Source organism: Streptomyces sp. NPDC002476 (genome assembly GCF_042889785.1).
In the GTDB taxonomy this organism is placed as follows: domain Bacteria; phylum Actinomycetota; class Actinomycetes; order Streptomycetales; family Streptomycetaceae; genus Streptomyces.
In genome coordinates, this window is record NZ_JBIARH010000002.1 from 330,933 (window position 1) to 444,475 (window position 113,543).

General features: G+C 72.4%; 96 protein-coding genes, 1 tRNA gene and 6 pseudogenes (1 of these 103 only partly in view). 41 read left to right on the plus strand and 62 right to left on the minus strand.

Going from position 1 to position 113,543, the window contains the following annotated elements:
* The first annotated feature begins 161 nt into the window (after positions 1-161).
* Together ACFYXM_RS03345 and ACFYXM_RS03350 are read left to right on the plus strand one after the other, a co-directional pair.
* Positions 162-815 carry a class F sortase gene (locus ACFYXM_RS03345; RefSeq protein ID WP_389286378.1) on the plus strand — a complete coding sequence of 218 codons (654 nt, stop codon included), beginning with the start codon at positions 162-164 and terminating at the stop codon, positions 813-815.
* Positions 816-982: 167 nt separating this feature from the next.
* On the plus strand, positions 983-2,959 hold the full coding sequence (locus tag ACFYXM_RS03350) for a DUF262 domain-containing protein (protein WP_389286380.1): 1,977 nt from the start codon (positions 983-985) through the stop codon (positions 2,957-2,959).
* On the opposite strand, the gene ACFYXM_RS03355 is transcribed toward ACFYXM_RS03350, so the two are convergent.
* Complete coding sequence (locus tag ACFYXM_RS03355; RefSeq protein ID WP_389286573.1) at positions 2,895-3,680, minus strand: hypothetical protein; 786 nt, start codon at positions 3,678-3,680, stop codon at positions 2,895-2,897. The genes ACFYXM_RS03350 and ACFYXM_RS03355 overlap by 65 nt on opposite strands.
* Here ACFYXM_RS03355 and ACFYXM_RS03360 point away from each other — a divergent pair.
* A pseudogene (locus ACFYXM_RS03360) lies at positions 3,619-3,828 on the plus strand (hypothetical protein); the annotation flags it as partial. The gene ACFYXM_RS03355 and the pseudogene ACFYXM_RS03360 sit on opposite strands and share 62 nt — an antisense overlap.
* Here ACFYXM_RS03360 and ACFYXM_RS03365 read toward each other — a convergent pair.
* Positions 3,816-4,655 (minus strand): RimK family alpha-L-glutamate ligase, encoded by an 840-nt coding sequence (locus tag ACFYXM_RS03365; protein WP_389286381.1) that lies wholly within the window; start codon positions 4,653-4,655, stop codon positions 3,816-3,818. The pseudogene ACFYXM_RS03360 and the gene ACFYXM_RS03365 sit on opposite strands and share 13 nt — an antisense overlap.
* A complete protein-coding gene (locus ACFYXM_RS03370; protein WP_389286382.1) occupies positions 4,652-5,599 on the minus strand; it encodes a RimK family alpha-L-glutamate ligase in 948 nt (315 codons plus the stop codon). The genes ACFYXM_RS03365 and ACFYXM_RS03370 overlap by 4 nt, the downstream gene beginning before the upstream one ends.
* 326 nt (positions 5,600-5,925) lie before the next feature.
* Here ACFYXM_RS03370 and ACFYXM_RS03375 point away from each other — a divergent pair.
* A pseudogene (locus ACFYXM_RS03375) lies at positions 5,926-6,095 on the plus strand (1,4-beta-xylanase); the annotation flags it as partial.
* A 32-nt stretch (positions 6,096-6,127) separates the two neighbouring features.
* On the opposite strand, the gene ACFYXM_RS03380 reads toward ACFYXM_RS03375, so the two are convergent.
* The 8 genes from ACFYXM_RS03380 to ACFYXM_RS03415 form a co-directional block, all read right to left on the minus strand.
* The gene (locus ACFYXM_RS03380) at positions 6,128-7,093 is read right to left on the minus strand and encodes a JmjC domain-containing protein (RefSeq protein WP_389286384.1); all 966 of its coding nucleotides are present in this window, start codon (positions 7,091-7,093) and stop codon (positions 6,128-6,130) included.
* 162 nt (positions 7,094-7,255) lie between these two features.
* Positions 7,256-8,668: a TfuA-like protein gene (locus ACFYXM_RS03385; protein WP_389286386.1), complete on the minus strand. Its 1,413-nt coding sequence runs from the start codon at positions 8,666-8,668 to the stop codon at positions 7,256-7,258.
* Between the two features lie 10 nt (positions 8,669-8,678).
* Complete coding sequence (locus ACFYXM_RS03390; RefSeq protein WP_389286387.1) at positions 8,679-9,902, minus strand: YcaO-like family protein; 1,224 nt, start codon at positions 9,900-9,902, stop codon at positions 8,679-8,681.
* Positions 9,899-10,573, minus strand: a complete 675-nt coding sequence (locus ACFYXM_RS03395; RefSeq protein ID WP_389286389.1) for a nitroreductase family protein — start codon at positions 10,571-10,573, stop codon at positions 9,899-9,901. Before ACFYXM_RS03395 ends, ACFYXM_RS03390 begins: the two co-directional genes overlap by 4 nt.
* Positions 10,551-12,272, minus strand: a complete 1,722-nt coding sequence (locus ACFYXM_RS03400; RefSeq protein WP_389286390.1) for a nitroreductase family protein — start codon at positions 12,270-12,272, stop codon at positions 10,551-10,553. The genes ACFYXM_RS03395 and ACFYXM_RS03400 overlap by 23 nt, the downstream gene beginning before the upstream one ends.
* Entirely contained in the window at positions 12,269-12,937 is a 669-nt protein-coding gene (locus tag ACFYXM_RS03405) for a TOMM precursor leader peptide-binding protein (protein ID WP_389286392.1), read from the minus strand. The genes ACFYXM_RS03400 and ACFYXM_RS03405 overlap by 4 nt, the downstream gene beginning before the upstream one ends.
* Complete coding sequence (locus ACFYXM_RS03410; RefSeq protein ID WP_389286393.1) at positions 12,916-14,205, minus strand: YcaO-like family protein; 1,290 nt, start codon at positions 14,203-14,205, stop codon at positions 12,916-12,918. Before ACFYXM_RS03410 ends, ACFYXM_RS03405 begins: the two co-directional genes overlap by 22 nt.
* 112 nt (positions 14,206-14,317) lie before the next feature.
* Positions 14,318-14,476, minus strand: coding sequence for a hypothetical protein (locus ACFYXM_RS03415; RefSeq protein WP_389286395.1), 159 nt, complete (start codon positions 14,474-14,476; stop codon positions 14,318-14,320).
* A 227-nt stretch (positions 14,477-14,703) separates the two neighbouring features.
* On the opposite strand from ACFYXM_RS03415, the gene ACFYXM_RS03420 reads away from it, so the two are divergent.
* Positions 14,704-18,738 (plus strand): BTAD domain-containing putative transcriptional regulator, encoded by a 4,035-nt coding sequence (locus ACFYXM_RS03420; protein ID WP_389286571.1) that lies wholly within the window; start codon positions 14,704-14,706, stop codon positions 18,736-18,738.
* On the opposite strand, the gene ACFYXM_RS03425 is transcribed toward ACFYXM_RS03420, so the two are convergent.
* The 13 genes and pseudogenes from ACFYXM_RS03425 to ACFYXM_RS03485 all read right to left on the minus strand — a co-directional run bounded on the left by ACFYXM_RS03425 (position 18,686) and on the right by ACFYXM_RS03485 (position 31,922).
* The gene (locus ACFYXM_RS03425) at positions 18,686-19,048 is read right to left on the minus strand and encodes a hypothetical protein (RefSeq protein WP_389286396.1); all 363 of its coding nucleotides are present in this window, start codon (positions 19,046-19,048) and stop codon (positions 18,686-18,688) included. The two genes, ACFYXM_RS03420 and ACFYXM_RS03425, sit on opposite strands and share 53 nt — an antisense overlap.
* 24 nt (positions 19,049-19,072) lie before the next feature.
* A complete protein-coding gene (locus tag ACFYXM_RS03430; protein WP_389286398.1) occupies positions 19,073-19,300 on the minus strand; it encodes a hypothetical protein in 228 nt (75 codons plus the stop codon).
* Between the two features lie 76 nt (positions 19,301-19,376).
* Positions 19,377-19,464: transfer RNA gene (locus ACFYXM_RS03435), tRNA-Leu, on the minus strand.
* A gap of 285 nt (positions 19,465-19,749) precedes the next feature.
* A complete protein-coding gene (locus ACFYXM_RS03440) occupies positions 19,750-21,090 on the minus strand; it encodes an alkaline phosphatase family protein (RefSeq protein ID WP_389286400.1) in 1,341 nt (446 codons plus the stop codon).
* Positions 21,091-21,191: 101 nt separating this feature from the next.
* Positions 21,192-22,655, minus strand: a pseudogene (locus ACFYXM_RS03445) (ThuA domain-containing protein); the annotation flags it as partial.
* A gap of 72 nt (positions 22,656-22,727) precedes the next feature.
* Complete coding sequence (locus tag ACFYXM_RS03450; RefSeq protein WP_389286402.1) at positions 22,728-23,732, minus strand: sugar phosphate isomerase/epimerase family protein; 1,005 nt, start codon at positions 23,730-23,732, stop codon at positions 22,728-22,730.
* A gap of 12 nt (positions 23,733-23,744) precedes the next feature.
* A complete protein-coding gene (locus ACFYXM_RS03455; protein WP_389286403.1) occupies positions 23,745-25,043 on the minus strand; it encodes a Gfo/Idh/MocA family protein in 1,299 nt (432 codons plus the stop codon).
* A gap of 101 nt (positions 25,044-25,144) precedes the next feature.
* A complete protein-coding gene (locus tag ACFYXM_RS03460; protein WP_389286405.1) occupies positions 25,145-26,182 on the minus strand; it encodes a substrate-binding domain-containing protein in 1,038 nt (345 codons plus the stop codon).
* Positions 26,183-26,440: 258 nt separating this feature from the next.
* The gene (locus ACFYXM_RS03465; RefSeq protein WP_389286407.1) at positions 26,441-27,478 is read right to left on the minus strand and encodes an ABC transporter permease; all 1,038 of its coding nucleotides are present in this window, start codon (positions 27,476-27,478) and stop codon (positions 26,441-26,443) included.
* Positions 27,475-28,998 carry a sugar ABC transporter ATP-binding protein gene (locus tag ACFYXM_RS03470; RefSeq protein ID WP_389286409.1) on the minus strand — a complete coding sequence of 508 codons (1,524 nt, stop codon included), beginning with the start codon at positions 28,996-28,998 and terminating at the stop codon, positions 27,475-27,477. Before ACFYXM_RS03470 ends, ACFYXM_RS03465 begins: the two co-directional genes overlap by 4 nt.
* Before the next feature lie 250 nt (positions 28,999-29,248).
* Complete coding sequence (locus ACFYXM_RS03475) at positions 29,249-30,430, minus strand: ROK family protein (protein ID WP_389286410.1); 1,182 nt, start codon at positions 30,428-30,430, stop codon at positions 29,249-29,251.
* Between the two features lie 265 nt (positions 30,431-30,695).
* A complete protein-coding gene (locus ACFYXM_RS03480) occupies positions 30,696-31,661 on the minus strand; it encodes a beta-ketoacyl-ACP synthase III (RefSeq protein WP_389286412.1) in 966 nt (321 codons plus the stop codon).
* A 111-nt stretch (positions 31,662-31,772) separates the two neighbouring features.
* Positions 31,773-31,922, minus strand: a complete 150-nt coding sequence (locus ACFYXM_RS03485; protein WP_389286413.1) for a hypothetical protein — start codon at positions 31,920-31,922, stop codon at positions 31,773-31,775.
* A gap of 104 nt (positions 31,923-32,026) precedes the next feature.
* Between ACFYXM_RS03485 and fdhD the strand changes: the two genes are divergently transcribed.
* Positions 32,027-32,875: a formate dehydrogenase accessory sulfurtransferase FdhD gene (fdhD, locus tag ACFYXM_RS03490; RefSeq protein WP_389286414.1), complete on the plus strand. Its 849-nt coding sequence runs from the start codon at positions 32,027-32,029 to the stop codon at positions 32,873-32,875.
* Positions 32,876-33,033: 158 nt separating this feature from the next.
* Here the strand turns inward: fdhD and ACFYXM_RS03495 are convergent, their stop codons facing one another.
* Complete coding sequence (locus ACFYXM_RS03495) at positions 33,034-34,152, minus strand: bile acid:sodium symporter family protein (protein WP_389286416.1); 1,119 nt, start codon at positions 34,150-34,152, stop codon at positions 33,034-33,036.
* Positions 34,153-34,271: 119 nt separating this feature from the next.
* Here ACFYXM_RS03495 and ACFYXM_RS03500 point away from each other — a divergent pair, with 119 nt between their 5' ends.
* Together ACFYXM_RS03500 and ACFYXM_RS03505 are read left to right on the plus strand one after the other, a co-directional pair.
* Positions 34,272-35,234 carry a LysR family transcriptional regulator gene (locus tag ACFYXM_RS03500; RefSeq protein WP_389286418.1) on the plus strand — a complete coding sequence of 321 codons (963 nt, stop codon included), beginning with the start codon at positions 34,272-34,274 and terminating at the stop codon, positions 35,232-35,234.
* A gap of 273 nt (positions 35,235-35,507) precedes the next feature.
* On the plus strand, positions 35,508-37,307 hold the full coding sequence (locus tag ACFYXM_RS03505) for an AMP-dependent synthetase/ligase (RefSeq protein ID WP_389286420.1): 1,800 nt from the start codon (positions 35,508-35,510) through the stop codon (positions 37,305-37,307).
* A 50-nt stretch (positions 37,308-37,357) separates the two neighbouring features.
* Here the strand turns inward: ACFYXM_RS03505 and ACFYXM_RS03510 are convergent, their stop codons facing one another.
* The 3 genes from ACFYXM_RS03510 to ACFYXM_RS03520 all read right to left on the minus strand — a co-directional run bounded on the left by ACFYXM_RS03510 (position 37,358) and on the right by ACFYXM_RS03520 (position 39,512).
* Positions 37,358-37,651 (minus strand): hypothetical protein, encoded by a 294-nt coding sequence (locus ACFYXM_RS03510; protein WP_389286422.1) that lies wholly within the window; start codon positions 37,649-37,651, stop codon positions 37,358-37,360.
* A 223-nt stretch (positions 37,652-37,874) separates the two neighbouring features.
* On the minus strand, positions 37,875-39,143 hold the full coding sequence (locus ACFYXM_RS03515) for a glycosyl hydrolase family 8 (RefSeq protein WP_389286424.1): 1,269 nt from the start codon (positions 39,141-39,143) through the stop codon (positions 37,875-37,877).
* Positions 39,144-39,152: 9 nt separating this feature from the next.
* A complete protein-coding gene (locus ACFYXM_RS03520) occupies positions 39,153-39,512 on the minus strand; it encodes a hypothetical protein (protein ID WP_389286425.1) in 360 nt (119 codons plus the stop codon).
* A 417-nt stretch (positions 39,513-39,929) separates the two neighbouring features.
* Here ACFYXM_RS03520 and ACFYXM_RS03525 point away from each other — a divergent pair, with 417 nt between their 5' ends.
* Positions 39,930-40,766, plus strand: a complete 837-nt coding sequence (locus tag ACFYXM_RS03525; RefSeq protein WP_389286426.1) for an aldo/keto reductase — start codon at positions 39,930-39,932, stop codon at positions 40,764-40,766.
* Positions 40,767-41,342: 576 nt separating this feature from the next.
* On the opposite strand, the gene ACFYXM_RS03530 is transcribed toward ACFYXM_RS03525, so the two are convergent.
* Together ACFYXM_RS03530 and ACFYXM_RS03535 are read right to left on the minus strand one after the other, a co-directional pair.
* Positions 41,343-41,963: a hypothetical protein gene (locus ACFYXM_RS03530; RefSeq protein WP_389286428.1), complete on the minus strand. Its 621-nt coding sequence runs from the start codon at positions 41,961-41,963 to the stop codon at positions 41,343-41,345.
* Between the two features lie 665 nt (positions 41,964-42,628).
* A complete protein-coding gene (locus ACFYXM_RS03535; RefSeq protein ID WP_389286429.1) occupies positions 42,629-43,579 on the minus strand; it encodes a class I SAM-dependent methyltransferase in 951 nt (316 codons plus the stop codon).
* On the opposite strand from ACFYXM_RS03535, the gene ACFYXM_RS03540 reads away from it, so the two are divergent.
* The gene (locus ACFYXM_RS03540; protein ID WP_389286430.1) at positions 43,578-44,351 is read left to right on the plus strand and encodes a LysR family transcriptional regulator; all 774 of its coding nucleotides are present in this window, start codon (positions 43,578-43,580) and stop codon (positions 44,349-44,351) included. The genes ACFYXM_RS03535 and ACFYXM_RS03540 overlap by 2 nt on opposite strands.
* Positions 44,352-44,451: 100 nt before the next feature.
* On the opposite strand, the gene ACFYXM_RS03545 is transcribed toward ACFYXM_RS03540, so the two are convergent.
* The gene (locus tag ACFYXM_RS03545; RefSeq protein ID WP_073781495.1) at positions 44,452-44,757 is read right to left on the minus strand and encodes a 4a-hydroxytetrahydrobiopterin dehydratase; all 306 of its coding nucleotides are present in this window, start codon (positions 44,755-44,757) and stop codon (positions 44,452-44,454) included.
* A gap of 63 nt (positions 44,758-44,820) precedes the next feature.
* On the opposite strand from ACFYXM_RS03545, the gene ACFYXM_RS03550 reads away from it, so the two are divergent.
* Positions 44,821-45,720 (plus strand): helix-turn-helix domain-containing protein, encoded by a 900-nt coding sequence (locus ACFYXM_RS03550; RefSeq protein WP_389286432.1) that lies wholly within the window; start codon positions 44,821-44,823, stop codon positions 45,718-45,720.
* A gap of 117 nt (positions 45,721-45,837) precedes the next feature.
* Here ACFYXM_RS03550 and secD read toward each other — a convergent pair whose 3' ends face one another.
* The 6 genes from secD to ACFYXM_RS03580 form a co-directional block, all read right to left on the minus strand.
* Positions 45,838-48,342 carry a protein translocase subunit SecD gene (gene secD, locus ACFYXM_RS03555; protein WP_389286433.1) on the minus strand — a complete coding sequence of 835 codons (2,505 nt, stop codon included), beginning with the start codon at positions 48,340-48,342 and terminating at the stop codon, positions 45,838-45,840.
* Between the two features lie 56 nt (positions 48,343-48,398).
* Positions 48,399-48,935, minus strand: coding sequence for a hypothetical protein (locus ACFYXM_RS03560; RefSeq protein ID WP_389286435.1), 537 nt, complete (start codon positions 48,933-48,935; stop codon positions 48,399-48,401).
* A gap of 74 nt (positions 48,936-49,009) precedes the next feature.
* Positions 49,010-49,831, minus strand: a complete 822-nt coding sequence (locus ACFYXM_RS03565) for a rod shape-determining protein MreC (RefSeq protein WP_389286436.1) — start codon at positions 49,829-49,831, stop codon at positions 49,010-49,012.
* Between the two features lie 167 nt (positions 49,832-49,998).
* Positions 49,999-52,119: an NAD-dependent DNA ligase LigA gene (ligA, locus tag ACFYXM_RS03570; RefSeq protein ID WP_389286438.1), complete on the minus strand. Its 2,121-nt coding sequence runs from the start codon at positions 52,117-52,119 to the stop codon at positions 49,999-50,001.
* 47 nt (positions 52,120-52,166) lie between these two features.
* Positions 52,167-54,323, minus strand: coding sequence for an alkaline phosphatase family protein (locus ACFYXM_RS03575; RefSeq protein ID WP_389286439.1), 2,157 nt, complete (start codon positions 54,321-54,323; stop codon positions 52,167-52,169).
* 181 nt (positions 54,324-54,504) lie between these two features.
* The gene (locus ACFYXM_RS03580) at positions 54,505-54,918 is read right to left on the minus strand and encodes a hypothetical protein (protein WP_389286440.1); all 414 of its coding nucleotides are present in this window, start codon (positions 54,916-54,918) and stop codon (positions 54,505-54,507) included.
* 606 nt (positions 54,919-55,524) lie between these two features.
* Between ACFYXM_RS03580 and ACFYXM_RS03585 the strand changes: the two genes are divergently transcribed.
* Together ACFYXM_RS03585 and ACFYXM_RS03590 are read left to right on the plus strand one after the other, a co-directional pair.
* Entirely contained in the window at positions 55,525-56,316 is a 792-nt protein-coding gene (locus ACFYXM_RS03585; protein ID WP_389286442.1) for an MBL fold metallo-hydrolase, read from the plus strand.
* Entirely contained in the window at positions 56,313-56,933 is a 621-nt protein-coding gene (locus ACFYXM_RS03590; RefSeq protein ID WP_389286444.1) for a DedA family protein, read from the plus strand. The genes ACFYXM_RS03585 and ACFYXM_RS03590 overlap by 4 nt, the downstream gene beginning before the upstream one ends.
* Before the next feature lie 160 nt (positions 56,934-57,093).
* Here the strand turns inward: ACFYXM_RS03590 and ACFYXM_RS03595 are convergent, their stop codons facing one another.
* Both ACFYXM_RS03595 and ACFYXM_RS03600 read right to left on the minus strand, forming a co-directional pair.
* The gene (locus ACFYXM_RS03595; RefSeq protein ID WP_389286446.1) at positions 57,094-58,542 is read right to left on the minus strand and encodes an aminotransferase class I/II-fold pyridoxal phosphate-dependent enzyme; all 1,449 of its coding nucleotides are present in this window, start codon (positions 58,540-58,542) and stop codon (positions 57,094-57,096) included.
* A 111-nt stretch (positions 58,543-58,653) separates the two neighbouring features.
* A complete protein-coding gene (locus ACFYXM_RS03600) occupies positions 58,654-59,505 on the minus strand; it encodes an SMP-30/gluconolactonase/LRE family protein (protein WP_389286448.1) in 852 nt (283 codons plus the stop codon).
* 320 nt (positions 59,506-59,825) lie between these two features.
* Between ACFYXM_RS03600 and ACFYXM_RS03605 the strand changes: the two genes are divergently transcribed.
* From ACFYXM_RS03605 to ACFYXM_RS03615, 3 genes and pseudogenes are all read left to right on the plus strand, one after another.
* Positions 59,826-61,415, plus strand: coding sequence for a bifunctional phosphatase PAP2/diacylglycerol kinase family protein (locus tag ACFYXM_RS03605; RefSeq protein WP_389286450.1), 1,590 nt, complete (start codon positions 59,826-59,828; stop codon positions 61,413-61,415).
* 201 nt (positions 61,416-61,616) lie between these two features.
* Positions 61,617-62,086: pseudogene (locus ACFYXM_RS03610) on the plus strand (methyltransferase domain-containing protein).
* Positions 62,087-62,110: 24 nt separating this feature from the next.
* Positions 62,111-62,464, plus strand: a complete 354-nt coding sequence (locus tag ACFYXM_RS03615; protein WP_389286452.1) for a VOC family protein — start codon at positions 62,111-62,113, stop codon at positions 62,462-62,464.
* Positions 62,465-62,723: 259 nt separating this feature from the next.
* Here the strand turns inward: ACFYXM_RS03615 and ACFYXM_RS03620 are convergent, their stop codons facing one another.
* Positions 62,724-64,697 carry a DUF5107 domain-containing protein gene (locus ACFYXM_RS03620; protein WP_389286454.1) on the minus strand — a complete coding sequence of 658 codons (1,974 nt, stop codon included), beginning with the start codon at positions 64,695-64,697 and terminating at the stop codon, positions 62,724-62,726.
* Between the two features lie 261 nt (positions 64,698-64,958).
* Between ACFYXM_RS03620 and ACFYXM_RS03625 the strand changes: the two genes are divergently transcribed.
* A complete protein-coding gene (locus tag ACFYXM_RS03625) occupies positions 64,959-65,345 on the plus strand; it encodes a DUF6204 family protein (RefSeq protein WP_389286456.1) in 387 nt (128 codons plus the stop codon).
* Here the strand turns inward: ACFYXM_RS03625 and asnB are convergent.
* From asnB to ACFYXM_RS03655, 6 genes are all read right to left on the minus strand, one after another.
* Positions 65,338-67,188: an asparagine synthase (glutamine-hydrolyzing) gene (gene asnB, locus ACFYXM_RS03630; protein ID WP_389286458.1), complete on the minus strand. Its 1,851-nt coding sequence runs from the start codon at positions 67,186-67,188 to the stop codon at positions 65,338-65,340. The genes ACFYXM_RS03625 and asnB overlap by 8 nt on opposite strands.
* A 362-nt stretch (positions 67,189-67,550) precedes the next feature.
* Positions 67,551-68,132, minus strand: a complete 582-nt coding sequence (locus ACFYXM_RS03635; protein ID WP_389286459.1) for a GNAT family N-acetyltransferase — start codon at positions 68,130-68,132, stop codon at positions 67,551-67,553.
* Between the two features lie 447 nt (positions 68,133-68,579).
* Positions 68,580-69,569, minus strand: coding sequence for an LD-carboxypeptidase (locus ACFYXM_RS03640; RefSeq protein WP_389286460.1), 990 nt, complete (start codon positions 69,567-69,569; stop codon positions 68,580-68,582).
* Entirely contained in the window at positions 69,566-71,545 is a 1,980-nt protein-coding gene (locus ACFYXM_RS03645; RefSeq protein ID WP_389286461.1) for a prolyl oligopeptidase family serine peptidase, read from the minus strand. The genes ACFYXM_RS03640 and ACFYXM_RS03645 overlap by 4 nt, the downstream gene beginning before the upstream one ends.
* 40 nt (positions 71,546-71,585) lie before the next feature.
* Positions 71,586-72,929, minus strand: a complete 1,344-nt coding sequence (locus ACFYXM_RS03650) for a M20/M25/M40 family metallo-hydrolase (RefSeq protein ID WP_389286463.1) — start codon at positions 72,927-72,929, stop codon at positions 71,586-71,588.
* Positions 72,922-73,755 carry a M55 family metallopeptidase gene (locus tag ACFYXM_RS03655; RefSeq protein ID WP_389286465.1) on the minus strand — a complete coding sequence of 278 codons (834 nt, stop codon included), beginning with the start codon at positions 73,753-73,755 and terminating at the stop codon, positions 72,922-72,924. The genes ACFYXM_RS03650 and ACFYXM_RS03655 overlap by 8 nt, the downstream gene beginning before the upstream one ends.
* 242 nt (positions 73,756-73,997) lie before the next feature.
* Here ACFYXM_RS03655 and ACFYXM_RS03660 point away from each other — a divergent pair, with 242 nt between their 5' ends.
* Genes ACFYXM_RS03660 through ACFYXM_RS03670 form a run of 3 tightly spaced genes read left to right on the plus strand, consistent with a single transcriptional unit; the run spans position 73,998 to position 76,390 of the window.
* Positions 73,998-74,942: an ABC transporter ATP-binding protein gene (locus ACFYXM_RS03660; protein WP_389286467.1), complete on the plus strand. Its 945-nt coding sequence runs from the start codon at positions 73,998-74,000 to the stop codon at positions 74,940-74,942.
* Positions 74,939-75,919 (plus strand): ABC transporter permease subunit, encoded by a 981-nt coding sequence (locus tag ACFYXM_RS03665; protein WP_389286469.1) that lies wholly within the window; start codon positions 74,939-74,941, stop codon positions 75,917-75,919. The genes ACFYXM_RS03660 and ACFYXM_RS03665 overlap by 4 nt, the downstream gene beginning before the upstream one ends.
* Positions 75,920-75,964: 45 nt before the next feature.
* On the plus strand, positions 75,965-76,390 hold the full coding sequence (locus tag ACFYXM_RS03670; RefSeq protein WP_389286471.1) for a GntR family transcriptional regulator: 426 nt from the start codon (positions 75,965-75,967) through the stop codon (positions 76,388-76,390).
* Between the two features lie 114 nt (positions 76,391-76,504).
* Here the strand turns inward: ACFYXM_RS03670 and ACFYXM_RS03675 are convergent, their stop codons facing one another.
* The gene (locus tag ACFYXM_RS03675; protein ID WP_389286473.1) at positions 76,505-78,994 is read right to left on the minus strand and encodes an MFS transporter; all 2,490 of its coding nucleotides are present in this window, start codon (positions 78,992-78,994) and stop codon (positions 76,505-76,507) included.
* A 351-nt stretch (positions 78,995-79,345) separates the two neighbouring features.
* Entirely contained in the window at positions 79,346-79,789 is a 444-nt protein-coding gene (locus ACFYXM_RS03680; RefSeq protein WP_073791538.1) for an SRPBCC family protein, read from the minus strand.
* Positions 79,790-80,227: 438 nt separating this feature from the next.
* On the opposite strand from ACFYXM_RS03680, the gene ACFYXM_RS03685 reads away from it, so the two are divergent.
* Complete coding sequence (locus tag ACFYXM_RS03685) at positions 80,228-81,820, plus strand: alpha/beta hydrolase (protein ID WP_389286476.1); 1,593 nt, start codon at positions 80,228-80,230, stop codon at positions 81,818-81,820.
* A gap of 168 nt (positions 81,821-81,988) precedes the next feature.
* Here the strand turns inward: ACFYXM_RS03685 and ACFYXM_RS03690 are convergent, their stop codons facing one another.
* Entirely contained in the window at positions 81,989-82,570 is a 582-nt protein-coding gene (locus tag ACFYXM_RS03690) for an adenylosuccinate lyase (RefSeq protein WP_389286478.1), read from the minus strand.
* Positions 82,571-82,951: 381 nt separating this feature from the next.
* On the opposite strand from ACFYXM_RS03690, the gene ACFYXM_RS03695 reads away from it, so the two are divergent.
* The 10 genes from ACFYXM_RS03695 to pssA all read left to right on the plus strand — a co-directional run bounded on the left by ACFYXM_RS03695 (position 82,952) and on the right by pssA (position 94,900).
* A complete protein-coding gene (locus ACFYXM_RS03695) occupies positions 82,952-84,733 on the plus strand; it encodes a 3-hydroxyacyl-CoA dehydrogenase family protein (RefSeq protein ID WP_389286480.1) in 1,782 nt (593 codons plus the stop codon).
* 130 nt (positions 84,734-84,863) lie between these two features.
* The gene (locus ACFYXM_RS03700; RefSeq protein WP_351520108.1) at positions 84,864-85,679 is read left to right on the plus strand and encodes a TetR family transcriptional regulator; all 816 of its coding nucleotides are present in this window, start codon (positions 84,864-84,866) and stop codon (positions 85,677-85,679) included.
* Between the two features lie 118 nt (positions 85,680-85,797).
* Positions 85,798-86,592 (plus strand): GNAT family N-acetyltransferase, encoded by a 795-nt coding sequence (locus tag ACFYXM_RS03705; protein ID WP_389286483.1) that lies wholly within the window; start codon positions 85,798-85,800, stop codon positions 86,590-86,592.
* Between the two features lie 367 nt (positions 86,593-86,959).
* Positions 86,960-88,429, plus strand: coding sequence for a crotonyl-CoA carboxylase/reductase (gene ccrA / locus ACFYXM_RS03710; protein WP_389286485.1), 1,470 nt, complete (start codon positions 86,960-86,962; stop codon positions 88,427-88,429).
* Between the two features lie 8 nt (positions 88,430-88,437).
* Positions 88,438-90,450, plus strand: coding sequence for a protein meaA (locus ACFYXM_RS03715; RefSeq protein ID WP_389286487.1), 2,013 nt, complete (start codon positions 88,438-88,440; stop codon positions 90,448-90,450).
* Positions 90,447-91,466, plus strand: a complete 1,020-nt coding sequence (locus tag ACFYXM_RS03720; RefSeq protein WP_389286488.1) for an HpcH/HpaI aldolase/citrate lyase family protein — start codon at positions 90,447-90,449, stop codon at positions 91,464-91,466. Before ACFYXM_RS03715 ends, ACFYXM_RS03720 begins: the two co-directional genes overlap by 4 nt.
* Position 91,467: 1 nt before the next feature.
* Complete coding sequence (locus ACFYXM_RS03725; protein ID WP_362025663.1) at positions 91,468-92,019, plus strand: MaoC family dehydratase; 552 nt, start codon at positions 91,468-91,470, stop codon at positions 92,017-92,019.
* A gap of 2 nt (positions 92,020-92,021) precedes the next feature.
* Positions 92,022-93,227, plus strand: coding sequence for an acyl-CoA dehydrogenase family protein (locus ACFYXM_RS03730; protein WP_389286491.1), 1,206 nt, complete (start codon positions 92,022-92,024; stop codon positions 93,225-93,227).
* 181 nt (positions 93,228-93,408) lie between these two features.
* Complete coding sequence (locus ACFYXM_RS03735) at positions 93,409-94,056, plus strand: phosphatidylserine decarboxylase (protein WP_389286493.1); 648 nt, start codon at positions 93,409-93,411, stop codon at positions 94,054-94,056.
* A complete protein-coding gene (gene pssA, locus ACFYXM_RS03740) occupies positions 94,043-94,900 on the plus strand; it encodes a CDP-diacylglycerol--serine O-phosphatidyltransferase (protein WP_386609748.1) in 858 nt (285 codons plus the stop codon). Before ACFYXM_RS03735 ends, pssA begins: the two co-directional genes overlap by 14 nt.
* Positions 94,901-95,196: 296 nt before the next feature.
* On the opposite strand, the gene ACFYXM_RS03745 is transcribed toward pssA, so the two are convergent.
* Positions 95,197-96,228, minus strand: coding sequence for a zinc-binding alcohol dehydrogenase family protein (locus ACFYXM_RS03745; protein WP_389286496.1), 1,032 nt, complete (start codon positions 96,226-96,228; stop codon positions 95,197-95,199).
* 485 nt (positions 96,229-96,713) lie between these two features.
* Here ACFYXM_RS03745 and ACFYXM_RS03750 point away from each other — a divergent pair, with 485 nt between their 5' ends.
* On the plus strand, positions 96,714-97,376 hold the full coding sequence (locus ACFYXM_RS03750; protein WP_389286498.1) for an SRPBCC family protein: 663 nt from the start codon (positions 96,714-96,716) through the stop codon (positions 97,374-97,376).
* A gap of 50 nt (positions 97,377-97,426) precedes the next feature.
* Here ACFYXM_RS03750 and ACFYXM_RS03755 read toward each other — a convergent pair whose 3' ends face one another.
* Complete coding sequence (locus ACFYXM_RS03755) at positions 97,427-98,560, minus strand: glycerate kinase (protein WP_389286500.1); 1,134 nt, start codon at positions 98,558-98,560, stop codon at positions 97,427-97,429.
* Positions 98,561-98,910: 350 nt separating this feature from the next.
* Here ACFYXM_RS03755 and ACFYXM_RS03760 point away from each other — a divergent pair.
* Together ACFYXM_RS03760 and ACFYXM_RS03765 are read left to right on the plus strand one after the other, a co-directional pair.
* A pseudogene (locus ACFYXM_RS03760) lies at positions 98,911-99,389 on the plus strand (NUDIX domain-containing protein).
* A 440-nt stretch (positions 99,390-99,829) separates the two neighbouring features.
* Positions 99,830-100,642: an NAD-dependent deacetylase gene (locus ACFYXM_RS03765; protein WP_389286502.1), complete on the plus strand. Its 813-nt coding sequence runs from the start codon at positions 99,830-99,832 to the stop codon at positions 100,640-100,642.
* 77 nt (positions 100,643-100,719) lie between these two features.
* Here ACFYXM_RS03765 and ACFYXM_RS03770 read toward each other — a convergent pair whose 3' ends face one another.
* Positions 100,720-101,133 carry a (2Fe-2S) ferredoxin domain-containing protein gene (locus ACFYXM_RS03770; protein ID WP_389286504.1) on the minus strand — a complete coding sequence of 138 codons (414 nt, stop codon included), beginning with the start codon at positions 101,131-101,133 and terminating at the stop codon, positions 100,720-100,722.
* Between the two features lie 334 nt (positions 101,134-101,467).
* Between ACFYXM_RS03770 and ACFYXM_RS03775 the strand changes: the two genes are divergently transcribed.
* Positions 101,468-102,052, plus strand: a complete 585-nt coding sequence (locus tag ACFYXM_RS03775; protein ID WP_389286506.1) for a TMEM165/GDT1 family protein — start codon at positions 101,468-101,470, stop codon at positions 102,050-102,052.
* Between the two features lie 258 nt (positions 102,053-102,310).
* Here the strand turns inward: ACFYXM_RS03775 and ACFYXM_RS03780 are convergent, their stop codons facing one another.
* The 5 genes from ACFYXM_RS03780 to rpmB form a co-directional block, all read right to left on the minus strand.
* Positions 102,311-102,865, minus strand: a complete 555-nt coding sequence (locus ACFYXM_RS03780) for a methylated-DNA--[protein]-cysteine S-methyltransferase (protein ID WP_389286508.1) — start codon at positions 102,863-102,865, stop codon at positions 102,311-102,313.
* Between the two features lie 20 nt (positions 102,866-102,885).
* On the minus strand, positions 102,886-104,361 hold the full coding sequence (locus ACFYXM_RS03785) for an AlkA N-terminal domain-containing protein (RefSeq protein WP_389286510.1): 1,476 nt from the start codon (positions 104,359-104,361) through the stop codon (positions 102,886-102,888).
* A 98-nt stretch (positions 104,362-104,459) separates the two neighbouring features.
* Positions 104,460-104,918, minus strand: coding sequence for a hypothetical protein (locus tag ACFYXM_RS03790; RefSeq protein ID WP_389286512.1), 459 nt, complete (start codon positions 104,916-104,918; stop codon positions 104,460-104,462).
* Between the two features lie 305 nt (positions 104,919-105,223).
* The gene (rpsN, locus tag ACFYXM_RS03795) at positions 105,224-105,529 is read right to left on the minus strand and encodes a 30S ribosomal protein S14 (RefSeq protein WP_389286515.1); all 306 of its coding nucleotides are present in this window, start codon (positions 105,527-105,529) and stop codon (positions 105,224-105,226) included.
* Positions 105,529-105,765, minus strand: coding sequence for a 50S ribosomal protein L28 (gene rpmB, locus ACFYXM_RS03800; RefSeq protein ID WP_073791974.1), 237 nt, complete (start codon positions 105,763-105,765; stop codon positions 105,529-105,531). The genes rpsN and rpmB overlap by 1 nt, the downstream gene beginning before the upstream one ends.
* 66 nt (positions 105,766-105,831) lie before the next feature.
* Between rpmB and rpmG the strand changes: the two genes are divergently transcribed.
* From rpmG to rpsR, 4 genes and pseudogenes are all read left to right on the plus strand, one after another.
* Positions 105,832-105,996, plus strand: a complete 165-nt coding sequence (rpmG, locus tag ACFYXM_RS03805; RefSeq protein ID WP_073791973.1) for a 50S ribosomal protein L33 — start codon at positions 105,832-105,834, stop codon at positions 105,994-105,996.
* A gap of 50 nt (positions 105,997-106,046) precedes the next feature.
* Entirely contained in the window at positions 106,047-106,301 is a 255-nt protein-coding gene (locus ACFYXM_RS03810; protein WP_389286518.1) for a type B 50S ribosomal protein L31, read from the plus strand.
* Positions 106,301-107,309: pseudogene (locus tag ACFYXM_RS03815) on the plus strand (GTP-binding protein). The gene ACFYXM_RS03810 and the pseudogene ACFYXM_RS03815 overlap by 1 nt, the downstream one beginning before the upstream one ends.
* 55 nt (positions 107,310-107,364) lie before the next feature.
* Entirely contained in the window at positions 107,365-107,601 is a 237-nt protein-coding gene (gene rpsR, locus ACFYXM_RS03820; RefSeq protein ID WP_389286520.1) for a 30S ribosomal protein S18, read from the plus strand.
* A 91-nt stretch (positions 107,602-107,692) separates the two neighbouring features.
* On the opposite strand, the gene ACFYXM_RS03825 is transcribed toward rpsR, so the two are convergent.
* Complete coding sequence (locus ACFYXM_RS03825; RefSeq protein ID WP_389286522.1) at positions 107,693-108,235, minus strand: O-acetyl-ADP-ribose deacetylase; 543 nt, start codon at positions 108,233-108,235, stop codon at positions 107,693-107,695.
* Between the two features lie 265 nt (positions 108,236-108,500).
* Between ACFYXM_RS03825 and ACFYXM_RS03830 the strand changes: the two genes are divergently transcribed.
* Positions 108,501-109,412, plus strand: coding sequence for a GNAT family N-acetyltransferase (locus ACFYXM_RS03830; RefSeq protein ID WP_389286524.1), 912 nt, complete (start codon positions 108,501-108,503; stop codon positions 109,410-109,412).
* An 82-nt stretch (positions 109,413-109,494) separates the two neighbouring features.
* Here ACFYXM_RS03830 and ACFYXM_RS03835 read toward each other — a convergent pair whose 3' ends face one another.
* Positions 109,495-110,913, minus strand: a complete 1,419-nt coding sequence (locus tag ACFYXM_RS03835) for a phytoene desaturase family protein (RefSeq protein WP_389286526.1) — start codon at positions 110,911-110,913, stop codon at positions 109,495-109,497.
* 198 nt (positions 110,914-111,111) lie between these two features.
* On the opposite strand from ACFYXM_RS03835, the gene ACFYXM_RS03840 reads away from it, so the two are divergent.
* Positions 111,112-111,441 (plus strand): hypothetical protein, encoded by a 330-nt coding sequence (locus ACFYXM_RS03840; RefSeq protein ID WP_389286528.1) that lies wholly within the window; start codon positions 111,112-111,114, stop codon positions 111,439-111,441.
* 57 nt (positions 111,442-111,498) lie between these two features.
* Here the strand turns inward: ACFYXM_RS03840 and ACFYXM_RS03845 are convergent, their stop codons facing one another.
* The 3 genes from ACFYXM_RS03845 to ACFYXM_RS03855 form a co-directional block, all read right to left on the minus strand.
* Entirely contained in the window at positions 111,499-112,386 is an 888-nt protein-coding gene (locus tag ACFYXM_RS03845; protein WP_389286530.1) for an inositol monophosphatase family protein, read from the minus strand.
* A gap of 131 nt (positions 112,387-112,517) precedes the next feature.
* The gene (locus ACFYXM_RS03850) at positions 112,518-112,877 is read right to left on the minus strand and encodes a Zn-ribbon domain-containing OB-fold protein (RefSeq protein WP_389286532.1); all 360 of its coding nucleotides are present in this window, start codon (positions 112,875-112,877) and stop codon (positions 112,518-112,520) included.
* A gap of 155 nt (positions 112,878-113,032) precedes the next feature.
* Positions 113,033-113,543, minus strand: partial view of a TetR family transcriptional regulator gene (locus ACFYXM_RS03855; RefSeq protein ID WP_389286534.1) — the 3' portion only. The gene runs 212 nt beyond the window's last position; only the last 511 of its 723 coding nucleotides appear in the window; its start codon lies off the right edge, out of view; it ends in the stop codon at positions 113,033-113,035.

Genomic DNA, 113,543 nt, shown 5'->3' on the forward strand with positions numbered 1-113,543 from the left:
GCGGGGTCCGCCCCCCCGCCGCCGGGCCCCCCCCCCGCCCCCGGCCCCCCCCCCCCGGCGCGCCCCCCCCCGCCCCCCCCGCGGGGGGGGGGCCCCCCCGCCCGGGGGGGGGCCCCCGCCACTCCCCCTTCCCGCCTCCCGTCACCCGCCCTGGAGCCCCCATGTTCCGTGCCCTCGTGCCGCTCCGGCGCGCCATGCTTCCGGCGCTCGTCTGTCTCGCTCTCGCCGGCTGCTCCTCCGGCGGTGCGGACGCCCCGTCAACCGCCCGCGACGGCGGCGCTGCCGCGTCCTCCGCCACGGTCCCCGGAGCGACCGACTCCGCCGGGAACACGGCCTCCGAGGACACGAACACCCCCGGGAACACGGGCACCGCCGCCCGCCCCCTCCACCTGAGCATCCCTTCGATCGGCGTGGACAGTGACGTGATGCGGCTCGGACTGAACGCGGACGGCACCGTGGAGGTACCGCCCGCCGAGAAGGGCATGACCGTCGGCTGGTACACCGGCAACCCCGCCCCGGGCGAACGCGGCGCCGCCGTTCTCATCGGGCACAACGACACCCGCTTCGGAAAGGCCGTCTTCCACGACCTGAAAAAGATTGCCAAGGGCGCGGACATCGCGATCCGCAACGACCGCGGCGCGGAACTCCACTTCCGGGTCACCGGCACCGAGACCGTCGACAAGAAGGCGTTCCCGACGGAAAAGGTCTACGGCGCCACCGACGAGCGTGCCCTGCGCCTCGTCACCTGCGACGGCGCCTTCGACGCGGAGGGCCACCCCGTCGACAATCTCATCGTGTACGCCACCCGGAGCTGACGACGGCTTCGAGGCACCGTACTGGCGATGACTTCACATCGGCGCAGGGCGTCCCCCGGGACACCCGGAGCAGGCCCGTGCAAGCCCACCGACTGCTAGTTTTACCGAAGATCAGGTGCAGTTCTCGGTGGGGGGAATCCGCCGGGTTCGGAAGGCGGGCTACGGATATGCAGATCTCCCAGATCCTGGACAAGGTCGACGCGGGCGACATCGCTCTGCCGGAGTTCCAGCGCGGCTATGTGTGGACCCGCGACCAAGTACGCGGCTTCTTCCAGTCGTTGTACCGCGGCTACCCGATCGGCGGCTTCCTCACCTGGAGCACCAAGGCCGAGACGGCCGACACGCGCGGCGGAACAACCGGCAAGGACGGCACCATTCAGCTGCTTCTGGACGGCCAGCAGCGGGTGACGACCCTGTACGGCGTGACCCGCGGCCGGCCGCCCCGCTTCTTCGAAGGCAACTCCTCGGCACTGACCGGGCTGCACTTCAATCTGCAGACGGAGTCCTTCGAGTTCTACGCGCCGGGGAAGATGAAGGGCAACCCCGTCTGGGTCGATGTCTCGGCACTGTTCCAGGGCGGCCTGGGCAGCCAGTTGCTCGCCGTTACGCAGCTCGCGGACCAGGACGCGGCATTGCAAGGGACATTCATCGAGCGGCTCAACCGGATCACGCAGATCAAGGACCGCACCGTCCATGTGGACGAGGTCACCGGTGCGGACAAGACCATCGATGTCGTCGTGGACATCTTCAACCGTGTGAACTCGGGTGGGACCAAGCTCTCCAAGGGCGATTTGGCGCTGGCCGCCATCTGCGCCACCTGGCCGGCCGCGCGGCCCACCATGAACGAGGCGTTGGACAACTGGTCGGGCGCCGGTTTCGATTTCAAGCTCGACTGGCTGCTGCGCAATGTCAACGCCGTACTCACGGGCGAGGCACAGTTCTCGAAGCTCGCGGATGTCGATGTCGCGCTGTTCCGCACCGGTCTGAAGGAAACCGTCGACTCCGTCTCGTACCTTCTGAACGCGCTCGGCGGACGTCTCGGGCTCGATCACGGACGGGTCCTGAACGGCCGGGCCGCGTTTCCCGTCATGAGCCGCCTGCTCCACCATCACGGCGGCCGGTTCCCGGATGCCATGACCCGCGACCGTCTCTTCCACTGGTACGTCCACAGCTTCCTGTGGGGCCGTCACACCGGAGCCACCGAGACCGCTCTCAACCAGGACCTGCAGGCACTCGACGACGGTGGCGTCGATCGACTGATCGATGTGCTGCGCCGCAGCCGGGGCGGTCTGCTCACGGTCCGTCCCGACGACTTCGTCGGCTCCAGCATGGGTTCCCGCTTCTATCCCCTTCTCTACCTGCTGACGCGGGTGTACGGGGCCCAGGACTTCGTCAGCGGCGTGCCCCTGCGGGACGGCATGCTGGGCCGCCTCAGCTCTCTCCAGGTGCACCACATCTTCCCCAAGGCCCGCTTGTACGAGCACGGATACAGCCGCGCCGAAGTGAACGCCGTGGCCAACTTCTGCTTCCTGACCCAGGACACGAATCTGCAGATCGGGGCGAAGAGTCCGGCAGAATACCTGGAAGAGATCGAGACCCGCATGCCGGGCGTCCTGGCGACGCAATGGATCCCCATGGACCGGGCACTCTGGCGGATCGAGAACTATCCGGACTTCCAGGCCGCCCGCCGCGCGCTGCTGGCCGATGCCGCCAACGACTTTCTCCAGGCTCTCCACGACGGCCCCTCGTCGGCAGAGCTCCAGGTGCCGACCGCTCTCACCACCACGCGAACGGCCGTGTCGCTGGCCGGCTCGGACGATGACGAGGACATCCCGGGCCTGGCCGCTCTGCTGTCGGAACTCGCAGCGGCGGACCTGGTGGCACCGGAGCTGGACAGCGAGGTGAGCGATCCCCGCACGGGAGCCGCCATCACCGTCGCCGCCGCCTACTGGCCCCAGGGCCTCCATGGAGAGGTCGGCGTCCCCGTGGTCCTCGCCCCTGACACCACGCCCCAGGAGCAGGCTGCGCTGGAAGCCGGCGACTATCGTGTGTTCCACAGCACGGACGCCCTGCGTCGCTTCATCGACAACGCGCGCGGAACGGGCGACGGTCTGAACGGACAACGGGTGTGCACGAACACTTGATTCCGCTCCACCCGCCGACGCGGGACCCCGCTCGGCCGACCCTCTTCCATTCCGCGCTGCGGTTCGTCTTGAAGTACTCGCCCTTGTCGAGCGTCACGCGGCCGGGTGGATCCGGTGTGCGGGGCCGTCGCCGCGATTCGACGGCCCCGGAAGGAGCGGGCGGGCGCGGTCCCGGCGTCCACCGCCCGCGGATCCGACGCCCGGCTTCGGTACCGGGGTAGAGGATGGCGTCGGCGACCCGGCCGCCGGAGTCCTTGACACCGCCGCTGAAGTTGAGGCGTCCGGAGGCACCCGACTTCGCTGCCACCCCGTCCCAGTAGCGGGCCTCGCGCTCCCACCGGATGTCGGAGAGCAGCCGGTGCAGTTCGTCGGCGCCCAGGGCGTTCACCGTGTCGGCCCACGGCGCGGTGTGGTGCACTGCGATGCCGAGCCCGGCGAGCACGGCCGGTGCGGTGAGGGCGCTGCGCGAGACGAAATGCTCGCTGCGGTCGGCGATCAGGTGGGCCAGCAGCGGCACGACGTTCTGCTCGACCTGCTCGGGGCTCGACCCTGCGGGCAGTTCGTCCTCATGGACGGTCTCCGCCGAGCGGGACAGCCCGCCGCGTCCGTAGATCGCCGTGATCACGAGTGCCCGGAGCGCGGACAGGGTGATGACTTCGGCGTCGGTCGGCGTGAACGACGGTGCACTGCCGTACCCGCGTGCGGTGACCCCGGCCGACATCGACCGGCTCCAGCACCAGTCGGACCTGCTGGCGGAACGCTGCCTGCTGTTCGTCGCGTGCACGCGGGCCCGGGACGGGCTGCATGTGTCGTGGTCGGGCACCCCCAGCGAGTTCCTGGTGGAGGCCGGGGTGTGTCAAGCCTCGTAGCCGGGAGGGCCGGGCCGGGGGCGTCGCAGTGCCAGGGCTGCCAGCGCCGCCGGGGCGCCCTTCGGTCCGCGGATGCCCGGGAAGGCATTGATGTCGACGACGACGGGCGCCCCCTCGCGGTCCAGCACATCGACACCGTAGACATCCAGGCCGAAGACCTCTCCCGTGTGGAGGGCGAGTCGGGTCCAGGACTGCGGCAGGTCACGGACCAGTGGCGCGGACTGCGCACCGTCCGGCGGGGCACCCACAGGTGCGGGGCGCACCCCCGCGAACACCTCGCCCGCGATCACCCACAGCTTGTGGTCCCAGCCGCTGTTCGCGACGAACTCCTGCAGGACGACGGGCTCGTCGGACCACTTCACGGCAAGGTCCCGGAACTCGGCCGGACCGTCCACGCGGGCGACCAGGTCCGCGCGCCGGCTGTGGCGGCTCTTGACCATGAGCGGATAGCCGCTCTCCGGCCGCGCCGCTCCGTGGAGGGCTTCGGACAGCGCGTCCAGGGTCCTCGTCCTGGGCATCGGCAGGCCGGCGTCTTCCGCCACGGCGGCGGTCCGGCTCCTGTCCTGGCACAGCTCCGTCGCGGCGGCGGAGTTCACCACCCGGGCGCCGTGTGCCTCGAGGAATCGGGCCAGCACGAGTGCCCGGGGGGTATGGGCCTTGAGGAGGTAGACATCGGCGAGATCGTCCGGGGTCACCAGGTTCGACGGGGATCCGGTTCCGGTGTCCGGGTTCAGGAACGTCACCCGGTGCCCCGCCTCGATCAGTGCGGAAGAGGCTGCGGCGAGCAGCGGATGATCCGGCTTGTCGGTCAGCAGACACACCCTCATATCTGCGCGGCTCCCGGAACGGCTGCCAGCAGGTCCGCCTCGGGGCCGGGGACGGGGTGCGGATGAGGCAGTCCGTGGGGGATCTGCGGCTGCACGGAAATGCGCGGGGCGGGGGCGAGCACGCCCTTCCTGGCAGCGCCGCCCGTCCTGGCCAGGTCGAGGACGGCTCCGGCCAACCGGGATACTGCGTCGGGTACCTGGCGGAAGCTCGGGAAGTCGTTGATGTCGACGATCACGGGGCCGTCGGGGCCGAGCACCACGTCGACGCCGTACAGATCGAGGCCGAAGACCGCTCCCACCTTCGCCGCCGCTGCGGCCACCTCGGCGGGCAGGGGGACGGCACCCTCGTCGGGCGGCCCGTCCGGGTTGAGCGGGGAGCGGCGCAAGGTCGCGTGGAATTCGCCCGCGAGGCAGTAGACCTTCAGGTCGGAGCCGGAGTTGGGCACGTAGGGCTGTGCGATGAGTTGGCCCTCCCCCGCCTGATCCGTCTCCGCCAGCCGCCCGGGGTCCGACACGAGCCGCACCCCGCGCCCCGAGCTCCCGTCGGCGGGCTTGACCACCAGAGGGAAGAGCTCGTCGGGAACATCTGCGAACAGCGCGGCCCTCGGTGCCGAATAGGTCACCGGAACCGGTAGGCCGTGCTGTCGCGCGATGACCGATGTGAGGACCTTGTCGCGCACCGCGCGGATCGACCGCGCATCGTTCACCGTGGTCAGGCCCACAGCAGCTGCGGCCTCCAGCAGGGCGAGCCCGGGGCCGCCGGACACGGTCTTGAGCACCCAGGCGTCATGGGTCCCCGCCCGCACCTCTTCCGAGATCCGCAGCAGTGAGCCGCCGGGGCGCACCACGTCCACGTGGTGTCCCCACGACGTCAGTTGTCGGACCACGTCAAGCGGCATGCTGTCATGCCGGTACAGCTCTTCGACGAGGAAGCAGAGCTTCATCCCAATACCCCTCGGTGCCCCATGAATGAGGGCACGACGATGCCTTGCGGTGCTCTTCCGAGCACCACCAAAGGGGCAACGCTACGTCACGCTCAAGTCAAAGCAACCGCCACCGGGCGTTACGGCGTCGGTGACCGACGACAACGTGGGAGGCGGAGTCGCAGGGCGGCGGGAGCCCGCTCCCTATTGTTCCCCAGGTCGTAAGCGCGGGCCGGGGCCCTGGCGCATGTCGGCAGCTCTCCTGCCAGGGTGACCGATGAGGTCGGGCGGGGCGTTAAGAGACCTGCCCAAGCCCCTCGCCCCAGGCCGCTGGCCTGCTGAGAACGACGATGAACGTGCCTTCCCCGGCCAAGATCACGGCGACCTGGAACATCACCGCCTCCTACCCCAGCAGCCAGACCCTCGTGGCCAAACCCAAAGGCAACGGCAACACCTTCGGGGTGACGATCCAGAACAACGCAACCAGACCTGGCCCACGGTCTCGTGCGCCGGTGGCTGGCCCTCGGCCTTCGGGGAAGCCCTCGTGCGTCAGGGTGACCCCGTGAGCAGGTCCGTGATCCTGAGCCCGGTCGACCCGCCGGGGGCGTCCCGGCCCTGGGCGTCCCCGCCGGGGGCGTCCGCCGGCTCGGGGAGAGAGGCGACGGCGCGCATGCCGGCCCGTGCCCGGTCGAGGAGGGCTTCGCCGCTCAGCGTGGCGAGGTTCGCGCGTGCCTCGGCCAACATGCTGTCCGCGGCTGCCAGCAGATCCTTCTCGCCCAGCGGGCGGGCGGGCCGGTCGGTCCCGACGAGCAGCGCTGCCAGGGCGGCCCGCAAGTGGGCCTCGCCCGCCTCGCGGACGGTGAACGACAGGTGGGCGCTGGCTCCGGGCTCGGCGGCGATCGCGCGGTGTGCGTGGCCGCGCGGTATGTAGAGCACCTCACCCGGTTCCAGTCGGGTGGTGAACGTCGGACGGCCGGGGGAGCCGACGGGGCCGGGGGCCCACCGGCCGTCGCCCGGACCGTCGTACAGATGCCAGACCTTGGTACCGCTGGTCTGGATGACGAACACGTCGGCGTCATCGCGGTGGACCGGCCGCCCCTGGGTCCCCGGCGGGGTGATGAAGTGGAACGCTTCCACCTGCCGGCCGAGTCGGCGCCGCATCGCCTCGCAGAACGCGCGGATGCCGGGGTGCCACTGGTCGATGTGACGCAGCAGCACGGTGGCGGTCCCCTCGGCGAGGAGGCGGCGTACCGAGGACCCGTCCACGTAACCGTGCTCGGCCCGGCCCAGGACAGTGCGCGGGGGACAGAACCGGGGAAGGGGTACCTCGCCGTCCGCGGTGACCAGTTGCAGGTAGGGGACGCGCAGCAGACCGGTGTCGAGCCAATGGTCCAGCTCGTCGGCCGACAGCAGGTCGAGAGGCGGGTCCGCGGGGCGGAACACCCGGGGGGTGCCGTGCCGCAGCGTGTCGACGAAATCGTCGGCGTCGCCCGTGAAGCGGTGCAGGACATCCATGTCGTCTGATCCTCGGGGAAGCGTGGTGCGGTGTGTCCCGCAGCAGCGGGGTCGGAGTGGGGACGAGGGGGCGTCGGGTGACGGCCGCCGGGCGCTCTGGCGCTGTCTTCTTCGCTCCAGTGGTTCTCGGTGAAGGCGCCAGGAGCAGGCGGGTCGGCCCCCTCAGGGGCCGGGGTCGGGACGCGTGCCGACGCGGGCGCAGGAAGCCGGGACCGTGGCTCGGGCGGCGGGGCGCAGCAGCAGGTGGTACGGGCGGACGGCCTCGACGGCCGCCTCCATCGAGGCGAAGCCCCGGTCCAGCGCGTACAGGTCCGCCTCGGCCCGGGTACAGCCCCAGCGTCCGGTCAGACGCTCGGCCAGGTCCTCGTCGAACAGCATGAGCGGATCGGACTCGGACCTGCCCCCCGACAGCTCCTCGGAGTCGCGCAGGCAGGCGGCGGCCGTCTCATGGGCGCGGGCGAACGCGGAGGAGTGCTCGAACTCGTCGAGGAGGACGGTGTCCCCGGGGACACCGGGGTCCAGCTCGAAACTCCGGGACAAGAAGACCGTCAGCTGTTCGCGGCGGCTGCCCTGGGCCGCCTCCGCCTCGGTCAGCCACGGCCGCAGGAAGCCGAAACCGTCGCCTCGACCGGGGTCTGGATACACCCCGAGGTGGACACCGTGGGCGATCGCGGCGTCCGTGGTGTCGCCGGGGACCGGCGCCGTCGCACAGGTGCGGGCGCAGTCCCGGGCGATCCACGCCAGAACCGTCCGCCGCCGCTGCGCGGGGAAGGCGTCGGAGAACAGTTGCAGCACGCGCAGCGCGGCCAGGGCGCCGGGCCGTCGGCCGTCCGGGCCGCTTCCGGGAGCCGGCCGGGCCCCCTCCTCCCAGGAGGCCAGATACGTCGTACGCGGCACCCCAGGGCGGACCCCGGTGGGACGTGCGGTGTCCGGGTCCCAGGCGGCCAGGATGTCGGCCAGCGCGAGCGTGTCGGCCCGTTTGACGTCGTCGCGGTGACGGGCGCAGTGCTCGCCGAGCACCTTCAGCTCGCCGGGGTCGACGCCGACCGCCTCGCTCAGCTCGGGGAACCGCTCGAAGGCTCGCAGCGGATACGGAGTCACCCGCAGGGCGCCGACGATCCGCCCCGCGGTCGCCGCGTCGCACGCCCCGTCGCGCACCGCCCTGGCCAGGGTGGACCGAATGACGACCAGGGGTTCGGACATGGCGCGGTAGTCGCTCTCGGGCGGGCCGTGCAGCAGCGCCACCTCGTCGTCGGCCTCGATCCTCCCGTCCCGGTAGTCCTGGTACACCCGGCCGACGCCGCGCATCCCGAAGGCGTCGAGCTCGGCGGCACGCAGCGCTCCCATGCTTGCGGCGCCGAGCACCTCGGCTCCGCGGTCGAGGACGGCGAGGATCTCCTTGTGCGGCACCGCCCGCACCTGGTGGAAGTAGCCGTCCACGATGCCGACGACGTCCCCGTCTGTGAGCGGCAGGGCCAGCAGATCACCGGCGGCGACGGGCGGCAGAAGGGTGACCCCGGGCGGGGCGAGGAAGCCGGGGGCCGACGGGCCGAGGAAGAGGTATCGATGGGTCATGGTGCGGGCCTCACATGGTGCGGGGCATCGTCATGCCGGGACAGAGGACATGGACGACCGGGACGCCGAGATCGGCACGGGTGTGGTCGACCACCAGTGGACTGCGTCCCGTGACGGCGACGACGCGGTCGACCAGCCGGGCGGTCTCGTCGCGGTGATCGGGCAGTACCACGGAGGGGACGGCGTCGAACGGGACGGACGGGGGCCCGCCCCGGCCCGGCGGCGGCGCCTGCGCGGTGCGCGCCAGGGCGAGTCGTAGCCGCCGGTACGTACGGTCCTCGAGGTCGTCCCGGGCGCCTGCGATGATCGACAGCCGGACCTGGGCCGCCTCGGTCAGGGCCCGGCACAGGGCCACCTGAGCGTCCAGGTGGCAGCCGTAACCATGGATCGGCAGGGGAAAACCGCCGCCGAGGATGGCCACGCCGAAGCAGGGCACCTCCAACGGGGTGGCGAGCAGGCCGATACCGATCCGCACACCGGCCGCCCGGTACTGCTCGATGAGTTCGGCCGCCGGGCCCGGCACACCATCGGCGTCGACCACGCGCGAGGGCCCGTCGGCCCACGCGCGGTGGACGGCGTCGCGCTCGATCACCTCGTACAGGCCGTGCGCGATCGCCTCGTCCCGAGTGTTGCCGCCGGCCAGGCCGTTGCTGGTGGCGGCGAACAGCGGCGGCCGCCAGCGCGGACGGACCCGGCGGTCCAGGATCAGGCAGTCCAGCGGAACCAGCGAGGAGCCGCCGTCGCTCAACCGCACCGCGGAGCGCCAGGCCGGCCGGGTCGCCGCGTTGAGGCAGTGGCGTGCCCGCAGTGCGAGCTCGTCGACACGGTAGCCCAGGCCGGGTTCGACGTCGGCGACGCTGCCCACGTGATCCGGCCGGGTGTCCAGGTGCCCGCCGTGCCACCGCTCGATCGCCTCCATCGCGGCGGACACCTTGGCCGACACCGGGTCCAGCCCCTTGCCCTGATAAACGGACAGATAGCGGCCGGTGGGGGCGACCGCTTGGTAGACGGGGATACCGATGTCGTCCAGCCAGGTCAGGTCCGCGATCCGGGTCACCCCGACGGCGGGGAGCAGCGGCGCGAGCCACTCCCAGGTCCGCGCGGGCGGGCAGGCACGGTGCGTCCCCGTGAAGTACATCTTCTCCCCGCTCGTCATGTCCTTCGGAGCCGCCGGCCGGGCGTCGGCGACGAGAGCCGGAGCCGTCGGCTCCGCCGGGGTCGCGGCCACGCTCACCGGGTCACCGCCGCTTCGTCCCGGCCCGGCGCGGGCCCGGGGCGGCCCAACGTCAGGCTCAGCAAATGGCGTCCACCCGGCCGAAGGGCGTGGAGCACGGATGTCGCCGCTCCCTGGCTCCGTCCGCGCAGGCAGCCGCCGAACCCGGCACCGATCGCCGTCAGCCAGCAGCAGTGCGCGAGCGCGGCGGCCCGGACCAGGAGGTCGGCGTGCCCCGCGTGATCAGCCCGGCGGACGGCACCGGCCAGATCACCGCCGATCATCAGCACCGCGGGGGCGTCGTCGAAGGACTCCGCCGCGTCGGGCAGCTTGGGGGCGCCCTCGACCAGGCGGAAGGCACCATCGGGCCCGACCTCGTACCAGCCGACCGGCAGGGTGCCGACGCGATACGCCGCCAGCAGGACGGTGAGGTCCGTCGGAGGCCGTCCGGGCCACTGGGCGCGATGGGTCGTCAGGGCGTCGGCCAGGGCGGCGGACAGCTCGTCCGCCGCCACCTGGCGCGGGTCGAACGACCGCAGCGACCGACGGGCCTCCAGCACCTCCCACAGCGCCCCGGCGTACGGTGCCGGGCCGGCCGCGGGCTCCGCAGGGCCTGCGGCCGGCGTCGTCCGGCCGGCGGCGAGCCGCTCCGCGAAGACGGTCATCAGGTCACGCTCGTCGACGAGCGGCATCGCCGTTGTCCTTCCCGTAGATTCCGATGATCCCCGTCACCATCCGGTCGGCCGGGTCCAGATCCAGGTGCTCGACAAGCCCACCGGTGTCACCGGCCACCAGATCGGCCCGCAACCCCAGTTCGGCCGCCACCAGGGCGGCCTGCGCCATCGCGCAGCCGGTGTCCAGATGGGCCAAGCGGGGGGAGAACACGCGGTACTTGCCCCGGAGCCGGTGCAGTGCGCCGGTGAACACCAGGGCCGCGTCGACCGGTCGGCCGGCCAAAGCCGTACCCGCGAGCAGTTCGCTCAAGGGCGGCGCGTCACAGCGAGCGGCGATCAGCTCGCCGGCCTCGTCGTCGTACGCGAACACGGTGCCGGGCAGCGGCGACAGGGGCGCCTCGGTGAGCAGGAAGATCCGCACCGAGCCCAGATTGCCGCCGCTGGGCGCCCAGCGGCGCCGTAGGCCGCCGCCGGGTCCGGCTTCCTCGGGTGTGCCCCCGGCCGGGCCGGTTCCCCGGAGGCCGGCGGTGAGCGACAGCAGCAGGCTGACGGCCTGTTCGTCGAGCACCCCCGGCGAAGGCGCCGCCGTCACCGGGGCCGGCAGTGGGTACCTCGGACTGGTCTCCAGTTCCGGGACGGCCGGAGGATCGAAGGGGGTGACGCCCATACCGGCGGCGAACCGCTCCGCGGGCGCGGCCTGCAGCAGCCACTCGACGGTGTCCGGTTCCCGCTCCGCCCCGGCGCCGATGGGTCCGCAGTGGGGACAGCCGGGCTCCGGAACGACCGCCAGGATCCGGGTGGTGAGGTCCGGTACGGTCAGTCGCCGCAGATCCCGGCGCGGCAGCGGCTGCGCGGTGCCGGCGAGCACGGCGGTGACCTGGTCGGTGACCAGACCGGCGACGAGGTCTACGGTCGCCGGCGGCAGCGGGGAGGGCACCCGGTCTGCGGGGAACGCCTGCTCGTGGCCCGCCCGGAAACAGCTGGTGCAGGCGGTGTGACCGGGCAGGAACCTCGGGCCGATCTCGATCGCGGCCGTCGCGTCCGCCGAGGCACGGATCGCGTACCGCAGGACCTCGAAGCCGCCGGCGGCGCCGCCGCGGCCGGCTTCGTCGAGCCGCGCCGAGGCGTCGTCGCAGACCACGAACAGATCCACCGGGCCGACCGGGGCGGCTTCGCCGGGCGGCACGGGCGCGATCCGGCCCACACCGCAGGCTCGCAGGTCCTCGGTGACGCGCCGGGTCACCTCGGGCGGGCCGGACAGGGCGACCGTGGCCGCCGCCAGCCGGGCGAGCGCGATCGACGACCCGCACTCGGCATCGGCCGGCGGTCCCGTGCGCGACAGGAAGTCGGCCACCGGGTCGATCGCCGTGGGCGCGCCGTCCGCCGGGGCCGTGCCGACGGCGGAGCAGTCCGGTTCGAGAAGTGCGCGTTCCTCGAGGGCGGTCAAGACAGGGGCGATCCCGGACGCGTCGAGGCCCAATTCGGCCGCGATCGCGGCCCGGTCGCGGGTGCCGTCGAGCAGGGCGAGCAGACGGGGCAGCGTGTCGGCCGCCGCAGCGCCGGCGAAGAGGTGGCGACGGCCGACGGCCTCGACCACCAGCCCGCGGGCCACCGCGGTGACGGCGATCCCTCGGCGCAGCCGGGGCCGGCAGTCATGCCCGTGGCCGTCGCCGGGCCCGGCGGGTGCGGCTTCGGCGGTGCTCGTGTGCGTGGTCATGCGGGAACTCCCTGATGCGTCGTCCTGGCGTCGCCGAGCAGTTCGGCCAGTACTCCGGTGCGATCCAGGCCGGGAACGGTCTCCGGTGCGCAGCGCAGGCAGCCGTGGCAGCGCAGGACCGGCTGGGTGTCGATCTCGCCGTTTCGCAGGCTGACGGCCGTGACCGAGCCGGGCTTCGCGCTCACCTCGTCCGGACCGTCGAGAAGGCAGTGCAACAGGCCGGCGGCTGTGCGGGCGTGCTGCGGCAGGAACCCGCGCGGCCCGCTTCCCGGGTCGGCCTCGTGCGCCTCCCACAGAGCGTTGGTGATCGACGCCTGGTCGTCGTGCTGTGTCCGCCGGGCCAGGTAGCAGTCGAAGCAGGGACCCTGGTGCGGAACCACCCACGGACCGATCCGCAGCAGCAGGTCCTCGGTGACCACGGGCAGCCACGGCACCCTGTGCTGCCAGGCCAGGGCGTCGGCCTGGCGGCCCAGGGCGGGCAAAGGGTGCTGGGCAGCCAGGACGACCGCCCCGGGACGGGCGCCGAAGGCGTCCGCCAGGTCCTCCCGCCGGACCCGGTCGGCACCGAGGCCGCCGGTGGACAGCAGCTGCGCGACCTGCTCACCGAAGCCTCCGACACCGACGACCAGCAGCCGGCGGCCTGTCAGGCGAATGGTTGCGGCCATGGATTGAGCCCCTCCTCGGAGTGGACGGTGAACCCCATCGCGGCCGGCGCCTCGAACAGCCGGGGATGGGCGCGGAACTGGGCGACCGGAGTCAGTGTCATCGGCATCAGATCCGGGATGACGACGTTGAACGAGCTCAGACCGACGGAGCGCAACTCGCAGTGGCTCCGGTCGACGGCGTACACAGGCATGCCCGACGCCGCGAAGCGGTCGAGCAGGACAGCGAGCGCGGCCCGCGGATCGGCGGGCAGTCCGGGCTGTTCGGCGCGCGGCCGGCCCGTCGCCGCCTCGTGCAGGAAGGCGAACGCGTCCGCGCGCAGAGGCGAGGCCATGTAGCGGGCCCCGTCGGTGATCGAGGTGAACTCGGCGAACGAGGCCGGCTCGGGCACCTCGTCGTACAGCACCCCTCGCACTCCGAGGGCCTCGCCCAGTGCCTTCTCGGCCGCCGCCGAGAGGGTGCGGTCGGCGGCGCAGCCCACCACGTGGCGGACTCGCCGGTCGTGCTCGGAGACCTGGAGGCAGTAGACCGTCGGCACCCCGAGGTCGGTCGTCGCATCGAACAGCAGTGTCCGCAGGAAATGGCGGTGCGAGGCGTCGAGCAACTCCTCCATCGCCGGCGAGACCGGGAGGTCGGGGGGAAGCGGGGGCAGCGGCATTCGCTGCAACCAGGTGAGAGCGATCGCGTCGCGCTCGACCACTTCGAGAACGGCGCGCACAAGCGCCTCGACTGGATCGTGGTGCACCGCGAAGCCGGTCGACAGCCGGTACCAGAAACGCTCGGCCGGCACGGCGGGATGCAACCGGTAGGTCGCCATCACCGCCGGCAGCCACGTCCGTTTGCCCGAGACCAACTCCATGCCCTGGACCCAGCGGATCGGCGCGCCGGGGTCGAACGGCACGATCGGGCAGGCGGGATCCGCCGACTCGATGGCGGAGCAGCGAGGCAGCCGGCCTATGTCGAGGACGGGGCCTTCGAGGTCGAAGACCGTTGCCCACCGGTGCTCGGCCGTGGGCGGCTCATAGGCGGAGTAGCGCTCGGCTGCCTCCGCGATCGCCACCAGCCGGGCACGCGCCGGGTCGCCGAAGGAGCGTCCGCCGCCGTCGCTGGTGTGCAGGTCCGCACCGGAACCGGGACGTCCGCTGCCGCCGTCGGCGTGGCAGCCGTACAACTGGGCCGTCCAGCCCTCCGGCCGGTACTGGCGGGTTCCCCTGACCACACCGTAGGGGGACACGAGTTCGTCGAGCTTGTTCAACTGATCGTCTGCCATGGAGGGCATGGCGTGGGCCTCGCTTGTCTGTCGCAGGAGGCGGGGTCGTGCGGTGGGGACACCGCACGACCCTGCCGGATCTGGCGTCAATGCCGTTCAGCGGGCCGGAGCGTCAGATGCAGCAGCCGCAGTTGCCGTAGCCGCAGTGCGTGCAGCACGTCGTGCAACCTGTGCAGTTGTCCGCGCCGGCGGTGGACTGCTCGGACAGCTCGTTCCAGGTCTTCGGTGTCACATCGGTGACGTCCAGGTCCAGCTGCTGACTAGAAGGCATCAGGTTCCCCTTTCTTCGAGGTCGGGCGGCCCGGACCGGCAGCCCGGGACAAGATTTGCGGTTGGCCGTCAGTAAGTGATCAACGCTCCGTCAACATCTGTCACGGCACAGCCCAGTTGAACCGCCCCCGAAGCGGCGGACGCCACGTGATCACGTCGGCGTGAGATGTCCTTACTTCTACCCAAAAGGGCGGAGCGAGAGTGAGCTAGGGTGCACTTCGGCGCGTGATGTTCGGTGGGGGCGGAGTGGAAGATCTGCGGTTCTCGGTGCTCGGCACCGTACGAGGCCGGCACGGGGAAACGACTCTGCGGCTGGGAAGCCCCCAGCAGCAGGCGACGATCGCCGCTCTGCTCCTGAAACCGGGCAGATCGTCCGGGGTGGCGGAACTGGTGGACGCGCTGTGGGGCGACTGTCCGCCACCCGCGGCCGCCACCACGGTCCGCACCTACGTATGGCAGTTACGGAAGATCCTCAGGACGGTGCCGGACGCACCGGAGGTCTTGGTGTCGCTCCCCGACGGATACCGGCTCCAGCTGCCCGAGACGGCGGTCGACGCCCGGCACGCGGAGGAGTTGGCCGGCCTGGCCGACCGCGCCCGGTCTGGTGGGAACCTCCGGCAGGCCCGCGATCTGCTGAACCAGGCCCTGGCTCTGTGGCAGGGAGTTCCCCTGGCCGGCCTGCCCGGTCCGTTCGCCGAGCGGCAGCGTCGGCGCCTGACCGATCTGCGGCTCACCTTGCTGGAGGAGCGGCTGGCCTTGGACCTCACCCTCGGCGACTCCTCGTGCTGCATCTCGGAGCTGACCACTCTGACGACCGAGCATCCCCTGCGCGAGAAGCCGTACGGGCTGCTGATGAGGGCGCTGTTCCAGGCCGCACGGTGCGCCGATGCTCTGGCCGTCTACCGCTCCGCCCGCCGCCTGCTGATCGAGGAGCTGGGGGTCGAGCCTGGTCCGGAGTTGAACGAACTGCACCAGCGCATCCTCGATGGTGACCCCGAACTACTGCCTGCCCCCTCATTAGCTGGGCGAGGCGCCCCCGTCCGCCCGGAGACCGCCGCGACCGGATGCGATGACGATCCGGCCCCCGACCAGCCGCCTCCGCGCCCCGCCCAGCTTCCCGCGGACACCGTCGACTTCACCGGACGCCACACCGAACTCGGCGCCCTGCTCGGCGTCCTGGGCGAAGACGGGAGATCCGCGCTCGCCGTCGCGGCGGTCGTCGGCATGGGCGGCGTCGGCAAGACGGCCCTGGCCGTCCACGCGGCCCATCGGGCCCGCGGACACTTCCCTGACGGGCAGTTGTACGCCGACCTGCGCGGCAGCGACACGGTCTGCTCCAGTCCGGAGACGATCCTGGCGGGATTCCTTGAGGCGCTCGGCGTTCCCGCCGCGACCGTCCCGGCCGACCTCGACACCAGATCGGCCCTCTTCCGCTCCCTGCTCGCCGACCGCCGCATGCTGATCGTCCTCGACGACGCGCGCGACAGCCGGCAACTGCGCCCCTTGCTCCCGGGGAGCGCGGGGTGCGCGGTGCTCGTGACCAGCAGGACCCGCCTTGCCGGGATCTCCTGCGTCCTCCAGCTTCAGCTGCCGGTCTTCCGTCCGTGGGAGGCGGTCGAGATGCTCGGGCGGGCCATCGGCGGTGACCGCGTCGACGCAGAACCCCGAGCAGCCCACGCCCTGGTGTCCGCCTGCGGGTTCCTCCCGCTGGCCGTACGGATCGCCGCCGCCCGGCTGGCCGCCCGACCCACCTGGACCCTGCACGCCCTGACCGGCCGACTCGCCGACGAGCAACGGCGCATCGACGAACTGCGGGTCGGCGACCTGGCCGTGGAAGCCGTCTTCGAACTCGCCCACAGCCAGCTTCGCGGCCTCCAGGCCGAGGCGTTCCGCCTGGTCGCGACAGTGGACGGAGCGGACATCACATCGGCTTCGGCAGCGGCTCTGCTGAGCATGACCGATCCCGAGGCGGCGGACCTGCTGGAGTCGCTGGTGGACGCGGCGATGCTTCAGTCACCGTCCATGGGCCGCTATCGCTATCACGACCTGCTGCGGTCCTTCGCCCGCCGCAAGGCCGCGGCCGAAGGACCGGCCCGAGCCGCCCAGGCCCGTTCGCGGCTGCTGCGTTTTCTCCTCGCCACCGCCCACGCAGCGTTCCGTCACGCCCTGCCCGGCGACGCGATCGGCGCCACGCTGGGCCTCGCGGGCGCCGCCGGTCTGGACTTCGACGACTACCCGAGCGCCCACCACTGGGCGGTGGGAGAGGCCGGCAACGCGGTGGCGCTCGCGGCTCAGGTGGCCCGGACGACCCTCGCGGCCGGGGGCGGCGAGCCGGACTCGGAGCGGACAGTGGCGCCCGGCGGGGGGCGGCGGGGCGACGTGAGAAACGCCATCGATCTGCTCATCGCACTCGGCCCGTTCGGCCCCGACCCCCGGGACGCCCGGCTGGCCGCCACCTTGAGGAGCCTGCTGGAGGCCGCGCGACACCAGGGCGACCGGCAGGCCGAAGGACGATGCCACTTTCTGCGCGGGAACGCCGCCGTCGCCGCCTCCCGGTTCACCGAGGCCGAACCGCACACCCGACAGGCCATCGGCGTGTGCCGAGAGACCGGTGACACCGCCATCCTGTGCCAAGCACTGAACGACCTGGGATTGCTCGCCCAGCACCTCGGCCGCCACGAAGAGGCGATCACGCACTTCGAGGAGGCCATCGCCGTAGCCCGGCAGCTCGGCCACCGCTCCGCAGAGGCCGCCACGACCATCAACGCCGCCCTGGTCCGGGTCCACGCCGGGCGTGTCGACGAGGCGCTGGCCATCTGCCGGGACCTGTCGGTCCGGCTCCAGGACGAGCGCGACCAGCGGGACGAGCAGGACGGGCAGGACGAGCGGGATGACGCCGGAACGGCGTACGCCCTCTGCGTCCTGGCGGAACTCGGCAGTCCGGAGGTGACACCGGGCTCGGCAGGGCGGGCCGGGGGAATCCGGCAGATGGCCGAAACGGTTCGGCGGAACCAGCAGTCCGACGTGGGAGCCGTCAAAGCCGCGCACGCCCTGGGTGCGGCACTCGCGACCCATAACCGGACCTCGGCCACGTCGGAGGTGATGGAGGAACTCGCGGAACGGTTCGCCGGGATTCCGGAACTGGCACGGGCCGCACAGGCCGCCGCGGCACTGATCGCCTCGCATGACGGGCGCAGCTGGCTGGACACGGTGGACAGACTGCGCAAGCCGACCAGCCGTACGTCCCGGCGCCCGGGGCCGGCGGCCCGCGCGCTGCTCGCCGAATTCGACTCCACCAGCGGACGGTTGACAGCGGCCCAGGCCCTCGCGGTCGCCCGGGAGGTGACAGCGCGACCGCTGGACCCGTACTCCCGCACATATGTGCTGGCCTCCGCCGCCACCCTCGCCCAGTGGGCCGACGACCTGAAGCTCGCCGACCGTCTGGTGGCGGACGGCATGGCCGGGCACCGCGGCCCGTCGGCCGACCCCGGCTACCGGAGCCTGCTGAGCGTCCACGCCGAGAGCCTGGCGATGCGCGGCCGCTACCAGGAACTGCTCGCGTCATGCCACAGCTGGGGCATCCTCACCGAACCGTCCGTGCGCGCCACGGCCCGCGGATCGGACCATGCTCATCTCGTGGCACAGGCCGTCATCGCCCTCGCCGAGACGGGACGCTTGGCCGAGGCCCGTCGACTGGCCGACTCCATGCCCGCCGGCAGTCCCCGAGAGTCCTGGGAATGGAACGAGTTCCTGTACGCGCGGGGGCGGTTGAGTCTCGCCGAGGGCGACCCGGCAGCCGCCCTGGACGACCTGCTGGAATGTGGCCGCCGACAGAGTGAACGGCAGGTTGTCAGCCCCATCGTCACCCCGTGGCGGTCGGCTGCCGCCGATTGCCAGCTGCTCCTCGGACGACCCCGTGCCGCCGTTGCCCTCGCCGCGCGGGAGCTGGAGACGGCCCGCCGCTGGGGCACCCCCCGTTGTACAGGGCGGGCCATGCGCGCCCTTGGTACGGCCAGGGGCGGCCGGGCCGGCCTGGCGGCCGTCGGGCAAGCCGTCGACCTTCTGAACGCCATGGACACCACTCCCGAACTCATCTGTGCCCTCATCGCCCACGGCTGGCTGCTCGACCAGGCCGGGCACCGCAACGCCGCCCGGCAGGCTCTGCGCGAGGCCGGTCGGCACGCCGATCTGATCGACACCGACCTTGACGTCATTCACAGGAGCCAGGGGCACCTGACGAGCGGTTCGGCCCGCAGCCGGTGATCCCGGGCCTCGCCGCCGTCCACCAGGCTGCCGTTCGGACAGTCGGCTCCTTCGCCCAGCCCGCCCCTTCGCCCAGCCCGCCCCTTCGCTCAGCGTTCATCATCGCGACGGAGGTGCGGCCGCCGACGACCAGGTGCTGTGCGGGCAGCAGGCGGCGCCGCCTCAGCCGGGCGTGGATGCCGGGCAGGGCGGTGCTGTCCGCGGTCGGGACGGTGGTGGCCACAGCCGTGATCACGTTGACGCCCCTCTCGTCGCAGGTCTCGGTGACGTGGGCGAGGTAGCCGGTCCAGCGCCGGTGGCCGCGGCGCACCCAGCGTGCCCGCAGGTCGTACGGCTACTCGATGCCCACGCGGGCGGGCGGGAGCCCGTCCTTCTCGGCCCGCGGGCGTGGCCGGCCGTGGGCATCGACGAGGAAGTTCTGCACCGTGATCTGGCGGAGTGCCTCCACAGCGGGGCCGAGCGCCGTCCGGGCGCCGCCGACACGGTCCAGCAGCCGGAAGGCATCGGCGCCGGCCTGCTTGAGGCGTGTGGCCCTCTGCGAACCCGCAGAGGGCCAGATCACGTCCGCCACAACAACAAAGCCGGTCAAAGCGACAAAGTGTCGCTTTGACCGGCTTCATTTGGTCGGTTGACCGTGGTGGTGTCCGAGGGGGGACTTGAACCCCCACGCCCGATAAAGGGCACTAGCACCTCAAGCTAGCGCGTCTGCCATTCCGCCACCCGGACCAGGTGGTCGGCCCCGGTTTCCCGCGGCGACATGGAAAACAATACCAGGGGTTCAGGGTGCCTCTCACCCACGTTTCCGGTGGTCAGTGCCGTGCGGCGGCTTCCTCGGACCCTTGCGTGCACCATCGCGCCGCCGACGCGACGCACCGCATCCACACGCATGCACACGGTGACATGTGCGGGGATGCGCCGGTCCCCGGAACGTCTGCCGAGCCTGCGGGCGAGTGCGGGATCGGCGGGTGTACGGCGGCTCATGCGGGAACTCCTTCGCGGGAGAGGGCGTTGTCAGTGCAGTCCGGCAAGATCGAGGAGCAGGGACTTCACTTCGGTGGCCCGGACGGGTCCGGTGAACGCGTGGGGGGTGGAGCACAGGATGAGCGGTCCTTCTTCGTCGCTCATGGGGAGGCGGCCGTGGCTGCCTCGAACAGGTGACGGTTTCAGGGGTACGACCGCCATGCGGTAGCGCATGCCGAGTTTCTTGCGGGCGACGGCGGTCGCGGCTCTGATCCGGACGTACGGGTCCTGGGGGTCGAGGAAGAGTTCGGCGGGGTCGTAGCCGGGTTTGCGATGGATCTCGACAAGTTGCGCGAAGTCGGGCGCGCGGGCGTCGTCGAGCCAGTAGTAGTAGTAGTACGTGAACCAGGCATCCGGGTCCGCGACGGCGACCAGTTCCCCGGAACGGGGATGGTCCAGGCCGTTGGCCTTCTTGTCCTCGTCTTCGAGGAGCCGCTCGACGCCCGGGAGGTCCTGGAGGGCTTCGCGGGTCGCCGCGAGGTCTTCGGGCCGGCGTACGTAGATGTGTGCGATCTGGTGATCGGCCACGGCGAAGGCGCGCGAGGCCATCGGATCCAGGTATTCCATGCCGTCCTGGGTGTGGACCTCCAGGAGTCCGGCGCGGCGGTGCGGGGAGTCTCGGCCGAGGTCATGGGAGTTCCTTGAGGCCGAGAGGCCGAGGTCGGACAGGAGGTCGCGGGCGAGGGTGAGTTCGGCGGCGCTGCCGTCGGCGAGCTGGACGCGGGATCGGGGGCGCAGGGCGGCCGGGAGCGCCTGCCAGGTGTAGGTCTCGACCTCCAGGTGGGCGGTGAGGGGGCGCGGGCCGCCGACCAGTCGGGTCAGTGCGGAGCGGAGCACGGGAAGGGTGGAGGTGAGAGGGGGCGTGGGCGGTGCGTGGAGGGGGATGTGGAAGTGGGCGCGCCATGGTGTGCGGTCCGGCAGGGCCGGGCCGGTGAGGGCTTCGTCGAGGTCGTCGGTGCCGTGCAGGGCTCCGGTGGCGGTGCGGGTGCGGGTCTGGTGGAGGAAGCGGGGTTCGGCAAAGGCTGCGAGCGCGGAGCGCACCTCGGCCGCGGTGCCCTGTTCGTAGAGCCGGGTGACGACGGGCAGGGCGGCGCGGGCCTCGACGAGCAGCAGGGCGCGTACGGAGTCGGCGTGCTCCGGTCCGCAGTTCCGGCCGGCGGCGGCGTACCGCAGCTCCCACGGGGGTGCGCCGTACGGTCCGACGGGCTGTTCGGCGTCCTCGTGGGCGGCGGCGTGCTCGGCCTCGGCGAGGGCCTCGTCGAGCCAGGCGCGCGCGGCCCCGCCGAGCCGGGACGGAGGGAACGGACGCGGCGGTGACGGCGGGCGGGGCACCCTCGCACCCGTCCGCCGTCCGCCTGCGGCATCGGCCACCGGACGTCGGCGTCGGGCCGGCGCACCTGATTCCGGCGCCTGTTGACCGAACGGCAGCCGTGCTACGCCGCGGGCAGTTCCTTCAACTGGATGTCGCGGAAGGACACATGGTCGTCGGCATCGTGGTTCTGGATGCCGATGTATCCGTTCTTCAGGCTCCGCGCCGGATCGGTGTTGGTGAAGTCGTTGATCTTCACTCCGTTCAGGAAGACCTGGAGGCGTTCGCCCAGGACCTTGATCTCGTAACTGTTCCACTGGCCGGGCGGGCGCAGAACGCGGTCGCGGGCCTTGGTGTTCGGCGCCTTGAGCGTGTAGACGGACCCCGTGGTGCGGTCGGGCGCGTCGGTGGCGTCGATCTGGATCTCGTAGCCGTTGTTCACCGCGGACCAGGGGTCGTCGGATTCCGGGAAACCGACGAAGATCCCGGAGTTGTCGTCGCCGCTCATCTTCCAGTCGAGCTTGAGCGAGTACGCCCCGAGTTCCTTGGCCCGACAGGTGAGCAGTCCCATGCCGCCCACGGAGCGCAGTTCGCCGTCGACGACGTCGAATCCGCCGGGTCCCGCCTGCTTCCAGCCGTCGAGCGTCGTGCCGTTGAAGATCGGCCGGTAGCCGGCGTCGGGCTTGCAGTCGGCCTTCACCTGGCCGGAGGCGTAGCGCAGTCCGCCGAGGAGGAGCCGGCGGAAGGCGGGCTCGGCGTAGGACTCCTTGGTGTGGCCGAGGCCGGTGTAGAACGACCGGCCGCCCTGGTAGGTCTGGCACCAGGTGATGGGGTGGTCGCCCTTCATGGTGCCGCCGGTGTAGGTGGTCTCGTCGAGCGTGGCGAGGATCCTGGCCCGACCGCGCGGGTTGGTGCGGTAGTTGTACCACTCGTCGGTGCGGTTCCACTCGTCGTCGAGATGGGCGGTGGCCGGGTGCTCGTGGTCCTCCACGCGGACGGTGGCGGGCTGGATCGCGGGGTGCGAGGAGACGTACGCGCCGACGAGTCCCCCGTAGAAGGGCCAGTCGTACTCGGTGTCCGCCGCCGCGTGGACGCCCATGTAGCCGCCGGTGGCCACATAGTTCTCGAACGCCTTCTGCTGGTCGGCGCCGAGCACGTCACCGGTGGTCGACAGGAAGACGACGGCGTCGTACCGGGCGAGGTTGGCGGTGGTGAACTGCCGTGCCTCCTCGGTCGCGTCGACGGTGATGCCGCTGTCCTCGCCGAGCTGCCTGAGCGCGGCGACGCCGTCGGGGATCGCGCCATGGCGGTAGCCGGCCGTCTTCGAGAAGACCAGGACCCGTTTGGCGTTCCTGTCCGGGGTGCGGTGGACGAGCTCGAAGTCGTCGACATCGTAGAGGGCTCCGGCGCCTCCCTTGAAGACGAGGAAGAGTTCGGTGGCCTTCCTGGGCACGTTGCGCAGGGGTACGTCGACGTCCTGGAACGTCTCCCAGCCGCCGGTCACCGGGACCGGGGTGGAGCCGAGGATCGTGCCGGTCGCCGAACCCGCCCTCACCTCCAGGAAGCCCCCGCTGCCGCCGGAGGGCACCGGGCGGCCACCGCACCCGCCGTGCGGGAGGACGGCCGTCGGCCCGCCACCCCGCCGTACGCGAGGACGTCCTCAGTCGCCGCCCCCGAACGCCGCGTCGAACGAGGCGGACGGCGGCTCGAAGTCGTACCGCCTGAGCGTGGCGAGCGCTTCCGGCGCCCCCACCAGCCGGTCCATCCCCGCGTCCTCCCACTCCACGGAGACCGGCCCGTCGTAGCCGATGGACCGGAGCATCCGGAACACGTCCTCCCACGGCACCTCGCCGTGCCCCGCGGAGACGAAGTCCCAGCCCCGCCTCGGATCGCCCCACGGGAGGTGCGAGCCGAGGCGCCCGTTGCGGCCGTCCAGCCGCCTGCGCGCCTCCTTGCAGTCCACGTGGTGGATCCGGTCCCGGAAGTCGTACAGGAATCCCACGGGGTCCAGGTCCTGCCAGACGAAGTGGCTCGGGTCGAAGTTCAGCCCGAACGCCGCCCGGTGGCCGACGGCCTCCAGCGCGCGGTGCGTGGTCCAGTAGTCGTACGCGATCTCGCCGGGGTGCACCTCGTGGGCGAACCGCACGCCCTCGGCGTCGAACACGTCCAGGACCGGGTTCCAGCGTTCCGCGAAGTCCTCGTACCCGCGCTCGATCATGTGCGGCGGAACCGGCGGGAACATCGCGACCAGGTGCCAGATGGACGAGCCGGTGAAGCCGACGACGGTGCGCACCCCGAAGGCGGCCGCGGCGCGGGCGGTGTCCTTCATCTCCTCGGCGGCCCGGCGGCGCACCCCCTCGGGTTCGCCGTCGCCCCAGACCCGGGCCGGCAGGATGCCCTGGTGGCGTTCGTCGATCGGGTGGTCGCAGACCGCCTGGCCGACGAGATGGTTGGAGACCGCCCAGCACTTGAGCCCGTAGCGGTCGAGCAGCGTGCGCCGCCCGTCCAGGTAGCCGGGGTCGCTCAGGGCCTTGTCGACCTCGAAGTGATCTCCCCAGCAGGCGAGTTCGAGACCGTCGTAGCCGAAGTCGCGGGCGAGCCGGCAGACCTCCTCCAGCGGCAGGTCGGCCCACTGACCGGTGAACAGGGTGAAGGGACGGGGCATGCGCGGGACCTCCTAGAGAACCACGGGGGTGTGTACGGAGTTCTTCTCGGCGCTCTCCTGAACCGCCGCGAGCACCCGCTGGATCTGGAGTCCGTCGGCGAACGACGGTGCGGGGGCGGTCCCTTCGGCGATCGTGCGCACCAGGTCGCGGGCCTGGTGGACGAAGGTGTGCTCGTATCCGAGGGTGTGGCCCGGCGGCCACCACGCCTCCAGGTAGGGATGCTCGGGCTCGGTCACGAGGATGCGCCGGAAGCCCGCCGTGGCGGCGGGTTCGGTGTGGTCGTGGAAGGACAGTTCGTTGAGGCGTTCCAGGTCGAAGGCGAGCGAGCCGCGCTCCCCGTTGATCTCCAGGCGCAGCGCGTTCTTCCGTCCGGCGGCCATCCGGGTCGCCTCGAAGGAGGCCAGCGCACCGGAGGCGAAACGGCCGGTGAACACGGTCGCGTCGTCGACGGTCACCGCCCCGTCCCTGCCGCCTCCCTCCCCGTGTCCGCCGCCGTCCCCGTGGCGGCCGTCGCCGTCCCGGTGCGCGTCGGTACCGACGGCCGCGGAGAGTCCGGCGGGCGGCCCGGCCGGCAGCGGCCGTCGCGTCACGAACGTCCTGCTGACCGCCGACACTCCGGTCAGCGGCTCACCCGCCAGGTGCTGCGCCAGATCGACGATGTGCGCGCCCAGGTCGCCGAGCGCCCCCGAACCCGCCCGCTCCCGTCGCAGCCGCCAGGTGAGCGGTGCTTCGGGGTCGACGAGCCAGTCCTGGAGGTAGGCGGCGCGGACGTGGCGCAGGGTGCCGATCCGGCCTTCGCCGATCAGCCCCCGGGCATGGCTGATCGCGGGCACCTTGCGGTAGTTGAAGCCCACCATGGCCACCTGGCCGCGGGCCGCCGCCCGTTCGGCCGCCTCGGTCATGGCCTCGGCCTCGGCGACCGTGTTGGCCAGCGGCTTCTCGCACAGTACGTGTTTGCCGGCCTCCAGCGCGGCGATCGCGATCTCGGCATGGCTGTCGCCGGGGGTGCAGATGTCGACGAGCTGTACGTCGTCCCGGGCGACGAGGGCCCGCCAGTCGGTCTCCGCCGCCGCCCAGCCGTGGCGGGCCGCCGCCGCGTCGACCGCCGCCCGGTCGCGTCCGCAGATCGCGGCGAGCACCGGTCTCATCGGCAGCTCGAAGACGTGACCGGCGGTGCGCCACCCCTGTGAGTGGGCGGCGCCCATGAACGCGTACCCGACCATGCCGATCCCGAGCGTGGGCGCGCTCGGCACCGGCCGGTGCGCCGGCGGCGCCTCGGCCTGCCGTGCCGTCTCTTCCCTGCGGGCCATCCGGGCTTCCTCCTCGTCGGTCGTTCGATGGGTGCGGCGGAAGGGGCGACAGGCGCCCTCCTCCGGGGCGGCGGGAGGGCCGGTGCCCTCCCCGGGGCCTCTCAGCTGAAGCCCGTGGGCAGGTACTGGTCGACGTTCTCCTTGGTGACCACCGCCGAGTAAAGGGTGAGACCGGTCGGGATCTCCAGCTCGGCCAGACCGCCGACGCCCTTGCCCTGGGCGAGGGCGCGGGCCAGGTCGATCGCGGAGGCGGCCATCGTCGGCGGGTAGAGGACAGTGGCCTTCAGCACACCGTCGTCGGCCTTGATGGTGTCCATCGCGGACCTGGACCCGGCGCCGCCGACCATCAGGAACTCGTCGCGGCCCGCCTGCTGGATGGCCCGCAGCGCTCCGACGCCCTGGTCGTCGTCGTGGTTCCACAGGGCGTCGATCCTCTTCTGCGCCTGGAGGAGCTGGGCCGTCTTCGCCTGACCCGACTCGACGGTGAACTCGGCCGCCTGACGGGCCACCAGCTCGATGTCGGGATAGTTCTTCAGCGCGTCGGCGAAGCCCTGGCTGCGCTGCTTGGTGAGTTCCAGGTTGTCGATGCCGGCCAGCTCGACGACCTTGGCGTCCGTCTTGTCCTTCAGCCGTTCGCCGATGTACGTACCGGCGTTGAGGCCCATGCCGTAGTTGTCGCCGCCGACCCAGCAGCGGTACGCCTGCGGGGAGGCGAAGATCCGGTCCAGGTTGACGACGGGGATGCCTGCCCGCATGGCCTCCAGGCCGGCCTGCGTGAGCGCCTTGCCGTCGGCGGGGAGGACGACCAGGACATCGACCTTCTTGTTGATGAGGGTCTTGACCTGGCCGATCTGGGCGGCGGTGTCGTTGGAGCCCTCGGTGGTCTCCAGCGTCACGTCGGAGTACTTCGCCGCCCGCGAGGCGGCGTTCTCGTTGATGGCGTTGAGCCAGCCGTGGTCGGCCTGCGGACCCGCGAAGCCGATCGTGACGTGCTTGCCGGGCTCGGTGTCGGCCGCGGCGCCACCGCTGCGCGCGGCGTCCGCGGCCTTGGGTTCGTTGCTGGTGCAGGCGGTGAGGAAGGCGCCCGCGGAGACGGCCGCGGTCCCGAACAGCAGTCCTCTGCGGCTGGTTTCTGGCATGGCTGTCCAACCCTTCATCCGGTGCGTTGCGTGTCGTACGGGGAGCGGGGCGGGGACGCGCATCGAGGGGCGTGCCCGTGCGGGTGGGTCAGGTCCAGTGCTGTGGCCGGAAAGGTCTACCGGGAAGCTCGCGGCGTCCGGTGCGGTGCATCGCAAGGCGGAGGATCGCCCTCGTACTGGACGTACTCGGGTGATGCGACAACGCGGCGAGGTGCCGTGCCGGGCGTCGCGAGCCGGTGAACCTTTCCGGTCGCAGCACTACCCGGGCGCGGAGGTGCGGCGCTGGACCAGGACGGCGGCGACGATGATCGCGCCCTTGGCGATCTGCTGGACGTCGCTCTGGAGGTTGTTGAGCGCGAAGATGTTGGTGATGGTGGTGAAGACGAGGACGCCGAGCACCGAGCCGACGATGGTGCCGCGCCCGCCGCTGAGCAGGGTGCCGCCGATGATGGCGGCGGCGATGGCGTCCAGCTCGTACAGGTTGCCGTTGGTGTTCTGTCCCGAGCCGGACAGGATGACGAGCATGAACGCGGCGATGCCGCAGCACAGCCCGGACAGCAGGTAGAGGAGGAGCCGCTGTCGCCGAACGTCGATGCCGGCCAGCCGGGCCGCCTCCGCGTTGCCGCCGATGGCGACCGTGCGGCGCCCGAAGGTGGTGCGGTTCAGCAGCAGCCGACCGACGACGGTGACCGCGGCGAACATGATGACCAGCGGCGGGACGCCGAGGACGTAGGAGTCGGGCAGCCCGAGGTCCAGCACGGACCCGACGGTGACGAGTTGTGTCTTCCCGTCGGTGATCTGGAGGGCGAGTCCGCGTGCCGAGGCGAGCATCGCGAGCGTCGCGATGAACGGCACCATCCGCCCGTACGCGATGAGCAGCCCGTTCACCAGCCCGGCGGCGAGCCCGACGACCACGGCGGTGAACAGGATCCCCGCGAAGCCGTACTCCTGGGTGGCGACCGTGGTCGCCCAGACGGAGGCGAGCGCGACCATGGCGCCGACCGAGAGGTCGATGCCGCCGCTGGTGATGACGAAGGTCATCCCCACGGTCACGACACCGATGACGGACGACTGGGTCAGGATCAGCTGGAGGTTGCCGATGTCGAGGAAGGCGTCGGGCTCGGTGAATCCGCCGACGGCGATCAGTGCGGCGAGGACGCCCAGGAGCGAGAGGGTGCGCACGTCCACGCGCGGTCCAGAGGCGCGCCGCGTCATGTCCCGCTTCGCGGATCCGGCGTCCGTAGCGTGCGCCCTGTCCGGCCCGCCGTGCCGTGCCGAGGAGACGGGCTGCTTCATGATGTCGGGCTCCCTTCCATCACCAGGTCGAGTACGCGATGCTCGTCCAGCTCCCCGGCGGGCGCCGTGTGCACGACGCGGCCCTCGCGGAGCACCAGCACCCGGTCGGCGAGGCCCAGCACTTCGGGCACCTCGCTGGAGACGAGCAGGACGGCGAGGCCCTCGTCGGCCAGCCGGCGGATCACCGCGTACAGCTCGGCGCGGGCTCCGACGTCGACACCGCGGGTCGGTTCGTCGAGCAGCAGGACGCGGCATCCGCGCAGCAGCCAGCGGGCCAGGACGGCCTTCTGCTGATTGCCTCCGGAGAGCGTGCGGACGGGGGCGTCGGGGTGGTCGGGGCGCAGGGAGAGTTCGCGGGTCGCGGCGCGGGCCGCCCGGCGTTCGGCCCCGCGGTCCAGCCAACCGCCCCGGGCGAAGCGGGACATGGAGGAGACGGAGACGTTGCGGGTGACGGACTCGAGCATCAGCAGGGCCTGCGCCTTGCGTTCCTCGGGGGCGAGTCCGACACCGGCGGCGACCGCCGCGCGGACGCTGCCGGGCCGGAGCCGTCGGCCCGCGACGGTGACCCGTCCGGCGGTCGGCCTGCGGGCCCCGTAGACGGTCTCCAGGATCTCGGAGCGTCCCGAGCCGACGAGTCCGGCCAGGCCGACGATCTCGCCCGGTCTCAACTCCAGGTCCAGCGGCTCGAATTCACCCTTCCTGGCCAGCCCTTCCGCCTTCAGCACGGGTTCGTCCGCCGCGTCGGCGCCGCGCGCGGGACGGGCCGGAAAGACGTGCTCGACGTCCCGGCCGGTCATCATGGCGACGATGTCGCGCGTCGGCGTGGACCGGACGGGCAGCCCTCCGGCGACGGCCCGTCCGCCCTTCAGCACGGTCACCCGGTCGCCGATCCGGCGGATCTCGTCCAGCCGGTGCGAGATATGGACGACGGCGACTCCTTCGGCGGTGAGGGCGGCGACGACGCGGAACAGGTTGTCGACCTCGTCCGGGTCGAGCGCGGCGGTCGGCTCGTCCATCACGATGAGCCGCACGTCGTGGGAGAGCGCCCGCGCCATGGAGACGATCTGCTGCTGGGCCGCCGACAGCCGGCCGACCTCGTGCGCCGGATCGATCTCGGGATGCCCCAGGCGCCCCAGCAGCGCGGCCGTGGCCGCACGCCCCCGGCGGGCGCGGACGAGGAAGCGCGCGGTGGTGGGCTCATGGCCGAGGAAGACGTTCTCGGCCACCGAGAGGCCCCGGACCAGGTCGAGTTCCTGGTAGATGGTGGCGATGCCCAGGCGCATCGCGGCGACGGGCGACTTGAGCTCGACCGGTTCGCCGCACCAGGTGATCGCGCCGTCGTCGGGCCGCTGGGCGCCGGCGAGCACCTTGATGAGGGTGGACTTCCCGGCGCCGTTCTGGCCGAGGAGGCAGTGGACCTCACCGGCCCGGACCTCCAGGTCCACACCGTCGAGGGCGCGGACTCCCGGGAACGACTTGGTGATGCCGGACATGGTGAGCAGGGGTGGTTCTGGTGCCATGACGAATCCCCTCGGCGAATGGGGTCTCCCCTGCTCCGGCGCAGCCGGGAGCCCGGGGAAGGCCGGTGAGCGAGCGGGGCGGTACCGGGGTGCGTGTGCGCGAGTTCGTGTACGTCCAAGGGCTGTACGTGTGCGCTGGTGCGGGGCCTACGGCTGTACGGTTCCGGCTTCGCCGGGGGCCGGGCTCACGGTGTACGGAGGCGGAGGCGGGTTGCGGAGGCGGTGGTGCCGATGTGCCTCCGGCCCGGGGTCAGGCCGGTGAGAACAAGTGGTCGCTGATGAGCCGGGCCGCGCCGATCACTCCGGCGGCGTGTCCCAACTCGCCCAGCACGATGGGGAGATTGCCGGTGGCCAGTGGCAGCGACTGGCGGTAGACCTGGGTCCGGACGCTGGCGAGCAGTGTGTGCCCGAGGCCGGTCACCCCGCCGCCGATCACCACCAGGCCGGGGTTGAAGAAGCTGACGAGTCCCGCGACGACCTGGCCGACCCGGTTGCCGCCCTCGCGGATCAGGCCGAGCGCGGTGGGGTCACCGGCGGCCGCGGCGGCCGCCACGTCGGCGGCGGTGAGTGCTCCGGCCGCCTCCAGTCGGCCGGCGAGTTCCGCCGAATGCCCGGCGCGTGCCGCCTCCTCGGCGTCACGGGCGAGCGCGGCGCCGCTGAAGTGGGCTTCCAGACAGCCCCGGTTGCCGCAGGCGCAGAGCCGTCCGTCGGGTTCGACCCGTATGTGTCCGATGTCCCCGGCGCTGCCGGTCGTGCCCCGGTGGACCTCGCCGCCGGCGACGATGCCGCAGCCGATTCCCGTACCGATCTTGACGCAGAGAAAGTCGCCGACGGAGCGCGCGACCCCCGCGTGCCTCTCCCCCAACGCCATCAGGTTCACGTCGTTGTCGACCATGACGGGGCAGCCCAGTTCCTGGCTGAGCGCCTCGCGGACGGGGAAGCCGTCCCAGCCGGGCATGATCGGCGGGGCGACCGGTACGCCTTCGGGGAAGCGCACCGGACCGGGCACGCCGATGCCCGCGCCGTCGAAGCCCTCGGCGAGCCCGGAGGCCCGGAGCCCGGCCGCCATCGCCAGGACCTGTTCGAAGACGGCGACAGGGCCCTCGCGCACGTCCATGGGATGGTTGAGGTGGCCCAGGACCTCCAACTCTGCGTTGGTGACGGCCACATCGACGGACGTGGCCCCGATGTCGACGCCAAGAAAACGCAGTCGCGGGTCGAGCCGGATGTTGTGGGAGCGGCGTCCGCCGCGGGACGCGGCGAGGCCGTCGGCCACGACGAGTCCGGTCCCGAGCAGCCGGTCGACCTCGACGGCGAGCTTGGAGCGGGAGAGTTCGACCCGGTCCCCCAGTTGCGCCCGCGAGTGGGGACCGCCGTCGCGCAACAGCCTGAGCAGCCGCGCCTGGTGCGCGTTCGCGGGTCGTGCCGTCATGCGTCTCACGCGCCCCTCCCCGCCGCATCGGCCGGTCCGTCCGGGCTTTCGAGGGGAACGTAGCAGCGGTCGCCGGGAGTGGGAAGAAGTCGTGCGGGAATCCGCACCGACTTTCTCCACACCGTGGACAAAGCAGCCGGTGCGAACGACGCCGTGTCCCGGCGCGGCGCCGTTCCGGCTTCGGCACGCCGTCGCGTCCCGGCGCCCGTCGGCGAGGCGGGCCCCGGGGTGCGACGCCACCGCCGCACGGGCGATGCCACGGGCATCAGGGGCAGCGGATCACCTGACCCGCGTACGAGAGGTTCCCGCCGAAGGCGAACAGCAGCACCGGGTCGCCGGTGTGCACCTCTCCGCGCTCCACCAGCTTGGACAGGGCCATCGGGACGGAGGCGGCCGACGTGTTGCCGGATTCCACGACGTCCCGGGCGATGACCGCGTTGACCGCGCCTATCCTCCTGGCGACGGGTTCGATGATCCTGAGATTCGCCTGGTGCAGCACCACCGCGGCCAGGTCCTCCGGCGCGACACCGGCCTTGTCGCACACCTTGCGGGCGATGGGCGGCAGTTGTGTGGTGGCCCAGCGGTACACCGACTGCCCTTCCTGCGCGAAGCGCGGGGGCGTGCCCTCGATCCGTACCGCGTTCCCCATCCGCGGCACCGAGCCCCACAGCACGGGGCCGATCCCGGGCCGGTCCCGACCGTCCGTTCCCGGGCGGTCCCGGTCCGCGACGACGACCGCGGCACCGGCTCCGTCGCCGACGAGCACGCAGGTGCTGCGGTCGGTCCAGTCCGCGACGTCCCCCATCTTGTCGGCACCGATCACCAGGACGCGCTCGGCCGCGCCGGCCCGGATGGTGTGATCGGCGGTGGCGAGGGCGTGGGTGAAGCCGGAACACACCACGTTGATGTCCATCACCGCGGGCGAGTCCATGCCGAGCCGGGCGGCGACCCGCGCCGACATGCTCGGTGAGCGGTCGATCGCGGTGGACGTGGCGACCAGGACCATGTCGATCTCGTCGGGCCGCAGCCCCGCCGAGGCGAGCGCCTTGGCGGCCGCGTGCGCGGCCAGTTCATCGACCGGTTCGTCGGGCCCTCCCACATGCCGGGTCCTGATGCCGACGCGGCTGGTGATCCACTCGTCGCTGGTATCGACCATGGCCGCCAGGTCCTCGTTGGTGAGCACCCTGGCGGGCTGATAGTGGCCGAGCGCCACGACACGTGAGCCGGTCATGTACAGGTTCCCCTCGCTACGTATGGCAGGAGCCATCCAGTCTTGGTCGCTACCGACCGGTACGGGGGCACGTGTTCCCACAGGAATGGCACGCGCTCGTTGGAGGTTCGATCACTGCCGCGTCCGCCGCCCGCGCCCGGACGCCTGAGCCGTGGCCCGCGAGGCCCGCAAGGCCCGCAGCCGGTGGTCCCGCAGGTCGGCGGGGCGGACGGCCACCGCCCTCCGCTCGCACGCCGCGTCGGCCGCGATGGCAGACTCCATGCGTCAGGACGCATGTGCCGGAACGGCGCATGCGCCGGAACGAAGACAGGACGGTGAGACGGCCGGGGCCGCCTCACCGCACGACGGGAAACGGGTTCACGGCTATGGGACGGGTCACCGAGCGCCGCCGCACCATCCGCATCCGGGACGGGGCGGTCTCCGCGCGCCCCGACACGCTCGTCGCCGAGGAGCCCCTGGAGATCCGGCTGAACGGCAGGCCGCTCGCCATCACGATGCGCACCCCGGGCGACGACTTCGCGCTGGCGGCGGGCTTCCTGGTGAGCGAGGGCGTCGTCGGCGACGGATCCGAGGTGCAGTCGATCGTCTACTGCGCCGGGGCGACCGCGGACGGCGTGAACACGTACAACGTGGTGGACGTGAAGCTCGCCCCCGGCGTCCCGGTCCCCGACATCGCGCTCGAACGCCACGTGTACACCACGTCGTCCTGCGGGCTGTGCGGCAAGGCGAGCCTCGACGCGGTCCGCACCACCACCCGGCACCCGATCGCCGACGCTCCCCCGCTCCTGGTCGAGCCGGCACTGCTCGCGGTACTGCCGGACCGGCTGCGCGCGGCCCAGCGGGTCTTCGACCGCACCGGCGGTCTGCACGCGGCGGCACTGTTCTCGGAGGCGGGCGAGCTCCTCGACGTCAGGGAGGACGTCGGCCGGCACAACGCGGTGGACAAGCTGGTCGGCCGGGCCCTGACCGACAGTCGGCTGCCGCTGTCCCGGACGATCCTGCTGGTGTCGGGGCGGGCCTCCTTCGAACTGGCCCAGAAGGCCGTGATGGCCGGGATCCCGATGCTCGCGGCGGTCTCGGCCCCGTCGTCGCTCGCCGTGGACCTGGCGGCCGAGACCGGACTGACCCTGGTGGGCTTCCTGCGGGGCCCGTCGATGAACGTGTACGCGGGCGAGCACCGCATCGCCCTGGAACCGGCGGTCCGCCGGGACTGACCGCCCCACCCGGACGGCGCCCCACGGGCCGGCCGACGCCGCGCCACCGCCGCCCGCGCGCGTCGGAGGGAACCGGCCGGAACCGGTCGCGATCCGCCGGTCGCGGCCCGCCGCCGGGCCGGCGCTCCGGCCGTGTCCCCCGGCCGACGGGCCCCGCGTCAGGTCGAGGCCCCCTCGGCCACCGCACCGTCCCGCCGCCGGCCCGGCTCCTCACCGGTCCCCGGCGCAGCGGACGTCCCCGCAGGCCCCACGGGCGCCTCCGCACGCTCCACGGGCGATCCCGCCGGCCCCGGGGCCGCCTCGGGCACATCGCGCGAGCGGCGTCTGGCGAGCACCGCGCACACCATCAGCTGCATCTGGTGGAAGAGCATCAGCGGCAGCACGGCGTAGGACGCCTGCGCGCCGAAGAGCACGCTCGCCATCGGCAGCCCGGAGGCGAGGCTCTTCTTCGATCCGGCGAACTGGACGGCGATCCGGTCCTCCCGGTCGAACCCCAGCCGCTTCGCCCCGTACCAGGTCAGCGTCAGCATCAGCGCGAGCAGCAGCGCCTCGGCGCCGAGCAGCGCCCCGAGCCGGGCCGGGGTGACCTGGTGCCAGATGCCGGTGACCATGCCCTCGCTGAACGCCGTGTAGACGACGAGCAGGATCGAGCCGCGGTCGACGTAGCCGAGGATCTTCTTGTGGCGGGTGAGGAAGCCGTTGATCCAGCGGCGCAGCAGCTGCCCGGCCACGAACGGCAGCAGCAGCTGGACCCCGATTCCCAACAGCGCGTCCGCCGAGAAGCCGCCGCCGCTGTTGCCGAGCAGCGCCGCGGCGAGCAGCGGGGTGAGGAAGATCCCGGCGATCGAGGAGAAGGAGCCCGCGCAGATCGCCGCGGGCACGTTGCCGCGGGCGATGGAGGTGAAGGCGATCGAGGACTGGACGGTCGAGGGGACGAGGCAGAGGAAGAGGAAGCCGCTGTGGAGCTGCGGCGTCAGGACGTACGGCACCAGTCCCCGCGCCGCCAGCCCGAGCAGTGGGAACGCCACGAAGGTGCAGGCCAGGACGGTGAGGTGGAGCCGCCAGTGCTTGAGGCCGTCGACGGCCTCGGTGGTGGAGAGGCGGGCGCCGTACAGGAAGAAGAGAAGCGCGATCGCTCCGGTCGAGGCGCCGCCCGCGACGTCCGCGGCGGCCCCGGATGCGGGCAGTATCGCCGCGACCGCGACCGTGCCGATCAGCGCCAGGACGTACGGGTCGACCGGCGGCCAGGACGGCAGCCTCGGGGTGCGGCGGCTCATGTGCTCCACGCGTTCTCTCGGGTCCGTTCGTGCCCTCCCATCCTGCTGAGCGCCGGGGCGATCGGGAATCCCGTATACCACTCTCACTGTCATCACGATTCGCGATAGCCTGGGTTTCCATGTACGACCCCGCGCAGCTCCGGACGTTTCTCGCCGTCGCCCAGACCCTGAGCTTCACCCAGGCCGCCCGTCGGCTGGGGGTGCGGCAGTCCACGGTGAGCCAGCACGTACGGCGTCTGGAGGACGCGACGGGGCGGCCGTTGTTCACCCGCGACACCCACCGGGTCGATCTCACCCCGGACGGCGAGGCGATGCTCGGCTTCGCCCGGACGATATGGGAGGCCCACGAGCGGGCCGCGGCCTTCTTCGCAGGGACGCGGCTGCGGGGGCGGCTGCGGTTCGGGGCCTCCGAGGACTTCGTCCTGACGCGGCTGCCGGAGATCCTGGAGTCCTTCCGCCGAGATCATCCGGAGGTGGAGCTGGAGCTGACGGTGGAGCTCTCCGGGATCCTGCACCAGCGTCTGGCGGCGGGCCGGCTCGATCTGGTGCTCGCCAAGCGGCGCACCGGAGACACGCACGGCGAACTGGTCTGGCGGGACGCGCTGACCTGGATCGGCGCGCCGCGCCTGCGGATCGACCCGGACCGTCCGGTTCCGCTGGTGCTGTACCCGCCGCCCGGCATCACCCGGGCCCGCGCCCTGGAGGTCCTGGAGCGGCACGGCAGGTCCTGGCGGATCGCGTGCACGAGTACGAGCCTCAACGGTCTGGTCGCGGCGGCCCGTGCCGGGCTCGGCGTGATGGCCCACAGCCGGGGCCTGGTCCCGCCCGGCCTGGCACCGCTGCCGCCCAGATCCGCCCTGCCCGATCTGGGCGGTGTGGACTTCGTCCTGCTGCACGGCCGCCGCGGGGACGGGGCGCCGGGGGCCGGCGGATCGCAGGAGGCCGCCGACGCCCTGGCAGCGGCGATCCTGACGGGCGCCGACCGGCTGATCCGCACGCCGGACCGGGCCGGCCCGGACCAATACCCCGGTATCCCCCGCATCCGGCCCGAACATGAGCACATCCGCCCCGAAGGTGGGTGATCGTCGCGTACGTGCGTGATCCCCGCGTACGGATTCGGTGGAGATTCCGGCGCCGGCCCCTTACGACCTGGGGGAGCAATAGGGAGTGGATCAGCGGTCTCGCCCGCGTCCGGGCCTTGCCCATCTGGCCGGATATCGGTGGTCGGCCCGTGCGGGGGCGGCGTCGCCCACCGGTCCGGGCCCCTCCCGCCGGGCCGCCCGTTGGGGTACCGTCGCGGCGCTGTGCGGAGCGCCACGAGGAGCAGGTCATTGCGCGATTTCACTGTCCCACCCATGGCGGCCGCTCCTCTCGTGGGCGGACTGGCCGACGTGGTGTTCGAATACGCCGAGGACGAGCCCGACCGGATCGCCCTGGGCCGCAAGGACGCGAACGGAATCTGGCGGGATGTCACCGCGGCGGCGTTCCGCGACGAGGTGCTGGCGCTGGCCAGGGGGCTGATCGCGCACGGCGTCCGGTTCGGCGACCGGGTGGCTCTGATGTCCCGCACCTGCTACGAGTGGACGCTCTTCGACTTCGCGCTGTGGTCGGTCGGGGCCCAGTCCGTGCCCGTGTATCCGACGTCCTCGGCCGAGCAGGTCCGCTGGATGCTGCATGACGCGGACGTGTCCGCCGTCATGGTCGAGCACGAGGACCACGCGATGACGGTGGCGTCGGTGATCGACCGGCTGCCCGGCGTCAAGCGTCTCTGGCAACTCGACGCCGACGCGGTGGCCGAGCTGGTCGACGCGGGCGGCCGGGTCGAGGACGAGGTCGTGCACCGCCACCGGCGCGCGGTGACCCCCGAATCGGTGGCGACCGTCATCTACACCTCCGGGACCACGGGACGGCCGAGAGGCTGCGTGCTCACGCACGCCAACTTCATGTTCGAGACGGACACCATGGCCTCCCGCTGGCAGTCGGTCTTCCGGTCCCGGCCGGGCGACGAGGCGGCCACCCTGCTGTTCCTGCCGCTGGCACACGTCTTCGGCCGCATGGTCGAGGTCGCGGCGGTCCGCGGCCGGGTGAAGCTGGGCCACCAGCCGGACCTGTCGGCGAAGGCCCTGATGCCGGACCTGGTCTCGTTCCGGCCGACGTTCGTCCTCGCCGTGCCGTACGTCTTCGAGAAGGTCTTCGACGCCGCCCGGCGCAGGGCCGAGAGCGAGGGGCGGGCCGGCGCGTTCGACAAGGCGGTGGACGTCGCGGTCACGTACGCGGAGGCGATGGAGGCGCGGGCCTTCGGCACCGGTCCGGGGCCGTCGGCCGGACTGCGTGTGCAGCACCAGTTCTTCGACAAGGTCGTGTACCGGAAGGTGCGCGAGTCGCTGGGCGGCCGCATCCGGCACGCCATGTCCGGCGGGTCCGGGATGGACCGGCGGCTCGGGCTGTTCTTCGAGGGCGCGGGGGTCACCGTGTACGAGGGGTACGGGCTGACCGAGTCGACCGCCGCGACCACCGCCAATCCGCCGGAGCGCACCCGGTACGGCACGGTCGGGCAGCCGGTCCCGGGCACCACGCTGCACATCGCGGAGGACGGCGAGGTGTGGGTGCACGGCGCCCATGTGTTCGCGGGCTACCTGGGCGATCCGGAGGCCACCGCGGCGGTCCTGCGCGACGGTTGGCTGGCCACCGGGGACCTGGGGTACCTCGACGCGGACGGCTATCTGACGATCACCGGGCGGAAGAAGGAGATCCTGGTGACGTCGGGCGGCAAGAGCGTGTCCCCGGCCGGCCTGGAGGAGCGGGTGCGGGCGCATCCGCTGGTCGCGCAGTGCCTGGTGGTCGGCAACGACCGGCCGTACGTCGCGGCGCTGGTCACGATCGACCAGGACGCGGTGGAGCACTGGCTCGCCATGCAGGGCCGGAAGCTCCTCCGGCCGGAGGAGCTGGTGCGCGACCCGGGTCTGGAGACGGAGATCCGGCGCGCGGTGGTGGCCGCCAACACGTCGGTGTCCCGGGCCGAGTCGATCCGTTCGTTCCGGATACTGGCGCGCCCGTTCAGCGAGGAGCACGGCCTGCTCACCCCCTCGCTCAAGCTGAAGCGCAAGGCGATCGAGGCGGCGTACGCGGCGGAGGTCGACGCGTTGTACCGCTGAGGCACGGTGCGCAGTGCCGTGACCCGGCGGTACGGCACCGCGCACGTGGCTCAGGTGGTCGAGACGCGGAACAGCTTGTCCGCGCCGGGCGGCTCCTTCCCGTGGATGTCGCAGTTGGTGGTGGAGAGCCACGGCTCGTCCCGGCCGGGCACCGCGGTGACCGTGCGCAGCCGGCCGTAGGAGCCGACGCAGTACGCGGTGGGTGTGCCGCGGTTCTCGCCGTCGATGGGTACCCGCCACAGCCGTTCGCCCCTCAGCGCGGCCATGCGGACGACGTTGCGGACGGCGGCGATCCCGCTGGGCGACGCCTCGGAGACCTTCCAGGTCTTCTTGGGGTTGGTCATCCCGGCGGTGGAGCAGTTGCCCTCGCAGACCGGCCGGCCGTAGTTCCTCCCGTGCTGTCCGGTGCGGTGACCGTGACGTCGGACTCCGCCTCGTACCGGGTCGCGGTCGCGCCGGCGGACCGCGGTGCCGCGTGCACCGGCCCGGCGCAGAGCAGCATCACCGCGAGGGCCGCCGTTCCCCTCCGTGCCGTGGCGAGTGTTCCGACCCGCATCCGAACCTCCGTCAGGGAACCCAGTAGTTGCCGGACGCGACGATCATCGACTGGAGCTGGACGCTTCCGCCGTAGTAGGAGCCCGGGTCGATCGAGGTGCCCGCGATCTTCTTCCAGAGCGCGTCGAGCCATGCCTGGGAACCCGGGTCGGTCAGCGCGGCCACGGCGAACGGGGCGGTGAAGGCCATGTCGTGACCGCTGTCGAACGTGCTGCCGTTGAGGCGGTAGCCGGTGACGATCTTGTTGGGGTCGCCGCCCGTCCTGGATTTGATCCAGGAGTTCATCTTGCGCGCCGAGGCGAGCGATGCGCCGCCCCCTCCGGTGACGGCGTCGGCGCCGATGCGCCACGGGTCGCGGCAGGCGTTCCAGGAGTAGTCGCCGTCGTTGGGGCCCTCCAGCACCTCGCCCGGTGCGGGCTTGGCCGTGCCGTTGGTGTTGACGACGAAGTCCGCCAGCAGCCCGGTGCTCGACGCGTACGTGGACTGCTGACCAGTGATCAGTTCCTGATGGGCGGTACGCACGGTGTCCCAGGTGCTGTCGCCCGTGGCCTTCTTGAAGGCGCGGAAGTGGTCGAGCATCCAGTCCGAGGAGCGGGTCATCCAGTGGTGGGACTCCCCGGAGTCCGACCAGTCGCCGAGCAGCGTGAGGTGGGTGGTCGGGTTGATCTCGCTCTTCTTGATGGCGTTGATGCGCTTGACCGCGAGGTCCTTGTAGTTGTAAGTGCCGGACGATCCCCACTGTTTGTCGGCGAGGAGCAGCCCGAAGGCGACGTCGAGGTCGCCGTCGGTCGCGGAGTCGGATCCGTTGACGCTCTTGCAGGAGGAGTTCTGCTCGGCGGCGAGGAGGTTGGAGTTGTTGACCGAGGGGTGCGCGAGCACGTACTTGACCATGCCGTCGAAGACGGTCTTCGCGTCCGGGTCGGCACCCGCCATCGTCGCGGTGATGACCATGCCGTACCCCTGGGCCTCGGCGACGTAGGGGTGGTCGGCGTCCGGCGAGATCACCTCGTACCAGCCGTTGCCGCAGTTCTTCCTGACGAACGCCGACTTCCAGGCGTTGTACGTCTTGACCACGGCCTGGTCGAGCGTGGACTGGGAGCCGGACGGCTTCAGGGTTCCCGCCGCGTACGGGAAGGTGTGGCTGCCGAACGGCACCGCGGGACCGGCCGCGGCTCCGGACGCCACCGCGGTCGCGGACGGCTCGCCGAGCAGCGGCAGCAGCAGTCCGGCGGCGGCGAGCGCCGCTCCGCCGACGGCCGGCTTCCTGATGGTGATGCGCATGGGATCTCCTCAGCCCTGGTACTGGACGACGATCTCGGTGGATTCGTGCGAGGCCCGGGACGCCCCGCCGCGGGCGTCCGCCCCGGTGCCCGATCCGCGGGCACGGTCGCGGTCGACGGACCGGAAGGGGAAGAGCGCGGGGTCATGCCGACGGGCGGCGTCGCCGTGCCGGTGGGCACCCCTGACGGCGGCCGTCGCGGACTCGGTGTCCTCGATGTCGCTCACGGCGGCCGGGGCGGGTCCGGCACCCCGGTCACCCGCCGCCGAGGCGGCGATCGCCCTCGGAACGTGACCCAGCAGGGGCAGAAGCAGACAGCTGAGGCCGGCGAGTACGGCAGCGGCACGACGTGGGGGACGGTCACCGCGCACGGATGTTTCCCTTCCAGATTCCAGATCCGTGTTAGGAAAGGTTCCTAACCATCACTGCATGGGATTCTCTCGCGGCCGATCTGTCAATGCCTCTCGCGGACCCAAATATCTTTTTCCGTACATGAGTTCGCCTGATTCCGGACACCTCGGGCATGAAACACGGCAACGGGGCGCGCTCGGGGCCCGGCTGGCAGGGCCGTCAGAGCCGGACCCCGGCGGCCGGCTCGTCGGCAGCCGGTCCGCCGACCGGGCCGCGGGCGGTCGATGAACCGCCGGACCGTCGGACGGGCGGCCGCGGCCCGACGGACCATGGGCCGGACAGGTCACCGACCCGGGCGCCGGGCCACCGGGAATGCCTGGCGCACTGTGATCGTTGACCATGAGAACCCCAACCGACGACGTAAGGATCGACCGCTCGTGATCAAGGTCCCCTCCATCACCCTCAACAACGGCGTCGAGATGCCGCAGCTCGGATTCGGCGTCTGGCAGGTGCCGGACGACGAGGCCGCGAAGGCGGTCGCGACAGCTATCGAGTCCGGGTACCGGAGCATCGACACCGCCGCGATCTACGAGAACGAGAAGGGCACCGGCCGGGCCGTGGCGGCCTCCGGTGTCGCCCGCGAGGAACTGTTCATCACGACGAAGCTGTGGAACGCCGAGCAGGGGTACGACTCCACCCTGCGCGCGTTCGACGCCTCGCTCGACAAGCTGGGTACGGACTATGTCGACCTGTACCTGATCCACTGGCCGCTGCCGGCGAAGGACGCGTACGTCGACACGTACAAGGCGTTCGAGAAGATCTGCTCCGAGGGCCGCGCGAAGGCCATCGGGGTCTCGAACTTCCTCCCGGAGCACCTGGAGCGCCTGCTCGGCGAGACGTCCGTGGTACCGGCCGTCAACCAGATCGAGCTCCACCCGCAGCTCCAGCAGGCGCAGTCGCGCGCCGTCCACGCCGCTCACGGCATCGCGACCGAGGCGTGGTCCCCGCTGGGGCAGGGCAGGGGCCTCCTGGAGGTGCCGACGATCGTCGCGATCGCTCAGAAGCACGGCCGCACGCCCGCCCAGGTGGTGCTCCGCTGGCACATCCAGACGGGCAACGTGGTGATCCCGAAGTCCGTGACGCCGTCGCGGATCGTCGAGAACATCGACGTGTTCGGCTTCGAGCTGGACGCCGACGACCTCGCCGCGATCGCCGCACTGGACGAGGGCAAGCGCCTCGGCCCGGATCCGGCCGATTTCCACGTCGGCGCCTGAGCGTTTTCGCCGCGCCACTGACCGCGCGGGCCGCCGGGAGCACGGTCCGGACGGCCACACGGGCCGTCGCCCGACCGGGCGACGGCCCGCCCCTGGAGACACGCGGCGCCACAGGGGCATCCGCGTACCGGTGCGGCGGGGGTCGACAAAGCGGACCGATGACCGCGCCGCCCGGACTTCACCCCTCCGCGGCGAGAACGCCGGGAGGGGGGTCGGCATCCGCCGGTCCGTGCCGTGCGCGCGACCGGTCGGGGCCTGACGGCCGGGACGTGGGCGGCGTCTGCCGCGCCGGCACCACGTTCGGCCGCCCCGGCCACGACCCCCTCCCGGGGCCGCGGCCGAGTGCCACGAGCCGAAGGCCGCACGCGGCGCGGCCGCTGCGGTCGGCTGGCAGTGCCTCACCGTCCGGCTTTAGTATGGCGAGGCAGGTGGATGTAGTAGTCAGGCGTTTTCAGGTGTGGGCATCCGGGACCGGGACAACGACCCCGGATGCCCTGACTGGAACCCCGGCCCGATTCCGGCGGGCCGGGGTTCTACGTCGGACCCGCGACCATCATCGCGCCGGGTCCGCGACCGTCACCACTCCTCGCCGTACCCGTAGTCGTCGTAGTCGTCGTAGCCGCCGTCGTAGCCGCCGTCGTAGCCGCCGTGACCGCCGTGGTGGCGCTCGATCACACGGAAGCTGCCGACCACGCCGTTCTCGACGCGCACGCCGCCCTCGACGCGGCCCGGGCGGACGCCGTCGCTGGAGCTCCACGGCCCGACGGTGGCGATGGGGGCGCCGTTGTCGCAGGTGACGCCCCGGAAGACCTCGACGGTCCGGCGGCTCTCGTTGCGGATGTTGAGGCTCTTGGACCCGAGCCCGCTGATCACGGTCACGCAGCCACCGCGCTCGTCGGAGTAGGTGCGCTCGTTGATGTGGATGCGCCCCTCGTGGTGGTGGTGCCGGTGGTGGCGCTTCTTCTCGTGGCCGCCGCCGTAGCCCCTGCCCTCGTTACCCCTGCCCTCGTTGCCCTTGCCTTCATTGCCCTTGCCCGAGTCGCCGCCCTCGGGAACCGAAACGGGAGCGGCCTGCTGAACGACCGGGGCTCCCTGGACCTGCCCGAAGGTGGCGGCCGAGGCGTACGTGATACCTGTGGCGGCCATGGCCGCGGCAGCCGCGGCAGCTGCCGTGACCATCGTGGAACGAGTAACCATGTCGCTTCTCCTTCCGCAGAGAGGCCGGCTGAGCAGTCGACCCGGAATGAAAGTACTTACGGTTTGTCACACTTGTCATACCGGACACGTCGAAGGGCGATGCCGGCACTCCGATCGGGGTACACGAGATGGGCCATATGCCATTTCCGCACCGGCCGAATTCGAACCAACCTTCCTGATAGAACGGATAATTGATGTGCAGTTAAGGGCTGTCCCGTAATCCGTGGCGGACCAGAGCGCGGCGTCGGATGTGGTGCATCGCAAGGCGGAGGGGCGTCCGCATACTGGATGTATGCGGACGTTCCGACAACGCGGCGAGGTGCCGCAGCTGTCGTCGCGCGCCCGCCAGGGATGACGGGACAGCCCTTAGCCTGTACAGGGGACTTTCTGATACCTGCTCACCCCTGCGGCAGCGTGTCTTTTGTTGACACGGTGCGGACCGTGCGGCCATTCGAGGAACAGCCCCTCTGTCGCAGGGAGGAATACCCTTCGCGCGGGCTTTTTCGAGCATCGGAAACCGGCGTTCCCGGCCGGCATTCCCCTCCCGGCACCCCCTTTCTCCATTCCGGCCGCAGCCGGCGCGGCCGCTCGCAGCGCGCCGGGCCGGGAGGCGCGGCCTCATCGACCACCCCTCCCGGCCCGTCGTGCCCGGCAGTGCTCAGCCTCTACCGGGCGGGGCCGCCCCGCCGGCCCAGATGCACCGTGCGCGCCATGAGCAGGAAGACGTCGGGGCGACGGCGCAGTCCGGCCGGGTCCTCGGGGTCGAGCAGCCGGTCGAGCACCGCGATGTCCTCGGCCTCGAGGACGTCTTCGAGCATCTCGCGGCGCCGGGTGAACTCCGCGACGACATGGTCGCGCGCCGGTTCGGGCAGCGGCGCCGGGAGGTCGAGCAGGAAGCTGCGGGTGCCGTGCGGGCGCAGTCCCGCCGCGTCGAGCAGAGCGCTCCAGTCCTCGGTCTCGCGCCTGGAGCCGGGCAGGGAGGCCCGCATCGACTCGAACCAGTTCGCCGTGGCCGCTTCGATCCTGGCCTCCAGCCCGGGCCGCCCCATGCCCGTGTCGCGCGGCAGGTGACGGGCCGCCAGCCCGCCCTCGACCAGGGCGACGGTGCCGCCGGGGCGCAGCAGCGCGGCGAACCCGGCGAGGACGGCGCCCTGGTCGCCCATGTGGTGCAGGGAGTTGCCCGCCCAGATCAGGTCCGCCTCCCCCAGTCGGTCGAGGTCGTCGGGAAGGCCGGCCCGGCACGTGCCGACGCGGTCGCCGAGGCCGAGCCGTTCGGCACGGTCCCGGGCGCGGTCCAGAAGGGCCTCGGTGCCGTCGACGGCGACGACCTCCGCCTCGGGGAACACCTCGGCCAGCAGGCAGGTGATAACGCCGGGCCCGCTGCCGATGTCCAGGATCCGGCGCGTTTCCGCGGCCGTGGGCAGTCCGGCGATCCAGCGGGCCGCCGCCTCGTACTGCGGGCGGCACAGTTCGCCCTCCCGCTCCAGGATCGGGGCCATGGCGTCCCAGTCGAAGTCGGCGTCACCGTGATGACGGCCCGGGGCCACGCCGTGCCCGTGGCCGTGCGCGGCGTGGGTGGCGTCGTGGCGATGACCGTGTCCGTTGTGTTGGCTCATGGGGACAGCGTCGCCACACTTCTGCCCGCTCGGCAAGCTTCCTTGCCGCTTCGGCAAAGCGTCGTTCCGGTGCTCCCGGGCCCGTGCCGTACGTTCCATCGCCGGCACCGGAAGCCTTACGAAGGCGGCCGCGGCCCTCGGGCTTGCCCAGCCCGCGCCGAGCACGCAGTTGCGACGGATCGGGAAGGCGCCCGGCGGTCCGCTCTTCGAGCGGAACCACACCGGCGCCCGGCCCGCACCCCTCGGTGAGCTGGTGCTCGAACGGGCCCGGTTGGTGCTGCCCGCGGTCAGTGAACTCCAGCAGGAGGCGGTGCGGTTCGCCAACGCCTGCGGCCCGATGGAGCGCTTCCGGCTCGGCGGCACGCACGGCCCGTTGCTGGGCGGCCTCGTCGATCGTCTGGTCACCGCCCACCCGAACGCCCCGGTGTCGACGTGCACCTCGTGGTCGGAGGCCGAGGTCGCCTCCCAACTGGCCGACGGGCGCCTGCACTTCGCGCTCATCGGGGTCTGCGGCGAGAGCCCGCCGCCCGCGAGCGACCGCTTGACCTGGCAGGTGATCGGGGTCGACCCGGTCTTCGTGACCCGCACGCTCGCGGGCGCCCCGCTGAGCCGGCGCCATCTGCTGGGCCGGCACCCGCGTTCCGCGGCGGCCGTGTCGGCGGCCGGCGCGGTGAGCGGGCACACGGTGTCGGCGTACGCGGACGCGGTGGGACGCAGCGAGAGCTACTCGGGGTGGCCGGCCACGCATCCGGGGTTCGGCGCAGCGGGATGACCACCCCCGCCCTCGTGTCCCGGGCCCCGCGACCGTGTCCGGCCCCGGCTGCCGTGCCCGGCCCCCGGGACACGAGGGTCCCGGGCCCCACCCCGGGCGGCTACCGCACGCCGTGCCCGCCCGCGATCGCCGCCACCCGTGCGGCGAGGTTCAGATCGTGCTCGGTGACCACGCCCCCGGCGTCGTGGGTGTTCACGGACAGGGTGACGGTGTTGTATCCGAGGGTCAGATCTGAGTGGTGGTTCAGCTCGTCCTGGATCTGTGCCACGTGCACGGTCAGCCCGAGGGCCGCGAAGTGCGTACGCAGGCGGTAGGTGCAGGTGATCCGGTCACCCTCCAGCGACCAGCCGGGCAGGTCGCCCAGCCGTTCCTCGATCTCCTGGCGCGACAGTGGTTCGGCGGGCATGCTGCGACTCCCTCACGAGCGGTCGGTTCCGGTCGGCGGTGCCGGTGACGTTACGGTCTGGGTATGACAACTGTCGCGTCTGACACGGGGGTAGGGCCGCTGCTGCGCCGTTGGCGGGAGCAGCGGCGGATCAGCCAGCTGGAGCTGGCGCTCCGTGCCGACTCCTCCTCCCGTCACATCTCCTTCATCGAGACGGGCCGCTCCCGGCCCAGTGAGGAGATGGTCCTGCGTCTGGCGGAACACCTCGACGTCCCGGTCAGGGAACGCAACGCCCTGCTGGTGATGGCCGGCTACGCGCCGCGGTACGCGCAGACCGCGTTCGACGATCCCGCGCTGGCCCCGGTGCGCGAGGGGATGGAGCGGCTGCTCCAGGGGTACGACCCGTATCCGGCGCTGGTCGTCGACGGCGTGTACGACGTGGTGGCGGCCAACCGGGGGGTCGAGATGCTGCTGGAGGGGGTGGCCGGGCATCTGCTGGTGCCCCCGTTGAACGCGATGCGGCTCACGCTCCACCCGGAGGGCCTGGCCCCGCGCATCCGCAACCTCCGCGAGTGGCGGGCCGATCTGCTCGCGCAGATGAGGCGCCAGATCGCCCTGGCCCGGTCGGCGGAGCTGCGCGAACTGTACGAGGAGGTCGCCGGCTACCCGCCACCGGAGCGTGCGGACGGGCCGGAGGGCCCCGGACCGACCGGGAACGCGGACGCGGCGGCCGGGAGCGCGGACGGGCCGACCGGGTCCGTCGGGAGCGCGGATCGAGCGATCGACGCGGCACGGGCCGCGTCTGCCGCCCCTGCGTTCGCGTTGCCGTTGCGTATCGAGCACGGCGGCCGGGTGCTCTCGTTCATCTCGTCCATCGCGACCTTCAACACGCCGATGGACGTGACGGTGGCCGAGCTGGCCATCGAGACGTTCCTGCCCGCCGACCGGGCGACCGCCGATCTTCTGCGGTCTCTCGCCTCCTGACGGCCGGGCGGGCCGGGACGTGGTGCCCCGGCCGACGCGCGCCGCCCCCTTCCCGGGGGGCCGGATCACCGGTTGCGGGAAGGGGGCGGGCAGGGCCGTCCGGCCCGGTCGGAGCCGCTACACGCGTGCTCCGTTGTCGAACGGATCCCGCTGTGCCGTCCGCTTGCCGGAGCGGCGTCCGGGGGACCGCTTCCGGGCGGGCGGCGGGGCCTTGCTGCTGCGTTCCAGCAGGAGCGCGACCGGCACGGCGGTCATCACCGAGGAGTACGTCCCGACGCAGACCCCGATCAGCAGGGCGAGGGCGAAGTCCGCGAGCGAGTCGCCGCCGAGCACGGCGAGTGCGGTCAGGATGAAGAGGGCGCCCATGCCCGTGTTGACGGTTCTGGGCACGGTCTGGAGCACCGCCCGGTTGGCGATCGTGGTGACGGGCGTGCGACGGGCCTTCGCCCACAGTTCCCGCACCCGGTCGAAGACCACCACGGAGTCGTTGACGGAATACCCGATGACGGTGAGGAGAGCGGCGAGGAAGACGCCGTCGACGGTGCGCCCGAGCCAGGCGAAGGCACCGATCACGATGATGACGTCGTGGACCAGCGCCCCGACCGCTCCCAGGGCGAACGTCCAGCGGAACCGGGCCACCAGGTAGGCCAGTTGGACGAGGACGGCGATGGCGAGCGCGATCAGGGCGTTGCGCCGCAGTTCCTCGCCGAGGCTGGGACCGATCAGCTCGTCGCGGACCTTGGTGGTCTCGCCGCCCTCCTTGGCGAGGGCCGCGCGCAGGGTGTGCTCGCCGTCGTTGTCGAGCTTCCCGGTGCGTACGGAGAGGTCGCCGGAGCCCGCAGTGGTGACCTCGGTGTCGGGGAATCCCGCGTCCGCCAGGAGGGTCCGGGCGCGTTCCACGTCCACGGGCTTGCTCGTCGAGTACTCGACGAGCCGGCCGCCGGTGAACTCGACCCCGAGGTTGACGCCGCGTACGACGATGCCGAGGACCGCGACGACCACCAGCGACGTGGAGATCAGCAGCCAGCGACGCGGGGAGCGCATCAGCTGGGGGTCGCGACGGGTCAGCCAGGTGCGCACCCGGCCGGGGCTGGCGATGCCGTTGAGTCCGCGCCGGGAGGTGACGAAGCGGGACCCCGCGGCGATGTCGGTGAGCGCGCGGGCGATGACGAGCGCGGAGAACATCGAGGCGATCACGCCGATGGCGAGGGTGACGCCGAAGCCCTTCACCGGCCCGGAGCCGAGGAAGAAGAGCAGCCCCGCCGCGATCAGCGTGGTGATGTTCGAGTCCGCGACGGCGCTCCACGCGCCGCGGAACCCGGCGGTCAGCGAGGTGCGGAGCGAGCGGTTCGGATGTTGTTCGTGCTCCTCTCTGGCGCGTTCGAAGACGAGCACGTTGGCGTCGACCGCCATGCCGATGGCCAGCACGAACCCCGCGAGGCCGGGAAGGGTGAGCGTGACACCGAGGGCGACCAGGGCGGCGTAGGAGATCAGACCGTACGCGGCGAGCGCGACGGCGGCGAGCGCGCCGAAGAGCCGGTAGACGATGGTGATGAAGAGCGCGGTGGCCGCGGCACCGATGACGGCGGCGCGTGCGCTGGCGTCGATGGCGGCGGCACCGAGCGTCGGGCCGACGGTGCGCTGTTCGACGATCTCGACGGGGAGCGGCAGGGCGCCGCCTTCGATCAGCAGGGCCAGTTCACGGGCCTCCTCGTCGCTGAACGAACCCGTGATCTGGGTGGAACCGGACGGCAGACCGACGCCGCAGGCGACCGACGGGGACACCTGGGGCGAGGAGATGATCTGCTGGTCGAGGACGATGGCGACGCGGCGGCGGTCGTCCTGGACGGGGTTGCACGCGGCTTCGCCGGTCAGCCGGGTCCAGTCCCGTCCCGCCTCCTTGTGGAAGTCGAGCGAGACGGTCCAGCCGGCGCCCTGCTGGGCGTCGAACGAGGCGGTGGCCGCCTTGACGCCCGCGCCGGACAGCCGGGCCGGGCCCAGGTCGAGGAGACGGCCCTGTTCGTCGGGGAGCGTCAGCCCGCCGTCCGCCCTCTTGCCGCCCGGCTTCCCGTCCTCGTCCTTCTTCTCGCCGTCGCCCTTCGTCCGGTCGGCCTTCCGGCCGTCCTCGGCCTTCTTGTCCGCTGTGGCCTTCTCCGCGGTGTCCCCGGCCTCGTTCCCGGTGTCCGCCTTGTCGTCGGACTCGCCCTCGGACTTGCCGTCCCCGGTCCCGCCGGCCTTCGTGCCGGACGTTCCCGCGTCGGCCTCGGTGCCGGGGCCCTGGACGGCGTGGAAGCTGAGCTGAGCGGTCTTGCCGATGACCTCGGCGGCCTTGCGCGGGTCCTGGACGTCCGGCAGTTCGACGATGATCCGGTCCTCGCCGGAACGGGTCAGGGTCGGCTCGGCGACACCCAGCGAGTCGATGCGCTGGCGGAGCACCTCCAGGGTGCGGTCGGTGCTCTCCCGGTCCGCCTTCGCGGTGTCCGAGTCCTTGGCCTGGAGCACCATTCTGGTGCCGCCCTGAAGGTCGAGGCCGAGTCTGGGTGACTTGTTCAGCGTGATGAACACGGAGACGAGCAGCACGGCGGCAGCCAGCACCGCTCGCACCGTGGTGGCGCGAGTCATGGGTTTCCTCCGAGGGGGCGCCGTGCGCCCTCGGCTCGGCGAGAACGGGACGGCGGTTAGTGGGACGGGGCCACGGGTGGCCGGGCGGGGGTCGAAACCCGTACCGGAGCGGGTGGCCGGTGGACGGCCGTCCTCGGAGGCCCGCGTACGCCGGGAAGCGCGACGCGGAAACGGTCGATGGTGCGCGAGAGTGCGGCGGGCACCGGACGCGGCTGGAGGTGCGGGGTACGGATGCCTGGTGCGCCGGGCAGCAGGACGTCGGAGTCGGACGGCGGGAGCTGCTGCGGGGCGCGGTTGTGCTCGGCACCGGCCCGGGGCCCGGGCCCGGGTCCGGGTCCGGTGGTGGGCGCGGGCCGGTGGCCGTCGGTGGCTGTGACCGTGCGGGCGCGGCGGGAGTCGTGGACGGTGACCGTGCGGGCGGTCCGGTCGGTGTGCGGGATCGGTTGACGGGCTTCGGGCGCCCGCGCGGCGGGAGGCGGCGCACCGGCGAACGGTCCCCCCGCGTACAGGGCTCCGGCCGCCGCGGGCGCGCCGCCCACGACGGTGAGCACGGCGAACAGCAGGGACGTGAGGAGTCGACGGCCCGCCCGCACGTGGCCGCGGTGTGCCGGGGTGTCCGGCCGGGCCCCCGGGGGCGCGTTCCCCGGGGGCGGCCCCGGGAGGGGGGTCACCTGTGTCGGCCCGACAGCGCGGGCGCCGTGGCCGCCCGGCGGAGCACCGAGTTGAGGATCAGTCCGGCGCCGCGCACGACGGTGGTGGCCGGGTCGTCGACGAGACGCACCGGAGCGCCGAGCCGGACCGCTATCCGGTTGGTGACGTCGAGGCGTGCGGCACCGCCGCCCGCGAGCAGCGGGCCCTTGCGCAGGGCGCCCAGGACGGCGCCATGCCGGTCCTGCTGCCACATGTCCAGGACCATGTCGAGGACGGTGCGGACGACGGCGGTGGGCGGCTCCCCGGGGCCGAGGTCGCTGAGTCCCGTCTCGGCCTGGCGGGCGTCGCGGATCCGTCCGCCGACCAGGAGCGTCGCCTCCGTCAGTTCGGCGCCGATGTCGACGACGAGCAGCGGGCCGCCATCCTGCGGCGCGGCACACGCAGCGGCGGCCCTCGCGCTGTCCAGGGCGATGACCCGGGTCGGCCCCAGGGAGGCGGCCGCCTCCCTCGCGGCGGCACGGTGCTCGGCACCGGCGAGAACGGGATGGCTGAGCACGATCACGGTGCCGCTGCGGTCCGGCCCCAGGGCCGTGTCGGCGATGCGGCCGAGCATCCGCCCGCAGGACACCGGGTCGACGATGCGTCCCCGGCGCACCGGGCGCCCGTGCCCCGGCCCGTCGGCGGCTCCGGCGCAGGCGGCGTCGGCGACGACGCCGTGCCCGGGCATCCAGGCACGGGTGCCGGAGCTGCCGAGATCGAGGGCGAGGCCGCGGGTGACGCCCCGAAATTCCCGGTGGAAGGACCGGTCGATCCGCGGTCCGTCGTGCAGCGAACGCATCGTCCCTCCCCCGGGTCTGCCGGAGCAGCCGTAGCACCCACCCACGCACCCGCTGACAGCAAGGCGTGGCCGAGCCCTCACTATGCAATAGGGAGGCAAAGAAAGCCACTCTCGGGCAAAATCGAAGGGCTCGGGCGCCGCCGCCCGCTTCCCGGCCGCGCGGCGGGTCAGACCTCCGACGGCAGGAAGTCGGCTATCAGCGCGGCGAACTCGTCCGGCCCGGCGATCCGGACCCCGAGGTCCTCGGCCTTGGCGCGCTTGGATCCCGCCTTCTCGCCGGCGACCAGGAGCGTGGTGCGCTTGGAGACGCTGGACGACGACTTCCCGCCCGCCCGCTCGATCAGTTCGTTCATCTGGTTGCGGGAGAGCTTCTCCAGCACACCGGTCATCGCGCCGGTGACCACCACGGTCATGCCGTGCAACGGCAGTCCGGCGGCCCCGTCCGCGTTCCCCTCCCCGTCCTCGGACGCGGCCTGCGCGAGCTCCTCACCCGGCTCGGGCGGCGGCGTCGCGCCCGGCTCCGTCATGTTGACCCCTGCGGCCACCAGCTTCTCGATCAGCGGAGTCAGCTCCGCCAGCTCGGCGACGACGGCCGCGGCCTTCTCCTTGCCGATGCCGTCGACCCGCTGGAGCTCTTCGGCGTCGGCCGCCCTGATCCGGTCCATGTCCGCGAAGTAGCGGGCGATCCGCCGTGACATGGAGCGTCCGGTGCCGCGCACGCCCAGCGCGCAGAACACCCGGGAGAGCGGCTGCGTCCGCGCCGTGTCGATGGCGGCGAGGAGGTTGTCCGTGCTGGTCTCGCCCATCCGCTCCAGGCCGAGCAGTTGCTCCCGTCCGAGCGTGAAGAGGTCCGCGAAGTCGGTCACCAGACCGGCGTCGACGAGCTGGACGACCCGGGTCGCGCCGAGCCCCTCGATGTCGAGCTGGTCGCGGCCGGCCGCGTAGGAGATGGAGGCGACGAGGCGGCAGTCACGGCCCCTGACGCACCGCCAGCGCTGTTCGCTGGTGTCGATCTCGGATCCGCACTGCGGGCACGCCTCGGGGAAGACCACGGGCTGCTCGTCGCCGGTCCGCAGGTGGGCGACGGGTGCCTCGATCCGGGGGATGATGTCGCCCGCCTTGTAGACCATGACCCGGTCGCCCAGGCGCAGGTCGCGGCGGGTGATGTCGGCAGGGTTGTGCAGGGTGGCGTAACTGACCGTCGACCCGTCGATCTCGACGGGTTCCAGCACGGCGCGGGGCGCGATGATGCCGGTCCTGCCCACGTTCCATTCGACGCCGAGGAGCCGGGTGACCTTCTCGACGGCCGGGAGCTTGTACGCGATGGCCCAGCGCGGCGCCCGGCTCCCGGAACCGGCGTCGCGCTGGTCGGCCGCGAGATCGGCCTTGATCACGATGCCGTCGATTCCGAACGGCAACGCGGCACGCAGTCCCGCGACCTCCTCGACACGGGCCTGCACGTCCTCGACGGTGGTGACGGTGCGCGGAGCCACGTCCGTGGCCGCCGCGGTGTGGACGCCGAGCGTGGCGACGTACGCCAGGACCTCGCTGTGCGGGAGATCGGCGAGCGTCTCGGTCAGTGCTCCGGACTCGGCCAGGGGCAGGGCCCCGTAGGCGAAGAACGTCATCTCCACCGTGTACGCCCGGTCCTTGGCGCGCAGGGTGCCCGCCGCGCCGTTCCTCGGGTTGGCGAAGGGGGTGCCGCCGTGCTCGGTGCGCACGGCGTTGGCCTGCTCGAACTGTTCGTTCGTCATCAGGATCTCGCCGCGCAGCTCGATCGTGACCGGCTCGGCCAGCTGTCCGGGAAGTCCGGCCACGGTGCCGATCGCGTGCGACACGTCCTCGCCGGCGGTCCCGTCGCCCCGGGTGATCAGCTGGTCCAGGCGGCCTTCCCGGTAGCGGGCGGCGACGGCCAGTCCGTCGAGTTTCGGCTCCACGCTCCATGCGGCGACGGGCCTGCCTATCCGGCGCTCCAGCGACGCCGTCCACGCCGCGAACTGTTCGGCCGAGAAGACGTTGTCCAGGGACAGCATCGGCACCGTGTGCGGCACGTCCCCGCTCACGGCCCCGCCGGCCACCTTGCCGGTCGGTGACGCGTCCAGCACCTCCTGCGGGTGCTCCTGCTCGTATGCGGCGATCCCCCGGACCAGCCGGTCGTACGCGTCGTCGTCGAGCGCGCTCTCGCCCGTGGCGTAGTAGGCCGCCGCGGCCTGCGACGCTTCTTCGACCGCGGCGGCGTAGGCGGCGGCATCGGCGAGCACAACAGCTGAGTTCGTCATGGCCCCCATCCTGCCGTCCACCACTGACAATCCCCCCCGGCAGGGAGAACGCCCGGTCAGCCGACCGTCGGAACCGTTCCGTCCGCCTCGCCCGAAAGCTCCGCCCCACCGGAACGCCCCGCCCCGTCGGCGCCGTCCGCCGCGTACCGTACGACCGTCGCCGGCGTACGCGTCGCCGACGTCCGCCGCCCCGCGCACTCCCCCAGCCAGCCCCGCAGCACCCGGTGCACCCGCTCGGCCCCCACCAGCTCGGTGCCGTCGGCCACCGGGGACGACAGGTCCGTCGGCCACAGCAGGAACGGCCGGGACTGCGCGCCGCCGAGGCCCCCGTGCGAGCCGATCTGTTCCTCGAAGGCGTGCACGGTGCCCGTGGCCGGGTCGTGCATCGAGTTCACCATGACGTCGGCGACGTGCGGGAAGGTGTCGGTGCGGCGGATCGCGGCCGCCGCACCGGGGCCGAACGGGGCCAGCGGCCCCTCCCCGTCGCGCAGCTCCCGCACCGGGATCTCGGTGCCTCCGCGGCTCAGCACCACCGATCCGTGGCGCTCGCTGCGGACCAGCAGGAAGCCGATGCCCGGATGGTTGGCGAGGGTGCCGAGCAGCGCCGGACGGCTCCGGTCGAGCTGTTCGCGCGAGGCACGCCCCTCGATGTCGGGGAAGGAGATCAGCCCGAGGTTGCCGGAGGCGAGGACGACCGGGTCGGACGGCTCGGTGCGGTGCTCCGCCCCGGTCTCCTCGACCGGGCGCCGGTGCAGGGCGATCCGCACCGCGTCGCGCGCCTCCGAGCCGCTGCGGGTGCGCTGCGCCCGGCGGGACACGGGCAGGCCGCAGCCCGCCCGCACCAGGTCCTTCAGCGTCAGCCCGTACGCTCCCGCGAAGGTCTCTCCCGGGCTCTGGCCGTGGTCGGAGAGGAGCACGATCCGGTACCGGCGCGGGGTGTGCTCGGCGACCTTCGCGATCAGCGCGAGACAACGGTCCAGCCTCCCGAGCAGCTTCTCCGCGTCGCGGCTGTGCGGTCCGGAGTGGTGCGCCACCTCGTCGTACGCGACGAGGTCGGCGTAGACGGCGGTGCGTCCGGCGAACATGTCCCCGATGACGGCGGCGACCACCACGTCCCGTTCGACGACGGTGGCGAAGGCCCGGATGAACGGGTAGAGCCCGCCGCGCTTGATCCGAGGGGTGTCCCTCCGGATGCGGGCCCGGGTCGACTCGCCGATCTCGCGGCAGACCTCCGCGGCGAACGACAACGCCGTGCGCACGGCGTTGGCCGGGTCGGAGAAATAGGCGAAGTACCCGGCCCGGGAACGGCGGCCCTTGCCGCGCCTGGCCGCCATGGACAGGACGAGCGCCAGTTGGCCGGCGCCGCCGCTGAAGAGGTTGCCGCGGCTGGCGCCGTCGACGGTGAGCAGCCCTCCGTCACGGGTGCGGGCGACGGCCCTGCGCTGGAGTTCGAGGGCGCTCGCGGGCCGGCTGGAGACCATGACGTCGCCGGTCTCCTTCTCGTACCAGCGGAAGGCGGGGACGTCGTGGTTGCTGCCGTGCAGGATGCCGAGCTGGCTGGCTCCGGTCTGGCTGGACCAGTCGGTGCGCCAGGGGGTGAGCCGGTGGCTCCCGCCGTCCGTGAGCCACCGCGCGACGGTCGGCATCAGACCGGTGTCCGCCGCCCTGGCGAGGATGTCGTGGCCGACGCCGTCGAGCTGGATGAACACGATGCCCGGCGGCCCGCAGCGGCCGTGGTCGTGCCCGCTGCGGCGGCGTCGGCGGTCGGCGAGCCGGGACAGGCGCCGCCGGTAGGCGTTGTCGTCGCGGACGGCGAGCGCCGTGGACGTGGCCGAGGCGACGGCGGACATCGCGGCCGCGACGACGACCGCGGTCTGCGGGTCGGCGGCGCCGCGCCCGTCCGGTATGAGCCGCAGGGCGACCAGCAGCAGCGAACCGTTCAGGAAGAAGACGAGCAGTCCGAGGACGAGCGCGGGCACGATCAGCAGTGCCCGCACCAGGAGCGGCCAGACGAGTGCGGAGAGCAGGCCGAACGCTCCGGCGCCCCAGGCCGCGGTGAACGCGGTCTTGGTGATGCTGTCGCCGTCGTCCGACTGAAGCCGGAACTCCGGCAGTACCCCGGCGAGCACCAGCATCGTGAGCGTGGAGACCGCCCACACCACGGCCACTCGCATCAGGGCGTTGCCGGCCGTTCGCCATCGCCCGTCACCCACGCCTCAACCACCTCACGTCCGGGCCCCGCCGCTGCGGACCGTGTCCCCCAGCCTGTCACAGCCCGACGACGAGCCGCGGAAGGGACGGGGCCGGGACGAGGGCAGGGGCTGGGCCGGGACGAGGGCAGGGGCTGGGCCCGAGCGTAGGAAGAAGCGGAGGCGGCAGGGGAGGCGGAGTGCGTCAGCGGCCGTCGTAACCGGCGGTGGGCATGGAGAGTCTGCGGTGCACGCTCGCCTTCGTGCTGGCGTTGTACGGCGGCTCGTCCAGCCCGGCGATCTCCAGGCGCACACCGCGCCGCGCGCACTCCGCGGCGAACTCCGCGACCGATGTGAGGGCGCGTTCCAGCACCCGGTCGTTGGCGGCGACGAACACCTCGACGTCGCCGCTCTCGACATCGCTCCACAGGGCGTGGTGATCGGGGCGCAGCCCGTAGAAGCGGAGCTGGCGGGTGACGACGTACCCCTTGTCCGCGGCCCAGCGCGCGCACATGTCGTGCTGGCTGCGGGTGTCCACGAGGAACGGATCGCTGTCGAGTTCTTCGAGCGGTGTGAGACTGGCGATCGCCGCCACCCGTACGTCCACTGCGACCCCCAAGACCGTTCCCCCGTGCTAAGGGCTGTCCCGTAATCCCCGGCGGGCGCGCGACGACAGCTGCGGCACCTCGCCGCGTTGCCGGAACGTCCGCATACATCCGGTATGCGGACGCCCCTCCGCCTTGCGATGCACCACATCCGACGCCGCGCGCTGGTCCGCCACGGATTACGGGACAGCCCTTAGGCGTACGGGCGACCCTACCCCTCCCTCTCCCCTGCAAAAAGGCGCATGTCGGGACGGGAGGAGCGCGTGACACCGCGCGGAACGGCAGTGCGCCCGCGCGCGCCGGAGCGGACCCGGCGGCGAGGGCGCACACGGGGCGACAGGAAGGGTCGTACGGGTGGCCCGGGTGTACGCCACGGCGCACACGCCCGATGCGGGGCCCACAACCCCGCACCCTGCGCACACACCCGGTGCGGGGCCCTCCCCTGTACCCGGCGCACACGCCCGATGCGGGGCACTCCCCTGTACCCGGCGCACCCTCGCCGTCCGTGGCGCCACCCGGAGGATGCGTCAACGGACGGAGCCCGGGCACCCGATCCGGTCACGGCATTAGGCTCGGTTGCCGGAGCCGAACGAGAAGACCCGGGAACGAGGAGGTGCCGCGTGCCGGTGGAAGTCACCTGGTGGGGCCATGCCACCTGCACGATCGAGGATTCCGGGGTGCGCGTGCTCACCGATCCGCTGTTCGTGAGACGCCTGGCCCATCTGCGTCGGCGTCGCGGCGAGCTGCCCGGCCCGGAGGCCGCGGTCGCCGATGTCGTGCTCGTCTCGCATCTCCACTCCGACCACCTCCATCTGCCGTCGCTGGCCCGGCTCGCGGCGGGCAGCCGACTGGTGGTGCCGGTCGGCGCGCTGCGCACCGTGCCGGGGCTGCGCCGGCTGAGCTCGGCCCGCGCGCTGCGGGTCACCGAGGTGGCCCCCGGCGACGAGCTCCGGTTCGGCGGGACGGACGGGGTGCGCGTCCGCGTGGTTCCTTCGCTGCACGACGGCAGGCGCCTGCCCGTGGGGCCGCACCGCTCCCCCGCGCTCGGCTATGTGGTCGAGGGCGAGGCCCGGACGTACTTCGCGGGCGACACCGGCCTCTTCGACGACATGGCCCGGGTCGTCGGGCCGGTGGACGTGGCACTGCTGCCGGTGGGCGGCTGGGGCCCGTACCTGGGACACGGCCATCTGGACGCGGGGCGGGCGGCGCAGGCGCTGGCCCGGCTGGCGCCCCGGGCCGCCGTACCGGTGCACTACGGCACGTACTGGCCGATCGGGCTGGACGGCGTCCGGCCGCACGAGTTCCACTCGCCGGGCGACGAGTTCGTCCGCAAGGCGGCGGTGCTGGCACCGGAGGTGGCCACGCACCGGCTCTCCCACGGCGAGCGGATGCGGCCGGGGGCCGCCAGGTGATCCAGGAGGTCGTGCGGCAGCTCCCCCCGGAGTCGACGCAGCAGGCGGTGGGCTACCCCTCCCTGTTCCTGCTGGTGACTCTGGGTTCGTTGGTGCCGGTGGTGCCGACGGGCGCGTTGGTCAGCTCGGCGGCGGTGGTGGCACTGCACCAGTCGTCGCCGTTCGCGCTGCTGGTGGTCTTCGCGGTGGCGGCGACGGCGGCCTTCGTCGGCGACAGCTGTCTGTACTGGCTCGGCCGGCGCGGGGTGCGGTCGAGGAACGGTTCGAAGTGGCTCCGGACCATCAGCGGCCAGGCCGCTCCGGAACGGCTGGAGCAGGCACGGCGGAAGCTGGACGAGCACGGGGCGATGGTGCTCGTGCTGTCGCGGCTGATACCGGCGGGGCGGATTCCCGTGATGCTGGCCTGCCTGCTGAGCCGGATGCCGTTGCACCGGTTCGCGCGCGGGGACGTGCCGGCCTGTCTGGCGTGGGCCGCGACGTACCAGCTGATCGGTGTGCTGGGCGGCTCGCTGTTCCCCGAACCGTGGCAGGGAGTGGTCGCGGCGGTGGGTCTGACGCTGCTGGTCAGCGGTGGCCCTGCGGCGTGGCGCCGGATACGGGCCCGGTCCGGCCACTGAACAGGGTCCCGGTCCGGTCGCTGCACGGGCGCTGACCGCAGCCCGGTTCGGGCACCGGACAGAACCGGTCCGGGCTCGGGACACTGCCGGTCCGGGCTCGGGAAGGAGCCGGTCGGACAGTGACGCCGTTGAACGAGTGCGGGGGCGCCGTCCGGTTCCGTCAGCGAAGATCCGCGAGGGCGGCTTCGAGGCGCCCGAGGGCCCTGGCCACATGCGGCAGTTCCAGGGGCCGTTCGGCGGCGAGGGACTCCAGCTGCTGTTCGGGGGTCGTGCCGACCAGCGCCCCGGTGCCCAGTCGTACGCGCAGGGCCGCCAGATCGTCGCCGAACCGGTGGCCGCCGGGCGTCGGTGTCCCGAGACGCTCCGTCAGGTACTCCTCCAGCTCCAGGGAATCCGTCACCCCCCGGTCGGCCAGCCCGGACCTGAGCGGGCCCAGATCGGCGTAGAGGTGGCGTCCCGCCTGCGGGGGCCTGGCGAGCGCGCCCGATGCGAGGACCGCGCGATGGGCCGCCCCCGCGACCCGCGCATGCAGCGCCGCGGACCTGCGTATCCGGTCGGCGACGGCGTCCGGCCCCGGCAGCGCGTGGGCGGCGGCAGCGGCTACGGGGACGGCGACGAGCGCGCCCAGCGCGGTGAGAACGTCGAGCGTACGGGCATGGTGCACCGCCCCCCGCCCGGTGTCCGGGAACCGGGCGATCGCGACCGGCCAGGCCGAAGGGGTCAGCGCCCCGGCGAGATCGCAGAGGACCGTGACGTCGTCCGGGCACATCTCCGCCGGACTGAGCAGGACCGTGTCGTGCGGCCGGTGCAGGGTGTCGCGCCAGGTCTCGTCGCTGACGATGTGCAGCCCTTCGGCGACCGCCGCCTCGCACGCCTCGCGCACGAGTTCCGGCGGGGCCACGGTCGCGGTCGGATCGTCGACGACGGAGATCAGCAGCAACCGTGGCCTGCCGCCCTCCGCGCGCACCCTGCGGATGGTCTCCAGCAGCGCGTACGGATCGGGCACGCCGCCGCACTCGGCCGGAGTCGGCACCTGGTAGGCGGGGCTGTCCAGCAACCGGGCCTGCGGGATCCAGGTGGCGGCGCAGGGACGCGGCAGCAGGACGTCGCCGCCGTGCGCGGCGATCAGCGCGAGCAGCAGCGGCGAGGCGCCCGGCGCGGCGGCGACGTGCTCCGGGCCACCGTGCAGACCGCGTCGGGCCCAGTAGGCGGTGGCGGCGCGGCGCAGGACATCGCCCCCACCGGTCTGTTCGGGCGCGCCGCGGCCGGCCGCTGCGGCGAGCACCTCGGCCAGTTCGGGCAGCACGGGCAGTCCGGGGTCGGGGGCGGGCGGCCCGTAGCGGACGGGACCGTGGTCCTCCCGGACGCAGCGGGTATCCCCGCCGCGCTCCGCCGGTCCGCTCCGGTGGTCCCTCCCCGTACGCTCCACGTCGTCGGTGCGCTCCGCCTCCTCGGTGCACTCCGCTTCGTCGATGTGCTTCTCGTTCTCGGTGCGCTCCGTGTGCCGCATGTCCTCGGTGTGCTCGGTGTGCTCGGTGTGCTCGGTCCGCTCCCGCGCCATCCGGGCCTCCTTCGCCGCCGCCCCGTCGCCGTGCCCGCTGTATGTCACGCCCAGGGCCTTTATACGAGGGTTCGCCGGGGCCCGCCCGCCCAGCGGGGCCCGGCGGCCAAAAGCCGAGGTCCCGGCGCGGTCCGGCCGGGCCCGGGGCCCGGACGGCGGTCAGCCTGCGAAGGGTGTCCCCGGCATGCCCTGCCCAGCGTCCGGCAGCACCAGCAGCGAGCCGGACAGCGGATGCGGGGCGTCCAGTCCGACGCGCGCCGAGGAGATGTAGAGGTCGCGCAGGTCCGTACCGCCGAAGGCACAGGCGGTCGGACGCCTCACGGGCAGCTCGACGATCCGGTCCAGCGAACCGTCGGGCGTGTAGCGGCGCACCGCCGCGCCGTCCCACAGAGCGACCCAGACGGCGCCGTCCGCGTCGACGGTCAGCCCGTCGGGGAAGCCCGCGCCCTCCTCGATCGTGGCGAACGGACGCCGGTTCACGGCGTTCTCGCCGTCGAAGTCGAAGACGTCGATCCGGCGGGTGGGCGTGTCGACGTAGTACATCAGCCGCTCGTCCGGGCTCCAGCCGATGCCGTTGCTGCACGCCACCACGGGCAGTACCGGGGTGACCCCGCCATCGGGCGCGACACGGGCGAGGCTGCCGCCGATCTCGGTCTCGTCGTAGCGCATGGTGCCCGCCCACAGCGCCCCGTCGGGCGCGACCGCCGCGTCGTTGCCCCGACGCCCGGGCTCGGGGTCGTGGACCAGCCAACGGAACGCGCCGTCCGGGTCGTACAGACCGATGCCGTCGCGCAGGTTGACGACGAGCCCCCCGCCCGCGCGCGGTTTGGCCGCGCCGACGTGCTGTTCGGTGGTCCGCACCGTGCGGTGGCCGGTCACCGGGTCGTAGGTGTGCACGCGGGCGGCGAGGATGTCGACCCAGATCAGCCGGCCGGCGGCCGGGTCCCAGGTCGGACCCTCGCCCAGCTCGGCGTTCTCGGATACGGCCACGTCCAGGCGCGCGGAACTCATGTCTGCCCCTTGTGGAGTCTGCCCCTTGCGGGGTCCGACCGCGCCGCAGTCCCGAGGCGTCCGGGACCAGAACTCGTCGGCCCCGCGCCCGGTCCGGCGGATCGCGGCTGCGGTCACGGAGAGTCCGGCCACGGGCCGGAATCAGGAACACAGGGTAAGGGTCGCGGCCCGCGCCCCGCACACGTGGCGCCGTCGGCGGACACCCGAACGGCACACATGCCGGGCCGTGCGGGCGGACGGCGGAACGTGTCGCACACGGCCCGGTGGTTCCGCGCGGTCGGGCGAGGTGTCACACGGCCGATCGGGGTATCCGCAGTTCCATGCACTCACCGCGTACGCCGTTCGGCGTTCCTCCGTCCGTCGCACCGCGTGCCTGGCTCCGCCGCGGCGATCTCGCCGTGTTCAGGAGCCTGGCGCACCGGACCTGGCCGGGTGCCGAACCGGTACTGCCCCGGCTGAGCCGCTGCGCCGACCACGGACTCCTCTGGTTCGGTGTCGCGGCAGGCCTGGCCGCACTGGGCGGCGGTGCCCGGGCGCGGCGGGCCGCGCTGCGCGGGGTCGCCTCGCTGGCCGTGGCGTCCGCCGTGACCAACACGCTCGGCAAGCGGGCCGTGCGCAGGGAGCGTCCGCTGCTGGACGCCGTTCCGGTAGTTCGGCAGCTCAATCGTCAGCCGTTCACCACGTCCTTCCCCTCCGGGCACTCGGCGTCGGCGGCGGCCTTCGCCACGGGCGTGGCCCTGGAATCGCGGGGGTGGGGCGCGGTCGTGGCGCCGCTCGCGCTCTCCGTCGCCGCCTCCCGCGTCTACACCGGGGTCCACTACCCGAGTGATGTGCTGGCCGGTGCGGCGCTCGGGATGGGGGCGGCGCTGGCGCTGCGCGGGGTCGTTCCGACGCGCGCGCGGTTCCCGGCACCGAGCCGCACGCCCGGTCGCGCACCCGCGCTGCCGGCCGGCGGAGGCCTGGTCGTCGTGGTCAACGAGCAGTCAGGAACCGCGGCGACGACGGCATCACTGGTGCGCGCCGCACTGCCCGATGCCGAGGTGGTGGGATGCGCGCCCGACGACCTCCGCGCCGAGCTGGAGAGGGCGGCCGGACGGGGCAGGGCGCTCGGAGTCTGCGGCGGGGACGGCACGGTCAACGCGGCGGCCGCCGTGGCCCGCGCGCACGGGGTGCCGCTGGCGGTGTTCCCCGGGGGGACGCTGAACCACTTCGCCCACGACCTGGGCATCGAGACGGTGGACGATGTCCGCGCCGCCCTGACCACGGGTGACGCGGTACGGGTCGACATCGGCCGCTTCCGCCCGGGGCCGAACGGCCCGGAAGGCCCGAGCGAACCGGCCGCACCGGGCAGGCCCCACGAACCCCATGGGCCGTTCGGGCCGTTCGGGCCGGGCGAACCCGTCGACGCGAACGGATACTTCCTCAACGCCTTCAGCCTCGGCGTCTATCCCGAGCTGGTGCGGACCCGCGAGTACTGGGCTCCCCGGATCGGCGCCTGGCCGGCGGGTCTGCTCGGGGCATGGCGGGCATTGCGCGGTGACCGTCCGCTGGAGGCGGAGGTGGACGGGCGGCGGCGCCCGTTGTGGCTGCTGTTCGTGGGCAACGGTCTGTTCCAGCGGGTCGGCCCGGCGCCGGGCCGTCGTCACGGTCTCGCGGACGGTCTGCTGGACGTACGGATGGTGCACGCGGGACGCGCCCCCGGCCTGCGCCTGCTCGCGGCGGCCGTCGCCGGGCCGCTCACCCGTTCGCCCGTCCACGCGGCACGGCGGCGCCGGAAAGTACGGGTCTCGGGCCTGGCTCCCGGCACACCCTACGCATACGACGGCGAAGTCGGTTATGCACGGGGCGAGTTGATGATCGACAAGCTGCCGGAATCACTGACGGTGTACTGCCCCGTCCCGAAGCGGTGAGGCATCCGCGACCGGGGCCGTCGAACGGAAGGGCAACCCACGACAGCATCACCCTTTGACCACATGGCGAGACATCCATCTCATAATGCGATCCATGCGCGTACGGTGCCATCACGGGGGCCTCGCCGCCGGCCGCTCTGCGCGCGGCCCGCTCCCGGGCACCGCGCTTCGCGCTTCGCGTCCCAAGGAAGGAACCACGCCATGGAGAAGCGGTCCGCCGTCTACACGCACGGCCACGACGAGTCCGTCCTGCGCTCGCACCGTTGGCGTACGGCCGCGAATTCCGCGGCGTACCTCGTCGGCGAACTCCGCCCCGGCATGACCGTGCTGGACATCGGCTGCGGGCCCGGCACCATCACCGCCGACTCGCCGCGCTGGTCGCTCCCGGCCAGGTGACCGCGGTCGACACCAGTCGGGAGGTCCTGGACCGGGCTGCCGAGGTCGCGGCCGAACGCGGCCTGGACCGGATCGAGTTCGCGACCGCCGATGTGCACGCACCGGCCTTCCCCGACGACTCCTTCGACATCGTCCACGCCCACCAGTCGGCCGTGGCGGGCGGTCACTCCGACGCCGGGGAACTGGCCGCCATCGCCTCGGCCCGGCGGACGTGGGGAGAACGGGACGACGCCTGGTTCATGGTCCCGCACGGCGAGATCCTCTGCCGGGTCTGATATCCGCCAACTACCCTGTCCCGCATGGACATTCTGGGAACCACGCTGCGTATCTGCGTCGACGACCTGGAGGCCGCGGTGGCCTTCTACGAGGACCTCACGGACAGTTCCGCGCTGCGCTTCGAGCGCGGCGGGGTGTCGGTCGCCGCGATCAGCTGCTTTCTGCTGATGAGCGGACCCGAGTCGGAACTGGAGATCCTGCGCAAGGTCACAGCGACGATCGCGGTCAAGGATGTCGACGCGGCCCATGCCTCCCTCACCCGGGTCGGTGCGCGGGTCATCGCGGGTCCGGTGCCCACACCGGTGGGCCGCAACCTGATCGCCGTGCATCCGGACGGCTCCGTCTTCGAGTACGTCGACCGGAACGTGGGCGCCTGAGCGGCGCTCGCCCTGCGCCACGACCACCGGCCCCACCCGACGGGGCCAAAAGCCGCCCACGGGCCCGGAGAACACCGGGCCCACAACCGCCGGACCGGACACCGCCGGACCGGACACCGCCGAGCCGGAAGCCACCGGATCCGCGCCCGTCCCGGCGGCTCGTACCAGGCGGTCCCTCACCTCGAGCACCTCGAGCCCCGGGACGCCTGATGTCCTGGCAGGCGGCACGTCCCGAGGCACATCAGGTCCCGAGGAGCCGTCACGTCCTGGGACGCATCCGGTAGTCGTACCGGTCCGGCAGTTCCTCGTCGGTGACCGCGGCCCACACCTCGTCCAGGATCTCCGCCCCCTCCCGCAGATCGGCGACCTCGAAGCCCTCGTCGAAAACGGCCCGGGCGGCGGTACGGTCGCCCTCGGCGATCAGCAGCCGGGCCTCCAGCAGACGGAAACGCCCGCGACTGCGGACCTCCGGGGGCAGCCCGGCCCACACCTCCCGGGCCGCCTCGGGACGCTCCGCCGCCAGCAGCGCCTCGATCGCCTCGCGGCCGAGCGCCGTCACGGCGGCCGTCCGGGCCTCACCACCGACGCCGGGACGCTCCGCGCCCAGGTCGTCGAACGCCTCCGCGTAGAGTCCGGCGGCCCGTTCCCGCTGCCCGCTCTCCCCCGCGGCCACGGCGAGGCAGCGCAGCAGCGGCCAGCGGGACACGGCACGGGCGAGCCCCCGTTCCCAGCTGCGGACCGCCTGGGCACGGTCACCGGCGTGCCACTGGGCGACACCGAGGTGGTATTCGGTGAGCGGACCGGCGGGGGCCGTCTCCAGCATGTCGCGCCAGTGCCGCGAGACCAGGGAGGGGCCGGGCGGGGCCGCGCGGCGGGGCTCGGGGAGGCTGCCCCGGTCCAGCAGCTCCAGCCAGGGCTCCTGCTGCTCACCGAGGGTCGATTCCACGAACGGGGTGCCCGGCAGCCGGTATCCGCCGCGCCGGACCTCCAGGGCGCCCCACCCCGAACCGGTGGCGAGCGACTCGCCGGGCTCGGTGTCGGCGCAGCGGAGCCACGCGGTGTACGCGGCCTCGGCATCGGCGCGCGGCAGTGCCTCGGCGAGCCGCCGCTCGGTCTCGGCACGGGCCCGCGCCCAGTCGTCGCCGTGCACGGCCTCCGGGTCGGCGGACAGCGGCCCGTAGGACTCCAGCCAGCTGAACTCGGCGCCCGGTTCGAGGGGTACGTGCTCCAACTGGGTCCGGGCGAGGCCGGCCTGGATCTCGGCGTAGCCCGTGGTGCCGGGTTCGGTGAGCCATTCCTGCCAGCGCCGCCCGCCGGAACCGCTCCCCCAGAGGAACAGCTTCCGGCCCCTCAGCAGGTCGGTCGACGTCTGGACGAGACCGTGCCCGTGCTCGTCGAGGGAGGCGATCCAGCGGCGTGCGCCGTCGGGCACCTCGTAGAAGTAGTCGGCGGGGAAGTCGCTCCGCAGCGGGTACGTGCGGTCGACGGAACCGGACACCGGAACCGGGACCCGGGTCAGGGCCCGCTCGTAGCCGAAGTGCCACGCCTCGTCGGCCGGGGCCAGGACGCGGGTGTGTTCGCCCTCGGGGACGGCGATGTTGGACCACCAGTAGACGGGTGCGGTGTGCTCGTGTGGGTTGCGTATCCGCACCCCGACATGGAGGAAGTCGGAGTCCTCCGGCAGCCACAGGTCCACCTGGAACGGGAGGTCGCGCAGCCGTTCCCACTCCCAGAGCCGGATCATGTCCCCGCCGTCGGGCGCGGGCACACGGGCGGCGTGCACCGGTGCGCAGGACAGGGTGGTGTGGCCGGTGGCCCCGATGTTCCATTCGATGCCGCCGGAGAACCAGGCACCGTTGAGCGCGAAGTCGGCGGGCTGCAGCACCGGGTTGGTGTACAGGAGTTCGCGGCCGGTCGGCTTGTGGTGAAGGGAGTGGACGCGGCCGCCGAACCCGGGCAGCACGGTGGCCCTCAGCCGGTCGTTCTCGATGACGATCGCGTCCAGCGCGGTGGGGACGCGCTCGCGTCCGTACCCGTCGAGAAGGCGCACCGGAAGCACGGTGGACAGTGGTGCGTAGCCGACCTGGCGCGCCATGTCGCGCGGCAGGCCGGCCCGGACCCGTTCGTCGACGACGTGTGTCTCGTCGAGCGGACGCAACGCGGGCAACGGGTTCTCCGGGCCCAGCGGTGCGGCGGGCAGATTCAGTACGGCACGTCGTACGGTCGTGGCCAAGGCAACCTCGCTCCCTCGCGCGGGCCGCCGCTGGTCCGGGCGCCCCCGTCGACCATGGAACACGCTGGACGGCGGCCCGACCAGGGCTCCGCCGCCCGGCTTCGGAAAAGGCCGGAAGCTCACGGCCCCGCCACGGACCGAGCCGACGCCCCGCCCGGGGGCGGCCCCACGAATTCCGTAGTGCGCCGCGCCCCGTCTCCGTAGCCTTGGCCGTTCATGAGCGGAAGCTCTTCACGAACGGAAGACGGAGCGGGAACCACGATGAGCACCCAGCACACCTACCGAGTGATCGTGCGCGGCACCTGGCAGGGCCTGACGGAGGAGGCACGCGCCCGCCTCCTGTCCGAGGTGGACCGGCACGGGCTGGAGGCGATGCAGTTCACCGAGGCGGGTTCACTGTCGTACGACCGGGTGCTCAAGCACTTCAGCATGCGCTTCGTGGTCGTGTCGGACGCCGCGGACGGCGAGGAGATGGCGTCCGCGATCGCCGAGGACCGCGCCGAGACCCGGTTGAGGGAACTGGGGTACGGCCACGGCGAACTCCGTTCCACCGCGACGGACATGGACACCATGAAGATCAATTACAAGGGGCGGCGGTCGGACGGGGCGGCCGCCGAGCGCCCCGCCGCCGGTGAACGGCTCAGCTGAGGTCCAGCTCCGGCCGGTACATGTCCAGCCACGTCGCCAGGTCCAGGGTGCGTTCCAGGCCGCGCCGGGACGCACCGGTGACCTGGGGGGCGGCGTGTTCGTCGGCCGCCTTGCTCAGCCGGTCGCGGTCGATGAGCTCGAAGACCCGGTGGTCCGGTTGCGCGAGCAGGTCGCGGGCGTGTTCCTGGAGGGCGACGGCGTACTTCGGGTCCTGCGTCGACGGGTAGGGGCTCTTGGTCCGTTCGTACACGGACCGGGGCAGCACGTCCGCGACGGCTTCGCGCAGCAGGCTCTTCTCGCGGCCGTCGAAGGACTTCAGCGCCCAGGGTGTGTTGTAGACGTACTCGACGAGCCGGTGGTCGCAGAACGGCACCCGGACCTCCAGGCCGACGGCCATGCTGGCCCGGTCCTTGCGGTCGAGCAGGACACGGACGAACCGGGTCAGGTGGAGGTGGCAGATCCGGCGCATGCGGTACTCGAAGTCGCTCTCGCCGGTGAGCCGTTCGATGCCGGCGACGGCGGTCTCGTAGGAGTCGCGGATGTACGACCTGAGGCGGAGGGCCTGGTGCACGTCGTCGCGGAGCATGTCCGCGTCCTCGCCGAAGTGCTCGCTGTAGTGGACCAGCCAGGGGAAGGTGTCGGCGCGGCGGGCCTCCTCGTCGAAGAACTGGAGGTAGCCACCGAAGACCTCGTCGGCGGACTCGCCGGACAGTGCGACGGTCGAGTGCTCGCGGATGGCCCGGAAGAGCAGGTAGAGCGAGGAGTCCATGTCCCCCAGGCCCATCGGCAGGTCGCGGGCGCGGATCACCCGGGCGCGTACGTCGGGGTCGGCGAGGGTGTCGGGGTCGAGCACGATGTCGCGGTGAAGGGTGCCCGCCTGCCGGGCCACGTCGTGCACGAACGGGGTGTCGGGGGTGGTGCGCAGCGCGTCGGCGACGAAGTTCTCGGTGCGTCCGACGAAGTCGACCGCGAACGTACGGACCTTCTCGCCGCTCTCGGCGAGCCGCCGGGCGGCGAGGGCGGTGACCGCGGAGGAGTCGAGGCCGCCGGAGAGCAGGACGCAGCGGGGTACGTCGGAGACCAGCTGGCGGCCCACGATGTCGTCGAGCAGCGAGCGCACGGTGGTGATGGTGGTGTCGCGGTCGTCGTGGTGCGCACGGGTCTCCAGCCGCCAGTAGACACGCCGGCGCGGGCCGTCGCGGTCCACGGTGACGACCGTGCCGGGCTCCACCTCGCGCATGCCGTCCCACACGGCGTGTCCGGGGGTCTTGACGAGGCTGAACAGTTCGCGGAGCCCGTCGAGGGTCACCCGGGGCCGGGCCAGCGGATTGGCCAGAATGGCCTTGGGCTCCGAGCCGAACAGCACTCCGTCGGGCGTGGGCCAGTAGTAGAATGGCTTGACTCCCATCCGGTCGCGGATCATGACGAGCTTGTCGTGACGGCCGTCCCAGACGGCGAAGGCGTACATGCCGTTGAGGCGTTCGGCGACGGCCTCGCCCCACTCCAGGTAGCCGTGCAGCACGACCTCGGTGTCCGAGTCGGTGGTGAACCGGTGCCCGCGGCCGGTCAGCTCGCCGCGGAGTTCGGTGAAGTTGTACGCCTCGCCGGAGTAGACGAGGGCGACGTCCCCCTCGGACGTGGAGACGGACATGGGCTGGCGTCCGCCCGGCAGGTCGATGATCGCGAGCCGGCGGTGCCCGAGCCCCGCGTGCCCGTCGGTCCAGGTCCCCCGGTCGTCCGGGCCCCGGCAGGCCATCGTCTCCGTCATCGCGTCGAGCGTCGCGGCCTCCTCGGATGCCCGGAGATCACGGTCGAAGGAGACCCAGCCTGCGATTCCACACATACGCGTCCTCCCGATGCGGCCCCGGCCGGGAAGCGGTCGTACGCACGGGTCGCCCCGTCGGGGGCGGCGTGCCGTGGGCGAGGGCCCGGCAGAACCGGTTGCGAACCAGTTGTATTGAGCAGCTATATGACGAGGCTCTGCCTTCGGCCGCATTCGGTCAACACGGGTGTCGCGCCGACAGGCCCGATCCCTCACGCTTTCGGCCGCCGCTTTCCCGTTCCTATACGGAGTTTCGTGCTCCGCGGCCCGTGGAATACGGCCTCGCGGGCCGCGGTGGCGCTCCGATCCGGCCACGGGCAAAGACTTCCCCAATCCGGTTCGGCCGGTGGAGTGGGGTCGGCGGCGGCCGAGGCGGGGCACGGTCAGCCCGCCGCGCGCCGCGGCATCCCGGCCGTGATCGCCCACCTTTCGTGGTCGCGCCAGGCCCCGTCGATGAGGAGGAAGTCCGGCGAGAACCCTTCGAGGCGGAATCCGGCCCGCCGGACGAGCGCCAGGGACGCCTCGTTGCCGGGCTGGATGTTGGCTTCGAGGCGGTGCAGGCCCAACGGGCCGAAGGTGTGGCGCAGGACCAGTTCCAGCCCCTCGCCCATCAGGCCGCGCCCCGCCGCGTGGGCGAAGGCGCCGTACCCGAGTGCTCCGCAGCGGAACCCGCCGCGCACGATGTTGTTGATGTTGATGAATCCGGCGATCGCGCCGGGGCCGCGTCCGCCCTCGCCTTCGCGTCGGCAGACCAGGAAGCCGGCCTTCGTGGGGTCGTCGATCAGCTGTCCGGCGTACGCGGCGTACGCGGCGGCGTCGAGGGGCGGGAAGAGCCAGGGACGGTGCAGGTCCCGGCTCTCCCGCGCGCGGGAGGTGAATTCTTCGGCGTCCGCCCGGCGGTAGGGGCGGACCGCCGCACGGCGCCCCTCGGCCAGGTAGTCGGCGTCGGCTTCGGTTTCCGGCATCCGGTCAGGCTAACGACCTGGGGAACAATAAGGAGTGGATCAGCGAGCGGCGTCGTGCGGCTTCGAATCCAGGGCGGAGGAGGGAGGCGGATGGGGTCTCCCCTACTCGAAAGCAGCTGAGAGCTCGGGGAAGGAGCGTCGGTCACCGACGACGACGCCGGAGGCGGAGTCGCAGGGCGTCGGGAGCCCGCTCTCCATCGCGGGTGAGGTCGTAAGCGCCTGTCGTCGAACCGTCGCCCACCGTACGAGGGCGTCGCGAGGACGGGGCCCGGCTCACCGCCCTCCGGCCACGTCGTACACCTTGGCGAACAGGACGAGCATGCCGCCCGCGTCCCCGCTGTTCTGCACGCGCTCCGGTGTCGGCGAGACAGCCTCGTCCGGCCCGCAGCGGGGTGCCGCGGGCCGGTCCGGGTGCGGTCCTCCTCGGCGGAGGCGGGGAACGAACGGTCAGATCAGCGCGGGCACCTCGGTGGTGAGCGTGGCCGGGCCGCCGTCGGCGGGCGCTTCCAGCACGGCCGGCACACCGAGCGGAATCGTCAGCCCCGTCGGCCCGTGCCCGAAGCCCAGCTCCTCCACGACGGGCACGCCCAGCGCGCCGAGCCGGTCCGCCAGGACGGCCCGCACCTGCTCGTACGGCCCGCATCCCTCCCAGGAACCGCAGGCCACGCCGGCGATCCCGGCGAGCGCCCCGGACCGCAACAGATGGGTGAGGATGCGGTCGACGCTGTACGGGTCCTCGGTGGTGTCCTCGATGACCAGCAGCCCGCCCCGGGCGGAGGACCGGGCGTGCGGGGTGCCGATGCCGGCGGCGAGCAGGCTGACGCAGCCGCCGAAGGTCACGCCGCGCGCCGTGCCGGGCACCAGCGTCCGCGCGCCGGGCAGCCCGAGCGTCCGCACCGTCTCGGGCTCGAACAGGGTGGCCCGCAGGGACTCCTGGGTGTCCGGGTCCTTCAGGAAGGTCTCGGTGCCCACCATCGGGCCGTGCAGGGTGGCGAGGCCCACGCGCTCGGCGAACGCCTCGTGGAGCACGGTGATGTCGCTGTAGCCGATGAACACCTTGGGCCCGGCGGCCCGCATCGCGTCCCAGTCGACCAGATCGACCATGCGGTGCGCGCCGTAGCCACCGCGGGCGCAGATCACCGCGTCGACCGAGGGATCGCACCAGGCCTCCTGGAGGTCCTGTGCCCGCGCCTCGTCGGCGCCCGCCAGATACTCCAGCTCAGGATGGACGGCGCGCGCATGGGGCGCCTCCACCGGTTCGAGGCCCCAACGGCGCAGGATGTCGAGCCCGGGCTCCAGGCGGTCGGCGGGGACGGGCCCGCTCGGCGACACGACGGCGATCCTGGCACCGGGGCGCAGCCGGGCGGGGCGGATCAGCGGTTCGAGCGTCCGCGGTGCGGTCTTCCGCTCTTCGGGGATGCGTGCTTCGGGGGTCACCGCTTCAGCTCCAGAGCCGGTACGTCGGGGCAGTCGAATCCGAAGGTCTGTGCGTACAGGGAGAGTTCGGCCTCCAGGGCACGGATCATGGTGTCGGCACGGCGGAATCCGTGCCCCTCCCCCTCGAAGGCGAGGTAGGCGTGCGGGACGCCGCGTCCTTCGATCGCGGCCAGGAACCGTTCGCACTGGACGGGCGGGCAGATCGGGTCGGCGAGCCCCTGGAGCAGGAGGAAGGGTGTGTTCAGTCGCTCGGTACGGCTGAGCGGGGACCGTTCGCGGTAGCGTTCCGGGACCTCGGCGATCGGGCCGACCAGGGACTCCAGGTAGCGCGACTCGAAGTCGTGGGTCTCGTCCGTGCCCCAGCCGGTCAGGTCGAGGACGGGATAGATGATCGTGCCGCAGGCGTAGACGTCGGTGCCGGTCAGCGAGGCGGCGGTGGTCCAGCCGCCCGCGCTGCCGCCCCGGATGGCGAGGCGGCGGGGGTCGGCCGTGCCCTCGGCGGCCAGGGCTTCGGCGACGGCCGCGCAGTCCTCGACGTCGACGACGCCCCACTGTTCGCGCAGCCGGTTGCGGTAGTCCCTGCCGTAGCCGGTGGAGCCGCCGTAGTTGACCTCCACGACGCCGATGCCGCGCGAGGTGAAGTAGGCGATCTCCAGGTCGAGTACGAGTGCGGCGTGCCCGGTCGGGCCGCCGTGCGCCCACACGACGTAGGGCGGCAGTTCGCCGTCGGGACCGGTCCGCCCGGGGTTGCGCGGCGGGTGGACGTGGGCGTGGATCTCCCGGCCGTCGGGTCCGGTGAAGGTACGGGACTCGGGCCGCGGGTAGTAGGCGGGGTCGACGGCGTCCTCGTGCGGTGTGCCGATGACGCGGGTCCGGCCGGTCGCGGTGTCCAGCTCCACGACCTCGTAGGCGCTGGACGGGCTCGCGGCGATGCCGACGATGCGGCTGCCGTGCGCGGCGAGCGAGGCGGCCCACGCGGTCCAGGGCCCGGCGACGTCGGTGAGTTCGCCGGTCCGCGGGTCGAGGATGCCGAGGGTCGTGGTGCCCGTGCCGTGGACGGTGGCGACGAGGCCGTTGTCCAGCGGCCGGAACCAGCGGCAGCCGATCGTCCAGAGCGGGCCGGCGAACTCCTCCTCCCGGGTGCACAGCGGCACGGCGCCCCCGTGCGGGTCGGCGCGGTACAGGTTCCACCAGCCGCTGCGGTCACCGGCGAACAGCAGCGATCCGTCGGTGTCCCACTCGATCTGCGGAATCGACTCCTCGGGGCCGCCCGCGAAGCTGCGGACGTCCCGGAACGTGCCGTCCTCGGTGATGTCGGCGAGCATCACCTCCGTGCCGTCCCACGGCATGCGCGGGTGGTCCCAGGCGATCCAGGCGGCCCGGCGCCCGTCGGGCGAGAGCTTCGCCCCGGTGACGAACCGGTGGCCGTCGTCGGTGAGTTCGCGGATCGCCGTGCGGTCTTCGGCGGCCGAGCCGTCCAGGGGGACGGCGGCGATCACCCGGCGCAGGTCGGTGGGCGCCTCGCCGGTGAACTCCTCCAGCACGCACCACACTTCGCCCCTGTGGAGGTGGAGGCTCGGATCGACCCAGCGCAGCCCCCCGCCGACGGCATGGACCGGGGTGAGCGGCCGGGGGCCGCCGGGCTCGTCGGGGGCGTACGCGTACAGCCGCTGGTCGGCGAAGTCGACGAAGACGACGAGCGGTCCGCCCTCGGCGCGGGCGGCCCCCGCCCAGGGCTGTCCGCCGTACTCGACGACCCGGCTCCGGACGTTCCACGGGGCGGGCAGCACGCTCGCGGTCGTCCCGTCCGCGCGGCGACGGACCAGGGCGCGGCGGCCCGCCTCGGCGGGGCGCGGTTCCGTCCACCACACCTCGTCGCCGACGGTGCCGACGTGGTCCGGGCGGCCGTCTCGGGAGGCGGCGAGGGCGGCGTCGATCGGTGACGGCCATGTTCCGTGGGCCCCTGTGGGCAGCATGTTCACATCCCCCTGTAGCGGGTCGGGCGGTGGTGGCGGGTCAGGCGGTGCGCAGGTAGTGGTCGAGGACGCGCACGCCGAAGTGCAGCGCCTCGACGGGGACGCGTTCGTCGACGCCGTGGAACAGCGCCTGGTAGTCGAAGCCCGCGGGCAGCTTCAGCGGCGAGAATCCGTAGCCGGTGATGCCGAGCCGGGAGAACTGCTTGGCGTCCGTGCCGCCCGACATGCAGTACGGCACGACGTGGCCGTCCGGGTCGAATCGTTCGACGGCGGCGCGCAGTTTCGCGAAGGTCGGCGAGTCGGCCGGGGCCTGCAGGGGGACCTCGCGGTGGTGGAACTCCCAGTCGACGTCGGGCCCGGTCAGCCGGTCCATCGTGTCGTGGAACTCGTCCTCGCCGCCGGGAAGCATCCGGCCGTCGATAAAGGCGGTGGCCTGGCCGGGGATCACGTTGACCTTGTAACCGGCCTCCAGCATCGTCGGGTTGGAGCTGTTGCGGACGGTCGGCTCGACCAGGGCGGCGGACCGTCCGAGCTTGCCGAGCAGTTCGTCCACGTCGAAGCCGGGGGCGTCGAGGTCGGGGCGGATGCCGTGCAGTGCGGCGATTTCGGTGAGTGCGGCGCGCACGGTGGGGGTGAGTCGGACGGGCCATTCGTGCGCGCCGATGCGGGCGACGGCCGCGGCGAGCGCGGTGACCGCGTTGGACCGGTTGACCTTGGAGCCGTGCCCGGCCCTGCCGCGCGCGGTGAGCTTCAGCCAGGCGGTGCCGCGCTCGCCCGCGGCGATCGGGTAGAGCGCCAGGTCCGGGGTGGCGTGGAAGGTGAAGGCCCCGGACTCGCTGATGCCCTCGGTGCAGCCCTCGAAGAGCGCGGCGTGGCGGTCGGCGAGGAAGCCGGAGCCGTCCTCGGCGCTGGCCTCCTCGTCGGCGGTGTACGCGATCACGATGTCGCGGCGCGGCCGTACCCCGGACCGGGCCCAGGCGCGGACGACGGCCAGGGTCATCGCGTCCATGTTCTTCATGTCGATGGCGCCGCGCCCCCAGACGACGCCGTCGCGGACCTCGCCGGAGAAGGGGTGCACGGTCCAGTCGGCGGCCTCGGCGGGAACGACGTCGAGATGGCCGTGGACGAGCAGGGCGTCGGCGGACGGGTCGGTGCCCTCGATCCGGGCGACCACGTTGGTGCGGCCCGGGGTGCGTTCCAGCAGGACGGGTTCGAGTCCGGCCGCCGCCAGCCGCTCCGCCACGTACTCGGCGGCCGGGCGTTCGCGGCAGTCCCCGCCGCCGCGGTTGGTGGTGTCGATCCGGATCAGTTCGGAGGTGAACGTCACCACTTCGTCGAGTGCCCGCGCGTCGAGGGCGTCACCGGGACAGGACTGCTCAGCCATACTGTTCCTCCACGGCGGACGACACGACCGTGGTCACCGCCTTGAACGTGCGAATGCCTTCGTACATCGTCGCGCTGGTGTAGGCGACACGCCGTTCACCGCCCGGCGCCACGCCGGGGACGACGGTGGCCGCGCCCGCCAGGTGCTCGGCGTCGAATTCCAGCTCGACGGTGAACGGACCGCCCTCCACCGGTGCGTGCCGCACGGCCAGCGCGGCCGCCTCCCCGGCCGCGGCCCGGATGTCCGCCGCGGTACGGGCCGGGGTACGGCACACCGCCGCGTACCGCGACACGTAGTCCTTCACCGCCACCTTGCGCGCCGCGGGCGCGTAGCCCTCCGCGTCCGCGCAGGTCAGGTCGTCGCCGGTGACGAGGACGACGGGGACGCCGTACTCCGCCACGACATGGGCGTTGAGCAGCCCCTCGCTCGCCCTGACACCGTTGAGCCACACGCCCGTGACCGAGTTCGCCAGATACGTGTGGGCGAGGACGCCCTCCGCCCCGGCGCCGGTGTGGTAGCCGACGAAGGCGATGCCGTCGATGTCGCCGTGCTGGACGCCCTCCACCATGGAGAGGGACTTGTGCCGGCCGGTGAGCATCTGCACCCGGTCGTCGAGCCGCTCCAGCAGGAGGTTGCGCATCGACCAGTGGGCCTCGTTGACGAGCACCTCGTCGGCGCCGCCGTCGTAGAAGCCGAGCGCCGCCGCGTTCACGTCGGAGGTGAACATGGCACGGCACCGCTCCCACTGAGGAGTTCCGGGGAGCACGTCGGCCGGCCAGGTCACGCCGGTGGCGCCCTCCATGTCCGCGCTGATCAAGATCTTCATGCGGGGTCACGCTACGCGCCGGGGAACCTCCGGGCCAGAGGCGCATCAACGTTCAGAGGTCCAGTCCTCCGAAGAACCCGCACGCCGGCCCCGAGCGCCCGGCATTCGGAACACGGCCCCGAGCGGCCCGCGCCCGGACACGAACGCGGATCGGCGCGCGGCCTCCCCGGACCCGCCTTGACAGGCTCCCTTCACCAAGACAATGATTCCATTAATTGACTAATGGAATCAGGGGGAAGCGCATGGCAGACGCATCCACTCCGGACGGCGCGTCCGGCGCCTGGGCGCTGGAGGCCCGCGGCCTGGGACGGCGCTACCGCCGCGGCTGGGCCCTGCGGGACTGCTCGTTCCGGCTGCCGGCCGGGCGCATCTGCGGTCTCGTCGGCCCCAACGGAGCGGGAAAGAGCACCCTGTTGGGACTCGCCACCCGGCAGGTGCAGCCGACCGAAGGCGAACTTCGCGTCTTCGGCGTGCCGGTGGACGATCCCGCGGTGATGCCGAGGTTCGCGTTCCTCGGACAGGACAAGCCGCTGTTCAAGGGGTTCACCGTGGCGGAGACGCTGCGCATGGGCGCCGAACTCAACCCCGGCTGGGACATGGTCGCGGCGGAGCGGATCGTACGGTCGGGCCAGGTGCCGATGCAGGCCCGGATCGGCACGCTCTCGGGCGGCCAGCGCACCCGGGTCGCGTTCGCGCTCGCCTTCGGCAAGCGGCCCGATCTGCTGCTGCTCGACGAGCCGATGGCCGATCTGGACCCGCTGGCCCGCCACGACCTGAGCAGCCTGCTGATGTCGGAGGCCGTCGAGCGCGGCACCACCGTGATGATGTCCTCGCACCTGCTGTCCGAGCTGGAGGACATGTGCGACTACCTGCTGGTCCTCGCCGAGGGCAGGGTCCGGATGGCGGGTGACGCGGACGCGCTCGTCCCGGCGCACGCGCTGGTGACCGGGCTGGTCACCGGCGCGGACCCGGTCGCCGCGCTGGCCCCCCACACCGTCGTCGAAATGCGGGTCCAGGGACGGCAGTTCCAGGCGCTGGTACGGCCGGACGGCCCGCTGCCCGCCGAGTGGGTCGTCACCGAACCCGGCCTGGAGGAAGTACTGCTGGCACATCTGCGCTCGCCGGACGCGCCTGCTCTGTTCACGCCCGGCGCCCGTTTCGAGGACGAAGGGATCCACAGCCGATGAGCACCCCCCTCACCGACGCCTCCCGGACGACCCGCCAGGAGCCCGGCCGTCGCCTGCTGGGCGGGCTGAGCTGGCTCGTCGTCCGCCAGCACCGGGCCGCACTGCTCACCCTGGCCGCCGTGGCCGTCCTCGGCTCGGGATGGCTGGTCTACCAGCGCGACCGGATGGTCCAGGTCCTCGAAGCGGCCGGCTGGCCGGACGAGCCCCTGTCGCAGCCGGCGTTCTCCTCGGGCGGCGTCGGTCTCACCCTCACCGCCCTGGGCATGCTGCCCATGCTCCTCGCCGTCTTCCTCGGGGCCCCGCTGATCGCGGCGGACCAGGAGCACGGCACCGTCCGTCTGGTCACCACCCAGTCGGTGTCCCGGCGCCGCTGGATCACGGCCAAGCTCGCCTGGTGCCACGGCGCCGTGCTCGTGGCCGCCTCGGTGCTCTCGGCGCTCTTCACCTGGTGGTGGAAGCCCTACCGTTCGGTGTTCCAGGCCCATTGGTCGGAGGGGGCGATCTTCGACAACACCGGCCCGGTGCTGCCCGCCCTGTGCCTCTTCCTCACCGCCGCCGGGATCACCATCGGCCTGCTGCTGCGCCGGGTGCTGCCGGCCATGGCGGTCACGTTCGCCTTCTCCCTGTGCGTGGAGCTGGTCTGGGAACGGGTGCACTCCTCTCTGGCGCCCGCACGCATGTTCTCCTACCCGCTCGACAAGGAGCTGCCCGCGCGCTTCGACGAGGCGTACGAGCTGGACCGCTGGATCGGCTCCGCCGACGGTCACCTGTACGGGTGGGGCCTGTGCGTCGAGGAGACCGAGGCCGCGTCGAACGCCTGCGTGAAGGAGCACGGCATCGTCGACAATGTCATCCAGTACCTCGGTTTCGACCAGATGCCGGCGATGCAGTGGACGGGTGCGGGCATCCTGCTCGCGGCCGCTGCCGTGCTCACCGCGTTCACGGTGTGGCGGGTGTCCCAAAGGCCCCTCCGGTGACACGCCGGCACGGGTACGTATCGTTTCGGCAGCCCGAAGGGGGTGATGACGGTGGTCGTGTTCCGCATCGACCGACGCAGCGGAGTGGCCACGTACCTCCAGATCGTGCGGCAGGTCGAGCAGGCGCTGCGGATGGGCGCACTGGAGGCGGGTGACCGTCTGCCGACGGCCGCGCAGGTCGCCGCGGACACCAAGGTCAACCCGAACACGACCCTCAAGGCATACCGCGAGCTGGAACGCGCGGGTCTCGCCGAGGTGAGGCAGGGGGCGGGCACCTTCATCACCCGCTCCCTCGCACCGGCGCAGACGGCTTCCGAATCGCCGTTGCGGGCGTCGCTGGCCGAATGGCTGAACGAGGCACGCTCCCAGGGCCTCAGCGGCCAGGAGGTCACCGCCCTCTTCCGGTCGGTCCACGCGGCGGTGTATCCGACCGAGTCGGCCCGGCCGGCCGGCCGGGAGCCTGTCGAGTGACCTTCCGCGCGTGCGGGTCGCCATCGCCACCCGGCGACGTCCTCACCCGGCGTGGCGCCACCCTCCCGTCCGTCGCCGCGCTCTCCTGTCCGCCGCGGCCCGTCCGCCGAACGGTCAGTCCTCGTGCCCCAGCAGGAGGTCGCGCTCGGTGCGCCCGCCGCCCGCGACCTGGAGGACCGTGGCCACCGGCGGATACCCGGCCGCGATCACCGTGTACTCGCCCGTGGACAGGTCCACGAACCTGAACGCCCCGTCCGGCCCGGTGGTGAGCGTGTCCACGACGTTGCCCGCCGCGTCCAGCAGGGTGACCCGGGCGTCCTCGACCGGCCTGCCACCACCGGCCCGTACGACACCGCGCAGCACCGCCCCTCCGGCGAGTTCGATGTCCTGCCGGGTCTCCCGCGCGGCCTGCACGCTCACCGGCAGCGCGGCGGGCCGGAACGCGGGGGCGCTGGCCGCGAGGGTGTACTCACCGGCCACCAGTTCCTTGATCACATAGCCGCCCTCGCGTCCGCTGCGCGTGGAGGCGACCACCTCGCCGCGCACGTCGGTGAGGGTGACGGCGGCGTCCCGCACCGGGAGCCCGTCGGCGGTGACGACGATCCCCGCGAGCCGGCCCGCGCCGCCGAGCACCACGTCGAGCTCGACCGGTCGTTCGCCCACGGTGACGCTGACGGCCTGCGGCTGATGGCCCCCGGCCGCGGCGATCAGGACGTAGGCGCCCGCGCCGGGCACGCTCAGCGCGTAGCGGCCGTCGTCACCGCTCGCGCCCCGTCCGACCTGCTGCCCCTGGACGTCGATGAGGGTGAGCGCGGCGCGCGGGACCTTGGTGCCGTCCGGGTGCTGGACGCTGCCGCACACCGGTACGCCCGAGAGGTACACGGTCGGAGGCGCGGCGGGGGCCGCGGCGCGGGCGGCGGGGACCGGCGCGGCCCCGGCGGTGGACGGGGCGGCTGTTTCGGGGCCGTTGTGGGACACCAGCGGTTTCTCCTTGAGGAAGAGGGCGAGGACCAGGCCGAGCACGAGCACCGGCACGAGGTAGAGGAAGATCCGCGGCATCGCGTCGGCGTACGCGCGGATGTAGGCGTCGCGCAGCGCGGGTTCCATGGCGTGGACGAGCTGCGGGGTGATCGACTCGGGCTCGGGCAGATCGGCGTCGGCCGGCAGGCGGGCGGCCAGCGCGTCGGCGAGGCGCCCGGCGAAGAGCGTGCCGAAGACAGCGGTGCCGACGCTGCCGCCGATCTGCCGGAAGTAGTTGTTGGCACTGGTGGCGGTGCCGAGGTCGGCGGGCGGTACGGAGTTCTGCACGGCGAGCACCAGCACCGGCATGACCAGGCCGATCCCGATGCCGAGCACGGCCTGCGCGATGCCGTTCTCGAGCGGTGGGGTGTCGGTGTCGAGCCGGGAGAGCAGCCACATCCCCACGACCGAGGCGGCGCCGCCGACGACGGGGTGGGCGCGGTAGCGGCCGGTACGGGAGATGAGCTGGCCGGAGACGATGGACGCCACGACGATGCCGCCCATCATCGGGAGCATCAGCAGACCGGATTCGGTGGCCGAGGCGCCGTCGACCATCTGCAGGAAGGTCGGCAGGTAGCTGGCGGCGCCGAACAGCGCGACGCCGACGACCGCGCCCACGAGCGCGGTGACGTTGAAGATCGAGTCACGGAACAGCCGCAGCGGGATGACCGGTTCGGCCGCCCGTCGCTCGGCGGCCAGGAACAGCAGGGTCGCCGCGACGGCCCCGGCGCCGAGCCCGAGGATGACGCCCGACCCCCAGGGGTATTCCGTTCCGCCCCAACTGGTGAGCAGCACCAGACAGGTCGACGCGGCGGCGAGCAGCAGCGCGCCGAGGACGTCGAGGCGGGGGCGGACCGCGGGCCGGGGCAGTTTCAGCACGACGGTGATGACGGCCAGGGTGATCAGGCCGAACGGGACGTTGATGTAGAAGCACCAGCGCCAGGAGGCGTGGTCGGTGAAGAAGCCGCCGAGCAGCGGGCCTGCGACGGAGGCGAGGCCGAAGGCGGCACCGATGAGCCCCATGAACCTGCCGCGTTCCCTGGGCGGGACGACGTCCGCGATGATGGCCTGGACGCCGATCATGAGTCCGCCGCCGCCGATGCCCTGGAGGGCCCGGAAGGCGATGAGTTCGTCCATGGTGCGGGACCAGCCGGCCAGTGCGGAGCCGATGACGAAGACGACGATCGCGAACTGGAAGACGCCCTTGCGCCCGAAGAGGTCGCCGAGCTTCCCGTAGAGCGGCAGGCCGATGGTGGAGGCGAGGAGGTACGCGGTGACGGCCCAGGACATCTTCTCCAGGCCGTGCAGCTCCCCGACGATCTTCGGCAGCGCGGTGGCGACGATCATCTGGTCGAGCGCGGCCAGCAGCAGCGTCAGCATCAGCCCGAGAAAGACGAGCCGGATGCGGCGGGGGCTGGTCTCGGGTAAGACGGGCGGGGCGGCGGACTCCTCCGCCGCCTGCGGCGTTCCCCTGTCCGGGGACGGAGACGGGTGCGGGGGTGGCACGGGCGTCGATCCGGCGGTTCCCGAACCGCCGGGAGTACCGCCCCGGTCGTCCCCCAGCAGAGTGATCCCACCCACCACGTCGCCGCTCCCCTCGTCGCGTCTGCGCCGCCCTTTCTCGCATCGCGCGACGAGGGAGGGCAACCGCCGGCGAGGGGGCGCCGACGGCGCACCGGGGGCTTAATCCCCGGTGGGAGGTGCTGCGAAGCACCACCGGCGGGACCGGAAAACCACCCGAACCGGTGAGGTGGACCGACCGTGCCCTGGGCTGTCCCGTGATCCGCGGCGGATCGGCGCGCGGCGTCGGACGTGGTGGATCGCAAGGCGGAGGGGCGCCCGCATACGTCCCGTATGCGGGCGTTCCGACAGCGCGGCGAGGTGCCGCAGCCGTTGTCGGGCGCCCGCCAGAGCTGACGGGACAGCCCCCAGGGGCTACTTCTCGACTTCGGTGGCGAGATTGCGCAGCAGTTCGTCGTAGATGCGCGCGAGCCCCTTGGGGGCGAAGGTCCGCTCGAAGAATCCGCCGATGCCCCCGGCGCCGTTCCAGACGGTCGACACGACGGCCTTCGAACGGCCCTCGCCGGCCGGGGTGACGGTCCAGGTGGTGACCATCGAGGAGTTGCGGTCCTTCTCGACGAGCCGGCCGTCGGTGGGCTCGGTGACCTCCATCAGGCAGTCGCGAACCCGCTTGCTGGTGGCCTGGAGCTTCCAGTGCACGAGGGTGCCCTCGCCGTCGCCGCCCTCGCGCACCTCGTACTCGCTGAACTGTCCGGGCAGCACCTTGCCGCGGGTCCGCTCGTAGTCGGCCAGCGCGTCGAACACCGTGTCCGCGTCCGCCGCGATGACTCGTTCCGTGGTGGCCTCGACCTGCGCCATGGCTGTTCCTCCAGCACTCGGTTTTCGGGGGTGTGCCGAGCCAATCACCTTCGGCGCGCCGCTCAAAATCGGGACCGCTCCCGGGACCGCTCCCGGCCGGGACCCCGCCGGAACCCGGCCGGGGCACCCTCGGCTCCCGGTCGCGTCCGGCGCGGGCGCACTCCCGGACGTTTCGGTGGGCTTCGTCGACGAGGGGCTGTGGCGCACCGTGGAACCCGGCGCCCCGCCCCCTCCGGACCGACCCGGCCGACCCTGCTCCGACGAACCCGCTCCGAGCCGACAACCTCCGGAACGCCCCTACCAGAAACACCCGTCACAGGGCAAACGGGTCAACTCTCGCCACAACGTGCCCTTCCTGGCATGAATGCGGGGAGCATGCGGCGGAGACCGTGCCACGCACAGCAGCGTTCCCCCGTGTTCCCCACCCCGGGAGGCCATATGACGAAACGTCCAGGAATTCTCGTCGCCGTGGGCGCGACGGTCGCCGGTCTGGTGACCGCGACCCCGTCCCCGGCGGCCGCCGACGCGGAGCCCCGGCCCGCCACAGCCCCGCTCCACTGGACCGACTGCGGCACCGACGCGCACCCTCGGCTCCAGTGCGCCACGGTCCGCACCCCGCTGGACCATGACGACCCGTCGGGCCGGCACATCACCCTCGCCCTGTCCCGCATCCCGCACACCGCGAAGACCTTCCAGGGCCCCCTGCTCGTCAATCCGGGCGGCCCCGGGGGCAGCGGGCTGCCGATGGCCGGATTCGTCGCTTCCTCGCTGCCGAAGGCGGTGGCCGCGCAGTACGACGTGATCGGCTTCGATCCGCGCGGCGTCGGAAGGAGCAGCCCCGCCCTGAACTGCGTCCCCGGGTTCTTCGATCCGTTGCGCCCCGACTCGGTGCCACACGCGCCCGGGGTCGAGCAGGCCAACCGGAACCGCACCGTCTCCTTCGCGAAGGCGTGCGGTGAGAAGTACCCGGACCTGCTGCCCCACATGGACACGGTCAGCGCCGCCAAGGACCTCGACGTGATCCGCCGGGCGACCGGCGCCCGTCGGCTCAACTACTTCGGCTACTCCTACGGGACGTACCTCGGCGCGGTGTACGCCAAGCTGTTCCCGGAGCGGGTGCGGCGCATGGTGCTCGACTCGAACGTCGACCCGGAGGGCGTGTGGTACGAGGCCAACATCGGCCAGAACTACGCCTTCGACGCCCGCCACAAGGCGTTCGCCGCCTGGGTGGCCAAGCACGACAGCGCGTACGGGCTGGGCAGCGACCCGGCGCGGGTGGAACGCGCCTGGTACGCGATGCGCCGGGCCGTCGCGAAGCACCCCGCGGGCGGGAAGGTCGGGGCGAGCGAGCTGGAGGACACGTTCCTGCCGGGCGGTTACTACAACGGCTACTGGCCGCGCCTGGCCGAGGCGTTCACCGCCTACGTGAAGGACCGCGACGAGAACGCGCTCGTGAAGGCGTACGAGAGGTTCGGGGCGCTCGACGCGGAGGGCGACAACGGGTACTCCGTCTACACGGCCGTGCAGTGCCGTGACACCTCGTGGCCCCGCGAGTGGAACACCTGGCGCGACGACGGCTGGCGCGCGCAGGCGAAGGCCCCCTTCTTCACCTGGAACAACACCTGGTACAACGCGCCGTGCGCGGACTGGCCGGTGGAGCCGCTGCGTCCGGTGCAGGTGTCCAACAGCAGCCTTCCGCCGGTACTGCTCTTCCAGGCCACGGACGACGCGGCGACGCCGTACCAGGGCGGTGTGACCATGCATCGCACACTGCGCGGTTCCCGCCTGGTCGTCGAGCAGGGCGGCGGCAACCACGGCATCACACTGAGCGACAACGACTGCCTGGACACCTATCTGGCGGACTACCTGGCCAAGGGCACCGTCCCGCGCGGCCGGACCGGCGACTCCGAGGCGGACGCGGTCTGCGCCAAGTCCCCCGACCCGACGCCCGCGGCCGACCGGGCGGCGCGGGCGACCGTCGCCGAGACCAGGGGCGGTGTCCTGCACCGGCTGCTCGGTTTCCGGGGCTGATCGGCGGGCCGGGCAACCGGCCATGTACCGGCCCGGGGGCCCGGCGCGTCGCGTCGGGCCCCCGCAACGACCGCGCACCGTACGCCCGCGCGCCTCACGCCGCGCATGCCCGCGCGCTTCGCGCATCCCGTACGACCGACGCCGCGCGCCCCGCACGCCTGCGCGCGCTCAGCCCGCCCGCAGCCGGTCCAGCGCCTCGCGCGCGGCGCCGGCCAGTCCCGGATGCGGCAGGGCCGCTTCCAGGAGCGGGCGGGCCCGTTCGTCCGCCAGCCGCCCGAGCCCCTCCACGCAGGCGAGCGCCACCCGCCAGTGCGGATCGCCGGGGTCCAGGAGGCGCTCCAGCGTGGTCATCAGCGCGGGTACGGACTCCGGCGCCCGGAGCACGGTGAGCAGCCGGACCGGGTGCAGGGCGTACGCGGTGCGCAGGGCATTGGTCGCGAGGGCGGCGGCCGCCCGGGGGGTGCGGGGGTCGCCGAGACGCGCCAGGGCATGGGCGGCGCAGACGCAGCGCTCCGGGTCGCGGTGGTTGAGCAGCAGGACCAGCGTCTCGAACGCCCGCCGGTCCCCCGCGCAGCCGAGCCGGAACGCGGCGATCTCCCGTGCCCAGAGCGGGCGTTCGTGCTCCACGAGAACGCGGGCCAGTTCCTCGTCGTCATCGGTGGCGATCAGCCGGCGGAGCGCCTCCGGCTGCCCCGCCGCGTCCGCCTCGTCCGCCAGCCGGTCCGTCAGCGACCGGTACTCCTCGTCCATGACGCTCAGCGTATCGGCGGGCACTGTGTGTATCGAGAGGGCCGTCGCATGTGACGTGACGCACGACGTCCCAGGTCTGGCGCGCTCGTTACCAGCGAGTTAATCTCATTTGAGCGGGACACGATCCCCGCCGGCTCCGGTGGCCTGGTGACGCAGCCACCCGGAGTGCTCGTCGGTTCGGCAGCTTCGTGAGACGCGACTCCGGGACAGAGTCCGTCGCCCCTTCCGGTCCGGGCGCACCGTCGCCCCCGGGCCGCGCAGCTCGCCACACAACTTCCGTGCGCCTCGCGCCGGTTCCTCTTCCGCGCTTGCTTCGCGCCGGTCCGTTCCCGTGCGCTCCGCGCGTTCTCACAGTCGTCACTCACCCTCTGGAGTCCCGTGATGGACACCCCGTTCAGCACCATCGCCATCGTCGGCCTCGGCACCATGGGCACCGGTATCGCCGAGGTCCTCGCCCGCGCCGGTCATGAGGTCGTCGGCATCGACATCGACGGGGCGGCGGCCCGTCGGGCCCTCGCCTCGCTGGAGGCCGCGACCGAGCGCGCCGTGCGGCGCGGCCGGATCACGGAGCGCGAACGCGGCCGGGTGCTCGCCCGGTTCCGCACCCACGACGACCTGCGAGCCGCGGCGGACGCGGAGCTGGTCGTCGAGGTCGTCCCGGAGTCGTACGAGATCAAGCAGCAGGTGTTCCGGGAGCTGGACGCGATCGTCTCCCCGAACGCGATCCTGGCCACCGGGACCAACGCCTTGTCGGTGACGCGGCTGGCCGCCGAGTCGCTGCGCCCCGAGCGTGTGCTCGGGCTGCACTTCTTCAACCCGGCCCCGGCGATGAGGCTGGTCGAGGTGGTCTCCTCGGTGCTGACCGCTCCCCAGGCGGTCGAGGCGGTCACCGCGCTCGCCCGCAGCCTGGGCAAGGAGCCGGTCGCGGTCGGCGACCGGCCGGGCTTCGTCGCCGACGGGCTGCTGTTCGGCTACCTCAACCAGGCCGCGGCGATGTACGAGGCGAACTACGCGTCCCGCGAGGACATCGACGCCGCGATGAGGCTGGGCTGCGGACTGCCGATGGGGCCGCTCGCCCTGCTCGACCTGATCGGGATCGACACCGCGCGCACGGTCCTGGAGGCCATGTACGCCTCGTCCCACGACCGGCTGCACGCCCCGGCTCCGGTCCTCCGCCAGCTCAGCGAGGCGGGGCTGAACGGCCGCAAGGCGGGGCGCGGCTTCTACACGTACACGGAGCCCGGCAGCCGGACGGTGGTGCCGGACGCGCCGACCCCGCGCGAGGACGCGTCGCCCGTCGCGGGGCGGCCGGTGCGGTCGGTGGGCGTCGCGGGCTCGGGCACGATGGCGTCGGGGATCGCCGAGGTCTTCGCGAAGGCCGGTCACGACGTCGTGCTCGTCGCCCGCGGCCAGGAGAAGGCGGACGCGGCGAAGGCCCGGATCGCCAAGTCCCTGGAGCGTTCCGTGGCCAAGGGGCGGCTGACCGCCGAGGCGCGGGACGGGGCACTGGCCCGGATCACCCCGGCGGGCTCGCCCGACGCCCTCGCCGAGGTCGATCTCGCGGTCGAGGCGGTCGCCGAGGACCTGACGGTCAAGCAGCAGCTGTTCGCGACGCTGGACAAGGTCTGCAAGCCGGGTGCGGTCCTCGCCACCACCACCTCCTCGCTGCCGGTCGTGGCGATCGCGCGGGCCACCTCGCGCCCGCAGGACGTCGTCGGCATGCACTTCTTCAACCCGGCCCCGGCGATGAAGCTGGTCGAGGTCGTCCGCACGGTGCTCACCGCGGACGACGTCCACGCCACCGTCCACGAGGTGTGCGGCACGATCCGCAAGCACCCGGTGGACTGCGGGGACCGGGCCGGGTTCATCGTCAACGCGCTGCTGTTCCCGTACCTCAACAACGCGATCAAGATGGTCGAGGAGCACTACGCGAGCCTCGACGACATCGACGCCGCGATGAAGCTGGGCGGCGGCTACCCCATGGGGCCGTTCGAACTCCTGGACGTCGTCGGGCTCGACGTGTCGCTCGCCATCGAGAAGGTGCTGCACGACGAGTTCCGCGACCCGGGACTGGCCCCGGCACCGCTGCTCGAACACCTGGTGGCCGCGGGCTGCCTCGGCCGCAAGACGGGGCGCGGCTTCCGCGAACATGCCCGGCGCTGAACTGCCCCCGGTGCCGGTGGCCGGATGGGGCGGGCTGCTCGATCCTGCGGGCGGCCCGCCCCCGCGCGATCCGCCGGGCGCTGCGCCCCCGCGGGCGCCCTCACCCGCGTCGATGCAGTACGTTCACACCATGTCCCAGCCCGCCAGGTCCCCCCGTGTCTCCGCCGCGTCCGACCCGCAGGAAAGCGCCACCGGCAGTCGCGCCGCCGCCCAACGGCTCAAAATGCGCCGCGAACTCGCCGCCGCGGCGATGGAACTCTTCGCGACGAAGGGGTACGAGGCCACGACGGTCGACGAGATCGCGGGCGCCGCGGGAGTCGCCCGGCGCACCTTCTTCCGGCACTTCCGCTCCAAGGAAGAGGCGATCTTCCCGGACCACGACGACACCCTCGTCAGGGCCGAGGCCGTCCTCAACGCCGCGCCCGCGCACGAGCACCCGCTCGACACCGTCTGCCGCGGCATCAAGGAGGTCATGAAGATGTACGCGGCCAAGCCCGCGGTCTCCGTGGCCCGTTACAAGCTGACCCGTGAGGTCCCCACCCTGCGCGAGGCCGAGATCGCCTCGGTGGCCCGCTACGAGCGGCTGTTCACGCGCTACCTGCTGGGTCATTTCGACGAGCGCGACCACGAGGCCGGCAACGACGACCCGCTGCTCGCCGAGGTCGCGGCGTCCGCGGTCGTCACCGCGCACAACCATGTGCTGCGGCGCTGGCTGCGGGCGGGCGGCGAGGGCGACGTGGAGGCCCAGCTCGACCACGCCTTCGCGATCGTGCGCAGAACGTTCGGCACAGGCATCGGGGCGGGCCGGATCACCGGCGGCGAACCGGTGGCGCGGCCCGCCGCCTCGGTGGCCTCCGAGGGCGAGGTGCTGGTGGCGGTGGCGCGGACGGACGCGCCCCTCGACGAGGTGATGCGCACGATCCGGCAGGCCCTCCAGGACCGCTGAGCGGGCCGTCGGGGCGGGGCGCGGGCCCGGGCCCGGGTAGGCACCCCGTCGGCCGGGCCGCCCCCGCGCCGCGCCGAATGCGGTTGCCGCGCTCGCGCCCCCGTGCTGCGGTGTGCGGATGACTCCTGATCGTGATGCACTTCTGATCCTTTTCGACCGCGAGATGCGCGAGCACGCCCACCCCGACGGCCCCGGTGTCCAGGTCGAGCGCGCCGGTGACGTCGTACGGATGACCGACCCGGCCGGTGGCTGGGGCACCGTCGTCTGGTCGGCCCCGGACCTCGACGCCCGGCGGGCGGACGCCGCGATCGCCGCGCAGGCGGCACACTGCACGGCGATCGGGCTCGACGAGTTCGAGTGGAAGCTGTACGCGCACGACCGGCCGGCGGATCTGGCGGAGCGGCTGCTCGCGGCCGGATTCGAGGCGGAAGAGCCGGAGACCCTGATGGTCGCCCCGGCCGTGGACCTCCCGACGGCGGTGGAGCTTCCGGAGGGCGTCCGGCTGCGCCCGGTGCGGGACGCGGACGACGTGGAACTGATGGTCCGCGCCCACGAGCGGGCGTTCGGCACGGAAGGGGCGCGGCTGCGGCACCTGGTGTCGACCAGGCTGGCCGAGGACCCCGACCACATCGTCGCCGTCCTCGCCATGGCGGGCGACGAACCGGTGAGCGCGGCCCGGATGGAGCTGTACCCCGGCACCCGCTTCGCCGGGCTGTGGGGCGGCGGAACGGCCCCGGAGTGGCGCGGCAGGGGCATCTACCGGGCGCTGGTCGCCCACCGCGCCCGGATCGCGGCGGAACGCGGCTACGGCTTCCTCCAGGTCGACGCCTCCGCCCTGAGCCGCCCGATCCTCGAACGCCTGGGATTCATGGCCCTGACGACCACGACCCCGTACCTCTACCGCGCTCACTGATCGATCATCCACCGGGCACATCGCGGGCATATCCACGCGAAGCATCCCCCATTCCGCTCATGCGTGCCCGGTGGATGACAAGTGAGAGAAATTGTTGGCACCGAGTGCCTTGCCACCTGTCACGGAGTGCCATACGTTGAAGTTGTCCGGGTGGTCGGCGTACCGGGACCTCGTGTACGCCGGCTGTCCCAGCGGGCCCCGTGTCCGCGCGCCCGGACGCCTGCGTCACAGGCACAGCCTTCTGCTCCACAGAGCAGGCCCCAGCACCACCGGCCGAACCGACGGCACCACCTCCACACCTCAGTTCCCCCTCAGCTCGGGGGACGCCCCGGCGTCCCCCGAGCGACCCATCCGCCGGAGGCACACCGTGAAGGAAATCCTGGACGCGATCCAAGCGCGGACGGAATCGTCAGGCGGTTCCGCCGCGGACCGGGCCGCCGAGTTCGCGGCCCTGCGCATCCCCGAGTCGTACCGCGCGGTGACCGTGCACAGGGACGAGACGGAGATGTTCGCCGGGCTCGCCACCCGCGACAAGGACCCCCGCGCGTCGCTGCACCTGGACGAGGTGCCGGTGCCCGAACTGGGGCCCGGCGAGGCCCTGGTCGCCGTCATGGCCAGCTCGGTGAACTACAACTCGGTCTGGACCTCGATCTTCGAACCGCTGCCCACGTTCGGCTTCCTGGAGCGCTACGGACGGCTCAGCGAGCTCACCCGGCGTCACGACCTGCCGTACCACATCATCGGCTCGGACCTCGCCGGTGTCGTCCTGCGCACCGGGCCCGGCGTCAACGCCTGGCAGCCGGGCGACGAGGTCGTCGCGCACTGCCTCTCCGTCGAACTGGAGTCCTCGGACGGCCACAACGACACCATGCTCGACCCCGAGCAGCGCATCTGGGGCTTCGAGACCAACTTCGGCGGTCTGGCCGAGCTCGCGCTCGTCAAGTCCAACCAGCTGATGCCGAAGCCCCGCCACCTCAGCTGGGAGGAGGCCGCCGCGCCGGGACTGGTGAACTCCACCGCGTACCGGCAGCTGGTCTCGCGCAACGGCGCGGGCATGAAGCAGGGCGACAACGTGCTGATCTGGGGCGCCAGTGGCGGACTCGGCTCGTACGCCACACAGTTCGCCCTGGCGGGCGGCGCCAACCCGATCTGCGTCGTCTCCAGCGAGCAGAAGGCGGACATCTGCCGGCGGATGGGCGCCGAGGCGATCATCGACCGCAGCGCCGAGGGCTACCGGTTCTGGAAGGACGAGCACGAGCAGGACCCGCGCGAGTGGAAGCGGTTCGGCAAGCGCATCCGCGAACTCACCGGCGGCGAGGACGTCGACATCGTCTTCGAGCACCCGGGCCGCGAGACCTTCGGCGCGAGCGTGTACGTGACCCGCAAGGGCGGCACGATCGTCACCTGTGCCTCGACCTCCGGCTACACCCACGAGTACGACAACCGCTACCTGTGGATGTCGCTGAAGCGGATCGTGGGCTCGCACTTCGCCAACTACCGCGAGGCGTGGGAGGCCAACCGCCTGGTCGCCAAGGGGAAGATCCACCCGACGCTGTCGAAGGTCTACCCGCTGGAGCAGACCGGCCAGGCCGCGTACGACGTGCACCGCAACCTCCACCAGGGCAAGGTCGGCGTGCTGGCGCTCGCCCCCCGCGAGGGCCTGGGCGTGAGCGACCACGAGCTGCGCGAGAAGCACCTCGACGCCATCAACCTGTTCCGTGACGCGTCGGCGGAGCGGGCCGACAAGCACAGCCGTGACGCGTCGGCGGAGCGGACCGACAAGCACAGCCGTGACGCTTCGGCGGAGCGGACCGCCCGAGCCGCCCAGAACGTCTGAGGCCCCCGATGAGCGAACGTCAGAAGGACCGCCCGTGGCTCATGCGGACGTACGCCGGCCACTCCACCGCCGAGGCGTCCAACGAGCTCTACCGGCGCAATCTCGCCAAGGGCCAGACCGGCCTGTCCGTCGCCTTCGACCTGCCGACCCAGACCGGCTACGACCCCGATCACGTCCTCGCCCGCGGCGAGGTCGGCCGGGTCGGCGTGCCCGTGTCGCACCTCGGTGACATGCGACGGCTGTTCCAGGACATCCCCCTGGAGCGGATGAACACCTCGATGACGATCAACGCCACCGCGATGTGGCTGCTGGCGCTCTACCAGGTGGTCGCGGAGGAACAGGGCGCCGACGTCACCGGGCTCCAGGGCACCACGCAGAACGACATCGTGAAGGAGTACCTCTCGCGCGGGACGCACGTCTTCCCGCCCGGTCCCTCGCTGCGGCTGACCACCGACATGATCGCGTACACGGTCAACCACATCCCGAAGTGGAACCCGATCAACATCTGCAGCTACCACCTCCAGGAGGCCGGGGCCACCCCGGTCCAGGAGATCGCGTACGCCATGTCGACGGCGATCGCGGTGCTGGACGCCGTGCGGAACTCCGGGCAGGTGCCGGAGGAGAAGTTCGGCGACGTGGTGGCGCGGATCTCGTTCTTCGTGAACGCGGGCGTCCGCTTCATCGAGGAGATGTGCAAGATGCGCGCCTTCGGCCGCATCTGGGACCGCGTCACCCGCGAGCGGTACGGCGTGGAGAACCCCAGGCAGCGCCGGTTCCGCTACGGCGTCCAGGTCAACTCGCTCGGGCTGACCGAGGCGCAGCCGGAGAACAACGTCCAGCGGATCGTTCTGGAGATGCTGGCCGTCACCCTGTCCAAGGACGCCCGCGCCCGGGCCGTGCAACTGCCCGCGTGGAACGAGGCGTTGGGTCTCCCCCGGCCCTGGGACCAGCAGTGGTCGCTGCGCATCCAGCAGGTGCTGGCCCACGAGAGCGACCTGCTGGAGTACGAGGACATCTTCGCCGGGTCGCACGTCGTCGAGGCCAAGGTGGACGAGCTGGTCACCGCGTCGCTGGCCGAGATGGACCGGATCCAGGAGATGGGCGGCGCCATGGCGGCCGTCGAGTCCGGCTATCTGAAGTCCGAGCTGGTCGCCTCGCACGCCGCCCGCAGGGCCCGGATCGAGAACGGCGAGGAGAAGATCGTCGGCGTCAACATCCACGAGACCACGGAGCCCAACCCGCTCACCGCGGACCTCGACGGCGCGATCATGACGGTCGACCCGGCCAACGAGGCCAAGGTCGTCGCCGCCCTGCACGCCTGGCGCGACAACCGGGACGAGGCGCGCGCCACCGACGCGCTGGCCGCGCTGAAGAAGGCCGCCGCCGGCCGCGAGAACCTGATGACGGCGACCGTGGAGTGCGCCCGCGCGGGCGTCACCACGGGGGAATGGGCCTGGGCGCTGCGTGACGTCTTCGGCGAGTTCCGGGCCCCGACGGGCGTCTCGTCGGCCCCCGTGGCGGTGACCGCGGAGCCCGGCACTCCGCTCGCCCTGGTCCGGGAGAAGGCCGCCCGGACGGCGACCGATCTGGGCGCCGGGCGACTGCGGCTGCTGGTCGGCAAGCCGGGTCTGGACGGGCACTCCAACGGAGCCGAGCAGATCGCCGTGCGGGCCCGTGACGCCGGGTTCGAGGTGGTCTACCAGGGGATCAGACTGACGCCCGAGCAGATCGTGTCGGCCGCCCTCGCCGAGGACGTGCACTGCGTCGGCCTGTCGATCCTGTCCGGTTCGCACGCGGAGCTCGTACCGGACGTGCTGGCCCGGCTGCGCGAGGCCGGCGCCTCGGACATCCCGGTCATCGCGGGCGGGATCATTCCGCCCGCCGACGCCGCGGCCCTCATGGCGGCCGGTGTCGCCGCCGTCTTCACCCCGAAGGACTTCGGTATCACGGAGATCATCGGCCGTATCGTCGACGAGATCCGGAAAGCGAACAAGCTCGACCCTCTGGAGGTCCCCGTATGACTGCCGTCAACCGCCCGCCCGTCTCCCACCACCACCCTCAGGCGACGTCCCTGCGGGACGGCACCTCCCGTCTGCGTCCGCGCCGCTCGTGCCTGGCCGTGCCCGGCTCGAACCCCCGGTTCCTGGAGAAGGCCCAGGGCCTCCCGGCCGACCAGGTCTTCCTGGACCTGGAGGACGCGTGCGCGCCGCTCGCCAAGGAGGGCGCCCGGCACACCATCGTCGACGCGCTGAACAAGGGCGACTGGACGGGCAAGACCCGGGTCGTGCGGGTCAACGACTGGACCACGCAATGGACGTACCGCGACGTCGTCACGGTCGTCGAGGGCGCCGGCCAGAATCTCGACTGCCTCATGCTGCCGAAGGTCCAGGACGCCCAGCAGATCGTCGCCCTCGACCTGCTGCTGACCCAGATCGAGAAGACGATGGGCTTCGAGGTCGGGCGGATCGGCATCGAGGCGCAGATCGAGAACGCCAGGGGCCTGGTGAACATCGACGAGATCGCCGCCGCCTCGCCGCGGCTGGAGACGCTGATCTTCGGCCCGGCCGACTTCATGGCGTCGATCAACATGAAGACCCTGGTCGTCGGCCGGCAGCCGCCCGGGTACGACGCGGACGCGTACCACTACATCCTGATGCGCATCCTGATGGCGGCCCGCGCGCACGACCTCCAGGCGATCGACGGCCCCTTCCTCCAGATCCGTGACGTGGACGCGTACCGCGAGGTCGCCGGCCGTGCCGCGGCGTTGGGCTTCGACGGCAAGTGGGTGCTGCACCCGGGTCAGGTCGATGCGGCCAACGAGGTGTTCTCGCCGTCGCAGGAGGACTACGACCACGCGGAGCTGATCCTCGACGCGTACGAGTGGTGCACCTCCGAGGAGGGCGGCAAGAAGGGCTCTGCGATGCTCGGCGACGAGATGATCGACGAGGCGAGCCGCAAGATGGCCCTGGTCGTCGCCGGCAAGGGGCGCGCGGCCGGTCTGCGCCGCACTTCCAAGTTCGAGGCTCCGGAGGTCTGAGATGCAGTTCGGACGCACCTTCGAGGAGTTCGAGGTCGGCGCGGTCTACAAGCACTGGCCCGGGAAGACGGTCACCGAGTACGACGACCACCTCTTCTGTCTGCTGACCATGAATCACCATCCGCTGCACATGGACAGCAATTACGCGGAGCGGACGACGGATTTCGGGAAGAACGTCGTCGTCGGCAATTACGTCTACTCGCTGCTGCTCGGTATGTCGGTCCCGGACGTCTCCGGAAAGGCGATCGCCAATCTGGAGATCGAGTCGCTGAAGCACGTCGCGCCGACCTTCCACGGCGACACGATCTACGGCGAGACGACCGTTCTGGACAAGACCCCGTCGAAGTCCCGGAGCGACCGCGGAATCGTGTACGTGGAGACCCGGGGATACAAGCAGGACGGAACGCTGGTCTGCGTTTTCCGCCGCAAGGTGATGGTCCCCACGGAGACGTACATCAAGGAGCGCGGCGGCGAGCAGCCCGGCCGCCCCGAGCCGCTCCCGGCCCCGCAGAAGTCCTCCCCGAAGCCCTCGCAGAAGAACGTGGAGAAGTAGCCATGACGCGACTCGCCCAGACCTCCGGTCTCACCGATGTCCAGCAGGAGATCGTCTCCACGGTCCGGGATTTCGTCGACAAGGAGATCATTCCGGTCGCGACCGGCCTGGAACACCGCGACGAGTACCCGACCGAGATCGTCGAGGGACTCAAGGAACTCGGTCTGTTCGGGCTGATGATTCCCGAGGAGTACGGAGGGCTGGGCGAGTCGCTGCTCACGTACGCGCTGTGCGTGGAGGAGATCGCCCGCGGCTGGATGAGCGTGTCGGGCATCATCAACACACATTTCATCGTGGCGTACATGCTCAAGCAGCACGGCACCCAGGAACAGAAGGACACCTTCCTCCCGCGCATGGCCCTGGGCGAGGTCAGGGGCGCGTTCTCGATGTCCGAGCCGGGACTGGGCTCGGACGTGTCGGCGATCACCTCCAAGGGCGTCCGGGACGGCGAGGAGTACGTCCTCGACGGCCAGAAGATGTGGCTGACGAACGGCGGTACGTCCACGCTCGTGGCCGTCCTCTGCCGGAGTGACGAAGGCCACCCCGAGGGCACCGCCCCGCACAAGTCGATGACAACGTTCCTGGTCGAGAAGGAACCCGGATTCGGCGAGGTGCGTCCGGGACTCACCATTCCCGGCAAAATCGACAAAATGGGCTACAAGGGCGTCGACACCACCGAGCTCATCATGGACGGACTGCGAATTCCGGCCAACCGGGTTCTGGGTGGCACCACCGGCCGGGGTTTTTACCAAATGATGGACGGCGTCGAGGTCGGCCGGGTGAATGTGGCCGCCCGTGGCTGCGGTGTCGCACAACGTGCGTTCGAGCTGGGTGTTTCGTACGCCCAGCAGCGCCGGACGTTCGGGAAGCCGATCGCCCAGCACCAGGCCATCCAGTTCAAGCTGGCCGAAATGGCCACCAAGGTGGAGGCCGCCCATGCCATGATGGTGAATGCGGCTCGCAAAAAGGACTCCGGGGAGCGAAACGACCTGGAGGCAGGGATGGCGAAGTACCTCGCCTCCGAGTACTGCAAGGAAGTCGTCGAGGACGCCTTCCGTATCCACGGCGGCTACGGCTTCTCGAAGGAGTACGAGATCGAGCGCCTCTACCGGGAGGCCCCGATGCTGCTGATCGGCGAAGGTACCGCCGAGATCCAGAAAATGATCATTGGGCGCCGACTCCTTGAGGAGTACCGGTTCCAGGGTTGATTGTCCCTTTCAAGCCGATTTGGAAGCGAAGAAGATCACACCCTGTCATCCTCAGCCGGTGCCTTCCCGCCGTCCGACTCGGCTGCTGGCTTGCCCAGTTGCGGCTCGCAACCGATAACATCGCCGGAAAAGCCGCCGTCCCCCGTTGCCAGCGCGGCATCATCCGCTACGAAGGTCATCCATGCCCGACAGCCAAACCTCTGCACCGCGCGGCGGTGTCCGCCTTGCACGCGGAGCTTCGCCGTGGCTCCTCCCGACCGTCGCCACCGCGGCACTCAGCCTCACCCGGGCCCGCAGGTCCGGGCGCTGGGCCGCGGTGGCCGTGCCCACCACCGCGCTCGCGGCGGGCATGCTGTGGTTCTTCCGGGACCCCGAGCGCGAGATCACGCGGGGCCGGGTCATCTCCCCGGCCGACGGCGTGGTGCAGAGCATCATGCCGTGGAAGGACGGACGTACCCGCGTCGCGATCTTCATGAGCCCGCTGAACGTCCATGTGAACCGCGCGCCCCTGGCCGGCACCGTGACCTCCGTCGAGCACGTCCCCGGCGGCTTCGTTCCCGCTTTCAACAAGGAGAGCGAGAACAACGAGCGCGTGGTCTGGCACTTCGACACCGAACTCGGTGACATCGAGATGGTGCAGATCGCGGGCGCGGTCGCACGTCGTATCGTCCCCTACGTCCCGCAGGGTACAAAGGTGGAACAGGGCGAGCGCATCGGTCTGATCCGCTTCGGCTCCCGCGTCGACCTCTACCTGCCGGAGGGTGTCGAGGTCGCGGTCGAGGTCGGCCAGGCCACTACCGCGGGGGTGACTCGAATTGACCGTGATTGATCCTGAGACCCGGACCGGCTGGGTGCCGGAGTCGGAGTCCGAGGAGGACGCCGGCGAGGACATGCCGCTCTCTCTGCGGCTGTCGATAGCGGACACCCTCACGCTGGGCAACGCCACGTGCGGCTTCATGGCGGTGTACTTCACCACCACCGGAATCCTCATTCCGCACCTCACGGGCAGCGACGAGAGCGGCATGGCGCGGCACTCCGCGGCCACCGCCGTGATCCTGATGCTCCTGGCCGCGGTGTTCGACCTCTTCGACGGGCTCGTGGCCCGCAAGCTGCGTTCCTCGCCGATGGGTGCCGAACTGGACAACCTCTCGGACCTGATCAGCTTCGGGCTCGCCCCGGCGTACTTCGTCCTCGTGTACGGCATGGTCGCGGACGACGCGCACCAGCGGGTGTCGGCGCTGGCGGCGATCGTGGTGCTGCTGGCGGTGGTGCTCAGACTCGCCAGATTCTCCTGCGTGACCATGAAGGACGGCATGTTCCAGGGCATGCCGAGCCCCTTCGGAGCGCTCACGGTCGTCTCGATCGTGCTCCTGGAGCTGCCCTTCGTCCCGACGCTCCTCGCGATCGTCGGGGTGGCGTGGCTGATGGTCAGCCGGGTCGAGTACCCGAAGCCGCGGGGCGTCCTCGCGGTGGCGATGCTCAGCTGGATCATCTCCGCGATGGGGCTCCTGGCCGCGTGGGCGCTGGACGCCCCCGGCGGGCAGCTGCTCCTGCAGACCGGCTGTGCGCTCCAGGTGGTCCTGGGCGCGGTCATCCCGCTCTTCGCGACGGCCCGGAGGGTGAACACCTTCCGCGACAACCGGCGCGAGGCACGGGCGGCCCAGCTGCCGTAACCGCACAAGCGCATGTGAGAGGGCCCCGGGTGCTGGGAAGCACCCGGGGCCCTCTCACATGTACGGCCGCGTTCCCGGCCGGGCATGGGCTCCGCGGCCGGCTCGCCCCCGCGTCGGACGCGTCCTGATGCGGGTCGTCACGGAGCTCACCGCCCTGCCCTCGTCCCGACCGTGCGGCGCGGGTTCCGGGCCCATGCCGAGCACCGGCGGGGGTCGGTGCCGACGCGCACGCCGGAGCGGCCGTGCCCGAGCCGAACCGGCGTCGGGGGCGACGACGGCTGACGGGGCACGAGAGGTCAGCCGGGCACGAGCACGGCAGCCCCGCGCACCCGGTCGGCGGCCAGGTCGGCCAGGGCCCGGTCGGCCTCGCTCAGCGGGTACGGACTCACCGTGACCCGGATGCCGATGCGCCGTGCCAGGGCGAGGAACTCCCTGCCGTCCTCACGCGTGTTGGACGTGACGCTGCGCAGGTCGCGCTCCTGGAAGAGATGGCGCTGATAGTTCAGCACGGGGACGTCCGACAGGTGGATCCCGGCGATCGCGAGCGTTCCCGCCCTGTCCAGGGCCTCCAGCGCCACCGGCACCAAGTCGCCGACGGGTGCGAACAGGATCGCCGAGTCCAGCGGTTCCGGAGGACGGTCGTACGCGTCGCCCGCCGAGGCGGCGCCCAGCTCCAGCGCCAGCGCGCGGGCGCTCGCCGAGCGGGTCAGCACATGGACGGTGGCACCCTCGGCGAGCGCCACCTGGGCCGCCAGGTGGGCCGAGGCGCCGAAGCCGTAGATGCCCAGCCGTCCGCCCTCGGGGAGCGCGCTGCGCCGCAGGGAGCGGTATCCGATGATGCCCGCGCAGAGCAGCGGGGCGAGGTGGGCGGCGTCCTGGTCGTCGGGGAGCCCATAGGCGAAGTCCTCCGGGACCACCGCGGTCTCGGCGAAGCCGCCGTCGGCGTCCCAGCCGGTGTAGACGGAGCGGGGACAGAGGTTCTCCCTCCCGGCCCGGCAGTACCGGCAGCTCCCGCACGTGCCGCGCAGCCAGGCCCCGCCCACCCGGTCGCCGACACGGAACCGGCCGGTCCCGTCGCCGGCCGCCACGACCCGGCCGACGATCTCGTGTCCGGGGACGGTGCCCGGCCGGCGCGGCGGGAGGTCGCCCTCGGCCAGATGCAGATCCGTACGGCAGACCCCGCACGCCTCCACGTCCAGCAGCAGCTCCCCCGGGCCGGGGACGGGCTCGGGGCGGCGCACACGTGCCAGGGGGCCGGTGCCGATCGGACCGGGTGTCCGGACGGCCCAGCCGCTCCGGTCGGCCACGGCGGGCCCGGGGACAGCCACACGTCCAGACTGCGGCGACCGGGGCGAAGCGGCAACCGGCCCGGGTTGCGTGTCGGCCGGCCCGGGGTGTGCGGCCCGCCGCCGTCCGCCCTTACGACCTGGGGAGCAATAAGGAGCGGGCTCCCGACGCCCTGCGACTCCGCCTCCCGCGTCGTCGTCGGTCACCGAAGCTCCTTCCCCGAGCTCTCAGCTGCTTTCGAGCAGGGGAGACCCCATCCGCCTCCCTCCTCCGCCCTGGATCCGAAGCCGCACGACGCCGCTCGCCGATCCACTCCCTCTTGCTCCCCAGGCCGTTACCAGATGTCCGGGCCGCGTCGCGGGAAGCGCACCGGGCCGCGAGCGGGTCGAGGCACTGGATTCACTCCATCGGTCGTGCGAGGCGTGCGCGTCCTCGCGACGAGAAGCAGGCTGATGGGCGACGGCACCGCGACGAGGGCTACCGGACGCCGAAGGTCGGGCGGACGGGCGCCGTAAGAGGTGGAGCCATGCCCCGTGTGTCTGCGCATGTCCATGTGTCCCGCCCCGCGGAGGAGATCTTCTCGTTCCTCCGGGATCCACGGAACCTCGCCGTGTGGTCGTCGAGCATAGACCAGGTGCTCGACGGCCCGGTCGCCACGGACCTCGGCGACCAATACCTCTGCAAGTTCCCCGGCAGGCGCCGGGCGCACCGCCTCACCTGCACCGCGAGTACACCCGTCGAGTACCTGGCCTTCCGCGGCGCGCGGATGTGGACCCCGCTGGGCCGACATTCGCCGGAACTGGAGTTCCACCTGAGCCCGAGCGAAGGGGGAACCCTGGTCCAGTTGTCGGTCAAGCCGCATCTGGACGGCGGCATGATCATCCTCGCCCCGTTCGTGACGATGGCGTGGCGCCGTGACCTGCCGGTGGAGCTGAGGTTCCTGGCGGACCTGCTCGGCGACGGCGAGCGGAGCGACGCGGACACCGAGCCGTACGACGCGCCCGTCGGACCGTCCGACACGGCGCCGGGGCCGTCCGACGCGGCTGCGGGCGTCACGCGGTTCGAGCGGGACGGCGCCGCACGGTTCGACGGGCACACCGCCGCCGGATGGTTCGACGTGAACGCCCGCACCGGACGGATCGACACGGAGACGGGGGACGGCCACGACACGGCACCGGCCCCCGGTTGACCCGAGGAGGCCGGTGGTCCGAGGAGGGACCCGGGCCGGTGCGGCACGGCCTACCGCAGGAAGTCGCGCGCGATCGTCTCGGCCGCCCGTTCCAGCAGCGGTCCCGCCTGGGCCATGGAGACGGCGGGGTCCGGTTCGAGGTCCGCGAGCGCGTACGCGCGGCTGATGCCGGCGCCGTTCAGCGCCTCGGGCGTCAGCGCGAGCCGGCCGCAGACCGCCACGACCTCGACGCCCGCCGCGCGGGCAGCCGAGGCCACGCCCGCCGGGGCCTTGCCGTGCAGGGTCTGTTCGTCGAGCGACCCCTCACCGGTGATCACCAGAGTGGACCGCGCCAGCGCAGGGGCGAAGCCGAGGACGTCGAGCATGACCTCGATGCCGGGCCGGAACCGGGCCCCGAGCGCGACCAGCGCCCCGTAACCGATGCCGCCTGCCGCGCCCGCCCCGGGCAGCCCGGCGTGCTCCGGACCGAGGACGGACGCGTAGTGGGCGAGCGCGGCGTCCAGGACCGCGATGTCCTCGTCGGTGGCGCCCTTCTGCCGCCCGTATACCTCGGGGGCGCCCTCGGGGCCGGTCAGCGGGTTGTCCACGTCGCCGGCGAGGATCAGGTCCACATCGGCCAGGCGCGGGTCGAGACCGGACAGGTCCGCCTCGGCGAGGTCGGCGAGGCCGCCGCCACCGGGCCCGACGGGCTCGCCGTCCGCGTCCAGGAAGCGGGCCCCGAGCGCGGCCAGCATTCCCGCGCCGCCGTCCGTCGTCGCGCTGCCACCCACGCCGAACACGATTCTCCGGGCGCCCGCGTCGAGCGCGGCGGCCAGCAGCTCGCCGGAACCGTACGTCGTGGCCGTCAGCGGGGCGAACACGCCCGCGGGAAGGCGCTGGAGGCCCGACGCCTCGGCCATCTCCACCACCGCGGTGGTGCCGCGCAGCGCGTACGCCGCCGTGACCGGCTCCCCGAGCGGCCCGGTCACCCGCCTCTCACGGCGCTCGAACCCGGCGGCCACCGCCGCCGCCACCGTGCCGTCGCCGCCGTCCGCCACCGGCAGGGTCTCGACCCGCACCCCGGGGACGACGCGCCGCAGCCCGGCCGTCACCCGCTCGGCGACCTGCACCGCCGTGAGCGAGCCCTTGAACTTGTCCGCCGCGACGAGGACGCTCGCGGTCTCCGTCACTGCTCCGTCCACCACCTTGAACCCCTTGCTCTTCGAACAGGCAGTCGCGCCGCCCCGACCCGATCCGCGGCGCATACCCGCTGCCCAGGGCCGTCCCGGGGCCCTATCGTGCGGCTATGCTGCCCCGCGTGACCACCACTGACTACGCCGCTTACGACCTGGGGACAAGAGGAAGTGGATCAGGGAGCGGCGTCGTGCGGCTTCGGATCCAGGGCGGAGGAGGGAGCCGGATGGGGCCTCCCCTGCTCGAAAGCAGCTGAGAGCTCGGGGAAGGAGCGTCGGTGACCGATGACGACGCGGGAGGCGGAGTCGCAGGGCGTCGGGAGCCCGATCCCTCTCGCTCCCCAGGCCGTTACATCGCGGGGCTGCCCCGGGTGCTGGCCGCCGCGGCCACCGTGTTCCGGGACTCCCGCGGCCGGGTACTGCTCGTCGAACCGAATTACCGCGAGGGCTGGGCACTGCCCGGCGGAACCGTCGAGTCCGACGAGGGCGAGAGCCCCGGCAGGCCGCACGGCGCGAGACGTTCGAGGAGATCGGCTTCGACCTGCCGCCCGGGCGGCTCCTCGCGGTCGACTGGGCGCGCGGCCCGGGGCGCCCGCCGATCGCCGCGTACCTCTACGACGGCGGCGTGCTCGGGGAGCGGTAGCTGAAGGAGATCCGGCTCCTGGAGGAGGAGCTGCTGTCCTGGGAGCTCGTCGCACGCGACGAGCTCGACCGTTGCCTGCCCGCCGGTCTCGCCCTGCGCCTGAGGGCGGCGCTGGACGTGCTCGACTCGGGCGGCGGCACGGCGGAGCGGGAGGACGGTCGCCCGGTGACCGGCCGACTCGGGGGCCCGTTGCCCTGACCGGCCGTCAGCCGGTGAGCTGGTGCGCGGGCCACCGGGGTGCGCGGCCGGGGCGGCGGCCGGAGCGCGGCCTGCTGCTCCCCCTGCTGCGCGAGGGCGCGCACGACGCGGCGACGGGTACGGACGGATGGCCGGCGCCGGGCCAGTACGGGCAGTACGGGCTGGTCTCGCTCGACGACGGACGCTGCCACATGGCCCGGAGCGGCACCGTCCAGGACGGTGGCGTCCCCAGGCAGACCGCCCGCGCCAAACCGCACACCTGGACGGGCCGGCCCCCGTCACCGTTCAGTCCCGCAGACCCCGCGGCCCGACGTCCGTCCGGCTCGGTCCCCGGCCTTCGTGTCACCCCTCGCCCCGTGTGTCCGACCCGGGCGCCGGCCCGTGCGTCGCGGGCGAATTGACCTCGCGGGTGGCGTCCGGCGCTGCGTACGCTCGTGGTCATGACTCTCGTCGCGATCCTCAGCGGCGCCGGTATCTCCACGGATTCCGGCATTCCCGACTACCGCGGGCCGAACGGGCTCTGGCGCAAGGACCCGGAGGCCGAGAAGCTCGTCACATACGGCTGCTACATGAGCGATCCGGACATCCGCAGGCGTTCGTGGCAGATGCGCCGCACCAGCGCGACCTGGAACGCACGGCCGAACGCCGCCCACCGCGCGGTGGCCGAGCTGGAGCGGTCCGGCACGCCGGTGCGGGTGATCACGCAGAACGTGGACGGTCTGCACCAGCTGGCCGGTCTCCCCGCCCGCAAGGTCCTGGAACTGCACGGCACGGCGCGCGAGGTGGTCTGCACCCGTTGCCACGCCCGCTCCCCCATGGCCGAGGCCCTGGCCCGGGTCGAGGCGGGCGAGGCCGATCCGCCGTGCACGGTCTGCGGCGGCATCCTGAAGTCGGCGACGATCATGTTCGGTGAGCGGCTGGATCCGGTGGTTCTGGGCGAGGCGATGGCGATCGCCACGGCGTGCGAGGTGTTCATCGCGGTCGGGACGACGCTCCAGGTGCAGCCCGCCGCCTCGCTGGCGGGGATCGCGGCGGAGCACGGGGCACGCCTGATCGTGGTGAACGCCGAGCCCACGCCGTACGACGAACTGGCCGCCGAGACCATTCGTGAACCGATCGGGACGGCCCTTCCCGCACTGCTGAGGCGGCTGACGGCGGCCACGGGCACGGACGGGGTCGGAGACGGAGACGAGGGCGACGGAAACGATGCCGCTGTGGACGGCGGCCGCGGGGACACGGGCTCCCGGGGCTGAGGTTCCAGGGGGCCGGGCCGACCGGCGCGACCGCGGGGAACCTGAGGGGCACTCGCCCCGCGATCCGACGGTGGCGCTCAGTCCCCCGGTTCTCGCAGTTCCCGCTGGACGCGGCGCGAGGGGCGGAAGGCGTAGAGGTCGAGGATCCCGGGCGGGTCCACCAGCCCCGGCCCGCCCGTCTCGACCCAGGCGGCGATGTCCGTCACGGCGTCCGGGTCGTTGACGAGCCCGAGCCAGACCGGCCGGCCACCGGCCGCGCGCCCCTGAGCCGAGGGCTGTACGACGACGACATTGGCCTGTTCGCAGGCGTCCAGGCAGTCCACCGCGCGGACCGTCGCCACGTCCGCGAGCGTCCGGCGCAGCACGGCGAGCTGACCGGCGTGGTCCACGCCCGGGATCTTCGGGGTCCCGCAGCAGCAGCCACGGCAGACGCTGACGGTGGGCCGGGAGGCACTCTGTGCGGGGACGGGCTTGCGCGGGCGGCGGCTCATGCGGGGACGCCTCCGGAGACGGCTCGGACGATCACTCGGGGACTGTACCGACCCCGCATCGGATCGAACACCTGCGCAGCTCCGGTGGTCGGTGAGGTACAGTGGGCGGCTGCGAAGGGGAGTAGCCCCGCGAACCGGTCGTCGACACACTGGAGCCCTCGGGTTCCCGGTGGCCGGGCCCGTGAGTCCCACGGGCGGGCGAGACCTTCGGTCAGGTATGACGTGCCCGCGACCCGCGGGTGCCGATGTCGTGCCGGGCCGAGTGGTCCTCCGGACAGCCCGAGTGGCGCTTCGCGAAGGCCCGGGGCCCGGCTCTCACAGAAAGCCACCCGGAATGCACCTCGACCCCCTGGCGATCATCACCGCCTTCGGGCTGATCTTCCTCGCCGAACTGCCGGACAAGACGATGTTCGCGTCCCTCGCCATGGGCACCCGCATGCGCCCGCTGTACGTCTGGTTCGGCACGTCGTCCGCGTTCATCGTGCACGTCGCGATCGCCGTCGGGGCGGGCAGCCTGATCGGGCTGCTGCCGGACTGGCTCGTCAAGGTCGTCTCGGCGTCCCTGTTCGCGTTCGGCGCGTTCATGCTGCTGCGTGCCGGTGGCGGCGATGACGAGGAGGAGGACGGCGCCAGGACGGTGACCGGGTTCTGGCCGGTCTACTCGACCGCGTTCATGGCGGTCTTCATCAGTGAGTGGGGCGATCTGACGCAGATCACCACGGCCAATCTGGCCGCGAGCAACGGCACCTGGTCCACGGCGATCGGGTCCGCGGCCGCGCTGATGTCGGTCTCGGCGCTGGCGCTGCTCGCGGGGCAGTTCATCGCGAAGCGGGTGCCGCTCAAGACGGTTCAGCGGATCGGCGGGCTGTGCATGCTGGGCCTGGCGATCTGGACCGTGGTCGAGATCTTCACCGGCTGACACCGCCCGGGGCTCCCGGCACCGACCGGCCGGGCGGACACACGGCCCGACCGGGCTCCGGACCCATCCGGGGCCCGGGATTCCGCCGCCGCCCCGGCCCGGGTCCGACACTGCCCGGCCCCCGGATCTCCCGCCGCCCGGGCTTCCGGCGTCGCACGTCCGCCGCGTCGGCCCGGGCGGCGTCACGTGTCCGCCCTCCCCGGGAGGCGTCAGGAGCCGGGAGGCGTCAGGAGCCGGGAGGCGTCAGGAGCCGGGACGTCAGAAGAGGGAGAGGTCCGGGCCGTCGTCGCGTCCGCCCTTCTCGAACGCCAGCAGCCGTTGCTTGCGGTCGAGCCCGCCGCCGTAGCCGGTGAGGCTGCCGGAGGCACCGATCACGCGGTGGCAGGGGACGATGATGCCCACCGGGTTCTTGCCGTTGGCGAGACCCACCGCACGGGAGGCGCCCGGCTTGCCGAGGGTCTCGGCCAGTTCACCGTACGAGCGGGTCTCGCCGTACGGGATCAGCTGGAGCTGCGCCCAGACACTGCGCTGGAACGGGGTGCCGTCCAGGCACAACGGCAGGTCGAACTCGCGCAGCTCGCCGGCGAAGTAGGCGTCGAGCTGGCGGATCGCCTCCGTGAACGGGCGCGGGTCGGGCTCGCCGAAGGTCTCCTCGGGCGGGCGGTGGCGCTGCTCGGTCATGTAGAGGCCCGAGAGCACGCCGTCGGTGGCGACGAGTGTCAGCGGGCCGTAGGGGCTGTCGACGACGGCGTGCCGCCGGTGGACGGCCGTCCCGGACCGCCGGGAGGTCGTGGGTGCGGGCGTGGTGGTCATGGCGGATCGTCCCAACTGGGTCATGCGGGCAGGTGGTTGATGGGGTGGTCGTCGACGGTCCAGAGGTACTGGACCGCGTACGCGCGCCAGGGCCGCCAGGCCGCCGCGCGGGCGGTGAGCGCGGCGGGGGTCGACGGGAGGCCGAGTTCCGCGGCGGCTCGGCGGATGCCGAGGTCGGTGGGGAGGAAGGCGTCCGGGTCGCCGAGGGCACGCATCGCGATCACCTCGACGGTCCAGGGGCCGAAGCCGGGAAGGACGGCAAGTTCGGTCCGTGTCCGCTCCCAGTCGCTGTCGGTGCCGAGCCGGAGCGTTCCGTCGGTGAGCGCGCCGACGAGCGTGGTGAGCGTGGTGCGGCGGGTGCGGGGCAGGGCGAGCCGTTCGGGGTCGAGTCCGGCGAGCGCGTCCGGGGCCGGGAACAGATGGGTGAGGCCGCCGCCCTCCGGGTCGTCGACGGGAACGCCGTGCGCGGCGACGAGGCGCGCCGCGTGGGTGCGTGCGGCGGCGGTCGACACCTGCTGCCCGAGCACCGCCCGTACGGCGAACTCCGCGCCGTCGACGGTACGCGGCACCCGTCGCCCCGGGGCCGTGTCGACCAGGGGCGCGAGCAGTGGATCGGCGCGCAGCCGGTCGTCGACGGCCACCGGATCGGCGTCCAGGTCGAGCAGCCAGCGGCAGCGGCTGATGGCGCGGGTGAGGTCCCGGGGGTCGGTGAGAAACAGCCGGCAGCCGATGTGGCCGGGGCGCGGGGTGAGGGAGACGATGCCGTGCCCGTACGGGAGGGTGAGCGTGCGGCGGTAGGCACCGTCGCGCCACTCCTCGACACCGGGGACCGCGGTGGCGGCGAGGTGTCCGAAGAGGTTGGAGGGGTTGAGCGGTGCCCGGTACGGCAGCCGCAGCGTGATCACCCCCGGGGCGGGTGTCGGTGTCGTGGACCGGGCGGCGCGGCTGCGCAGCTCGCCCGGGGCGAGGGCGAAGACCTCGCGCACGGTGTCGTTGAAGGTGCGGATCGAGGCGAACCCGGCGGCGAACGCCACCTCTGCCATGGGCAACGAGGTGGTCTCGATGAGCAGGCGCGCGGTCTGGGCCCGTTGGGCGCGGGCCAGGGCGAGCGGGCCCGCACCCAGTTCGGCGAGGAGTTGACGCTCGATCTGGCGAGCGGAGTAGCCGAGTCTGACGGCGAGCCCGGGGACGCCCTCGCGGTCGACGACACCGTCGCGGATGAGGCGCATGGCGCGGGCGACGGAGTCGGCGCGGGCGTTCCATTCCGGGGAGCCCGGGCTGGTGTCGGGCCGGCACCGCTTGCAGGCCCGGAATCCGGCCTGCTGGCAGGCGGCGGCGCTGGGGTAGAAGGTCATGTTCTCGACCTTGGGGGGCACGACGGGGCAGCTGGGACGACAGTAGATCCGGGTGGTGAGAACCGCCGTGAAGAACCAGCCGTCGAAGCGGGCGTCCTTCGACTGGACCGCCCGTACGCAGCGCTCGGTGTCCGTGTACATGTCTCCAGCATGGGCCACCGGGTGCTCTCGGGCTGGCGAGAATCCGACATCGACCTCGCACTGCCAGGTACTCTCCTCCGCCCCGTCCCGCACAGCCCTCAGTCCCGCGCCGGTCCGACGGGCCGGGCCGGGCCGGTGGCGGACGTCCGGCCGGTCCCGCGCCGCCCGCGCAACAGCGCCGGGGCACCGGCGAGGCTCACGACGAGGGTGCCGATGCCGGCCAGCGCCAGCGCACCGGCGCCGCCGAGCAGGCTCACCACCGGGCCGGCGAGCGCGGTTCCGGTCAGGTTGGCGCCGTTCAGCGCGGCGCCGGAGGACGCGAAGGCCCGGCCGCGCACGTCGGCCGGGACGCGGGCGTGGATCAGGTTGCGGATGGCCAGGGCCTGCAGGGAGTTGGCGGCTCCGGTGAGCACGAAGGCGCCGAGGGCGACGGCGAACACGGGGATCCCGGCGCTCGCGGCCAGCGCGGCCCCCATGAGGACCCCGGCCCCCGCGAGGACGTGCGGCTGCCACGCCACGGGGATCCGGGGAGCGATCAGCGCGGAGGTGAGGAGCATGCCGACGCCGAAGCATCCGCAGATCCTGTCAGCCGCGGAGGGCCGGTACGCGGCAGGGGCATCGAATCCAGCCGGGTCCGCGCGGGCAGCCCCCGGCCACACTGGTACGGACCGGCCGCCCGCGCCGTACCGGTGCGCATCACCCGCCCTCACAGCACCGGTACGCGCCGTCGGCCCACACCGCGCCGGTACGGATGGACCAGGCGGCCGGGCCGTTACGGGCCGGCCGGGCGACGGCCTGATCATCCGTACCGGTCGATGGGGCGGCGGGCACCGCTCCCCCGCCGCCGCCCCGAACGCCCCTCTCACCAGGAGGACTTGGTTACCCCCGGCAGCAGCCCGGCGTGGGCCTGTTCGCGCACGCGCACGCGGGAGAGCCCGAACTTCCGCAGATGGCCGCGCGGTCGTCCGTCCACCACGTCGCGGCTGCGCACCCGGGTGGCGCTCGCGTCGCGGGGCTGGCGCCGGAGCTCGTCCGCCGCCGCACGGCGTTCGCCGTCCGTGCTGGACGGCCGCCGGATGATCTCCTTCAACTCGGCGCGGCGGGCGGCGTACCGCTCGACGATCGCCTTGCGCCTCTCGTTCCGTGCGATCTTGCTCTTCTTCGCCATCAGACCTTCTCCCCCCTGGCCCGGATGCGGGCGACGGCCGCCTCGACACCGATGGCGTCGACAGTCCTGATCGCCCTGGCGCTGAGCGTCAGCCTGACGCTGCGCCCCTCGCTCGGCAGCCAGTACCGCTTGCGCTGGATGTTGGGGTCGAAGCGACGCGAGGTGCGCCGGTGCGAGTGGGAGATGCGGTTGCCGAAGCCCGGCCGGGCGCCGGTCAGTTGGCAGTGGGCGGACATGGGACTACTCGTTTCCCGCGACGGAGCGCGTGTTGGAAATGGAAATCATTGCCATATAGTAGCGGCATGGCTCGCACCGAACTGCGCCCCGTCGTCAGGCTCCGCTCCACCGCGGGGACCGGCTACACGTACGTCACCCGCAAGAACCGTCGCAGCGACCCCGAACGCATGGTCCTGCGCAAGTACGACCCGGTCGCCCGCAGGCACGTCGACTTCCGCGAAGAACGCTGACCGACCGCTCCGGACCTCCCGTCCGGGCTCCCCTCCCCGAAGGACCCGCCATGAAGCCAGGAATCCACCCGCCGTACGGCCCCGTCGTCTTCCGTGACAAGGCGGCCGGGTCGGCCTTCCTCACCCGCTCCACCGTGACCGGCGACAAGACGATCGTGTGGGAGGACGGCAACACCTACCCCGTCGTGGACGTCGAGATCTCCTCCGCGAGCCACCCCTTCTACACGGGCACCGCACGCGTACTGGACACCGCCGGACGCGTCGAGCGGTTCGAACGCCGCTACGGCCCGCGCGGGGCGAACTGATGTGGAGCGCGACGCGGTTGCCCGTCGTGATCGTCGGTGGTCTCCACTCCGACGCCCGCAGGGAGGTCGTGGAACGGCTGCTGCGCACCGTCCCCGGCAGCGTCGCCCTGCACCACGATCTGACCGGCGCCGCCGAGGGGACGGTGCGACGCACCGTGCGCGACGCCTCGGGCGAACTGTCCGGCGCGGACACCCCGCTCGTCGACGGCTGCGCCTGCTGCGCGCTGCGCGAGGACCTGGTTCCCGAGCTGCGGCGGCTGGCCGACGCCGGTCCGGCCGGGCCGGCGATCGTCGAGCTGTGGGACTCCGTCGAACCCCGGACAATGGCCGAGGTGGTCGTCGCGCACGGCGGCGATGTGCTCGAACTCACCAATGTCATCACCGCCGTCGATCCCGCGCTCGTGCTGCCGTACCTCGGGAACGGCGACGACCTGGCCGAGGCGGGACTCGCGGCGGCGGCGAACGACCGGCGGACCGTGGGCGACACCTGGGCGCGTCAGCTGGAGTACGCGCCCGTGCTCGCCCTCGTGGACAACGAGGCGGCGGACGACGAGGACCGCGCCCTCCTGACCCAGCTCCACCCGACGGCCCGTCATGTTCCCGCCGGATCCCCGGAGCTGGCCCGCCTCGCCTTCGCCGGCTTCGACGTGGAGTCGGCCGCCGCCGCCCAGCACCCCGCCTGTGCGCTGCTGCCGCAGGAGGCGGACGAAGCCGGGGTCACCACACTCGTCTGGCACCGCAGCCGCCCCTTCCACCCCGAACGGCTGTACCGGGCGCTGGAGGACCTGTGCTGCGCGGCGGCCCGCAGCCGCGGCCGCGCTCGACTGGCACCCCGAGCACGGCGACCGCTGCCAGCACCTGGTCTTCACCTCACCGGCCCTGGACCGCGACGGGGTGGTCCGGCTCCTCGACTCCTGCCTCCTCACCGATGCCGAATACGCGGAAGGGCCCGAGGCATGGAAACGGCTCCCCGCCTCGTTCGACTCGTTCCTCGACCCGGTCCACTGACCGCGCCCTCACGCCCTCGGACAACACAACCCTCCGAAAATCGCAAGGAGTTCATATGGCACGACGCGACGACCAGCGCGCGTCACCGAAGGCCCGGCCCAATCCGCTGGACGCGGCCGGAATCACCTGCATCGACTACAAGGACACCGATCTGCTGCGGAAGTTCATCTCGGACCGCGGCAAGATCCGCAGCCGCCGCCTGACCCGCGTCACCGCTCAGCAGCAGCGGCTGCTCGCCCGCGCGATCAGGAACGCCCGCGAGATGGCCCTGCTGCCCACTCCCCACAAGTGACCGCGCACCGCGTGGTCTCGGCGTGCGCCTCCCCGGCGCGCCGAGGCCGCGCGGCCCTTCCCCCCGCAACGGCGGTCGCGCTCCGCCGCGCTCAACCACGCGCCGACAGAACCTCTTCGAACACGGCATACGCCTGCGCGTCGAACAACACGAACCGCACCTCCTCGACCGGTGCGACGGCCTCCGCCAGCACCGTACGGACGGCGATGCGCGCCCCGTCGTCCATGGGCCAGCCGTAGATCCCCGTCGAGATCGCGGGAAACGCCACCGTGCGCGCCCCCAACTCCGCCGCCACGCGCAGTGATTCGCGATAGCAGGAGGCGAGCAGCTCGGAGCGGTCCTCTCCGCTGCTCCACACCGGCCCCACGGTGTGCACCACCCATCGGGCGTCCAGCCTCCCCGCGGTCGTCGCCACCGCACGCCCCGTGGGCAACCCCTTCCCGTACCGCGAAGCCCGCAGCTCACGGCAGGCGGCCAGGATCTCGGGCCCTCCACGCCGATGCACCGCCCCGTCGACCCCGCCCCCGCCGAGCAGCGAGGAATTCGCCGCGTTGACGATGACATCGACGGACTGCCGAGTGATGTCGCCCCGTACCAGAGCGATGGTGACGGCCTCGGGTTCAGGTGTGCTCATACACCCATGATGCCGCGCCCGGGGCGGGCGGCATCTGGTGCCGCTCCCGGCAACGTTTACCCCGTCGCGCCACCTGGCACGCGCGTTCGCGGCGTTGGCCAAAAGCCCACGTAGCCTGCTACGAGGGCTTCCGGCCGCCTTGCGATCGCATGCACCAGGCGCCGCTCCTTCCGGGCAAACATTGCCGGTCGCGGCACCAGCGGCGGCAGCGCGCCGACGGCGAAATCACACGCCCGCTCCCCGGACGACGTGGCAGTGTGACCGGGTGACGGAATTCAACACCCTGGGTGAAAGTGCCGACTGGCAGAACGACTTCGAGCAGCGGCTGCGCGCCGCGCACACGGCCGCCGGGCTCGGCGAGGCCGCGGTGGCGCGCAGGGTCGAGGAGGTGCGCGCCGACATCCTCGACTGGACGGTCGTCGAGATCGCGGAGGCCGGTACCCGAGTGGGGCACGTCGCCGTGGTCGTGGCCGACGACAACGGCAAGCGCGTCGGCCGCATCGGCGACCTCCGCGTCGGCGCGTCGCACGCCGGACGGGGGTACGAACGGGCTGCCAGGGACTGGGCCGAGAGGTGGTGCGCGGAGCGTGGAGCGCGCCGGGTGGACGTGCGGCTCATAGGCCCCGACGACGGGCCGTTCGACGACTACGGCGTCCGCGGCCAGGTCAGGGCGCGGCCCGTCGCCTCCCCGCCGGAACCGCTCGACGGCATCACCGCCCGCCCGATGACTCGGGACGAATTCCCCGAATGGCTCGCCGCGGAGAAGGACTCCTACATGCACGGCATCGTCCGGGCAGGAGCGCTGAGCCCCGAGGACGCCGCACGCAAGTCCGACCGTGACTTCGCGAAGCTGATCCCCGAGGGCCTGGCCACGCCCGGCAACACGTTCCTGGTGCTTGAAACAGGCGGCGAGAAGATCGGCACCGGCTGGCTGAAGCACGGGTATCTTCCCGGCGTCACCTACGGGTACTCGCTGCACGTCCAGGAGCGGCACCGCGGCAGGGGGTACGGGCGGGCCGCGATGACGGCCGGGGAACGGGCCACGCTCGCGGCGGGCGACTCGGCTCTGATGTTCACCGTGTGGGGCGGCAACGAGGTGGCGATGAACCTGTACACGAGCGCCGGTTACCACGTCGTGGAGGAGCACCGCTCCATCGACCTGCCCCGCCCGGCCTGACGGGCACGCCCCTTGGGACCTGTCCACCCGACGGCCCCGGCACACGCGCACGTCAGGCGTCGGCTCGGCGCCTGACGTACCGTCAGTACGTCGTGCGCAGGCGCCTCCACACCGCCTTCGCCGCATGGTGGCCGGACATGCCGTGGACCCCCGGGCCGGGCGGGGTCGCCGAGGAGCACAGGAACACCGCCGGATGGGCCGTCGCGTACGGGACACGCGCCAGCTTGGGCCGGATCACCGTCTGGAGACCGGCGAACGCACCGCACGCGATGTCGCCGTCCACGTAATTGGCGTTGCGCGCCGCGATCCGGGGCGGACCGGCCACCGCCCTCGCCAGCACCAGATCACGGAACCCGGGGGCGAAACGCTCCAGTTGGCGTTCGATGACCTCCGTGGCATCGCCCTCCCAGCCCGCCGGGACGTGTCCGTACGCCCAGAAGACGTGCCGGCCCTCGGGCGCGCGGGAGGGATCGATCAGGCTGGGCTGTGCGGTGATCAGGAACGGCACGCTCGGGTCGCGGCCCGCCACGGCGGCACTCAGCGCGGCGTCGATCTCACCGGCCGTGGGACCGATATGGACCGTCCCGGCCCGGCGCGCCTCCGGAGCGGTCCACGGGACCGGGCCCGACAGCGCGTAATCGATCTTGAAGCAGGACGCGCCGTACCGGTAACCGCTGTACGCGCGGCCCAGGCCCGCGATGCGGGCGAGGGCGGAGGGCGAGGTGTCGAAGACGTACGCCCGGGCGGGCGGGAGTTCGTCGAGGCGCCTGACCTCCGTGCCGGTGCGGATCGTGCCGCCCTGTTCGCGTACGTACGAGGCGAGGGCGTCGGAGATGGCCTGCGATCCGCCGCGCGGCACCGGCCAGCCCTTCTCGTGCGCGGCCAGGGCGAAGAGCAGGGCGATCCCACCGGTCGCCACCCCGCTGACGGGCGCGATGGCGTGGGCGGCGAGCCCGGCGAGCAACCCGCGTGCCTTCTCGCCCCGGAATCGGCGGGAGAGCAGCGTCGCGGGCTGGAGCGCGTCGAGACCGAAACGCACCCAGCGGTACGGGTCACGGGGCAGCCCGTCCCACGGCGTGCGCAGGAAGTCCTCGGCGAGAGTGTCCCAGTGGCCGAGGAACGGGGCGACGAGTCTGCGGTACGCCCCCGCGTCCTGGGCGCCGAGCGACATGGCGCTCTCCCCCACGGACCCGGTGAGCACCGCGGCCGACCCGTCCGGGAACGGATGGGCCAGCGCCAGTTCCGGCTGGAGCCACTCCAGACCGTGCCGGGCGAGCGGCATGGCGGCGAACGCGGGCGAACCGATGCCCAGCGGATGGACGGCGGAACAGGGATCGTGGCGGAAGCCCGGCAACGTGAGTTCCTCCGTGCGGGCACCGCCTCCGACAGTGTCACCCGCCTCGAAGACCTCCACGGCGAAACCGCGCCGGGCCAGTTCGGCCGCGGCGGTCAGTCCATTGGGCCCCGCCCCCACGACGACGGCATCAAGCATCGACGGCACCTTCGGACTCCTTCGTCAGCCGACGGCCAGCACGTCCAGGATATTCCGAGCCTCCGGCGGCGCGGGCCGGGGTGGGGTCACGCGCGATGAAGCCACCGAACTCTCCCGCTCAGCGGCCGCCGGTGACACGGGAGGCCCCAGTCGTGCCCGCCCGGATCGCCGACATGGCCTCCCGGCTCGTCTCGGTGCCCGGTGTCCGTGCGGTCTCCCTGGGCGGCAGCCGGGCCCGAGGCACGCATCGCCCATGTCGCCCTGTGCCGGTCGCGCGCGTTCGGCATCCTCACCCAGTCGTTCCACGCCCACCACCGCGTGTGGTGCCTGAACGAGAAGGGCGCGCCGGCCGCCGCGGCCGCGCTGCCGGACGCTCCCCGGGACCTCGCCGCGCGGGTCGGTGAGGTGATGCGGGGGCTGGACCCGGCGGCGGTGGAGCGGGCGTCGCAATTGGTACGGAGCGTCCGGTCGGGCCTCACGCCCGGCGGCGGGGAAGGCCCGGACGGCACGGACGGCCGTGAAGGCGCGGACGGCTGAGGGACCGGGGCCCTGCCCCATGGCGCACGGGGCCGGGGACGGCCGGGCGGTGGCCGGTCAGGCCCCTTCGCGCAGTGCGCGCAATACACGTTCGACGGTCGCCCCGTCGCGGCCCGCCGTGAACGGCAGGTCATTGCCTCCGGCGATCCGGAAGGGGGCGCCGGAGAGCGTGGCCTGGGCGCCGCCCGTCTCGGCGACCAGCAGCAGACCGGCCGCGTGGTCCCACGCGTACTCCCAGGTGAAGGCGACCGCGTCGAGCTCCCCACGCGCGACGGCGAGGTATTCGAGACCGGCCGAGCCACAGGGCCGGGCGTCGATGCCGTCGGTTCGCAGACCGAGCAGCGCCCGCTTCTGTGCGTCGGTGGTGTAGTCGGGGTGTGACGTGGCCACTTCGAGAACGGCGCCGGGGGCGGGGGTGCCGGACCGTATCGGCTGCCCGTTCAACGTGGCACCCCGGCCGCGGACCGCGACGGCCATCTGGTCGAGGGCCGGGGCGTAGGTCCACGAGGCGAGGAGTTCGCCGCGGTGGGCGAGGGAGACCAGGGTGCAGAAGCCCGGTTCACCGCGTACGAACTGGCGGGTGCCGTCGACCGGGTCGACGATCCACACCGGGGCGTCACCGCCCAGCGCGTCGTACACCGAAGGATCGGCGTGGACCGCCTCCTCCCCGACCACGACCGAGCCGGGCAGGAGCCGGGACAGCGAGGCGGTGAGGTGTTCCTCGGCCAGCCTGTCGGCAACGGTGACCAGGTCGTGCGGGCCGTTCTTCTCGACGATCTCGTGCGCGGCGAGCTGCCGGTGGCGGGGCATGATCTCGGCGGCGGCCGCCGCACGCACCGCTTCCTCGACATCGTTCAGGCGTCCGGCGGGACCGCCGCCGTCGGTGTCGGTGTTCCCGGCGATTCCGGAGATTTCCGCGATTCCGGCGAAAAGTTGATCCGTCATGCCCCCAGCCAATCACGACCCGCGGGGAAATCGATGACCTGACCATGGCGGGAAGGTGTCCGCCAGGTGTACGACGGGCCGGATCCATGTGGCGCGGGACTCACCGGGCCGGACGCTCGAAGTCCAGGTACTCAGAGCCAGTCGTCCCTCCTCGGCGGCTCGCAGAGCTCGAAGACCACCTCACCGGCGGCCGGATCGCCCCCGGCCAACGGCCGCACCCGCGCACCGACCGCCACGAGGTGCGGTGCGGCGCCCACGACGCGGCAACGGAACACGAATCCCTCGGGAAGCCTGACGAGCGACTCGTTGCGTGCCGTCTCCGTGTAGCGGTGCACGACGCCGGACCTCACCACGACGCCCAGACCGTCACTGTGTTCGGACTGCAGATCACTCGATGCGCACACCGGGCACAGCAGCCTCCGGAACGAGGCGGTGCCGCACCAACGGCAGCGGTGGTAGCGCAGGCCGGTTTCCTCACGCTCCGTCTGCACAGTGTCATTCGACGACTGGAACACGTTCGACCCCTTGCGCTCGGCTCGGATGCGCCATGCGTGCGCGTCGGCGCGTCCGCACCATAGGGCACTGAGTGCCGAGACGTAAAGGCACTCAGTGCCAAGAATCAGTGCCAAGAAGGTGACTTCCGGCGTCAGCCCTGGCCGATGACCGACTCGATCTGCTGCACCACGCGCCACATCGGCGCGTTCTTCGCGGCGACCATCACCACCACGTCGCCGTCGGCCGAGCCGTCGTCGGCCGAGCGCGGCGACACGTCCCCGGCCGCCCCGCTCCCCCACACCCTCCGCACCAGCCCGAAGGCGTGGTCCACCGCCGTCTCCGCGTCGACCTCGCCCCCCGAGCGCAGCCAGGTGCGCAGCCCGTTGTTGTGCGCGGCGACCACGGACGCGGCGATCACCTCGGCACGGAGCGCGCCGTCCCGCGCGTCGCCGTAGCGCTCACGGAGGTAGCCGGCCAGCGTCTGCTCGTACCGGCGCACCACGGACAGTTCGTAGGTCCGCAGCCCGGGCACCTCCCGGGTGAGCCGGTAGCGCTGGACGGAGAACTCGGGGTTGGCGGCGTACATGCGCAGCACGAGGCTGGCCGCGTCGCACACCGCGTCGACCGGTTCCACGTCGCCGGCCGCCGCCAGGAACGCGGTC

Bases quoted from the DNA above. Each gene is read 5' to 3' on its own strand.
- ACFYXM_RS03345 (WP_389286378.1), top strand. From the start codon at position 162: ATGTTCCGTGCCCTCGTGCCGCTCCGGCGCGCCATGCTTCCGGCGCTC.
- ACFYXM_RS03350 (WP_389286380.1), top strand. From the start codon at position 983: ATGCAGATCTCCCAGATCCTGGACAAGGTCGACGCGGGCGACATCGCT.
- ACFYXM_RS03355 (WP_389286573.1), bottom strand. From the start codon at position 3,680: ATGTCGGCCGGGGTCACCGCACGCGGGTACGGCAGTGCACCGTCGTTC.
- ACFYXM_RS03365 (WP_389286381.1), bottom strand. From the start codon at position 4,655: ATGAGGGTGTGTCTGCTGACCGACAAGCCGGATCATCCGCTGCTCGCC.
- ACFYXM_RS03370 (WP_389286382.1), bottom strand. From the start codon at position 5,599: ATGAAGCTCTGCTTCCTCGTCGAAGAGCTGTACCGGCATGACAGCATG.
- ACFYXM_RS03380 (WP_389286384.1), bottom strand. From the start codon at position 7,093: ATGGATGTCCTGCACCGCTTCACGGGCGACGCCGACGATTTCGTCGAC.
- ACFYXM_RS03385 (WP_389286386.1), bottom strand. From the start codon at position 8,668: ATGACCCATCGATACCTCTTCCTCGGCCCGTCGGCCCCCGGCTTCCTC.
- ACFYXM_RS03395 (WP_389286389.1), bottom strand. From the start codon at position 10,573: ATGCCGCTCGTCGACGAGCGTGACCTGATGACCGTCTTCGCGGAGCGG.
- ACFYXM_RS03400 (WP_389286390.1), bottom strand. From the start codon at position 12,272: ATGACCACGCACACGAGCACCGCCGAAGCCGCACCCGCCGGGCCCGGC.
- ACFYXM_RS03405 (WP_389286392.1), bottom strand. From the start codon at position 12,937: ATGGCCGCAACCATTCGCCTGACAGGCCGCCGGCTGCTGGTCGTCGGT.
- ACFYXM_RS03410 (WP_389286393.1), bottom strand. From the start codon at position 14,205: ATGGCAGACGATCAGTTGAACAAGCTCGACGAACTCGTGTCCCCCTAC.
- ACFYXM_RS03415 (WP_389286395.1), bottom strand. From the start codon at position 14,476: ATGCCTTCTAGTCAGCAGCTGGACCTGGACGTCACCGATGTGACACCG.
- ACFYXM_RS03420 (WP_389286571.1), top strand. From the start codon at position 14,704: ATGTTCGGTGGGGGCGGAGTGGAAGATCTGCGGTTCTCGGTGCTCGGC.
- ACFYXM_RS03450 (WP_389286402.1), bottom strand. From the start codon at position 23,732: ATGCCCCGTCCCTTCACCCTGTTCACCGGTCAGTGGGCCGACCTGCCG.
- ACFYXM_RS03455 (WP_389286403.1), bottom strand. From the start codon at position 25,043: ATGGCCCGCAGGGAAGAGACGGCACGGCAGGCCGAGGCGCCGCCGGCG.
- ACFYXM_RS03460 (WP_389286405.1), bottom strand. From the start codon at position 26,182: ATGCCAGAAACCAGCCGCAGAGGACTGCTGTTCGGGACCGCGGCCGTC.
- ACFYXM_RS03465 (WP_389286407.1), bottom strand. From the start codon at position 27,478: ATGAAGCAGCCCGTCTCCTCGGCACGGCACGGCGGGCCGGACAGGGCG.
- ACFYXM_RS03470 (WP_389286409.1), bottom strand. From the start codon at position 28,998: ATGGCACCAGAACCACCCCTGCTCACCATGTCCGGCATCACCAAGTCG.
- ACFYXM_RS03475 (WP_389286410.1), bottom strand. From the start codon at position 30,430: ATGACGGCACGACCCGCGAACGCGCACCAGGCGCGGCTGCTCAGGCTG.
- ACFYXM_RS03480 (WP_389286412.1), bottom strand. From the start codon at position 31,661: ATGACCGGCTCACGTGTCGTGGCGCTCGGCCACTATCAGCCCGCCAGG.
- ACFYXM_RS03485 (WP_389286413.1), bottom strand. From the start codon at position 31,922: ATGGAGTCTGCCATCGCGGCCGACGCGGCGTGCGAGCGGAGGGCGGTG.
- fdhD (WP_389286414.1), top strand. From the start codon at position 32,027: ATGGGACGGGTCACCGAGCGCCGCCGCACCATCCGCATCCGGGACGGG.
- ACFYXM_RS03495 (WP_389286416.1), bottom strand. From the start codon at position 34,152: ATGAGCCGCCGCACCCCGAGGCTGCCGTCCTGGCCGCCGGTCGACCCG.
- ACFYXM_RS03500 (WP_389286418.1), top strand. From the start codon at position 34,272: ATGTACGACCCCGCGCAGCTCCGGACGTTTCTCGCCGTCGCCCAGACC.
- ACFYXM_RS03505 (WP_389286420.1), top strand. From the start codon at position 35,508: ATGGCGGCCGCTCCTCTCGTGGGCGGACTGGCCGACGTGGTGTTCGAA.
- ACFYXM_RS03510 (WP_389286422.1), bottom strand. From the start codon at position 37,651: ATGACCAACCCCAAGAAGACCTGGAAGGTCTCCGAGGCGTCGCCCAGC.
- ACFYXM_RS03515 (WP_389286424.1), bottom strand. From the start codon at position 39,143: ATGCGCATCACCATCAGGAAGCCGGCCGTCGGCGGAGCGGCGCTCGCC.
- ACFYXM_RS03530 (WP_389286428.1), bottom strand. From the start codon at position 41,963: ATGGTTACTCGTTCCACGATGGTCACGGCAGCTGCCGCGGCTGCCGCG.
- ACFYXM_RS03540 (WP_389286430.1), top strand. From the start codon at position 43,578: ATGGGGACAGCGTCGCCACACTTCTGCCCGCTCGGCAAGCTTCCTTGC.
- ACFYXM_RS03535 (WP_389286429.1), bottom strand. From the start codon at position 43,579: ATGAGCCAACACAACGGACACGGTCATCGCCACGACGCCACCCACGCC.
- ACFYXM_RS03545 (WP_073781495.1), bottom strand. From the start codon at position 44,757: ATGCCCGCCGAACCACTGTCGCGCCAGGAGATCGAGGAACGGCTGGGC.
- ACFYXM_RS03550 (WP_389286432.1), top strand. From the start codon at position 44,821: ATGACAACTGTCGCGTCTGACACGGGGGTAGGGCCGCTGCTGCGCCGT.
- secD (WP_389286433.1), bottom strand. From the start codon at position 48,342: ATGACTCGCGCCACCACGGTGCGAGCGGTGCTGGCTGCCGCCGTGCTG.
- ACFYXM_RS03565 (WP_389286436.1), bottom strand. From the start codon at position 49,831: ATGCGTTCGCTGCACGACGGACCGCGGATCGACCGGTCCTTCCACCGG.
- ligA (WP_389286438.1), bottom strand. From the start codon at position 52,119: ATGGGGGCCATGACGAACTCAGCTGTTGTGCTCGCCGATGCCGCCGCC.
- ACFYXM_RS03600 (WP_389286448.1), bottom strand. From the start codon at position 59,505: ATGAGTTCCGCGCGCCTGGACGTGGCCGTATCCGAGAACGCCGAGCTG.
- ACFYXM_RS03605 (WP_389286450.1), top strand. From the start codon at position 59,826: ATGCACTCACCGCGTACGCCGTTCGGCGTTCCTCCGTCCGTCGCACCG.
- ACFYXM_RS03615 (WP_389286452.1), top strand. From the start codon at position 62,111: ATGGACATTCTGGGAACCACGCTGCGTATCTGCGTCGACGACCTGGAG.
- ACFYXM_RS03625 (WP_389286456.1), top strand. From the start codon at position 64,959: ATGAGCACCCAGCACACCTACCGAGTGATCGTGCGCGGCACCTGGCAG.
- asnB (WP_389286458.1), bottom strand. From the start codon at position 67,188: ATGTGTGGAATCGCAGGCTGGGTCTCCTTCGACCGTGATCTCCGGGCA.
- ACFYXM_RS03635 (WP_389286459.1), bottom strand. From the start codon at position 68,132: ATGCCGGAAACCGAAGCCGACGCCGACTACCTGGCCGAGGGGCGCCGT.
- ACFYXM_RS03645 (WP_389286461.1), bottom strand. From the start codon at position 71,545: ATGCTGCCCACAGGGGCCCACGGAACATGGCCGTCACCGATCGACGCC.
- ACFYXM_RS03650 (WP_389286463.1), bottom strand. From the start codon at position 72,929: ATGGCTGAGCAGTCCTGTCCCGGTGACGCCCTCGACGCGCGGGCACTC.
- ACFYXM_RS03655 (WP_389286465.1), bottom strand. From the start codon at position 73,755: ATGAAGATCTTGATCAGCGCGGACATGGAGGGCGCCACCGGCGTGACC.
- ACFYXM_RS03660 (WP_389286467.1), top strand. From the start codon at position 73,998: ATGGCAGACGCATCCACTCCGGACGGCGCGTCCGGCGCCTGGGCGCTG.
- ACFYXM_RS03665 (WP_389286469.1), top strand. From the start codon at position 74,939: ATGAGCACCCCCCTCACCGACGCCTCCCGGACGACCCGCCAGGAGCCC.
- ACFYXM_RS03670 (WP_389286471.1), top strand. From the start codon at position 75,965: ATGACGGTGGTCGTGTTCCGCATCGACCGACGCAGCGGAGTGGCCACG.
- ACFYXM_RS03680 (WP_073791538.1), bottom strand. From the start codon at position 79,789: ATGGCGCAGGTCGAGGCCACCACGGAACGAGTCATCGCGGCGGACGCG.
- ACFYXM_RS03685 (WP_389286476.1), top strand. From the start codon at position 80,228: ATGACGAAACGTCCAGGAATTCTCGTCGCCGTGGGCGCGACGGTCGCC.
- ACFYXM_RS03690 (WP_389286478.1), bottom strand. From the start codon at position 82,570: ATGGACGAGGAGTACCGGTCGCTGACGGACCGGCTGGCGGACGAGGCG.
- ACFYXM_RS03695 (WP_389286480.1), top strand. From the start codon at position 82,952: ATGGACACCCCGTTCAGCACCATCGCCATCGTCGGCCTCGGCACCATG.
- ACFYXM_RS03700 (WP_351520108.1), top strand. From the start codon at position 84,864: ATGTCCCAGCCCGCCAGGTCCCCCCGTGTCTCCGCCGCGTCCGACCCG.
- ACFYXM_RS03705 (WP_389286483.1), top strand. From the start codon at position 85,798: ATGACTCCTGATCGTGATGCACTTCTGATCCTTTTCGACCGCGAGATG.
- ACFYXM_RS03715 (WP_389286487.1), top strand. From the start codon at position 88,438: ATGAGCGAACGTCAGAAGGACCGCCCGTGGCTCATGCGGACGTACGCC.
- ACFYXM_RS03720 (WP_389286488.1), top strand. From the start codon at position 90,447: ATGACTGCCGTCAACCGCCCGCCCGTCTCCCACCACCACCCTCAGGCG.
- ACFYXM_RS03725 (WP_362025663.1), top strand. From the start codon at position 91,468: ATGCAGTTCGGACGCACCTTCGAGGAGTTCGAGGTCGGCGCGGTCTAC.
- ACFYXM_RS03730 (WP_389286491.1), top strand. From the start codon at position 92,022: ATGACGCGACTCGCCCAGACCTCCGGTCTCACCGATGTCCAGCAGGAG.
- ACFYXM_RS03735 (WP_389286493.1), top strand. From the start codon at position 93,409: ATGCCCGACAGCCAAACCTCTGCACCGCGCGGCGGTGTCCGCCTTGCA.
- ACFYXM_RS03750 (WP_389286498.1), top strand. From the start codon at position 96,714: ATGCCCCGTGTGTCTGCGCATGTCCATGTGTCCCGCCCCGCGGAGGAG.
- ACFYXM_RS03765 (WP_389286502.1), top strand. From the start codon at position 99,830: ATGACTCTCGTCGCGATCCTCAGCGGCGCCGGTATCTCCACGGATTCC.
- ACFYXM_RS03770 (WP_389286504.1), bottom strand. From the start codon at position 101,133: ATGAGCCGCCGCCCGCGCAAGCCCGTCCCCGCACAGAGTGCCTCCCGG.
- ACFYXM_RS03775 (WP_389286506.1), top strand. From the start codon at position 101,468: ATGCACCTCGACCCCCTGGCGATCATCACCGCCTTCGGGCTGATCTTC.
- ACFYXM_RS03780 (WP_389286508.1), bottom strand. From the start codon at position 102,865: ATGACCACCACGCCCGCACCCACGACCTCCCGGCGGTCCGGGACGGCC.
- ACFYXM_RS03785 (WP_389286510.1), bottom strand. From the start codon at position 104,361: ATGTACACGGACACCGAGCGCTGCGTACGGGCGGTCCAGTCGAAGGAC.
- ACFYXM_RS03790 (WP_389286512.1), bottom strand. From the start codon at position 104,918: ATGCTCCTCACCTCCGCGCTGATCGCTCCCCGGATCCCCGTGGCGTGG.
- rpsN (WP_389286515.1), bottom strand. From the start codon at position 105,529: ATGGCGAAGAAGAGCAAGATCGCACGGAACGAGAGGCGCAAGGCGATC.
- rpmB (WP_073791974.1), bottom strand. From the start codon at position 105,765: ATGTCCGCCCACTGCCAACTGACCGGCGCCCGGCCGGGCTTCGGCAAC.
- rpmG (WP_073791973.1), top strand. From the start codon at position 105,832: ATGGCTCGCACCGAACTGCGCCCCGTCGTCAGGCTCCGCTCCACCGCG.
- ACFYXM_RS03810 (WP_389286518.1), top strand. From the start codon at position 106,047: ATGAAGCCAGGAATCCACCCGCCGTACGGCCCCGTCGTCTTCCGTGAC.
- rpsR (WP_389286520.1), top strand. From the start codon at position 107,365: ATGGCACGACGCGACGACCAGCGCGCGTCACCGAAGGCCCGGCCCAAT.
- ACFYXM_RS03825 (WP_389286522.1), bottom strand. From the start codon at position 108,235: ATGAGCACACCTGAACCCGAGGCCGTCACCATCGCTCTGGTACGGGGC.
- ACFYXM_RS03845 (WP_389286530.1), bottom strand. From the start codon at position 112,386: ATGACGGATCAACTTTTCGCCGGAATCGCGGAAATCTCCGGAATCGCC.